Source organism: Rhodanobacter terrae (genome assembly GCF_042657005.1).
GTDB classification, from domain to species: domain Bacteria; phylum Pseudomonadota; class Gammaproteobacteria; order Xanthomonadales; family Rhodanobacteraceae; genus Rhodanobacter; species Rhodanobacter terrae.
Map to the genome: position 1 here is coordinate 111,674 of NZ_JBHSNG010000007.1, position 85,155 is coordinate 196,828.

At 64.5% G+C, this 85,155-nt stretch carries 77 protein-coding genes and 1 tRNA gene (1 of these 78 running past the window's edge); 51 read left to right on the forward strand and 27 right to left on the reverse strand.

Annotation, left to right across the window (positions count from 1 at the left end; all coding sequences use genetic code 11):
• The 36 genes from fabF to gyrA form a co-directional block, all read left to right on the forward strand.
• On the forward strand, nucleotides 1-228 hold the 3' portion of the coding sequence (fabF, locus tag ACFPPB_RS09070) for a beta-ketoacyl-ACP synthase II (protein ID WP_377326441.1). 1,011 nt of this gene lie to the left of the window's left edge; the window shows 228 of its 1,239 coding nt (coding positions 1,012-1,239); its start codon lies beyond the left edge, outside the window; it ends in the stop codon at nucleotides 226-228.
• Between the two features lie 2 nt (nucleotides 229-230).
• On the forward strand, nucleotides 231-1,577 hold the full coding sequence (locus tag ACFPPB_RS09075) for an aminodeoxychorismate synthase component I (RefSeq protein ID WP_377326442.1): 1,347 nt from the start codon (nucleotides 231-233) through the stop codon (nucleotides 1,575-1,577).
• On the forward strand, nucleotides 1,577-2,404 hold the full coding sequence (pabC, locus tag ACFPPB_RS09080) for an aminodeoxychorismate lyase (RefSeq protein ID WP_377326443.1): 828 nt from the start codon (nucleotides 1,577-1,579) through the stop codon (nucleotides 2,402-2,404). The genes ACFPPB_RS09075 and pabC overlap by 1 nt, the downstream gene beginning before the upstream one ends.
• Entirely contained in the window at nucleotides 2,401-3,435 is a 1,035-nt protein-coding gene (gene mltG, locus ACFPPB_RS09085) for an endolytic transglycosylase MltG (RefSeq protein ID WP_377326444.1), read from the forward strand. Before pabC ends, mltG begins: the two co-directional genes overlap by 4 nt.
• A complete protein-coding gene (gene tmk, locus ACFPPB_RS09090) occupies nucleotides 3,432-4,073 on the forward strand; it encodes a dTMP kinase (protein ID WP_377326445.1) in 642 nt (213 codons plus the stop codon). The genes mltG and tmk overlap by 4 nt, the downstream gene beginning before the upstream one ends.
• Nucleotides 4,070-5,005 (forward strand): DNA polymerase III subunit delta', encoded by a 936-nt coding sequence (holB, locus tag ACFPPB_RS09095; protein WP_377326446.1) that lies wholly within the window; start codon nucleotides 4,070-4,072, stop codon nucleotides 5,003-5,005. The genes tmk and holB overlap by 4 nt, the downstream gene beginning before the upstream one ends.
• Nucleotides 5,002-5,967: a PIG-L deacetylase family protein gene (locus ACFPPB_RS09100; protein ID WP_377326447.1), complete on the forward strand. Its 966-nt coding sequence runs from the start codon at nucleotides 5,002-5,004 to the stop codon at nucleotides 5,965-5,967. Before holB ends, ACFPPB_RS09100 begins: the two co-directional genes overlap by 4 nt.
• Nucleotides 5,968-6,185: 218 nt before the next feature.
• Nucleotides 6,186-9,065, forward strand: a complete 2,880-nt coding sequence (locus ACFPPB_RS09105; RefSeq protein WP_377326448.1) for a bifunctional diguanylate cyclase/phosphodiesterase — start codon at nucleotides 6,186-6,188, stop codon at nucleotides 9,063-9,065.
• Between the two features lie 121 nt (nucleotides 9,066-9,186).
• Complete coding sequence (locus ACFPPB_RS09110) at nucleotides 9,187-9,540, forward strand: PilZ domain-containing protein (protein WP_377326449.1); 354 nt, start codon at nucleotides 9,187-9,189, stop codon at nucleotides 9,538-9,540.
• Between the two features lie 251 nt (nucleotides 9,541-9,791).
• Nucleotides 9,792-10,148: an NADH-quinone oxidoreductase subunit A gene (locus tag ACFPPB_RS09115; RefSeq protein ID WP_377326450.1), complete on the forward strand. Its 357-nt coding sequence runs from the start codon at nucleotides 9,792-9,794 to the stop codon at nucleotides 10,146-10,148.
• A complete protein-coding gene (locus tag ACFPPB_RS09120) occupies nucleotides 10,139-10,696 on the forward strand; it encodes a NuoB/complex I 20 kDa subunit family protein (RefSeq protein WP_077555618.1) in 558 nt (185 codons plus the stop codon). The genes ACFPPB_RS09115 and ACFPPB_RS09120 overlap by 10 nt, the downstream gene beginning before the upstream one ends.
• 9 nt (nucleotides 10,697-10,705) lie before the next feature.
• Entirely contained in the window at nucleotides 10,706-11,434 is a 729-nt protein-coding gene (locus tag ACFPPB_RS09125; RefSeq protein ID WP_377326451.1) for an NADH-quinone oxidoreductase subunit C, read from the forward strand.
• A 2-nt stretch (nucleotides 11,435-11,436) separates the two neighbouring features.
• Entirely contained in the window at nucleotides 11,437-12,690 is a 1,254-nt protein-coding gene (locus ACFPPB_RS09130) for an NADH-quinone oxidoreductase subunit D (protein ID WP_377326452.1), read from the forward strand.
• Nucleotides 12,691-12,856: 166 nt separating this feature from the next.
• On the forward strand, nucleotides 12,857-13,384 hold the full coding sequence (gene nuoE, locus ACFPPB_RS09135; protein WP_377326453.1) for an NADH-quinone oxidoreductase subunit NuoE: 528 nt from the start codon (nucleotides 12,857-12,859) through the stop codon (nucleotides 13,382-13,384).
• A gap of 3 nt (nucleotides 13,385-13,387) precedes the next feature.
• Nucleotides 13,388-14,713: an NADH-quinone oxidoreductase subunit NuoF gene (gene nuoF, locus ACFPPB_RS09140; RefSeq protein ID WP_377326454.1), complete on the forward strand. Its 1,326-nt coding sequence runs from the start codon at nucleotides 13,388-13,390 to the stop codon at nucleotides 14,711-14,713.
• Nucleotides 14,710-17,049: an NADH-quinone oxidoreductase subunit NuoG gene (nuoG, locus tag ACFPPB_RS09145; RefSeq protein WP_377326455.1), complete on the forward strand. Its 2,340-nt coding sequence runs from the start codon at nucleotides 14,710-14,712 to the stop codon at nucleotides 17,047-17,049. Before nuoF ends, nuoG begins: the two co-directional genes overlap by 4 nt.
• 5 nt (nucleotides 17,050-17,054) lie before the next feature.
• On the forward strand, nucleotides 17,055-18,107 hold the full coding sequence (gene nuoH / locus ACFPPB_RS09150) for an NADH-quinone oxidoreductase subunit NuoH (RefSeq protein WP_377326456.1): 1,053 nt from the start codon (nucleotides 17,055-17,057) through the stop codon (nucleotides 18,105-18,107).
• 3 nt (nucleotides 18,108-18,110) lie between these two features.
• Nucleotides 18,111-18,602: an NADH-quinone oxidoreductase subunit NuoI gene (gene nuoI, locus ACFPPB_RS09155; protein ID WP_377326457.1), complete on the forward strand. Its 492-nt coding sequence runs from the start codon at nucleotides 18,111-18,113 to the stop codon at nucleotides 18,600-18,602.
• Between the two features lie 8 nt (nucleotides 18,603-18,610).
• On the forward strand, nucleotides 18,611-19,261 hold the full coding sequence (locus tag ACFPPB_RS09160; protein ID WP_377326458.1) for an NADH-quinone oxidoreductase subunit J: 651 nt from the start codon (nucleotides 18,611-18,613) through the stop codon (nucleotides 19,259-19,261).
• Nucleotides 19,258-19,563 carry an NADH-quinone oxidoreductase subunit NuoK gene (gene nuoK, locus ACFPPB_RS09165; protein ID WP_072760924.1) on the forward strand — a complete coding sequence of 102 codons (306 nt, stop codon included), beginning with the start codon at nucleotides 19,258-19,260 and terminating at the stop codon, nucleotides 19,561-19,563. Before ACFPPB_RS09160 ends, nuoK begins: the two co-directional genes overlap by 4 nt.
• Nucleotides 19,564-19,567: 4 nt before the next feature.
• Nucleotides 19,568-21,616 (forward strand): NADH-quinone oxidoreductase subunit L, encoded by a 2,049-nt coding sequence (nuoL, locus tag ACFPPB_RS09170; protein WP_377326459.1) that lies wholly within the window; start codon nucleotides 19,568-19,570, stop codon nucleotides 21,614-21,616.
• A gap of 15 nt (nucleotides 21,617-21,631) precedes the next feature.
• Nucleotides 21,632-23,140 carry an NADH-quinone oxidoreductase subunit M gene (locus ACFPPB_RS09175; RefSeq protein WP_377326460.1) on the forward strand — a complete coding sequence of 503 codons (1,509 nt, stop codon included), beginning with the start codon at nucleotides 21,632-21,634 and terminating at the stop codon, nucleotides 23,138-23,140.
• 12 nt (nucleotides 23,141-23,152) lie between these two features.
• Nucleotides 23,153-24,607, forward strand: coding sequence for an NADH-quinone oxidoreductase subunit NuoN (gene nuoN / locus ACFPPB_RS09180; protein WP_377326461.1), 1,455 nt, complete (start codon nucleotides 23,153-23,155; stop codon nucleotides 24,605-24,607).
• Nucleotides 24,608-24,719: 112 nt separating this feature from the next.
• Nucleotides 24,720-24,796: transfer RNA gene (locus tag ACFPPB_RS09185), tRNA-Met, on the forward strand.
• Between the two features lie 198 nt (nucleotides 24,797-24,994).
• Nucleotides 24,995-25,528: a ribosome maturation factor RimP gene (locus tag ACFPPB_RS09190; protein WP_377326462.1), complete on the forward strand. Its 534-nt coding sequence runs from the start codon at nucleotides 24,995-24,997 to the stop codon at nucleotides 25,526-25,528.
• Nucleotides 25,529-25,630: 102 nt separating this feature from the next.
• A complete protein-coding gene (gene nusA, locus ACFPPB_RS09195) occupies nucleotides 25,631-27,136 on the forward strand; it encodes a transcription termination factor NusA (RefSeq protein WP_072760934.1) in 1,506 nt (501 codons plus the stop codon).
• A 130-nt stretch (nucleotides 27,137-27,266) separates the two neighbouring features.
• A complete protein-coding gene (gene infB / locus ACFPPB_RS09200; protein WP_377326463.1) occupies nucleotides 27,267-30,107 on the forward strand; it encodes a translation initiation factor IF-2 in 2,841 nt (946 codons plus the stop codon).
• Nucleotides 30,108-30,303: 196 nt separating this feature from the next.
• On the forward strand, nucleotides 30,304-30,702 hold the full coding sequence (rbfA, locus tag ACFPPB_RS09205; protein ID WP_377326464.1) for a 30S ribosome-binding factor RbfA: 399 nt from the start codon (nucleotides 30,304-30,306) through the stop codon (nucleotides 30,700-30,702).
• A gap of 27 nt (nucleotides 30,703-30,729) precedes the next feature.
• Nucleotides 30,730-31,656: a tRNA pseudouridine(55) synthase TruB gene (gene truB / locus ACFPPB_RS09210; RefSeq protein ID WP_377326465.1), complete on the forward strand. Its 927-nt coding sequence runs from the start codon at nucleotides 30,730-30,732 to the stop codon at nucleotides 31,654-31,656.
• A gap of 166 nt (nucleotides 31,657-31,822) precedes the next feature.
• Nucleotides 31,823-32,092: a 30S ribosomal protein S15 gene (rpsO, locus tag ACFPPB_RS09215; RefSeq protein ID WP_007513234.1), complete on the forward strand. Its 270-nt coding sequence runs from the start codon at nucleotides 31,823-31,825 to the stop codon at nucleotides 32,090-32,092.
• A 25-nt stretch (nucleotides 32,093-32,117) separates the two neighbouring features.
• Nucleotides 32,118-34,232 carry a polyribonucleotide nucleotidyltransferase gene (gene pnp, locus ACFPPB_RS09220; RefSeq protein WP_377326466.1) on the forward strand — a complete coding sequence of 705 codons (2,115 nt, stop codon included), beginning with the start codon at nucleotides 32,118-32,120 and terminating at the stop codon, nucleotides 34,230-34,232.
• Between the two features lie 115 nt (nucleotides 34,233-34,347).
• On the forward strand, nucleotides 34,348-35,457 hold the full coding sequence (locus ACFPPB_RS09225; RefSeq protein ID WP_377326467.1) for a poly(R)-hydroxyalkanoic acid synthase subunit PhaE: 1,110 nt from the start codon (nucleotides 34,348-34,350) through the stop codon (nucleotides 35,455-35,457).
• Nucleotides 35,458-35,469: 12 nt separating this feature from the next.
• Complete coding sequence (locus ACFPPB_RS09230; protein WP_377326468.1) at nucleotides 35,470-36,537, forward strand: class III poly(R)-hydroxyalkanoic acid synthase subunit PhaC; 1,068 nt, start codon at nucleotides 35,470-35,472, stop codon at nucleotides 36,535-36,537.
• Between the two features lie 31 nt (nucleotides 36,538-36,568).
• Nucleotides 36,569-36,754, forward strand: a complete 186-nt coding sequence (locus ACFPPB_RS09235) for a PspC domain-containing protein (RefSeq protein ID WP_377326469.1) — start codon at nucleotides 36,569-36,571, stop codon at nucleotides 36,752-36,754.
• A 78-nt stretch (nucleotides 36,755-36,832) separates the two neighbouring features.
• Nucleotides 36,833-37,846, forward strand: a complete 1,014-nt coding sequence (mtnA, locus tag ACFPPB_RS09240; protein WP_377326470.1) for an S-methyl-5-thioribose-1-phosphate isomerase — start codon at nucleotides 36,833-36,835, stop codon at nucleotides 37,844-37,846.
• Nucleotides 37,847-38,156: 310 nt separating this feature from the next.
• Nucleotides 38,157-40,772: a DNA gyrase subunit A gene (gene gyrA / locus ACFPPB_RS09245; RefSeq protein WP_377326471.1), complete on the forward strand. Its 2,616-nt coding sequence runs from the start codon at nucleotides 38,157-38,159 to the stop codon at nucleotides 40,770-40,772.
• 157 nt (nucleotides 40,773-40,929) lie between these two features.
• Here gyrA and ACFPPB_RS09250 read toward each other — a convergent pair whose 3' ends face one another.
• Together ACFPPB_RS09250 and ACFPPB_RS09255 are read right to left on the reverse strand one after the other, a co-directional pair.
• Nucleotides 40,930-41,379 (reverse strand): hypothetical protein, encoded by a 450-nt coding sequence (locus ACFPPB_RS09250; protein ID WP_377326472.1) that lies wholly within the window; start codon nucleotides 41,377-41,379, stop codon nucleotides 40,930-40,932.
• Nucleotide 41,380: 1 nt separating this feature from the next.
• Entirely contained in the window at nucleotides 41,381-41,863 is a 483-nt protein-coding gene (locus ACFPPB_RS09255; RefSeq protein ID WP_377326473.1) for a peroxiredoxin, read from the reverse strand.
• 136 nt (nucleotides 41,864-41,999) lie between these two features.
• Here ACFPPB_RS09255 and ACFPPB_RS09260 point away from each other — a divergent pair, with 136 nt between their 5' ends.
• Nucleotides 42,000-42,452 (forward strand): Hsp20/alpha crystallin family protein, encoded by a 453-nt coding sequence (locus tag ACFPPB_RS09260; protein WP_377326474.1) that lies wholly within the window; start codon nucleotides 42,000-42,002, stop codon nucleotides 42,450-42,452.
• Between the two features lie 94 nt (nucleotides 42,453-42,546).
• A complete protein-coding gene (locus ACFPPB_RS09265) occupies nucleotides 42,547-43,446 on the forward strand; it encodes a DnaJ C-terminal domain-containing protein (protein ID WP_377326475.1) in 900 nt (299 codons plus the stop codon).
• A 76-nt stretch (nucleotides 43,447-43,522) separates the two neighbouring features.
• Here the strand turns inward: ACFPPB_RS09265 and ACFPPB_RS09270 are convergent, their stop codons facing one another.
• From ACFPPB_RS09270 to ACFPPB_RS09310, 9 genes are all read right to left on the reverse strand, one after another.
• On the reverse strand, nucleotides 43,523-43,888 hold the full coding sequence (locus tag ACFPPB_RS09270) for a response regulator (protein WP_072760959.1): 366 nt from the start codon (nucleotides 43,886-43,888) through the stop codon (nucleotides 43,523-43,525).
• A gap of 69 nt (nucleotides 43,889-43,957) precedes the next feature.
• Complete coding sequence (locus ACFPPB_RS09275) at nucleotides 43,958-44,956, reverse strand: YhdH/YhfP family quinone oxidoreductase (RefSeq protein ID WP_377326476.1); 999 nt, start codon at nucleotides 44,954-44,956, stop codon at nucleotides 43,958-43,960.
• A gap of 17 nt (nucleotides 44,957-44,973) precedes the next feature.
• Nucleotides 44,974-45,570, reverse strand: coding sequence for an LOG family protein (locus ACFPPB_RS09280; RefSeq protein ID WP_377326477.1), 597 nt, complete (start codon nucleotides 45,568-45,570; stop codon nucleotides 44,974-44,976).
• 230 nt (nucleotides 45,571-45,800) lie between these two features.
• The gene (lpdA, locus tag ACFPPB_RS09285; protein WP_377326478.1) at nucleotides 45,801-47,225 is read right to left on the reverse strand and encodes a dihydrolipoyl dehydrogenase; all 1,425 of its coding nucleotides are present in this window, start codon (nucleotides 47,223-47,225) and stop codon (nucleotides 45,801-45,803) included.
• A 141-nt stretch (nucleotides 47,226-47,366) separates the two neighbouring features.
• Nucleotides 47,367-48,581, reverse strand: a complete 1,215-nt coding sequence (odhB, locus tag ACFPPB_RS09290; RefSeq protein ID WP_377326479.1) for a 2-oxoglutarate dehydrogenase complex dihydrolipoyllysine-residue succinyltransferase — start codon at nucleotides 48,579-48,581, stop codon at nucleotides 47,367-47,369.
• A gap of 17 nt (nucleotides 48,582-48,598) precedes the next feature.
• Complete coding sequence (locus ACFPPB_RS09295; protein ID WP_377326480.1) at nucleotides 48,599-51,442, reverse strand: 2-oxoglutarate dehydrogenase E1 component; 2,844 nt, start codon at nucleotides 51,440-51,442, stop codon at nucleotides 48,599-48,601.
• A gap of 324 nt (nucleotides 51,443-51,766) precedes the next feature.
• Entirely contained in the window at nucleotides 51,767-52,717 is a 951-nt protein-coding gene (locus ACFPPB_RS09300; RefSeq protein WP_377326481.1) for a GNAT family N-acetyltransferase, read from the reverse strand.
• Nucleotides 52,714-53,907, reverse strand: coding sequence for a JmjC domain-containing protein (locus ACFPPB_RS09305; RefSeq protein ID WP_377326482.1), 1,194 nt, complete (start codon nucleotides 53,905-53,907; stop codon nucleotides 52,714-52,716). Before ACFPPB_RS09305 ends, ACFPPB_RS09300 begins: the two co-directional genes overlap by 4 nt.
• A 34-nt stretch (nucleotides 53,908-53,941) precedes the next feature.
• A complete protein-coding gene (locus tag ACFPPB_RS09310; RefSeq protein ID WP_377326483.1) occupies nucleotides 53,942-54,694 on the reverse strand; it encodes a sulfite exporter TauE/SafE family protein in 753 nt (250 codons plus the stop codon).
• Between the two features lie 164 nt (nucleotides 54,695-54,858).
• On the opposite strand from ACFPPB_RS09310, the gene ACFPPB_RS09315 reads away from it, so the two are divergent.
• The 4 genes from ACFPPB_RS09315 to ACFPPB_RS09330 all read left to right on the forward strand — a co-directional run bounded on the left by ACFPPB_RS09315 (nucleotide 54,859) and on the right by ACFPPB_RS09330 (nucleotide 60,948).
• Entirely contained in the window at nucleotides 54,859-56,664 is a 1,806-nt protein-coding gene (locus ACFPPB_RS09315; RefSeq protein ID WP_377326484.1) for an assimilatory sulfite reductase (NADPH) flavoprotein subunit, read from the forward strand.
• A 1-nt stretch (nucleotide 56,665) separates the two neighbouring features.
• On the forward strand, nucleotides 56,666-58,402 hold the full coding sequence (gene cysI / locus ACFPPB_RS09320) for an assimilatory sulfite reductase (NADPH) hemoprotein subunit (protein ID WP_377326485.1): 1,737 nt from the start codon (nucleotides 56,666-56,668) through the stop codon (nucleotides 58,400-58,402).
• The gene (locus ACFPPB_RS09325) at nucleotides 58,399-59,121 is read left to right on the forward strand and encodes a phosphoadenylyl-sulfate reductase (RefSeq protein WP_377326486.1); all 723 of its coding nucleotides are present in this window, start codon (nucleotides 58,399-58,401) and stop codon (nucleotides 59,119-59,121) included. Before cysI ends, ACFPPB_RS09325 begins: the two co-directional genes overlap by 4 nt.
• A gap of 69 nt (nucleotides 59,122-59,190) precedes the next feature.
• On the forward strand, nucleotides 59,191-60,948 hold the full coding sequence (locus tag ACFPPB_RS09330) for a bifunctional sulfate adenylyltransferase/adenylylsulfate kinase (RefSeq protein ID WP_377326487.1): 1,758 nt from the start codon (nucleotides 59,191-59,193) through the stop codon (nucleotides 60,946-60,948).
• A gap of 96 nt (nucleotides 60,949-61,044) precedes the next feature.
• Here ACFPPB_RS09330 and ACFPPB_RS09335 read toward each other — a convergent pair whose 3' ends face one another.
• Nucleotides 61,045-62,040 carry a LysR substrate-binding domain-containing protein gene (locus ACFPPB_RS09335; protein ID WP_377326488.1) on the reverse strand — a complete coding sequence of 332 codons (996 nt, stop codon included), beginning with the start codon at nucleotides 62,038-62,040 and terminating at the stop codon, nucleotides 61,045-61,047.
• 321 nt (nucleotides 62,041-62,361) lie between these two features.
• On the opposite strand from ACFPPB_RS09335, the gene cysG reads away from it, so the two are divergent.
• Both cysG and cysK read left to right on the forward strand, forming a co-directional pair.
• The gene (gene cysG / locus ACFPPB_RS09340; RefSeq protein ID WP_377326489.1) at nucleotides 62,362-63,831 is read left to right on the forward strand and encodes a siroheme synthase CysG; all 1,470 of its coding nucleotides are present in this window, start codon (nucleotides 62,362-62,364) and stop codon (nucleotides 63,829-63,831) included.
• Nucleotides 63,832-63,903: 72 nt separating this feature from the next.
• Complete coding sequence (cysK, locus tag ACFPPB_RS09345; RefSeq protein WP_377326490.1) at nucleotides 63,904-64,842, forward strand: cysteine synthase A; 939 nt, start codon at nucleotides 63,904-63,906, stop codon at nucleotides 64,840-64,842.
• Between the two features lie 46 nt (nucleotides 64,843-64,888).
• On the opposite strand, the gene ACFPPB_RS09350 is transcribed toward cysK, so the two are convergent.
• Nucleotides 64,889-65,281, reverse strand: coding sequence for a winged helix-turn-helix transcriptional regulator (locus tag ACFPPB_RS09350; RefSeq protein WP_377326491.1), 393 nt, complete (start codon nucleotides 65,279-65,281; stop codon nucleotides 64,889-64,891).
• 183 nt (nucleotides 65,282-65,464) lie between these two features.
• Here ACFPPB_RS09350 and gstA point away from each other — a divergent pair, with 183 nt between their 5' ends.
• On the forward strand, nucleotides 65,465-66,064 hold the full coding sequence (gene gstA, locus ACFPPB_RS09355) for a glutathione transferase GstA (RefSeq protein WP_377326492.1): 600 nt from the start codon (nucleotides 65,465-65,467) through the stop codon (nucleotides 66,062-66,064).
• A gap of 255 nt (nucleotides 66,065-66,319) precedes the next feature.
• On the opposite strand, the gene ACFPPB_RS09360 is transcribed toward gstA, so the two are convergent.
• Nucleotides 66,320-66,691 (reverse strand): hypothetical protein, encoded by a 372-nt coding sequence (locus ACFPPB_RS09360; protein WP_377326493.1) that lies wholly within the window; start codon nucleotides 66,689-66,691, stop codon nucleotides 66,320-66,322.
• A 147-nt stretch (nucleotides 66,692-66,838) separates the two neighbouring features.
• Nucleotides 66,839-68,206: an adenylosuccinate lyase gene (purB, locus tag ACFPPB_RS09365; RefSeq protein ID WP_377326494.1), complete on the reverse strand. Its 1,368-nt coding sequence runs from the start codon at nucleotides 68,204-68,206 to the stop codon at nucleotides 66,839-66,841.
• Nucleotides 68,207-68,454: 248 nt separating this feature from the next.
• On the opposite strand from purB, the gene ACFPPB_RS09370 reads away from it, so the two are divergent.
• Nucleotides 68,455-69,834: a class II fumarate hydratase gene (locus ACFPPB_RS09370; RefSeq protein ID WP_377326495.1), complete on the forward strand. Its 1,380-nt coding sequence runs from the start codon at nucleotides 68,455-68,457 to the stop codon at nucleotides 69,832-69,834.
• Nucleotides 69,835-69,959: 125 nt separating this feature from the next.
• Here the strand turns inward: ACFPPB_RS09370 and ACFPPB_RS09375 are convergent, their stop codons facing one another.
• The 6 genes from ACFPPB_RS09375 to ACFPPB_RS09400 form a co-directional block, all read right to left on the reverse strand.
• Nucleotides 69,960-70,667: a YggN family protein gene (locus ACFPPB_RS09375; RefSeq protein ID WP_377326496.1), complete on the reverse strand. Its 708-nt coding sequence runs from the start codon at nucleotides 70,665-70,667 to the stop codon at nucleotides 69,960-69,962.
• Nucleotides 70,668-70,700: 33 nt separating this feature from the next.
• On the reverse strand, nucleotides 70,701-71,660 hold the full coding sequence (locus ACFPPB_RS09380) for a hypothetical protein (protein ID WP_377326497.1): 960 nt from the start codon (nucleotides 71,658-71,660) through the stop codon (nucleotides 70,701-70,703).
• Nucleotides 71,657-72,514 (reverse strand): ABC transporter ATP-binding protein, encoded by an 858-nt coding sequence (locus ACFPPB_RS09385; protein WP_377326498.1) that lies wholly within the window; start codon nucleotides 72,512-72,514, stop codon nucleotides 71,657-71,659. The genes ACFPPB_RS09380 and ACFPPB_RS09385 overlap by 4 nt, the downstream gene beginning before the upstream one ends.
• Entirely contained in the window at nucleotides 72,511-72,900 is a 390-nt protein-coding gene (locus ACFPPB_RS09390; protein ID WP_377326499.1) for a GntR family transcriptional regulator, read from the reverse strand. Before ACFPPB_RS09390 ends, ACFPPB_RS09385 begins: the two co-directional genes overlap by 4 nt.
• Nucleotides 72,901-72,903: 3 nt before the next feature.
• Entirely contained in the window at nucleotides 72,904-73,248 is a 345-nt protein-coding gene (locus ACFPPB_RS09395) for a hypothetical protein (protein ID WP_377326500.1), read from the reverse strand.
• A gap of 320 nt (nucleotides 73,249-73,568) precedes the next feature.
• Nucleotides 73,569-74,153 (reverse strand): FMN-dependent NADH-azoreductase, encoded by a 585-nt coding sequence (locus tag ACFPPB_RS09400; RefSeq protein WP_377326501.1) that lies wholly within the window; start codon nucleotides 74,151-74,153, stop codon nucleotides 73,569-73,571.
• A 112-nt stretch (nucleotides 74,154-74,265) separates the two neighbouring features.
• Between ACFPPB_RS09400 and ACFPPB_RS09405 the strand changes: the two genes are divergently transcribed.
• From ACFPPB_RS09405 to ACFPPB_RS09415, 3 genes are all read left to right on the forward strand, one after another.
• On the forward strand, nucleotides 74,266-75,240 hold the full coding sequence (locus ACFPPB_RS09405) for a LysR substrate-binding domain-containing protein (RefSeq protein WP_377326502.1): 975 nt from the start codon (nucleotides 74,266-74,268) through the stop codon (nucleotides 75,238-75,240).
• Between the two features lie 90 nt (nucleotides 75,241-75,330).
• Nucleotides 75,331-76,473 (forward strand): pyridoxal phosphate-dependent aminotransferase, encoded by a 1,143-nt coding sequence (locus ACFPPB_RS09410; RefSeq protein WP_377326503.1) that lies wholly within the window; start codon nucleotides 75,331-75,333, stop codon nucleotides 76,471-76,473.
• 2 nt (nucleotides 76,474-76,475) lie between these two features.
• Entirely contained in the window at nucleotides 76,476-77,276 is an 801-nt protein-coding gene (locus ACFPPB_RS09415; protein WP_377326504.1) for an amidohydrolase, read from the forward strand.
• A gap of 120 nt (nucleotides 77,277-77,396) precedes the next feature.
• Here ACFPPB_RS09415 and arsC read toward each other — a convergent pair whose 3' ends face one another.
• From arsC to ACFPPB_RS09440, 5 genes are read right to left on the reverse strand one after another with little or no spacing between them, the layout of a single operon-like run.
• On the reverse strand, nucleotides 77,397-77,741 hold the full coding sequence (arsC, locus tag ACFPPB_RS09420; RefSeq protein WP_377326505.1) for an arsenate reductase (glutaredoxin): 345 nt from the start codon (nucleotides 77,739-77,741) through the stop codon (nucleotides 77,397-77,399).
• 31 nt (nucleotides 77,742-77,772) lie between these two features.
• A complete protein-coding gene (locus ACFPPB_RS09425) occupies nucleotides 77,773-79,356 on the reverse strand; it encodes a pseudouridine synthase (protein WP_377326506.1) in 1,584 nt (527 codons plus the stop codon).
• Complete coding sequence (gene scpB, locus ACFPPB_RS09430) at nucleotides 79,353-80,240, reverse strand: SMC-Scp complex subunit ScpB (protein WP_377326507.1); 888 nt, start codon at nucleotides 80,238-80,240, stop codon at nucleotides 79,353-79,355. Before scpB ends, ACFPPB_RS09425 begins: the two co-directional genes overlap by 4 nt.
• A gap of 50 nt (nucleotides 80,241-80,290) precedes the next feature.
• On the reverse strand, nucleotides 80,291-81,223 hold the full coding sequence (locus ACFPPB_RS09435) for a segregation and condensation protein A (RefSeq protein ID WP_377326508.1): 933 nt from the start codon (nucleotides 81,221-81,223) through the stop codon (nucleotides 80,291-80,293).
• Between the two features lie 23 nt (nucleotides 81,224-81,246).
• On the reverse strand, nucleotides 81,247-81,456 hold the full coding sequence (locus ACFPPB_RS09440; protein WP_377326509.1) for a hypothetical protein: 210 nt from the start codon (nucleotides 81,454-81,456) through the stop codon (nucleotides 81,247-81,249).
• Between the two features lie 766 nt (nucleotides 81,457-82,222).
• On the opposite strand from ACFPPB_RS09440, the gene ACFPPB_RS09445 reads away from it, so the two are divergent.
• Nucleotides 82,223-82,585 (forward strand): PilZ domain-containing protein, encoded by a 363-nt coding sequence (locus ACFPPB_RS09445; protein WP_377326516.1) that lies wholly within the window; start codon nucleotides 82,223-82,225, stop codon nucleotides 82,583-82,585.
• A 79-nt stretch (nucleotides 82,586-82,664) separates the two neighbouring features.
• On the opposite strand, the gene ACFPPB_RS09450 is transcribed toward ACFPPB_RS09445, so the two are convergent.
• Nucleotides 82,665-84,344, reverse strand: a complete 1,680-nt coding sequence (locus tag ACFPPB_RS09450) for an AMP-binding protein (RefSeq protein ID WP_377326510.1) — start codon at nucleotides 84,342-84,344, stop codon at nucleotides 82,665-82,667.
• A 144-nt stretch (nucleotides 84,345-84,488) separates the two neighbouring features.
• On the opposite strand from ACFPPB_RS09450, the gene ACFPPB_RS09455 reads away from it, so the two are divergent.
• Nucleotides 84,489-84,974, forward strand: coding sequence for a hypothetical protein (locus tag ACFPPB_RS09455; protein WP_377326511.1), 486 nt, complete (start codon nucleotides 84,489-84,491; stop codon nucleotides 84,972-84,974).
• Nucleotides 84,975-85,155 lie beyond the last annotated feature (181 nt).

Here is an 85,155-nt window from a genome sequence, read left to right on the forward strand (position 1 = left end):
ACCACCGGGCATCTGCTGGGTGCGGCCGGCGGCGTCGAAGCGATCTTCACCATCCTGGCGCTGCGCGATCAGGTGTTGCCGCCGACGATCAACCTGGACGAGCCAAGCGAAGGCTGCGACCTGGACTTCGTGCCGCATACCGCGCGCGAGGCGAAGCTCGACGTGGCGATCTCCAATTCGTTCGGCTTCGGCGGCACCAACGGCACGCTGGCATTCCGTCGCGCCTGAGCGTGGCCTGCCAGCGGCGCATTCTGGAGGGCCGGCGCGACTTGCTCGCGCCGGCCGCTTCATTTCCGGAGCGCTATCCGTGCCTGCTGGAAAGCGTGGTGCGCGGCACCGCGCAGTCGCGTTACGACATCCTGTTCGCGTTTCCCGGTGACCGGCTCGTGCTGCACGCGGACGGTCAGCTCCACGATGGTGCGGGCAACCCTCGCGCGGGACGTTTCCTCGATGCGCTGGACGCGGCCTGGCAAGCCGAACGATTGCAACCGGACGACGATGAACTGCCGTTTCATGGCGGCTGGGTGCTGCTGCTGGCGTACGAACTGGCCAGCGAGATCGAGCCGAAATTGAATCTGCGGACGCCTGCGGTATTGCCGGTGGCACTCGCCGTGCGCTGCCCGGCGGCGGTGATCGTCGACCACGCACGCGACTGCACGATCCTGATTGCCGAGGCGTGCCATGAGCACGTACTCGATGCGCTGGAGCGAGATCTTGCGGCAACTCCATCGATTCCATCGCTGGTTGCGCCGATAGCGTGGGAAGAGGATGCGCCGCCGCGTTTTCTGGACGGTGTGACGCGCATCCACGAACATCTGTACGCCGGCGACATTTTCCAGGTGAACCTGTCGCGCGCCTGGCGTGCGCGCTATGCGCAGCCACCCACGGCAGCCTCGCTGTATGCCGTATTGCGCCAGGCCAATCCGGCACCGTTTGCCGGCCTGCTGCAGCAGCCGGGATGGGCGGTGGTGAGTTCCTCCCCGGAGCGGCTGGTCGAAGTGCGTCGTGGCGTGGCGCAGACCCGGCCGATCGCCGGCACGCGGCCGCGGCTGCCCGGCGACGACGAAGTGGCGCGCATCCGCGAATTGAGCGCGCATCCGAAGGAGCGCGCCGAGCATGTGATGCTGATCGACCTGGAGCGCAACGATCTTGGCCGCGTCTGCGTGCCGGGCACGGTCGAGGTCGACGAGTTGATGGCAGTGGAAAGTTACGCCCACGTTCACCACATTGTCTCCAATGTACGTGGCCGTCTGCGTGCCGGAGTGACGCCCGGTGAGGTGATCGCCGCCACTTTTCCCGGCGGCACCATCACCGGGTGTCCCAAGGTGCGTTGCATGGAAATCATTGCCGCACTGGAAGATGCGCCGCGTGGCGCCTACACCGGCGCGCTGGGCTATCTCGATCGCAACGGTGACCTCGATTTGAACATCCTGATCCGCACCCTGACCCTGGCCGGCGACGAAGTCAGCCTGCGCGCAGGCGCCGGCATCGTTGCCGATTCGGTGGCAGCGAGTGAACTGGATGAAACCCGTGCCAAGGCCCGCGGCCTGCTGCGCGCGCTGGGAGTGCCGGACTGATGGCCATGCGCATGCTGATCGATGGCGCAGCCGCCGACCAGGTTCCCGCACTGGATCGCGGCCTGGCTTACGGCGACGGTTTGTTCGAGAGCATCCGGCTCGTCGGTGCCGTGGCGCCGTTGTGGTCGCGCCACATGCGGCGGCTGTCCGAAAGTTGCGAGCGCCTGCGCATACCGGTGCCCGATGCGGCGCAATTGTGGCGCGAGACCTTGGACGTCCCCCGCGGCATGCCGCACTCGGTGGTGCGCATCACCGTGACGCGGGGTGTCGGCGAGCGCGGCTACGCGTTGCCGGCGGCGCCGCGACCGATGCGCGTGATAGCCGCCTTCGCGCCACCGCAGGTCGCGGACTCTGCGTATGCGCAAGGCGTGCGCGTGCGTGTATGCGATATCCGCCTGGCGGAACAGCCGTTGCTGGCCGGGATGAAACACCTCAATCGACTGGAGCAGGTGCTGGCACGCGCCGAGTGGAGCGATCCGGCGATCGCCGAGGGCGTGCTGTGCGATAGTCATGGCCGGGTGATTTCGGCGACCATGGCCAACCTGTTTGCGGTCGTCGACGGTGTGCTGCTGACCCCGGCGCTGGATCGCTGCGGTGTGGCGGGGGTTGCTCGTGCCGAAGTGCTGGCGGCATGTCCGCAAACGCAGGTTGGTGAGCTGACGCTGGACGCCTTGTTGGGGGCCAGCGAGGTTTTTCTCAGTTCGAGCGTGCGCGGCATCGTGCCGGTACGTTCACTGGACAGGCAGGATTATGCGGTGGGCGAGATGACCCGCCAGCTGCAACAGCACTGGCGCGATCTTGGATTTTTGATGGAGCAGGGCGGATGAGTGACAAACCGATGCGTGGGCGCGTGCGGCCACGTGTGTTGCTGATCATGCTGCTGGTGCTGGCCGCTGCGCTGGTCTATGGCTGGAACGACTTCAACCGGTTCAGCAACGCGCCGCTGAACGTGACGGCACAGGGCGACAGCATCGACGTCGGTCGCGGCAGCAGCTTCAAGAGCATCGTCGGCGAACTGCGTCAGCGCAAGCTGAGCAGCGCCAACACCTGGTATTGGCGGCTGCTGGCCGAGCAGATGCGCGTGGCGGGCAAGCTGCATGCCGGCGAGTACGCTCTGAACGTCGGCATCACGCCGCGCCGGCTGCTCGCCAACATGGCAGCCGGCAAGGTGTTGCGGCGCAATTTCACCATCGTCGACGGCTGGACTTTTGCCGAGTTGCGCCAGGCGCTCGCCAATGCCGACAAGCTCCGTCACGACAGCGTCAACCTGGACGATGCCACGATCATGCAGAAGATCGGCGCCCCCGGCGAGGCACCCGAGGGACGCTTCCTGCCGGAGACCTACGCCTACGTGAAAGGCGACAGCGACTTGGACATTCTCAAGCGCGCACACGGCGCCATGGCAAAGACGCTGGATGCACTGTGGCCGGCGCGCGCCAAGGATCTGCCGCTGGCAACCCCGTACGATGCGCTGATCCTCGCGTCGATCGTGGAGAAGGAGACCGGCCGCCCCGATGAGCGCGCGCAGATCGCCGGCGTGTTCGTGCGACGCCTGCAGAATCACATGCTGCTGCAGACCGATCCCAGCGTGATCTACGGCATGGGCGCGAGCTACGCCGGCAATATCCACAAGAGCGACCTCACCACCGATACGCCTTACAACACCTACACCCGCCCTGGCCTGCCACCGACGCCGATTGCGCTGCCGGGCAAGCCGGCACTGCAGGCGGCGTTGCATCCGGCTGCCGGTGACGCGCTTTATTTTGTGGCCCGCGGCGATGGCGGTCATGTTTTTTCCAGCACGCTGGAGGAACACAATCGCAACGTCGACTGCTACCAGCGGAAGCATTGCCAATGAGTGTGGCGCGCGGAAAATTCATCAGCCTCGAAGGTGGCGAAGGTGCCGGCAAGAGCACCTTGCTGGCCGGCCTGCGCGCCTACATCGAACAGTGCGGCATCGCGCTGGTGCAGACGCGCGAACCCGGTGGCACCGCCGTAGGCGAAGCGGTGCGCGCGATCGTGCTCGATCCGGCCCAGCACGCACTGGCCGCCGAGACCGAGCTGCTGCTGATGTTTGCCTCGCGCGCGCAGCTCGTGCGCGAGCTGATCGAGCCGGCCCTGGGCGCCGGACAGTGGGTACTGTGCGACCGCTTCACCGATGCCAGCTACGCGTATCAAGGCGGCGGTCGCGGCCAGCCCGTCGGGCGCATTGCCGAGCTGGAGCGCTGGGCCTGTGCCGGCGTGAAGCCCGACCTGACCTTGCTGCTCGATCTGCCGGTGGCGACCGGACGTGCCCGCGCCGCCGGCCGCGGCGACGCCGACCGCATCGAAGTCGAGGCGGATGCTTTTTTCGAACGCGTGCGCATGAGCTATCGCGAACGGGCGACGGCCGAGCCGGACCGTTTCCGGGTGATCGACGCCAGTCAATCGGCCGCGGCGGTGCTGGAAGCGGCGATACGGACGCTGGCCGCACTGGTTGGAGATCCGCCTGCATGAACCTTTTGCCCTGGCACGCCGAACACTGGGCGCGGCTGCAGGCGCGCCGCCAGCGCGATGCGCTGCCGCACGCCTTGTTGCTGTGTGGTGCGGCAGGCCTGGGCAAGCGCGCGTTCGCCCAGCGTTTCGTGCAGGGCTTGCTGTGCTCGGAACCCGCCGACGGCGATCCGTGCGGCCGTTGCCGCAGTTGCCTGCTGGTTGCCGCCGGCACGCATCCGGACGTGATTTCGCTGAGCTTCGGCCTGCGCAAGGATGGCGTGCTGCGCAGCGAGATCGTGGTCGACCAGATCCGCGAGCTGTCGGCGCGGCTGGCCATGCGCAGCCAGTTCGGCGGCTGGCAGGTCGCCACCATCGACCCGGCCGATGCGATGAATCCGGCCGCCGCCAATGCCTTGCTGAAGACACTGGAAGAGCCTGCCGCGCAGACCATGCTGATCCTGCTGGGCGATGCGCCGTGGCGCCTGCCGCAGACCATCCGCAGCCGCTGCCAGCGGATCGAGTTTCACCTGCCGGCTGCCGCAGATGCCTTGGCCTGGCTGCAGGCCGATGGTGTGCGCGATGCGGCCACTGCGCTCGACGCTGCCGGCGGCAATCCCGGCCTGGCCCGCGCCTGGGCGCAGGAAGGCGCGCTCGACCGCCGGCTGGAAGTGCGCAAGGACCTGGCCGCACTCGCCGCGGGCCGTGGCCAGCCGCTGGACGTCGTCAAGCGCTGGCTGGACAGCGAGCCGGCGCAGCGGTTGTGGTTTGCCGCGCAGGCTGCCGCCGACGAGATCAAGGCGCGCTCGGCCGAGCGCAGCGGGCCGCTGGCCAGTGCGATGGACGTGGAGGCGCTGGGCCACTGGTACAGCGCGGTCAATCGCACCCGCGAGGGCTTGCGCGGTCCGTTGCGCGGCGACTTGTTGCTGCTGGAACTGCTGGCGCAGTGGCGTTGAACGAGTCCGTCGCGAATCCATCCCCGGCGGCTCCGGCGAACGGATTGCCGGCGTTTTCCGCGCAGACCCGCTTGCTGGTCGTGGCACCGCACCCGGACGACGAAACCATCGCCACCGGCCTGTTGATCCAGCAGGTGCTGGCGGCGGGCGGCGAGGTGCGCATCCTGCTGTTGACGGCGGGCGACAACAATCCATGGCCGCAGCGCTGGCTGGAGCGGCGTGTGTGGATCGGCGCCGCCGATCGGCGGCGCTGGGGACGGCACCGCCACTCGGAATTGCTGCAGGCCCTGCAGTGCCTCGGCGTGCCGACTTCGGCGCTGCAGACACTGGGCTGGCCGGATATGGGGGTCACGGACCTGCTGCTGCAGACGACAGCAACGGCGGTGTCGACCGTGGCTGCGGCAATCGACCAGTTTCGCCCTGGCCTGATCGCGCTGCCGGCGCTGGACGATCGCCATCCCGACCACGGCTCGGCGCACGTCCTGGTGCGGCTGGCCCTGGCCGGGCAGTCGCACCCGCCCCGGCTGTTGGCCTATCTGGTGCATGGTCACGCACAGGACGACGGTTTCATCGAAATCCACGGCTCGGCCGCGCAGGCCACGAACAAGCGCAAGGCACTGGCAGCACATCGCAGCCAGATGGCCTTGAGCAGCAGGCGCCTGCGCCGCCTGGCCACCATGCCGGAACGCTATCTCGACCTGTCGGCGCTGCCGGCGGCCTCTTCTTCGACGCTGCCATGGCAGCCCCAGAGGTGGTTATGTCGGTGGCTGCGGCTGAGCGTGGTCAGTACGGCCGGAGCGCAGAGCTGGTGCTGGCGAGAGGCTCCGCTGCAACGTGACGGTCAGGATACCCATCGGTTGACCGCTTTGCCTGCCGCGGCTGCCGCTCCGCGTTTCGCCAGGCTGGCGCTGGATTTGCCTTCGGTGTGGATATTCGACCACTGGGGCTGGTGCGCGCTCTGAACCGGGTTGCATCGTGGACGCCGGTCTTGCATAGCGCAATTGACAGGACTAGCTTCTGGCGCTGGGGGAAGTGGTGATGCGGGTGCAGCCAGCGGCTGCCGATGACGCTGATGCAGCCAGACGCTGCGCCGTCGCCGCGACATCATCGAAACCGGTTGTCGACCCAGCGGCGATGTCGAGGCAGGCCGCTGGCTACGTTTACCCGGCTGAGCAACTGAATGCACAATCCGGATCTGAATTCGTTAGATGCCCATCCAGCGCCGGAAACCGCGTCTAGCGAGCATTTCTACGCCGCGCTTTTCGACATCAGTCAGTTGCTGGTTCGCTCGCTCGACCCACCTGCGCTCTACCATGCCGTCATCGAGGTGCTCGAGCACCGGATCGGCGCGTTGTGGGTGATGGTAGGCGAGGTGGACCGCGGCAGCGGATGGTTCCGCCGCATCGCTCCTGCTCATATCGCGCCGGGTGTGGCGGATATCTACCCCGAGCACATGCCGTTTTCGGTCGCGCGACCGGCGTTCTGGCAAGGGATGCCGCAGCTGGAAAACGATATCCGCCATACGCCGGGTCTGGAGATGTTCCGTCCGGCCTACATACGGCATGGCATAGCTTCCGTCGTTGCCTTGCCGATCATGAAATTTGGCGAGGTATGCGCGGGGCTGGTGATACGGTCCTCGCATCCCGGCTACTTTTCGCCGCGCATGATCGAGCTGCTGCAGCAGGCCGCCGCCAGCATCGGGTTGGGGCTGGAGGTGCACGAGCAACGCAGCTTGCTGCTGCAATCGGTCCAGGAGGAGGCTTGCCAGCGACGCGCTTTACGTCTGCTCAGCGAGATGGTCAAGGTGGTGACGCACAGCCCGGACGAGCAGACATTGCTGACGGATGCCGGTCGGGTCATGAGGCGAACGGGCGGGTACCAGGCGGCACGGATCGCCTTGCTGGAGGGTGACGACAGACAGACGCTGCGCTTGCACGTCCAGGGCGGCGCGGCGGACGACTCCGGGCAGGAGGCCCTGCTCCACCTTGACGACGTCGCACATGCCGATGACGCCGCCGTCATCGCGACACTGACGGGTCGGCCGCAGTTGAGACATCCGCGGCCGTCGGCCCTGGCGGACTGGCCGTTTGCCGGCGATTCCCCGGGCCCGCGCGCGCTGCTGGCACTCCCGCTACTGATAGAGGGACTCGTTGCCGGTGTGTTCGTGATCGCTGCGGCCGAGGCCGATGCGTTTGTCCCGATCGAGGTGCAGATTTTTTCGGAAATGGCAGTCGAGCTGGGGCTGGGCATCCAGATGCAGCGTGCGCGTGCGGCACGCCTGGCCGCCGAGCAGGATCTGCGGTTCAACCTGCAGCATTTCCAGACGGTGCTGTCGAACCAGTACTCCGGCGTGCTGGTGATGTCCGAGGACAACCGCGTGAAGTTCGTCAATGAGGCGTTCTGCGAACTTTTCGGTTTGCCAGAGGCCCCTTCCGAGCTGGAGAACCTCTCGTCCGACACGATCTATGAGCGCTTGAAACCCACCCTCGAAGATCCCGATCGCGAGTGGCAGCGGGTCCAGGACATTCTGGCCAGGAACGAGCCGGTCAGGGGCGATGAGGTCGCCATCAAGGGCGGCCGTACTTTCCTGCGCGACTTCATTCCGATCACCATCGACGGCGTGCCGCGTGGGCGGCTGTGGCATCAGCGCGACGTCACCGAACAGAAGCTGCACGAGGTGAGGGTCGAGCAATTGGCCTTCTACGACGTCGTTACGGGTCTGCCGAATCGGCGCCTGCTGTTCGACCTGCTGGAACAGGCGCGGCTGCAAACCACCCGGCAGCATTCGCTGCTGGCTGTGGGCGTGCTGGATCTCGATCGCTTCAAGAGCGTCAATGACACGATCGGACACGGGGGCGGCGACCATGTGCTGACCGAAGCTTCGGCGCGAATCCTCGGCATGCTGCGCGAAGCCGACGTGCTGGCCCGTTTTGGCGGCGATGAATTTGCGCTGGTTATCCCGGGCCTCGACAGCCGCGAGCAGCTCGACGTCATCAGCCGCTGCATCCTGCAGGCCTTGCGGGCTCCGTTCAACCTGATGGGCGAACAACTGTATCTGTCGGCCAGCATCGGCTGGACCTTGTTTCCGCTCGACGCATCCGACGCCGAAGGCCTGGTTCGCCACGCCGACCTGGCGATGTATGCGGCAAAGGAAGAGGGCAAGGACCGGGGTTTGCTGTACCAGCCGGCGATGGAGCTGGAGCAGTTGCGGCTGCAGGCGATGCGCGAACGGATCGCCCAGGCGCTGCAACAGTCGCGTCTGCAACTGCTGTTCCAGCCGATCGTGTACATCGACGGTCTGCCTGGCCTGAACGGGGTCGCCGGCATGGAGGCGCTGCTGCGCCTGGATGACACCGGGCAGGAATTGATCGAACCCGGCAAGTTCATGCATGTGCTGGATGACCCGCAACTGGCCCGGCCGATCGGCCGCTATGTGCTGGACGAGGCATTGAAATGCTGCCAGTCCTGGATGCGGGCAGGTGTCTCGATCCCGGTTTCGATCAACATCAGCACGCGCCATCTGCTGCATCCGGCGTTCTTCACCGATATCGACGCCGTACTCGAGACCTACCCGGACGTGATGGATGTGGGTTTCGGCATCGAGGTGACCGAAACCGGCCCGTCGATGGATCATGCCCGCGCCAAGACCGTCATCGAGGAATGCCGCCGGCGCGGCATCCGCGTCGGCCTGGATGATTTCGGCACTGGCAGCGCCTCGCTGAGCCATATCCAGCAACTCGACATCGAACACATCAAGCTCGACCAGAGCTTCGTGCGCGACATCCTCAGCGACGAACGAAACATGGCGATTGCGGCAGGGGTCATCACCACCGCCCGCATGCTGGCCAAGACGGTGATCGCCGAAGGTGTCGAGACTGCGGAGCAGGGCGATCTGCTGGCTTCGCTGGGTTGCCATCAGTTGCAGGGTTTTTCCATTTCGCGGCCGATGCCGGCCGCGACCGTGCCGGAATGGGTTGCCTGCTGGGTACCTCCCGTGTCGTGGGGAAACCTGGTCAACGAGCGCCAGTCGCTGCTGGCCAGTCAGCCCTATGGCGGATGAAAATAGGGCCGCGACGCACAGATAAGAGATGTGGAATGTCGCGGCGGTGGTGCGCGTGCGGCGCAGCGTCTAAGATCGGTACCATCGATCGGGCGGCTAGCGCGTCCGGCAGGAGCTCAGCATGAAACCCATGGCTGCCCGTCAGGGCATCATTTCACTGAAAATCAAGGATGCGGCCTCGCTGTACAACGCGTACATGCCGTTCCTGAAGCACGGCGGGTTGTTTGCGGCGACGGCGCAGACGTATTCGCTCGGTGACGAAGTGGTGCTGCTGGTAACCCTGGCCGAGGAAACCGAGCGGCTGTCGGTGGTGGGCAAGGTGGTCTGGATCAGTCCGGTCGGTGCGCAGGGCAACCGCACGGCAGGCATCGGCGTCCACTTCAACGAATCAGGCGACGCCGAGGCCGCCCGCAGCCGGATCGAGAACATTCTCGCCGGCACGCTGACTTCCGAGCGGGCCACCCACACGATGTGAAATACATGGCGATAATTCGCACGCCATCGGCCGTCAAGGCTTGTTGTACACCTACGCACTGATACAATGGCGAGATTCGCGGGCTCGTTCCGCGGAACATCGGACGCCTGCGGTTTCGGTTTCAAACCTGCAGGCGTGGCTCAGCAGCTTCTGGCTGCGTCGGCCTGCCGAATCGAAGTCGCCGGACCGCGAGTTACCGGATTAGTCCCGCGGTCACTGATGCGCCACATGGCGCGGAGGTAAGTTGCATCGTGCTTGCCGAATACTGGCCCGTTCTGTTGTTCATCGGCGTTGCCACCGGTCTCGGCCTGGTGCTGCTGGCGGTCGGCCTGCTGGCCGGTCCGCGTCGTCCCGAGGCGGAAAAACTTGCGCCGTACGAGTGCGGCTTCGAGGCGTTTGAAGATGCCCGCATGCGCTTCGACGTGCGCTACTACCTGCTCGCCATCCTGTTCATCATCTTCGATCTGGAAATCGCCTTCCTGTTTCCTTGGGCGGTGGTGTTCCAGCAGATCGGCGTGACCGCGCTGATCGAGATGGCGCTGTTCCTGCTGCTGCTGATCGTCGGTTTCGCCTACGTGTGGAAGAAGGGAGCACTGGAATGGGAGTGATCTCCTCCATCGACAAGGTGATGCATAACCCGCAGCCGTTGAATCTTGTCGACGACATCCTGCGGCCGGCCGGCGACAACCCGGTGGTCCAGCGCGGCTTTGCCACTACCAGTGTCGACGCGCTGATGAACTGGGCGCGCACCGGCTCGATGTGGCCGATGACGTTTGGTCTGGCCTGTTGCGCGGTCGAGATGATGCATGCCGGCGCAGCGCGGCTGGATCTGGATCGCTACGGCGTGATCTTCCGCCCCAGTCCGCGCCAGTCCGACGTGATGATCGTGGCCGGCACCCTCGTCAACAAGATGGCCCCGGCGCTGCGCAAGGTCTATGACCAGATGCCCGAGCCGAAATGGGTGATCTCGATGGGCAGCTGCGCCAACGGCGGTGGTTATTACCATTATTCCTATTCGGTGGTGCGCGGTTGCGATCGCATCGTGCCGGTGGACATCTACGTGCCGGGTTGCCCGCCCACGGCCGAAGCGTTGATCCATGGCATCCTGCAATTGCAGAAGAAGATCCGCCGTACCAGCACCATCGCGCGTTCGTGAGGCCCTGATATGTCCGACACACCTGCGACCTCGCTGGCCGAACGTCTTGCTGCGCGATTCGGCGACACGTTGAGCATCAGCACGCAACGCAACGAAATCACCGCCGAACTGGCCGCTCCCGACCTGATCGCCGTGGCCACAGCACTGCGCGACGAGCCGGGTTTCCGTTTCAGCGAGCTGATCGACCTGTGCGGCGTCGACTACCTCGGCTATGGCCAGACCGAGTGGGATACGACCGACATCTCGTGGACCGGTTTCTCGCGCGGTGTGGAAGGCCAGGCGATGGGTCGCTTCGACTGGGCCGGGCGTCCGCGCGGCCACGACGAGCCGCGCCGCTTTGCCGCGGTGATCCATCTGCTGTCGATCGAACACAACCGCCGCCTGTGCCTGCGCGTGTTCTGCGCGGACGACAGCTTGCCGGTGGTGCCGTCGCTGACCCTGGTCTGGCCGGGCGTGAACTGGTTCGAGCGCGAGGCGTTCGACCTCTACGGGATCATCTTCGATGGCCATCCGGACCTGCGCCGCATCCTGACCGACTACGGTTTCGTCGGCCATCCGTTCCGCAAGGACTTCCCGCTGATCGGCAATGTCGAGGTGCGCTACGACCCCGAGCAGAAGCGGGTGATCTACGAACCGGTATCGATCGAGCCCCGCGTGCTGGTGCCGCGCACCATCCGCAACGACGCCGACCTGATGCAGGCCAAAGCCGAAGCCGCCGACCACTGGCGGGAGAATTGAGCATGCAGGAAATCCGCAACTACACGATGAACTTCGGCCCGCAGCATCCGGCCGCGCACGGCGTGTTGCGCCTGGTGATGGAGATGGACGGCGAGACCATCGTCCGCGCCGATCCGCACGTGGGCCTGCTGCACCGTGGCACCGAGAAGCTGGCCGAGTCCAAGCCGTTCAACCAGTCGATCGGTTACATGGATCGGCTCGACTACGTCTCGATGATGTGCAACGAGCACGCCTATGTGAAGGCGATCGAGAACCTGCTGGGGATCGAGGCGCCGGAACGCGCGCAATACATCCGCACCATGTTCGACGAGATCACCCGCATCCTGAATCATCTGATGTGGATCGGCTCGAACGGTCTCGATCTCGGCGCGATGGCGGTGTTCCTGTACGCGTTCCGCGAGCGTGAGGAACTGATGGACGTGTACGAGGCGGTGTCGGGGGCGCGCATGCACGCGACCTACTATCGTCCCGGCGGCGTCTACCGCGATCTGCCGGCGCAGATGTCGCAGTACCGCGAGTCGCCGTGGCATAAAGGCAAGGACCTCAAGCGCATCAACAGCTGGCGCGAAGGTTCGATGCTGGACTATCTCGAGGCGTTCACAGCCGACTTCCCGTCGAAGGTGGACGAGTACGAGGAGCTGCTCACCAGCAACCGCATCTGGAAACAGCGCACGGTCGGCATCGGCGTGATCAGCCCCGAGCTGGCCCAGCAGTGGGGCATGACCGGCGTGATGCTGCGTGGCTCGGGCGTCGAGTGGGATCTGCGCAAGAAGCAGCCGTACGCGAAGTACGCCGAGATGGATTTCGACATCCCGGTCGGCGTCGGCGGCGACTGCTACGACCGTTACCTGTGCCGCGTCGAAGAGATGCGCCAGTCGAACCGGATCATCCAGCAGTGCGTGAAGTGGCTGAAGGCGAATCCGGGCCCGGTGATGGTCGAGAATTTCAAGGTCGCACCACCGTCGCGGGTCGAGATGAAGGAGGACATGGAAGCCATGATCCATCACTTCAAGCTGTTCACCGAGGGCTACTGCGTGCCGGCCGGCGAGACCTACGCCGCGGTCGAGGCGCCGAAGGGCGAGTTCGGCTGCTATCTGGTTTCCGACGGCGCCAACAAGCCGTTCCGAGTGCATCTGCGCGCCCCGGGTTTTGCCCACCTGTCGTCCATGGACACCATCGTGCGCGGCCACATGCTTGCCGACGTGGTGGCCATGATCGGTACCTATGACCTCGTGTTCGGCGAAGTGGATCGATGAATACGGGAATCGGGAAGCGGAAAGCGGGAGTCGCAAAAGCCGGTGCTCCGGATATTTTGTCGTCGCTCGGGTGCGTTCCGTTTTCCGTGTCCAGAGTTTCCAAATCGTTCGGAAAGATCGCCTCCCGATTCCCCATTCCCGATTCCCCATTCCCGGGTCTATTGCCATGAAAGCCACCGGACATTTCGAGCAGGTCAGGAACGTCGACCCGCTCGCCGTACTCACCGACCATACCCGCCATCACATCGATGAGTGGGTCGCAAAGTTCCCGCCGGATCGCAAGCGCTCCGCGCTGATCCAGGCGCTGTTCGCTGCGCAGGAGCAGAACCGGGGCTTCCTCACCGACGAGCTGATCACCGCGGTCGCGAAGTACCTCGACCTGCCGCCGGTATGGGCGTACGAAGTTTCCAGCTTCTACTCGATGCTGGAGACCAAGCCGGTCGGCCGCAACAACGTGGCGATCTGTACCAACATCTCGTGCTGGCTCAATGGCGCGGAAGGCCTGGTGCATCATTGCGAGAAGAAGCTCGGCATCAAGACCGGTGAAAGCACGCCGGACGGCCGCGTGTATCTGAAGCAGGAAGAGGAATGCATCGCCGCTTGCGTATACGCGCCGGCGATGACGGTGAACGGGCATTACCACGAGCGTCTCACCCCCGAGAAGCTCGACGAAATTCTGGACGGGTTGGAATAAGCCATGGCAGTCGGACCCGCACCGCAGGAACACCAGGTGGTTTACACCACGCTGCATTTCGACACGCCGTGGTCGATGGACAGCTATGAGAAGGTCGATGGCTACAAGGCCTGGAAGAAGATCCTCGCCGAGAAGCCCGACCCGGCCGCATTGATCGAGGAAATCAAGAAGAGCAGCCTGCGCGGTCGTGGCGGCGCGGGCTTCCCGACCGGACTGAAGTGGTCGTTCATGCCGAAAGGCACGATGCAGAAGTACATCCTGTGCAACTCGGACGAATCCGAGCCGGGCACGGCGAAGGATCGCGACATCCTGCGCTACAACCCGCATGCGGTGATCGAGGGGCTGGCGATCGCGTGCTATTGCACCGGCTCCACAGTCGCCTACAACTATCTGCGTGGCGAATTCCACCACGAGCCGTTCGAGCACTTCGAGGCGGCGCTGAAAGAAGCCTATGCGGCCGGGTTGCTGGGCAAGAACATCCAGGGTACCGGGCTGGACGTGGAGATCCACACCGCGCTGGGCGCTGGCGCCTATATCTGCGGCGAAGAGACCGCGATGATGGAATCGCTGGAAGGCAAGAAAGGGATGCCGCGGTTCAAGCCGCCGTTTCCGGCGGGCTTCGGCCTGTATGGCAAGCCGACCACGATCAACAACACCGAAACCTATGCATCCGTGCCGGCGATCCTGCGCAACGGTGCGGACTGGTTCCTCAACCTCGGCAAACCGAACAACGGTGGCCCGAAGATCTTCTCGGTCTCCGGCCACGTCAACCATCCCGGCAACTTCGAGATTCGCCTTGGCACGCCGTTCAAGGACCTGCTGGCGATGGCTGGCGGCGTCCGCAATGGCCACAAGCTGAAAGCGGTGATTCCCGGCGGCTCATCGATGAAAGTGCTGCCGGCCGACGTCATGCTCGAAAGCACGATGGACTACGACTGCCTGCAGAAGGCCGGCTCGGGCCTGGGTTCCGGGGCGGTGGTCGTGATGGACGAGACCACCTGCATGGTCAAGGTCTGCCACCGCATCTCGCGCTTCTACAAGGCCGAGTCGTGCGGTCAGTGCACGCCGTGCCGCGAAGGCACCGGTTGGATGTATCGCGTGCTGACGCGCATCGTCGATGGGCAGGGCACGCAAGAAGACCTGCATCGCCTGAAGGCGATTGCCGGTCAGATCGAGGGCCATACCATTTGCGCATTCGGTGAGGCCGCCGCGTGGCCGGTACAGGGTTTCCTTGCCCGCTTCTGGCCGGAATTCGAATACTTTGTGGAACACGGCCGCTCGATGACCGAAGACCAATTTGCCAAGAGCACTCAGGAGGTCGTCGCATGAGTGCGCAGCCGACGACTCCCGCAAGCGACCTGGTCAACCTTGAGGTTGATGGCAAGCCGACGCAGATTCGCAAGGGCGCGATGATCATCGAGGCGGCCGACGCGATCGGCGTGGTGATTCCGCGCTTCTGCTACCACCGCAAGCTGCCGATCGCCGCCAACTGCCGGATGTGCATGGTCGAAGTGGAAATGGGCGGCCGCCCGGTGCCCAAGGGTCTGCCGGCATGCGCCACGCCGGTGACCGAAGGCATGAGGGTGCAGACGCACTCGAAGCTCGCGCTGCAGTATCAGCGCGACGTGATGGAATTCCTGCTGATCAACCATCCGCTGGATTGCCCGATTTGCGATCAGGGCGGCGAGTGCGAGCTCCAGGATTTGTCGCTAGGCTTCGGTCGCAGCGTATCGCGCTTCACCGAACGCAAGCGCGCCGTGGCCGACGAGAACATTGGTCCGCTCGTCGCCACCGAGATGACCCGCTGCATTCATTGCACCCGCTGCGTGCGTTTCACCAGCGAGATCGCCGGCTCGTATGAGCTTGGCGGCATGGGTCGCACCGAGGACCTGTTGATTGGTACCTATATTGGTAGAACGATCGAGACCGAGCTTTCCGGCAACATCATCGATGTCTGCCCGGTCGGCGCGCTCACCAACAAGCCGTTCCAGTTCCAGGCGCGCGCGTGGGAGCTGATCGCCAAGCCGTCGATCGGCTATCACGATGCGCTCGGCTCCAACCTGTGGCTGCATGCGCGCCGTGGCGAAGTGTTGCGCACGGTGCCGCGCGACAACGAAGCGATCAACGAATGCTGGCTGTCCGATCGTGATCGCTACAGCCATCAAGGCCTGTACGCGGCCGACCGCATCCATGCGCCGGAAGTGAAGCGCGACGGCCAATGGCAGGCGACGACCTGGGAAGATGCACTGCAGTTTGCCGGCGATGCGCTGAAGAAGGCGTCGGGCAGCGAGCTGGGCATCCTGGTGCATCCGGCCAGCTCGAACGAGGAGGGCGATCTGCTGATGCGCCTGGCTCGCGGTCTGGGCAGCGCGCATATCGATCATCGTCTGCGCCAGCTCGACTTTGCCGACGGCGCCGTGGCCGGCAGTTTCGCGTTGCCGGTTACCCAGGTAGCGCAGGTCAAGGCCGCGTTGCTGGTCGGCTCCGACCTGCGGCATGAGATTCCGTTGCTCAACCATCGCCTGCATCAGGCGGTGAAGACGGGCGCGAAGGTGTACACGGTCAATCCGGCCCGCTTCGATTTCAATTACAAGTTGGCGGGTGAATCGATCGTCGCGCCGCAGGCGCTGGTCGATGCGCTGCTGTCAGTGGCCAAGGCGGCGGTAAGCGCCGGGGCAAGTGCGCCGGCGACGCTGGCCGATGCGATCGATGCCGCCTCCAGCGATCAGGGCGACAGCGACGCGATCGCCGCCATGAAACATGCTGCATCGGAGCAGGGCAGTGCGGTGGTGATTCTCGGCGAAGCCGCGGTCACCCATCCGCAGGCCTCCTGGTTGCGTGCGCTGGCCCGTTTCATCGCAGACGCCACCGGCGCCGGTTACAACGAACTGCCGGTTGGCGCGAATGCCGTCGGTCTCGCCACACTCGGCGTGCTGCCGGGTAACGGCGGACTGGACGCGCAGGCGATGCTGGCGCAGCCGCGCAAGAGCTACGTGTTGTACGGCGTCGAGCCGCCGCACGATTTCGCCGATGGCGCTACAGCACTGAAGGCATTGCGCAGTGCGGAACAGGTGGTCGCGTTCAGCGCCTATGCCAGCGCCGCGTTGCGCGAGGTGGCCGATGTGATCCTGCCGATCGCGCTGCTGCCGGAGATCGACGCGACGCTGGTCAACGTCGATGGCCTGGCGCAGGGCGTCAGCGCCGGCGCCAAGGCGCCCGGCCAGGCCCGTCCCGGCTGGAAGGTATTGCGTGCGCTGGGTGGTGCGCTGCAGCTGGCCGGTTTCGAGTTCGACGACCTGGCCGGCCTGCGCGCCGGCATCGGCGAGCGTGCCGTGCCGTCGCATGACGGTTTGGCTGCGCGCGCGACAGGTGCCGGCCTGACCCGCCTCGCCACATGGCCGATCTATCGCGGCGACGCCGTACTGCGTCGCGCCACCGCGCTGAATGCGCATCCGCTCAATCGGGCTGCGGCGGTACGCCTGAACGCGGCGGAGGCACAACGACTCGGCCTGGCCGATGGTGCGCAGGTGCGTATCGGCGACGTGCTGCTGCCGCTACGGTTCGATGCGGCCGTGCCGGATGGCGCGGCGTGGATCGAGGCTGCCCAGGATCTCACCGCCACGCTGCCGCCGTATGGCGCGGCCATCACCTTGAGCAAGGCATAAGCATCATGGCTGATCAACTTATCAACCAGCTCTTGTGGCCGATCATCTACATCCTGTGCATCACGGTGCCGCTGATCATCGCCGTGGCGATGTTCGTGTACTGGGAGCGCAAGGTCATCGGCTGGATGCACGTGCGACTGGGGCCGAGCAAGATCGGTCCGTTCGGCCTGCTGCAGGCGTTCGCCGACGTGGTCAAGCTGCTGATCAAGGAAGTGATCCTGCCGACCAAGGCGAACCGTTTCCTGTATTTCATGGCGCCGTTGCTGGCGCTGATCCCGGCACTGGCGGCGTGGTCGGTGATTCCGTTCAGCAGCAAGATGGTGCTGTCGAATGCGAATGCGGGTGTGCTGTACCTGCTGGCGATGACCTCGCTGGGGGTGTACGGCATCATCCTCGCGGGCTGGGCATCCAACTCGCGCTATGCGCTGCTGGGCGCGATGCGCTCGGCCGCGCAGGTGATTTCGTATGAACTGGCGATGGGCCTGTGCCTGGTTTGCGTGCTGGTGCTGGCCGGCTCGTTGAATCTCACCGACATCGTCAACGCGCAGGCCGGTCACAAGGGCTTGTTCGACTGGTTCTGGTTGCCGCTGTTGCCGGTGTTCGTGATCTATTTCATCTCCGGCGTGGCCGAGACCAACCGCGCGCCGTTCGACGTGGCCGAGGGCGAATCGGAAATCGTCGCCGGTTTCCACGTGGAATATTCCGGCTCGGCGTTCGCGATCTTCTTCCTGGCCGAATACGCCAACATGATCCTGGTCAGCTTCCTGGCCTCGATCCTGTTCCTGGGGGGGTGGCTCAGCCCGTTGCAGGGCTGGATCCACGCCGATGCGCCAGGCTGGATCAACTGGATCTGGACCGGCGGTTTCATCTGGCTGTTCATCAAGGCATTCGTGATGAGTTTCCTGTTCCTGTGGTTCCGCGCCACTTTCCCGCGTTATCGCTACGACCAGATCATGCGGCTGGGCTGGAAGGTGCTCATACCGATCGCCATCGTCTGGGTGATGGTCGCCGGCTGCATGAAATTTTTCGGCTGGGTCAGCATCGGCGTAGGGGCATAACCCATGAAACGTATTACCGGTTATTTCAAGAGTCTGCTGCTGATCGAGCTGTTCCAGGGCATGGGGCTGACCATGGGCTACATGTTCAAGCCCAAGTACACCGTGCGCTACCCGATGGAACACATCCCAAAGTCGAACCGCTTCCGCGGTCTGCATGCGCTGCGTCGCTATGCGAACGGTGAAGAGCGCTGCATCGCCTGCAAGCTGTGCGAGGCGGTGTGTCCGGCGCTGGCGATCACGATCGATTCGGCGCCGCGTGCGAGCGACGGCCAGCGCCGCACCACGCGCTACGACATCGACCTGTTCAAGTGCATCTACTGCGGCTTCTGCGAGGAGAGCTGCCCGGTCGACTCGATCGTCGAGACCAGCATCCACGAATACCACTTCGAACATCGTGGCGAGAACGTGGTGACCAAGCAGCAGCTGCTCGCCATCGGCGATCGTTTCGAGCAGCAGATTGCCGCCGACCGTGCGCAAGACGCGGCGTACCGCTGAGGCCAACGATGAATCCCCAACTGTTCCAACTCATCTGCTTCTACGCCTTCGGCTTCGTCACCGTGGCTGCCGCGCTGTCGGTGATCACGCTGAAGAACACCGTGCATGCCGTGCTGGCGCTGGTGCTGACGTTCTTCAGTGCCGCCTGCCTGTGGATGCTCATCGAAGCCGAATTCCTGGCGCTGGCGCTGATCGTGGTCTACGTCGGCGCGGTGATGGTGCTGTTCCTGTTCGTGGTGATGATGCTCGACATCGACCAGGAGAAGTTGCGCGAGGGCTTCGTTAAATTCCTGCCGGTCGGCCTGATCGTGGCGGCCGCCATGCTGGCGGAGATGCTGGGCCTGATCGGCGTGCGCGCCATTCATGCGCAGGTCATGGGCGCCAATCCCGCCGCTGTCGCCGGCCTGTCCAATACGGCGTGGCTGGGGCAGGCGCTGTATACGAAGTACCTGCTGCCGTTCGAGATCGCCGCGTTGATCCTCACCGTGGGCGTGGTGGCCGCGGTGGCGCTGACCCTGCGTCACCGCGGCGACACGCGTTACGAGTCGGCCAGCCAGCAGGTCAAGGTCAACCCGCGTGACCGCGTCCGCCTCGTGAAGATGGCGGCCGAGCGTCCCGTCGACGAATCGCCGGCTCCGCCTCAGGAACCCAAATCATGATCACGCTCTCGCACTACATCGTGCTCGGCGCGGTGCTGTTCTGCATCGCCGTCGCCGGTCTGTTCATCAACCGCAAGAACGTGATCGTGCTGCTGATGTCGATCGAGCTGATGCTGCTCGCGGTGAACATGAACTTCGTGGCGTTCTCGCGCTTCCTCGGCGATGTGTCGGGGCAGGTGTTCGTGTTCTTCATCCTCACCGTGGCCGCGGCGGAAGCCGCCATCGGTCTGGCGATCCTGGTGCTGCTGTTCCGTAATCGCAGCACGATCAATATCGCCGACATCGACAGCATGAAGGGCTGATCACATGGGTCTTTCCACATCCATCCTGCTGACGATCGCACTGGCCCCGCTGGTTGGTTGCCTGCTGGCGGGTTTCCTCGGCAAGTTTCTCGGCCGCGCCGGCTCGCACAGCGTCACCATCCTCGGCGTGGCCGTGTCCTGCGCGCTGTCGTTCTACGTGCTGTACCAGCTCACCGTGGGCGGAGCCACCACTTACAACCAGAACATCTACACCTGGTTCCAGATCGGCCACTTCAACGCCAGCGTCGGCTTCCTGGTCGACCGGCTGACCGCGATGATGCTGGTGGTGGTGAGCTTCGTGTCGCTGCTGGTGCACATCTACACCATCGGCTACATGGCCGACGACGACGGCTACAAGCGCTTTTTCAGCTACATCTCGCTGTTCACCTTCTCGATGTTCATGCTGGTGATGAGCAACAACTTCATGCAGCTGTTCTTCGGCTGGGAAGCGGTGGGCCTGGTGTCGTACCTGCTGATCGGCTTCTGGTACAAGCGGCCGACAGCGATCTTCGCGAACCTGAAGGCGTTCATGGTCAACCGCGTGGGCGACTTCGGCTTCCTGCTCGGCATCGCGGCAGTGCTCTATTTCCTCGGCACGCTGGATTACGCCACCGCGTTCGGCACGGCGCCCTCGCTGATTGGCAGGACCCTGCAGATCACCGCGAACACGCAGTGGGATGCGGCCACGGTGATCTGCATCTGCCTGTTCATCGGCGCGATGGGCAAGTCGGCACAGGTGCCGCTGCATGTGTGGCTGCCCGACTCGATGGAAGGCCCGACGCCGATCTCGGCGCTGATCCATGCCGCAACGATGGTCACCGCCGGCATCTTCATGGTGGCGCGCATGTCGCCGCTGTTCGAGCTGTCGTCGACCGCGCTGAGCTTCGTGCTGGTGATCGGCGCGACCACCGCGCTGTTTACCGGTTTGATAGGCATAGTCCAGCACGACATCAAGCGCGTGATCGCGTATTCGACGCTGTCGCAACTCGGCTACATGACGGTGGCGCTCGGCGTGTCGATGTACTCGGGCGCGGTGTTCCACCTGATGACGCACGCGTTCTTCAAGGCGCTGCTGTTCCTGGGCGCCGGCTCGGTGATCATCGCGATGCATCACGAGCAGGACATGCGCTACATGGGTGGCCTGCGCAAGTACATGCCGATCACCTGGATCACCATGTGGATCGGCTCGCTGGCTCTGGTGGCGATACCGTTCACCTCGGGCTTCTATTCGAAGGACGCGATTATCGAGGCGGTCGGCGAGTCGCATCGCTGGGGTTCGCACTACGCCTATTTCTGCGTCATGGCCGGCGCATTCGTCACCGCGGTGTACACGTTCCGCCAGATGTACCTCACGTTCCACGGCAAGGAGCGCTTCACCGTGGTGGCCGATCACGGCCACGGCCATCATGTCGCGCATTTCGACGACCACGGCCATCACGAGCAGGGCATCATGCATGAGTTGCCGAAGGAATCGCCGTGGGTGGTGACGTTGCCGCTGGTGCTGCTGGCGATCCCGTCGCTGCTGGTCGGTTTCTTCACGGTCAAGCCGGTGCTGTTCGGCGGCTGGTTCGGCAGCGCGATCCACGTGGACGCGGCGAACGACGTGCTCGGCGAGCTGGGGCAGCATTTCCACGGCGCCGCGGCGATGGCGCTGGATGGCTTGTGGAGCCTGCCGTTCGGGCTGGTGGTGCTGGCCTTCCTCGTCACCAGCTACATCTACCTGTTCAATCCGGCGATGGCCGACAGGGTGAAGAACGCACTGAAGCCGCTTTACAGCGCGCTCTACCACAAGTACTGGGTCGATGCGGTCTATTACGTGGTGTTCGCCCGCGGCGGCGTCATGCTCGGCCGCCTGTTCTGGAAGGCGGGCGACACGGCGGTGATCGACGACACCATGGTCAACGGCTCGGTGAACCTGATTCATCGTATCGCCGCGACGATGCGCCGTTTGCAGTCGGGTTACCTCTATCACTACGCCTTCGCGATGATTCTCGGCCTGATCCTGCTGCTGGGCGGGTACTGGTTGACGAATTCCGGGCTGGCCGGGCAATAAGGGAAGCAAGCACACATGTTCAATCACTTGCTCAGCCTGCTGATCTGGCTCCCGGTCGCCGGCGCGATCCCGGTGCTGCTGGCCGGCTCCACACGACCCAATCTGGCGCGATGGCTGTCGCTGCTGGTGGCGGTGCTGACCTTCGCGGTCAGCCTGTTCCTGCTGCTGCAATACCACCCCGACGCGGGCGGCATGCAATTGACCGAAAGCTATCTGTGGATCGCCTCGTGGGGCGTCCATTACAGCCTGGCGGCCGACGGCATCTCGGTGGCTCTGATCCTGATGACCACCTTCGTCGGCATCCTGGTGATCGCCGGCGCGTGGGAAGTCATTCAGGACAAGCCGCACCAGTACATGGCCGCCATGCTGATGCTGGAAGGCCTGCTGATCGGCGTGTTCTGCGCCACCGATGCGCTGCTGTTCTACGCGCTGTTCGAGGCGATCCTGATTCCGATGTTCATCCTGATCGGTATCTGGGGTGGCCCGCGGCGGGTGTATGCGACGCTGAAGTTCTTCATCTACACGTTCTTCGGCTCGGTCTTCATGCTGATCGCGCTGCTGTACCTGTACCAGAAGGCGCACACGTTCGACATCGCCACGCTGGCCGCGCTGCCACTGACGATGAAGGAGCAGACCTGGATCTTCTTCGCGTTCCTGATCGCATTCGCGATCAAAGTGCCGATGGTACCGGTGCATACATGGTTGCCGGACGCCCACGTGGAGGCGCCGACCGGCGGCTCGGTGGTGCTGGCGGCGGTGATGCTGAAGGTCGGCACCTACGGAATGCTGCGCTTCATCCTGCCCATCGTGCCGGACGCGGGTGCGCATTTCGCCTGGCTGATCATCGTGCTGAGCCTGATCGCGATCGTCTACATCGGCTATGTCGCGCTGGTGCAGGAGGACATGAAGAAGCTGGTCGCGTATTCCTCTGTAGCTCACATGGGCTTCGTCACGCTGGGCATCTTCATCGCGTTCTTGCTGGTGCGCGGGCCGGGCAATGGCGACATGGCGCTGCTCGGCATGCAGGGAGCCATGGTGCAGATGATTTCGCACGGCTTCGTGTCCGGCGCGATGTTTACCTGCATCGGCGTGATGTACGACCGCATGCATACGCGCCAGATCAAGGATTACGGCGGCGTCATCAACGTGATGCCGTGGTTCGGCTTTTTCTACGTGCTGTTCGCGATGGCGAACTGCGGCCTGCCTGGCACCAGCGGCTTCGTCGGCGAGTTCATGGTGATCCTGGCCAGCTTTGCGGCGAATCCGTGGATCGCGCTGTTTGCCGCATTCACCCTGATCATCGGTGCGGCCTACACGCTGTGGCTGGTCAAGCGCGTGCTGTGGGGCGACATCACCAATCCGCACGTGGCCGAGATGAAGGAAATCAACGGCCGCGAGACATTCGTGCTGGTCTCCTTTGCCGCCGCGGTGTTGGCGCTTGGCATCTGGCCGCAGCCGCTGGTCCATCTGATGAACAGCTCGGTACTGCAGCTGGTGCAGCAGCTGGCCATCCACAAGATTTGATCGGGACCGAACATGCCAACTTTGAATGACATCCTGATCATGTTGCCGGAGTTCTATCTGGTGGCGGCGGCGTGCTTGCTGTTGCTGCTGGACGCCTTCATGAAACCCGAACAGCGCCCTGTGCTGCATTGGCTGTCGATCGCCGTGCTGCTGGTGGGGGTCTACCTGCTGATCATGGGGCAGGCGCCGCAGACGATGGCCGCGTTCGGCGGCATGTTCGTGCGCGACCAGGTATCGGAAATCCTCAAGGTCTTCGCCTTGCTCACCACGGTGCTGGTGATGATTTATGCGCGGCCATACCTGATCGACCGCAAGCTGCTGATCGGCGAGTTCTACACGCTGATGATCTTCGCCGTGATCGGCATCATGCTGCTGGTCTCGGCCGGCAACCTAGTCACCGTGTACCTTGGACTGGAACTGCTCTCGTTGTCGTCGTATGCCCTGGTGGCGCTGGATCGCGACGCGAAGTTGCCGTCCGAGGCGGCGATCAAGTACTTCGTTCTGGGCGCACTGGCCTCGGGCATGCTGCTGTACGGCATGTCGATGGTCTACGGTGCCTCCGGCATGGGCGGCACGCCGAGCCTGGCTCTGGAGCAGCTGCACAACGTGATGGCATACACCACCGCACCGAAGTTGCTGGTGTTCGGGCTGATCTTCATGATCGTCGGTATCGGCTTCAAACTCGGTGCCGCACCGTTCCACATGTGGATACCGGACGTGTATCAGGGCGCGCCGACGCCGGTCACCGCCTTCATTGCATCGGGCTCCAAGCTGGCCGCGTTCGGCATGGCTTACCGTCTGCTCGACGCCGGCATGGGCGACCTGTCGCAGCACTGGCAGCCGATGCTGGCCGTGCTGGCGGTGTTGTCGCTGGCGGTCGGCAACCTGGTTGCGATCGTGCAGACCAACCTCAAGCGCATGCTGGCGTACTCGACCATCTCGCATATGGGTTATCTGCTGCTGGGTCTCGCCGCAGCCGGACCGGAAGGCTATGCCGCCGCGATGTTCTACGCGATCTGCTACGCATTGATGGGCGTGGCCGCCTTCGGCGTGATGCTGGCGCTGAGCCGGGCCGGTTTCGAGTGTGAGGAAATCGCCGATCTGAAGGGGCTCAACCAGAAGTCGCCGTGGATGGCGTTCCTGATGTTGCTGGCGATGTTCTCGCTGGCCGGCGTGCCGCCGCTGTTCGGTTTCTGGGCCAAGGTGCTGGTGCTGGAGGCGGCGATTCACGCGAACATGCTGTGGCTGGCGATCGTCGGTATCGTGTTTGCCATCATCGGCCTGTACTACTATTTGTATGTGGTCAAGGTGATGTACTTCGACAAGCCGGCCGAAGGCAGCGTGTTGCGGGCGCAGCAGGACCGGCCGTTGCGTGTGGTGCTGTCGCTGAATGCGCTGTCGCTGCTGGCGCTGGGCTTGTACTGGGGTCCGCTGCTCGGGTGGTGCCGGCGCGCGTTCGGGCTTTGATGTTTGCATGCGGGCGATCGTCGTAATGTCGCCGCAGGGCAGTTTGATATCGGATGGTTGACGTTGAGGCTTGCAAGAAACCGGCCACCCCGCTAAACTCTTCGGACTCTGATGCGGGGTGGAGCAGTCTGGCAGCTCGTCGGGCTCATAACCCGAAGGTCGCAGGTTCGAATCCTGCCCCCGCTACCAGATCTTTCTTGGTGCAAGAAAGCCTCCTCGTGAGGCTTTTTTGTTGGGCGCTAGGATGCGTCGTGCCGAGCCGCCGCGAGTGGCGCCGGCAACGGAAGGAGCTGTAGGAGAGGGACATCGGCGAGATAAGGAAATGGGCCGTTGGAGCCCATTTTTTGTTTCTGCGGTTCTGAGAAAGCGATCCGGGAAGGCGAATCCATGGATATACAGGCACTGACGCAACGCTTCACCGAGGTATTGGCCGATCTGGGCCTGGAATGCCTTGGCGTGGAGTTCAACCCCTCGCAAGGGCAGAGTACCCTGCGTATTTATCTGGATCTGCTGGACAAGAGCGGACCCGACGGTGAACGCCGCGAGGTCGGCATCGAGGATTGCGAAACCGCCAGCCGCGAGTTGTCGGCGCTACTGGATGTCGAGGATCCCATCCCCGGCAATTACGTGCTGGAGGTTTCTTCGCCGGGCATCGATCGTCCGTTGTTCACCGCCGCACAGTTTGCGAAAGTCAGCGGGCAGGAGGTGAAGCTGCTGCTGAAGGTGCCGCTGGAAGGACGTCGTCGCCTGCGCGGCAAGCTGGTTTCGGTGGAAGGCGAACATATCGTGCTGGAAGGCGAAGGCAAGACATTCGAATTCGAGCATGCGCTGGTGGAAAGTGCGCGTGTGGTGCCGGATTGGGAGGCGCTGGGTTATGCGCCGCAGCCCAAGCGCGGCGGCAAGGCGGCTGGCAAGAAATAATCAATGCGGCCATCCATGGCCGCGTTCCAAGTTTTGTGTTCTGGAATGAACGTAACAATTTAACCATCGGTATCCGGACAGGATGCCTACGGAGTTGCTGCAATGAGCAAAGAACTTTTGCTGGTCGTCGATGCGGTCGCCAATGAAAAGGGCGTGCCGCTGGAAGTGATTTTCGAAGCGATGGAGGCCGCTCTGGCCTCAGCCGCCAAGAAGCGCTATCCGGACGAGGAGCCCGATATTCGCGTGTCGATCAATCAGAGCACCGGCGAGTACCAGACATTCCGGCGCTGGGAAGTCATTGCCGACGATGGCGAGATGGAATCGCCGTCCTACCAGCTGCGCCTGATGGATGCGCTGGACGAACGCGCCGACGCCAAGGTGGGCGAGTACATCGAGCAGCAGGTCGAGAATGCGGAATTCGGCCGCATCGCCGCGCAGGCCGCCAAGCAGGTGATCGTGCAGCGCGTACGCGAGGCAGAGCGCCAGCAGGTGGTGGATGCGTTCGCCGACCGCGTGGGCGAGCTGGTCACCGGTATCGTCAAGCGCGTCGAGCGCGGCAACATCTATCTTGACCTGGGCAGCAATGCCGAAGCGTTCATTCCGCGCGACAAGACGATTCCGCGCGAATCGGCCCGCGTCGGCGATCGCGTGCGCGGCTACCTGTACGAAGTGCGTTCGGAAGCTCGTGGTCCGCAGCTGTTCGTGTCGCGTGCAGCCCCGGAATTCATGATCGAACTGTTCAAGCTGGAAGTGCCGGAAGTCGGCCAGGGCCTGGTCGAGATCAAGGGTTGCGCACGCGATCCGGGCGATCGCGCCAAGATCGCCGTGCTGGCCCACGACAGCCGCACCGATCCGATCGGCGCCTGCATCGGCATGCGCGGTTCGCGCGTGCAGGCGGTCTCCAACGACCTCAACGGCGAACGCGTCGACATCATCCTGTGGCATGAGAACCAGGCGCAGTTCGTCATCAACGCGATGGCGCCGGCCGAAGTGCAGTCGATCATCATGGACGAGGAAAAACACTCGATGGACATCGCAGTGGCCGAGGACAAGCTGTCCCAGGCCATCGGTCGCGGCGGCCAGAATGTCCGTCTGGCCAGCAAGCTGACCGGCTGGCAGCTCAACGTGATGACCCAGGATCAGGTCACCGCCAAGAGCGAGTCCGAGCAGGAGGCCGCGCGCCAGCTGTTCATGGACAAGCTCGAAGTGGACCAGGAAATCGCCGTCATCCTCGTGCAGGAAGGCTTCTCCAGCGTCGAGGAAATCGCTTATGTGCCCAGCGCCGAGCTGCTGGCGGTGGAGGGCTTCGACGAGGACATTGTCGAGGAACTGCGCGCCCGCGCCCGCGATGCCCTGCTGACCGAGGCACTGGCGGTGGAAGAGGGCGTCGACGAACATCAGCCGTCCAGCGAACTGCTGGCGCTGGAGGGCATGGATGAAACGACGGCCTATGCACTGGCCGCTCGCGAAGTGAGCACGGTCGACGATCTGGCGGATCTGGCGGTGGATGACCTGATCGATATCGATGGCATGAACGAAGAACGCGCTGCAGCACTGATCATGGCGGCACGTGCGCCGATGATCGCGCGGCTGGAGAAAGGCGGCTAACCGCGGACGGCGGCACCCTGGACGGGTGTGCCGAGAAAGGCTTTGCGAAGCCTTTCACCAAGGATGGAGGTGGCGGCATGGATAATGTCGCACTGACGATAAGCGCGGGAACGGCGGAGCAAAGAACACGATGTCGGATGTCACGATCAAACAACTCGCCCAGGTGCTGGGCATGCCGGTCGACCGGTTGCTTACGCAACTGGGCGAGGCGGGCATGAAATTCTCCGATCAGGAGCAAGTCATCAGCAGCACCGAAAAGGTGAAGCTGCTGGGCTTCCTGCGCCGCACGCACGGCAAGACCGAAGCCGCCGCGGAGGTCGACGACAGCGCGCCGCGCCAGATCACCCTCAAGCGGCGCACGGTCGGCGAACTGAAAGTCGCCACGCCGGGCGGCCGCGGTGCCGCGGGTGCGGCCAAGACGGTCAACGTCGAGGTTCGTGCCAAGCGCACCTACGTCAAGCGCAGCGTGATTGCCGAAGAAGCAAGCGCCGAGCCCGAGCGTGAGGATGCCGTGCGCAAGCTGCAGGAATCGCAGCAGCAGCGCGAGCAGGAAGAACAGGATCGCCTCAGCGCCGAGCATCGCCGTCAGGAAGAAGCGCTGCAGCGCGCCCTTGACGAGCAGTCGCAGCAAACCGAAAAGGCGCAGCCCCCGGTTGAGGCCGCGCCCGAGCCGGCCGTGGTCGAGCATGTCGAGGTCGAGGCGGCGCCGGAAGCGGCAGCCGAGGCCTCTTCGCCGGATGCTGGCGAGGACGCTGCGGGGTCCGTCCAGCGCATGGACCAGCGCGATCTGGGCATGATCCTGCCGCGCATCCATGAGCCGCGCAAGCGCGAAAAACTGGTCAAGCCCGTGCCGCCACCGGCCCCGGCGCCCGCCGCCCCGGCGACACCGGCGGCTCGTGCAGCCGCGGCTGGCGCAGCGACCGCCCCGGCTGCCGCCGGCGATGCCGGCCGGAACAAGCCAAAGCATGCGCGCGAGCGCAATGACGGTGCGGGTAACGGTAATGGTGCGGCTGGCAAGGAAGGCCGCGAAGGCGCCGGCAAGCGTTTTGCGGGGGGGCAGATGCATCTGAGCGAGGCCGACCGGGCTCGCCGCTCCTCCTCCAGCAACAAGCGCGGCAAGCCCGGTCGCAGCAGCGGCCGCGAGATGCTGTCGCGCGGCAACAATCCGCCGAGCGGTCCGCATGGCTTCTCGCGCCCCACCGCACCGGTGGTGCGCGAGGTGGTAGTCGGCGAGACCAACGTCGTCGCCGAGCTGGCGCAGAAGATGGCGGTCAAGGGCTCCGAAGTGGTCAAGGCACTGTTCAAGATGGGCGTGATGGCGACCATCAACCAGACCGTCGATCACGATACCGCGGTACTGGTGGTCGAGGAACTCGGCCACACGCCGGTTGCCGACAACCAGAACAATGCCGAGGAGACGCTGGCGGCACATACCCAGAACGTCGAACTGGAAGGCGAGAAGATCACCCGCCCGCCGGTGGTGACGATCATGGGCCACGTCGATCACGGCAAGACCTCGCTGCTCGACTACATCCGCCGCACCAAGGTGGCTTCCGGCGAAGCCGGCGGCATCACCCAGCATATCGGCGCGTATCACGTGGAAACGTCCAAGGGCGTGATCACGTTCCTGGATACTCCCGGCCACGCCGCGTTCACCTCGATGCGTGCCCGTGGCGCGCAGTCGACCGACATCGTGATCCTGGTGGTGGCAGCCGACGACGGCGTGATGCCGCAGACCGTGGAAGCGGTGAAGCATGCGCGCGCCGCCAAGGTGCCGCTGATCGTCGCGGTCAACAAGATGGACAAGGACGGCGCCAACCCGGACAACGTCAAGCAGGGTCTGGTTCAGTACGAAGTGGTGCCGGAAGACTGGGGCGGCGACGTCCAGTTCATACCGGTGTCGGCCAAGACCGGCGCGGGCGTCGAGGATCTGCTCGATGCGATCTCGGTGCAGGCCGAAGTGATGGAGCTGAAGGCCGTGGCCGATGGCCGCGCCTCCGGCGTGGTGATCGAATCCAGCCTGGATCGCGGCCGTGGCCCGGTAGCGACGGTGCTGGTGCAGCAGGGCACGTTGCGCAAGGGCGATTTCATCGTCTGCGGCATCGAATACGGCCGCATGCGCGCGCTGATCGACGAAACCGGCAAGCAGGTTCTGGAAGCCGGTCCGTCGATTCCGGTGCAGGTGCTCGGGCTGTCCGGCGTGCCGGAAACCGGCGACGACTTCGTCTGCGTCGAGGACGAACGGCTGGCCCGCGAGGTTGCGCAGGAGCGGGAGCTCAAGCGCCGCGAGACGCGCATGGTCAGCAAGAGCAACCGGCTCGAGGACATCATCGCCAAGATGGGTCAGGGCGTGGAGCAGCAGACCCTCAACATCCTGGTCAAGGGCGACGTGCAGGGTTCGGTCGAGGCGCTGCGCGAATCGCTGACCCAGATCGGCAACGAGCGGGTCAGGGTCAACGTGGTCTCGTCCGGCGTCGGCGGCATCAACGAATCCGATGCCACCCTGGCGGCGGCTTCGAAGGCGCTGATCATCGGCTTCAACGTGCGCGCCGATGCGTCGGCCCGCAAGGTGATCGAGACCGCTGGTCTGGACGTGCGCTACTTCTCGATCATCTATGACGTGATCGACCAGGTGACCCAGGCGGCCACCGGCCTGCTCGGCATGGAAGTGCGCGAGGACATCATCGGCACGGCCGAGGTCCGCGACGTGTTCCGCAGCTCCAAGTTCGGCGCCGTGGCCGGTTGCATGGTTACCGAGGGTTCGGTCAAGCGGAACAAGCCGATCCGCGTGCTGCGCGACAACGTGGTGATCTTCGAAGGCGAGCTGGAATCGCTGCGTCGCTTCAAGGAGCTGGTCGACGAAGTGCGCAACGGCATGGAGTGCGGTATCGCGGTCAAGCAGTACAACGACGTGAAGCCGGGCGACCAGATCGAGTGCTTCGAACGCACAGAAGTGGCGCGCACGCTCTAAGGCAGAAATGAGTGGAGAGAAGTGAGAAATGAGTGTGGCGCGGTCGCCCTCTCTCGTCTCTTCTTCCTCTCCACTCATTACTCGCCTGCTCTCTCGCTCAAAAGCAGAAACGAGAATGCGGGAGTGAGGAATGAGTGTGGCGCGGCCGCTCTTTCTAGTTTCTCACTCCTCTCCACTTACTACTCAGGTTGTCCCCATGCCATCTCGTGATTTCAAACGTACCGACCGTATCGGTGCCGAGCTGCGCCGCGAGCTTGGCTTGCTGGTGCATGCGGCCGTGCGCGATCACGGGCTGCCGTCGGTCAGCGTGTCGGACGTGGAAATCACCCGTGATCTGGACTGGGCCACCGTATGGGTTACCGCCATGCTGCCCGAGCAGGGGCTGCCGGCGGTGAAGGCGCTCAACGCGATGGGCCACGAGATTCGCCATTCGCTGGCGCACAGCGGCATGCGCATGCGCCGGGTGCCGGAGCTGAAGTTCAAATATGACGACTCGGTCGACAAGGGCGAGCGTATCGAAACGCTGCTACGCCAACAGGCGCGCGATCTGGCGCCGCCCAAGGACGACAAATCAACCGGCGACAAGCCGGATTGAACCGGAACGTTGGGCGCAGCTGAACCGATGAATCGTCTGCCGCGTATCAAGCACCGTGATCTGCATGGCATCGTGCTGCTCGACAAACCGCTGGGCCTGAGTTCCAACCAGGCGCTGCAATCCGTGCGTCGACTGCTGCGCGCGGCCAAGGGCGGTCATACCGGTGCGCTCGATCCACTGGCCACCGGCTTGTTGCCATTGTGTTTCGGCGAAGCGACCAAGCTGGCCGGCAGTTTGCTCGGCGCGCGCAAGGCGTATGTGGCTGAATGCCGGCTCGGCATTACCACCGATACGGCCGATCGCGAAGGTGAGATCGTGCGGCAGCGTCCGCTGCGGCCAGTCGACGAAGCCACCATCGAGGCGGCGTTGGCCAAATTGCGCGGACACATCCTGCAGGTGCCGCCCATGTATTCAGCGCTGAAACAGGATGGCGAGAGGCTGTATGCCAAGGCGCGTCGAGGCGAGAGCGTCGAGGTGCCCCCGCGCGAGGTCGAGATCCACCGGCTGGAGCTGCTGGCCCGCACGGACGACACGCTGACCTTGCTGGTGGAATGCGGCTCGGGCACTTACGTGCGCTCGCTGGCGGTCGACCTGGGCGAGGATCTGGGCTGCGGCGCGCACCTGACCGCGCTGCACCGGCTGTGGGTGGAGCCGTTCCGCGAGCCGCGCATGGTGACGCTGGAGCAGTTGCAGCAGGCGGCGGAGCAGGGCGATGTAGCCTTGCTGGCGTGGTTGTTGCCGGTTTCGGCCGGACTGTCCGATCTGCCGGTGGTACAACTCGATGAGCTGCAAAGCATGGCGATTGCGCGCGGCCAGCAGATTGAGCTCCCGCAGGCCCCATCCACTGGCCGCTGCGCCGCCTTTGCCAAAGACGGTGCGCTACTGGCGCTGCTGGAACTGGACGACGGCGGCCGTGCGCGCATCCTGCGCGGCTTCAACCTGCCGCCGGGGTGAAGAAAATGTGCTCGATAACCGCTTCGCACTTGTTGTAACACCACTCCCATCAGTAGAATAGACAAGTTATTTCAACGCTTTCATTCATCTAGGCGAAGCTTGCGCTTGCGTCATCGCGATGATGCAAGCGCAAGCTTCGCATCGCCTTTCAAGGAAACGTATACCCATGTCTCTTACCGCAGAACAGACCGGCAAGATCATTGCTGATTTCGGCCGCGTGCCGAACGACACCGGATCGACCGAAGTCCAGGTGGCACTCCTGTCCGCCCGCATCGACCACCTCACCGGCCACTTCAAGGAACACAAGCAGGATCACCATTCCCGCCGTGGCCTGCTGAAGCTGGTCAACCAGCGCAAGCGCCTGCTCAGCTATCTGAAGGATCGCGATCTTGCGCGCTACCAGACCCTGATCGAACGCCTCGGCCTGCGCCGTTAATTCACCGGACGAGGAGTAGAACAAAGTGGCAAAAGTAACCAAGTCATTCCAGTACGGTAGTCACGAAGTCACGCTGGAGACGGGCGAAATTGCCCGCCAGGCGTCGGGCGCGGTCATGGCCAGCATGGGCGGCACGGTGGTGCTGGTCACCGCAGTGGCTGCGACCAAGCAGAAGGAGGGGCAGGATTTCTTCCCGCTCACCGTCGACTATGTCGAAAAGTTCTACTCCGCCGGCCGCATCCCGGGCGGCTTCTTCAAGCGCGAAGGCCGTCCGACCGAAAAGGAGACGCTGACCTCGCGTCTGATCGATCGTCCGGTGCGCCCGCTGTTCCCGGAAGACTTCAAGAACGAAGTGCAGGTCATCGCGCAGGTCGTCTCGCTCAACCCCGAGGTTGACGGCGACATCGTCGCGCTGCTCGGCGCGTCCGCTGCGCTGTCGCTGGCCGGTATCCCGTTCAAGGGTCCGATCGGCGCCGCCCGTGTCGGCTACGCCAACGGTCAGTACCTGCTGAACCCGACGGCTACCGAGCTGAAGACCTCGGCGCTGGACCTGGTCGTTGCCGGCACTGCCGGTGCGGTGCTGATGGTGGAATCCGAAGCCCAGTTGCTGTCCGAGGATGTGATGCTCGGCGCCGTGATGTTCGGTCATCAGCAGATGCAGACCGCGATCCGTGCGATCGCCGAGCTGGCCGCCGAAGCCGCCAAGCCGTCGTGGGACTGGCAGGCTCCGGCTCGCAACGAATCGCTGGTCGCCGCCATCAAGGGTGCGGTCGGCAGCAAGCTGGAAGAAGCGTTCCAGGTGCGCGACAAGCTGCAGCGCCGCGACGCAATTTCCGCGATCAAGGCCGACGTGGTGGCCGAGCTGAAGGCGCAGGCCGAGGCGAACGGCTGGGTTTCGGCTGAACTGGCCAAGGAATTCGGCGAGCTCGAATATCACACCATGCGCGACAGCGTGCTGAAGACCAAGGTGCGTATCGACGGGCGTCAGCTGGACGACGTGCGTGCGATCACCGCACGTGTCGGCGTACTGCCGCGCACCCACGGTTCGGCGCTGTTCACCCGCGGCGAGACGCAGGCACTGGTCGTAGTCACGCTGGGCACTACCCGTGACGCGCAGATCATCGATGCGCCGAGCGGTGAGTCGAAGGATCCGTTCCTGTTCCATTACAACTTCCCGCCGTTCTCGGTGGGCGAGGCCGGCCGCTTCGGTGCGCCGAAGCGCCGCGAAATCGGCCACGGCCGTCTCGCCAAGCGCGGCGTGCAGGCGGTCAAGCCCACGATCGAGGAATTCCCGTACGTGGTGCGCGTGGTCTCGGAAATCACCGAGTCCAACGGTTCCTCTTCGATGGCTTCGGTCTGCGGGTCCTCGCTGGCGATGATGGATGCCGGCGTGCCACTGAAGGCGCCGGTGGCCGGTATCGCGATGGGCCTGGTCAAGGAAGGCAGCGACTTTGTCGTGCTGTCCGACATCCTGGGCGACGAGGATCACCTGGGCGACATGGACTTCAAGGTGGCCGGCAGCGCCGATGGCATCTCCGCGCTGCAGATGGACATCAAGATCGACGGCATCACCGAAGAGATCATGAAGGTAGCGTTGGAGCAGGCCAAGCGCGGTCGCCTGCACATCCTCGGCGAAATGGCCAAGGCGCTCACCACGGCCCGCTCGGAAATGAGCGAATACGCCCCGCGCCTGATCACCATCAAGATCCACCCGGACAAGATCCGCGAAGTGATCGGCAAGGGTGGCGCGACCATCCGTTCGATCACCGAGGAGACCGGCACCACGATCGACATCAGCGACGACGGCACCATCATCGTCGGCTCGGTCAATCGCGAGGCGGGCGAAGCGGCCAGGAAGCGCATCGAACAGATCGTTTCCGACGTCGAGCCGGGCCGCATCTACGAGGGCAAGGTCGCCAAGCTGATGGACTTCGGTGCATTCGTCACGATCATGCCGGGCAAGGACGGTCTGGTGCACGTGTCGCAGATCTCCGACGAGCGTGTCGAGAAGGTTTCCGACAAGCTCAAGGAAGGCGACATCGTCAAGGTCAAGGTGCTCGAAGTCGACAAGCAAGGCCGCATCCGCCTGTCGATGAAGGCCGTGACGGAAGACGAGCGCGCCAGCGGCGCCAACGCCTGAGTCTCCAGCAACAAGTGATTCAAAGCGATCTCGCAAGGCCCGGCTCATGCCGGGCCTTGCGCGTTCCGGTGCCGATGATTTTGTGCAACACGTTTTTGCTAGGATGCTGGGAATCATGCATGAGGACGCACCGATGGCCGACCCGGCGAACGATTTCATCAGGGACTACCAGACCCTGGCGCAGCAGTCCTGGGACGCCTGGACGCGCCAGCTGCAACAGCAGCAACAGCCTCAGCCGGCGGTCAATCCGTTCTTCACGCCGCCGCCAGCGCCGGCGCCGGCTTCCGGTAACGACACGCTGGAGCGCACGCTGGCCGGCCTGAAAGGGTATTTCGACTGGATGCAGAGCGCCGCCGCCAGCGGTGCCGCAGCTCAGCCGGTCGACTGGCGCCAGCAGCTGCAGCAGCTGTTCGGCGGTGCCAGCCAGCCGTTCGCGCAGGCTTTCGGCGGTATCGACAGCGCCGGCGCGGAGGGTTTTTCCAGGCAGTGGCAGTCGTGGCTGCAGGCCGCGCGGCACAGTGGTTTTGGCGATCTGCCGGGTGCGCAGGGGCCGATCCCGGCATTCGGCTTGAACCGCGAACAGCAGATGCAGCAGCAGGCGATGAGCGCCGCGGTACTTGCCTCGATACAGGCGTCCGCGCGTTACCAGGCGCTGATTCAGCGCGCCAGTCAGCAGGGCATGCAGCGCTTGCAGGACAAGCTGGCCGAGCATGCCGAACCCGGCCGCCAGATCGATTCGCTGAAGGCGTTGTACGACTTGTGGGTGGATTCGGCCGAAGAGGCTTATGCCGAGGTTGCGCTGTCGGACGAGTTCCGCGAAGCCTATGCCGAGATGGTCAACACGCAGATGCGCGTGCGGCAAATGCAGCAGCAACAGACCGAGCAGATGTGCCAGCAGCTCGGAGTGCCGACACGTACCGAGGTGTCCAGTCTCGGCGAGCGGGTGCAGGCTCTGCGCCGCGAGTTTCGCGCCAGCCAGACGCCGGCGGACCACGCCGACGAGATCACGGTGCTGCGCCGCGAGCTGGCAGCGCTGAAACGCCAGCTCGCCGATGGTGCAACAGCAGCGCCCCCGGCGAAGAAGACCGCCGCCAGGCCGTCGACTCCGGCGGCGAAGAAGTCCGTTTCGAAGGCCTCCGCGAAGGCGGCGCGTACACCGGCGGCCAGCAAGGCCAAGCCCGGTACGGCATCCAAATTCCGCACCAGCCAGCGCAAGCGCAAGTAAGGAGAGGCCACCATGTACACGCCATTGCGCATCGACCCGACCAAGGCCCTGGGCGACATCGCCGCATTCCAGCGCAAGCTCGCCGCCGGCATGGGTCATCTGCGCGGCCTGCGCGAGCCCGAGTACGCGAACACGCCGCGCGAGCTGGTTTACAGCGAAGACAAGCTGAAGGTGTGGCACTTCACCGGCCACGGCAAGGCCACCTCGAAGACGCCGCTGCTGATCGTGTACGCGCTGGTCAACACGGTGTGGATGACCGACCTGCAGGCCGACCGCTCGATGGTGCGCAATCTGCTGGAGCAGGGTGAGGACGTCTACCTGATCGATTGGGGTTATCCCGACGCCGCCGATCGCTGGCTGACTCTGGACGATTACATCAACGGTTATCTGGATCGTTGCGTCGACGTGGTGCGCCGACGCCACGATCTCGATGCGATCAATCTGCTGGGCATCTGCCAGGGCGGCGCGTTCTCGCTGTGCTACACCGCGCTGCACCCGGACAAGGTGAAGAACCTGATCACCATGGTCACCCCGGTGGATTTCCATACGCCGGACAACATGCTGTCGCACTGGTGCCGCGGCATGGACGTGGATCTGTTCGTCGACACCATGGGCAATATCCCCGCCGGGCTGATGAACTACGTCTACCTCACGCTGAAGCCGGTGCGGCTGAATCAGCAGAAGTACATCGGCATGGTCGATATTCTCGACAATCCGAGCGAGCTGGAGAACTTCCTGCGCATGGAACGCTGGATCTTCGATTCGCCGGATCAGGCCGGCGAAACGTTCCGCCAGTTCATCAAGGATTTCTACCAGGGCAACAAGCTGGTCAAGGGCACGCTCGAGATCGGCGGCAAGCCGGTGGACCTTGGCATGGTGACGCAGCCGGTGCTGAATATCTTCGCCGAGCAGGATCATCTGGTGCCGCCGGATGCGTCACGTGCGCTGGGCAAGCATGTCGGCACCACCGACTACACCCAGCTGGCGTTCAAGGGTGGCCATATCGGCATCTACGTGTCCGGCCGCGCGCAACGCGAGGTGCCGCCGGCTATCCATCGATGGCTGAGTGCGCGAGACTGACGTTTTTCCCGCAGAGGCAGAGGTCGTCGATATGGAGAAGCGTCTATACCGCTCGCGCAATGACAGGAAATTCGCCGGTGTCTGCGGCGGGATTGCCGAATATTACGGCTGGGACCCGACCCTGGTGCGGGTTGCCTGGATCGTGCTGACCCTGCTGGGTGGATCGGGCATTCTCATCTACCTGATCCTGTGGCTGGTCATGCCCGAGTCGCCGTGAGCGCCTCATGATGGTTCCCACCCTGATCAGGTGACATCCAGCAAGTGATGTCCGTTCGACTGAGTAGCAAACAAGCCCATGAATGACGACCGTTACGACCGCATCCGTGCCGTGCAATGGCAGGGCGAACACCTGCGACTGCTTGATCAGCGCCTGCTGCCGGGCGAGGAACGCTGGATCGACTGTGCTGACGCCAGCCACATCACGCTGGCAATCAAGGATCTGGCCGTGCGCGGCGCACCGGCGATCGGCATTGCTGCCGCGTGGGGCGTGGCGCTGGCCGCGAAACAGGGCGAGCCACTCGACGAAGTGCTGGCCACATTGCGCGCTGCACGGCCTACCGCGGTCAATTTGATGTGGGCGCTGGACCGGATGAAAAAACGCATCGCAGCCGGCGCCGACGCCGATGCGCTGGTGCGTGAGGCGCAGGCGATCCAGGACGAGGATCTGGCCGCGAACCGCCATATGGGCGAGCTTGGTGCTTCGCTGATCGCTTCGGGCTCGGGTGTGTTGACCCACTGCAATACCGGTTCGCTGGCCACCGCCGGTTACGGTACGGCGCTGGGTGTAATCCGCGCCGGCGTGGCCGCGGGACGGATCGACCGGGTCTACGCCGGCGAAACGCGGCCATGGCAGCAAGGGGCGCGGCTGACCATGTGGGAGCTGGTGCGCGATGGCATTCCGGCGCAGCTGATCGCCGACTCCGCCGCCGCGCACCTGATGAAATCCGGTGCCGTGCAATGGGTGATCGTGGGGGCCGACCGGATCGCCGCGAACGGCGATACCGCGAACAAGATCGGTACCTATCAGTTGGCGATCGCCGCGAAATACCACGGCGTGAAATTCATGGTGGTGGCACCTTCGTCGACGGTGGACATGGCCACCGGTACCGGTGAGGAAATCGAGATCGAACTGCGCGATCCGGCCGAGCTGCTCGGCACGGCCGGGAAACGCACCGTGGTCGAGGGCGCGCAGGCGTGGAATCCGGTATTCGACGTCGCGCCAGCCGAACTGATCGATGCCATAGTGACCGAGCGCGGCGTGATCGAGCGGCCGAACAGCCTAGCGATGCAGGCGATGTTCGGGTGCTGAAGATGTCGCATCGAGCCCGATGACGGGGTCTGCGAACGGCCTCGCCTTCGCATTTTTCAGGCTTGCATCGGTGGCCGGTGCAAGCCGCCGCCACAGGTTCGACGATCGCCGCGCTGGTCAATTTTTCGACAGTCCGCGCAGTGCTTTTCAGGCGTCCCAAAACAACGTCGTAAACGATTGATTAATAACAAGTAAATCCTGTCGTTTTGATGACGTTCGTGCTACACTCCACAGGTTGATTTCGGGTCGCTTGCGCATGCGCTGGAGGCGCGGCGCCAGCGTCCTTTTTCGTTATCAAGGAAGCCGATTCATGGCAGAACTCGCCAAAGAAATCATTCGCGTCAACATCGAAGACGAGATGCGCCAGAGCTACCTCGACTACGCCATGAGCGTGATCGTGGGCCGCGCCCTCCCGGATGTCCGCGATGGCCTTAAACCGGTGCATCGTCGCGTGCTGTTTGCGATGAATGAACTGGGCAATGTCTGGAACAAACCGTACAAGAAGTCGGCCCGCGTGGTCGGTGACGTGATCGGTAAGTATCACCCGCATGGCGATCAGTCGGTATACGACGCGATCGTGCGCATGGCGCAGCCTTTTTCGCTGCGCTATCTGCTGGTCGATGGCCAGGGCAACTTCGGCTCGGTCGATGGCGACAACGCCGCCGCGATGCGTTACACCGAAGTGCGCATGTCGCGGCTCACGCACGAGCTGCTGGCCGACATCGACAAGGAAACCGTCGACTTCGGCCCGAACTACGACGAGAGCGAACACGAGCCTCTGGTATTGCCGGCACGCGTGCCGAACCTGCTGATCAACGGCTCGGCCGGCATCGCCGTCGGCATGGCCACCAACATTCCACCGCACAATCTCAATGAAGTGATCGCGGCGACGATGGCCTTGATCGACGATCCGTCGCTCGGCATCGACGATCTGATGCAGCACATCCCGGGACCGGATTTCCCGACGTACGGCATCATCAATGGATCGTCCGGCATCATCGAGGCATACCGCACCGGTCGCGGCCGTATCCTGGTCCGGGCAAGGGCAGAGATCGAGACCGAGGCGAACGGCCGCGAGACGATCATCGTCCACGAGCTGCCGTATCAGGTGAACAAGGCGCGGCTGATCGAGAAGATCGCCGAGCTGGTCAAGGAAAAGAAGCTCGAAGGCATCAGCGAGCTGCGCGACGAATCCGACAAGGACGGCATGCGCGTCGTCATCGAGATCCGCAAGGATGCGATGGGCGATGTGGTGCTGAACAACCTGTTCCAGCAGACCCAGCTCCAGGTGACGTTCGGCATCAACATGGTGGCGCTGCTCGATGGCCAACCGAAACTGCTGAACCTCAAGGACATCCTCGAAGCGTTCATCCGTCATCGTCGCGAAGTGGTCACGCGCCGCACGATCTTCGAACTGCGCAAGGCGCGCGCGCGCGCGCACATCCTCGAAGGCCTGACCGTCGCACTGGCCAACATCGACGAGATGATCGAGCTGATCAAGACCTCGTCGTCGCCGGCCGAAGCGCGCGAGCGCATCGTGGCCCGGCGCTGGGAAGCCGGCATGGTGCGCGCGCTGCTTTCGGCCACCGGCGCGCATGCGTCGCGCCCGGAAGAGATGGATCCGCGCGATGGCCTGAAGGAGGATGGCTACCAGTTGTCCGAGGCACAGGCGCTGGAGATCCTGGCGATGCGTCTGCACCGCCTGACCGGGCTGGAGCAGGAAAAACTTTCCGACGAATACAAGCAGATCCTGGAAACCATCCGCGGCCTGATCGAGATCCTGGAAAACCCCGAACGCCTGCTCGAGGTGATTCGTGGCGAACTGGAAGCGGTCAAGGCGGAATTCGGCGACGCCCGCCGCACCGAGATCCAGCATTCGCAGGAGGATCTCAACGTCCTCGACCTGATCGCACCGGAAGACGTGGTGGTTACGCTTTCGCACACCGGTTACATCAAGCGCCAGCCGGCCAGCACTTATCGCGCGCAGAAGCGTGGCGGCAAGGGCCGCTCGGCCTCGGCATTGAAGGACGAGGACGTCGTCGAGCAGCTGTGGGTGGTCAACACGCACGACACCTTGCTGACCTTCACCAGCACCGGCCGCGTGTACTGGCTCAAGGTCTATCAGATGCCGGAGGCGGGTCCGGGTGCGCGCGGCAAGCCGATCATCAACCTGCTGCCGCTTGGCGATGGCGAGAAGGTGCAGGCGGTGCTGCCGGTACGCGAGTACACCGATGACCGTTTCGTGTTCTTCGCGACGAGGCAGGGTACGGTGAAGAAAACCCCGCTTACGGAATTCGCGTTCCAGCTGCAGAAGGGCAAGCTCGCGATCAAGCTCAACGAGGGTGACGCGCTGGTCAATGTCGAGCTGACCGACGGCAACAGCGACGTGCTGCTGTTCGCCTCCAACGGCAAGGTGAATCGTTTCGACGAGAACACCGTACGCTCGATGGGCCGCACCGCCGCCGGTGTTCGCGGCATGCGGTTGGCCAAGGATGCACAGGTGGTCTCGCTGATCGTGGCGGCGGAAGGCGACATCCTCACCGCGACGGAACGCGGCTACGGCAAGCGCACCCAGCTGGTCGAGTTCACCAAGAAGGGCCGCGGCACCCAGGGCGTGATCGGCATCCAGTGCTCCGAACGCAATGGGGCACTGGTGGGCGCCGTGCAGGTCACCGAGGCGCACGAGCTGATGCTGATCTCCAACCAGGGCACGCTGGTGCGTACCCGCGTGGCGGAAGTCTCGCAGCTGGGCCGCAACACCCAGGGCGTCACCCTGATCCGCCTGCCGGCCGACGAAACGCTGGTCAGCGTGATGCGGCTGGATGCGGAAGAGGACAATGGCGAGGAAGGCGTGCATGTCGATGTTCCGGAGCCGGCCGATGGTGAAAGCCCCGACGCGATTGAGCCGACTACTACGGAAGAATGAGCCTGATGTTGGTTTGAACAAAAACCCCGGTATGCCGGGGTTTTTGTTGTTGGGACGTTGCATGCACCTTGTATCTGTACCGGATGCTTCAGATCTCGGCTGCGGAAATGATCAGGGCTACATACGGCAAGTGCATTCACAGCGAGGTAGCGTGGGGTCAGTCCACTGCGCCCTCTAGATAGCAGCCTTCATATGCGACTGGAGAGGGCACTATTCCGGTTGAATGAAAGAGGCCGTCCGAACCGAGTCGCACTTCGAGCGGGTAGGTGGCCTCATCGCTGCCATTGACTGCCATGTCCTTGATGCACAGGAGCTTGTTGTTGCCTCGATCATGGATGACGCGGACAGCAAAAAACCAGCTCCCCTCGTTTGCATATGCACCTACATCACCCTTGCTTCCAATCGGTTTGAAGTCGATAAAGCCGTAGTCCGTCGGAATATGCGCACCGGTCCGGGCACGGCTTTTCATTGAATTAGGGAAGGACAGCACGTCGAGATGGTGAACCACGTAGAGCGCTGCTTCAGTGGGTGCTGTCGCAGTGACAGTTGCCGCTGGCTCATGCTGGCCAGCGGCAAGGAGCAGGGCGAGCGCGAGCCAGGCTTGCATGTCAGTGCTCGATCGCCACCAGCATCGCTTCGGCAGTGGATACGCGCAGCTCCCCGGGTGCCTCCACCTGCAGCACGCGCACCACGCCGTCTTCCGCGTACAGCGCAAAGCGGCGGGTGCGCAGGCCCATGCCGAACGCGGTGCCGTCCAGTTCCAGTCCCAGCGCGCGGGTGAAGCTGGCGTTGCCGTCGGCCAGCAGCAACAGGCCCGGCGGCACGTTTTGCGCGGCGGCCCAGGCCTGCATCACATAGGCATCGTTGACGGACAGGCACATCACACCGATGCCGCGCGCCTGGAAGTCGGAGAAATGTTCGACGTAGCCGGGGAGATGCCGGTTCGAGCAGGTCGGCGTGAATGCGCCGGGCACGCCGAACAGCACCGCCTTGCGACCGGCAAACAGCGCGCCGGTCTGTGCGGGCTGGATGTCGCCGTCGATGATCTTGATGGAAATGTCGGGAAGGGTGTCGCCGGGCTGGAGGCTCATGCGGGACTCGTTTGCGGGAAAGGGGGCACGCCATGCTAAACCGTCCGCCGCGCCGCCGCCTTGAAACCATTTCGGCAGCACCTATTTTTCGCTGCAGCCGGCAATGGTGCCGCGAGATTATCGAGGAGGCAGTGACATGAATCCGAGTCGTCATTCCATCTGGGGCCATGATCTGGGGCCGTCCGAGGACTTCCGTCGGGCTCTGGGACGCTTTTTCAGCGCCGATGACAACGACCAGTCCACCGTGGAGACCAGTCAGTGGGCACCGCGGGTGGATATCCGGGAGGAAGCCAAGCGTTTCATGATTCTCGTCGATGTGCCGGGTGTGGATCCGGCGACGATCGAGGTGAGCATGGACAAGAGCATCCTCACCATCAAAGGTGAGCGCAAGGTCGACAGCGAGGAAAACGCGGGCAAGTTGACCCGGCAGGAACGCGTTTACGGGACCTTCCATCGTCGCTTCGCGTTGCCCGAGAGTGCCGATGCCGACGGCATCAGCGCGCACGGCAAGTACGGCGTGCTCGAGATCTCGATCCCGAAGAAGCCCGAGACAACCCCGCGGCGCATCACCATCGACACCGCCGGATAACTGCAGCGCTGTATCAAAGTCCCATCCGCCGTGGATAATGATTCACGGCGGATCGCGGCTTTGTGCTGTGCGATACCGGTGATCAGGAGCTTGCGTGGAATTCAAAGACTATTACGAGATCCTGGGTGTGAAGCCGGATGCCAGCGAAGCCGAGATCAAGGCGGCGTATCGCAAGCTGGCGCGCAAATACCACCCGGACAAGAACAAGGAAACCGGCGCCGAGGAGAAATTCAAGGCGGTCAACGAAGCCAACGAGGTGCTCAAGGACGCCGAGAAGCGGCGCTCCTACGACCAGCTGCGTGCCGGTGGCTACCGGCAGGGCGAGCAGTTCCGTCCACCGCCGGGCTGGCAGGGGCAGAGCCAGGGCTTTGGCGACGCTGGCGATGGCGACTTCAGCGATTTCTTCGAAAGCCTGTTCGGCCGCGGCGCGGCCGGCGGTCATCGTGGCCAGCCGCGGCCGCGGCGTGGCCAGGACGTGCAGGCGTCGGTGCGGATCGACCTGCAGACCGCGTTCGACGGCGGCCGCACGCGTCTGGCCATGCATGATCCGGCCGGTGGCGAGCGTGTGCTGGAAGTGAAGATTCCTGCCGGGATCCAGCCCGGACAGGTGATCCGTTTGTCCGGCCAGGGGCAGAGCGGCATGGCCGGCGGCCCGAATGGCGACCTGTTGCTGGAAGTAGGCATTCACGACGATGCGCGCTTCCGCCTGGACGGCCGCAACCTGGTGCATGTGCTGCCGATCACGCCGTGGGAAGCGGCACTGGGCGCCAGCGTACCGGTGCCGACCCTGGCCGGTACGGTCGACCTGCGCATACCGGCCGGTTCGCAGTCGGGGCGCAAGCTGCGCCTGAAAGGACGGGGCATGCCGGGTACGCATCCGGGCGACCAGCTGGTGGAACTGTCGATCCGCACGCCGGCGGCCGACAATGACGAGCAACGCGCGGCTTATGCGGCACTGCACGAGCATTTCAAGGACTACAACCCGCGCCGGTAATGGATGGAGCGGGATTCCAACGAAAAACGGCGCCTGTGGGCGCCGTTTTTCATGAACCGGATGAGTCGCCAGGCGATCAGTGCGGCAGAAACTCGTTCAGCGCCTTGATCAGTTCCTCTTCCTTGATCGGCTTGGTCACATAGGCCTTGGCGCCCTGGCGCATGCCCCAGACCTTGTCGGTTTCCTGATCCTTGGTGGTTACCAGGATGATCGGGATATGGGCGGTGTCGGCATTCTTGCTGATCGTGCGGGTGGCCTGGAAACCGTTGAGGTTGGGCATGACCACATCCATCAGGATCAGATCGGGCTTTTCCAGCTTGGCCACTTCGACGCCAGCGGCACCATCTTCTGCGGAAAGGGTCTCATGCCCGAGTTTTTCGACGATCCGCTTGATGCCCAGCAATTGTGACGGGGAGTCGTCGACGATCAGGATGCGTGCCATAAGGTGATAGTCCCCTTCGTGTTTCGTTGATTCTAAGCTGTGGTGATGGTACTTCCAAGCGCGGTTTCGTCAAACCGTGTTGTTGATACGCACGAGTGTGCGACCCGAAGAGTCACCCGTAAGCATACGCGTAAATATTCCAGGCAGTCCGTCCAGCTCGACTTCGCGCGTGGCGATGCGTTCGAGATGCCGCGGTTTCCAGTCGCTGGCCAGGTGCTGCCAGATGCTGTCGCGGATATCGCGGGCGGTGCCGGCTGAGGCGATGCCGAGCAAGCTGGTGCCGCGAATGATGAACGGCATCACTGTGCTGTCGAATGCTATTCCGCCGGCGTTGCCGCAGATCGCCACGTTGCCGTATGGGCTGATCAGCGGCAGCAGGCCGCTCAGCATGCTGCCGCCGACGTTGTCCAGCGCGCCGCCGAAGCGGGCGGAATCCATCGGCTTGCCGCTGAAGACAAGCTGATGGCGATCGATGCATGCGCTGGCGCCGAGACTGCGCAGCACGTCGAAATGATCCGCCTTGCCGCTGATCGCGTGCACTTCGTAGCCGGCACGGCTGAAGATGTCGATCGCCAGTTGGCCAACGCCGCCACTGGCGCCGGTCACTGCAATGGGACCGAGTGCCGGCACCTGCCGGTTGTCCTGCATGCGCAGCAGCGCCAGCGCGGCGGTGAAGCCGGCGGTGCCGAGAATCATGCTTTCGCGCAGACTGAGTCCCGCCGGCAGCGGGATCGTCCAGCGCGCGTCGAGGCGCACGTATTCGCCGTAGCCGCCATCGCGCGTTTCGGACAGGCCGCTGCCGGTGCACAGCACGGCGTCGCCCTCCTTGAACGCGGGATCGGTCGAGGCGATCACGTGGCCTGCCACGTCGATGCCGCCGTTGAGCGGATACGTGCGCAGGATCCGGCCTTTGCCGGTGCCGGCCAGGGCGTCCTTGTAGTTGACCGATGAATACGCCGTCTTGACCAGCACCTCGCCGGGCGACAGCGCATCGGCGCTCATGGCTTCGATGCCGGCGCGGTAGCCGGCTTCATCGCTGTGGATGCGGAAGGCGCGGAACAGAGTCATCTCGGATCTCCGGTTTTTCAGGCCTTGATGCTGGACGGGCCGATCACGCGGGATGCGTGGCCGCCGTCGTAGCTGGCCATCCAGTCGAACAGCGCATCCATCGAATCGCCGAACCAGACGCTGTCGCGCTGGCCGGGCCGCACGAAGCCTTCGCCCACCATGTGATCCATCATCGCGCGCAGGCCACCGTAATAGCCGCGTACATCGAGGAATGCGCACGGATAGCGGTGCAGGCCGAGTTGCGCCCAGGTCAGCATCTCGAACATCTCGTCCATCGTGCCGAAGCCGCCGGGCAGGGCGACGAACGCAACGGACAGTTCGTACATGCGCGTCTTGCGCTGGTGCATGGTGTCGACCACTTGCAGTTCGCTGAGGCCCGGGTGGGCTACTTCGAGATCCACCAGCTGGCGCGGAATCACGCCGACCACCTTGCCGCCGCCGGCCAGCACGGCATCGGCCACGGTGCCCATCAGGCCGACCTTGCCGCCGCCGTAGACCAGGGCGATGCCGCGCCTCGCCATCTCGGCGCCGAATGCGCGGGCTTGTTCGGTGTATTCGGGATGCTTGCCGGAGCTGGAGCCGCAATAAACGCATATGGCGGGGGGTTGGGGCATGGCATGACCTGAGTCGAAGAAACCGGGTAGGAGCCCGCTCGCGGGCGATGCTTTTTGCTCTGATGGTTGGGTAGGGAAATTCAAAGCAAAAGCATCGCCCGCACGCGGGCTCCTACAAACAAAAGCAACGGCCCGCCCATGTCGCCACGAGCGGGCCGTCGTTGCGCGGAGGCGCTGGATCCCGGATCGACGCCCATCCACGGGCGGTCCGGTATGAGCGCATCCAGCGCTCAGTTGCCCTTGTGGATCGCGCGCTTGTCGACGGCCAGCGCCGCTTCGTGCACGGCCTCGGACAGGGTCGGGTGCGCATGGACGATGCGCGCCAGATCTTCGGACGAGCCCTTGAACTCCATAGCGACGACGCATTCGGCGATCAGCTCGGAAACGCCCGGGCCCACCATGTGCACGCCGAGGATGCGATCGGTCTCGGCGTGGGCGATCATCTTGACTTGGCCGATGGCCTCGTTCATCGCGACAGCGCGGCCGATCGCGGCGAACGGGAAGCTGCCTACCTTGTACGGGATGCCGGCGTCCTTCAATTCCTTCTCGGTCTTGCCGGCCCAGGCGATTTCCGGTTCGGTGTAGATCACCCACGGAATCGTGTCGTAATTGACGTGGCCGGCCTTGCCCGCGATCCACTCGGCTACTGCCATACCTTCCTCGAAACCCTTGTGGGCGAGCATCGGGCCGCGCACCGCATCGCCGACGGCCCAGACACCGTCCACGCCGGTGTGGCAATGCTCGTCGACGATGATGCGGCCGCGTTCGTCCAGCTTCACGCCGGTGTCGTCGGCCAGCAGACCGTCGGTATAGGCACGGCGGCCCACGGCCACCAGCAGTTTGTCGACCACCAGCGTCTGCTCGCCGTCCTTGTCGGCATAGGTGAGATGGACTCCGTCCTTCTTCACCTCGGCCTTGCTGAGCTTGGCGCCGAGCTTGATCTCCAGGCCTTGTTTCTTGAATTCGCGCTGGGCGACCTTGGCGATGTCCGCGTCGGCGGTGCCGAGGAAATCGGGCAGCGCTTCGAGGATGGTCACCTGGGCGCCGAGCCGGTTCCAGACGCTGCCCAGTTCGAGGCCGATCACGCCAGCGCCGATCACGCCGAGGCGCTTGGGTACCGCGTTGATGTCCAGCGCGCCGGCGTTGTCGATGATGTTCTTGCCGTCGAACTTGGCGAACGGCAGCTCGATCGGCACCGAACCGGAAGCCAGGATCACGTTGGTGGCGGAAATGGTCTGCTTCTTTCCGTCGTTGCCGGTGATCTCGACCTCATTTCCCTTGAGCAGTCTGCCCTTGCCGAAGAAGCTGACGATCTTGTTGGCCTTGAACAGCTGGTCGACGCCACCGGTGAACTGCTTGACGATCTTGTCCTTGCGTCCGATGAAGGTCGCCATGTCGACCTTGGCGTTCTCCACGCTGATGCCGTGTGCCGGCAGATTGTGCGACAGGTTGTAGAACTGCTTGGACGAATCGAGCAGCGCCTTGGACGGGATGCAGCCCACGTTGAGACAGGTGCCGCCCAGCGCAGCCTTGCCGTCCTTGCCGACGAACGCGTCGACCACGGCACTCTTCAGTCCCAGCTGCGCGGCGCGAATGGCGGCGTGATAACCGGCCGGGCCGCCGCCGACGACGATGACATCGTATTTTTCGCTCATGGTTTTCTCTTTGGCTCTTTCCTTCTCCCGTCGGGAGAAGGTGGCGCGAAGCGCCGGATAAGGGTTCGGATGAGGTGAAGTGTTCGGTGCAACCGAACCCTCACCCCAACCCCTCTCCCGACGGGAGAGGGGCTCAAGGCGTTACAGGCCGAGCAACATGCGCTGCGGATTCTCCAGCTGGTTCTTGATGTCGACCAGGAACAGCACCGCGTCCTTGCCGTCGATGATGCGGTGATCATAGGACAGCGCGATGTACATCATCGGCGCGGCGATGATCTGGCCGTTATCGACGATCGCGCGTTCCTTGATCGTGTGCATGCCGAGGATCGCGCTCTGCGGCGGATTGACGATCGGGGTGGACAGCAACGATCCGAAGGTGCCGCCATTGGTGATGGTGAACGTGCCGCCTTGCAGGTCGTCCAGCGACAGCTTGTTGTCGCGTGCCTTTTTGGCGTAGTCGGCGATGCCTTTCTCGATGTCGGCGAAGCCCATGTCCTGCACATCGCGCAGCACGGGAGTGACCAGGCCCTTGTCGGTGGACACCGCGATCGAGATGTCCTGGTAGCCGTGATAGATCACGTCGTTGCCGTCGACCGACGCATTGACGAACGGATAGCGCTTCAGCGCTTCGGCGGCTGCCTTGACGAAGAAGCTCATGAAGCCGAGCTTGATGCCGTGTTCCTTCTGGAACGCCTCGCCCAGCGTCTTGCGCATCTTCGTGACTTCGCTCAGGTTCACTTCGTTGAACGAGGTGAGCATGGCGATGGAGTTCTTCGACTGCATCAGGCGTTCGGCGATGCGCAAGCGCATGCGCGTCATCGGCACGCGTTCTTCCGGACGCGAGCCCGGAGTCGGTTTCGCCGCCGGTGCGGGGGTTGCGGCCGGAGTCGGCGCGGCCGCGCCGCCCTTGCCGTAATTGACCAGGTCTTCCTTGGTCACGCGGCCATCGCGACCGGTGCCGGCGACCTTGGACGGGTCGATGTTTTCCTCGGTGGCCACGCGCAGGCCGGCCGGGGACAGGTCGTCGGCACCCTTGGCTGCCGTTTTCGGCGCGGCGGCTGGTGCAGCCGCGGCCGCCTTCGGGGTTTCCGCCGCCGGCGTGGGGGCGGCGGCAACAGCGCCTTCCTCGATGATGGCGATGATCTGCTGGCTGTTCACCGTGTCACCGACCTGGTGCTTGATTTCCTTCAGCACGCCATCGACCGGCGAGGGAACTTCCAGCACCACCTTGTCGGTTTCGAGATCGACCAGGTTCTCGTCGCGCTTGATCGCATCGCCCGCTTTCTTGTGCCAGCTGGCGATGGTGGCGTCGGAGACGGACTCGGGCAGAACGGGGACTTTGACTTCGATGGACATGAGGGATCCTTGGGCCTTTATTCTGCTGAATGGTCGGTGCCGACTGGCGCAACCAGCGCCTGCTCGACGAGTGCAGCCTGTTCGGCGATATGGGTGTTGAGATGGCCTGCGGCCGGTGCCGGCGAGCGTGCGCGGCCAGCGTAGGAGAGGCTGTGCTTGCTGCCGATGCAAGCCTGCAAGTGGTGGCGGATCTGGAACCAGGCACCCTGGTTCATCGGCTCTTCCTGGCACCAGATCACTTCCTTCGCGGAAGGATACTTGTCCAGTTCGGCGCTGACCTCGGTGCGCGGGAACGGATACAGCTGTTCGACGCGTACGATGGCCACGTCGTTCTGCCCACGCTTCTCGGCGTCCTCCAGCAAGTCGTAGTAGACCTTGCCCGAGCACAGCACGACGCGCTTGACCTTTTTCGCCGGCAGCTCGCGATGTTCGCCGATCACCAGCTGGAAACTGCCGTTGGCCAGCTCGTCCAGCGAGGACACCGCCAGCTTGTGGCGCAGCAGCGACTTTGGCGTCATCACGATCAGCGGCTTGCGCACCGGGCGCAGCATCTGCCGGCGAATCATGTGGAAATCCTGCGCCGGCGTGGTCGGCACGCAGACCTGCATGTTGTCGAAAGCGCACAGCTGCAGGAAGCGTTCGAGGCGCGCGGAGGAGTGCTCCGGGCCCTGGCCTTCGTAGCCGTGCGGCAACAGCAGCACCAGGCCGCACAGGCGGTTCCACTTCGCTTCGCCGGAGCTGATGAACTGGTCGATCACCACCTGGGCACCGTTCGCGAAATCGCCGAACTGCCCTTCCCAGATATTGAGCGTGTCCGGATCGGTGGTGGAGTGGCCGTATTCGAACGCCATCACCGCTTCTTCGCTGAGCAGCGAGTCGATCACTTCCACGTCGGCGCCGCCACGGACCGTGGCCAGCGGCATGTAGGTGTGGCCGTCCTTCTGGTCGTGCAGCACGGCATGGCGATGGAAGAACGTGCCGCGACCGGAATCCTGGCCGACCAGGCGCATGTCGTGGCCGGCATCGATCAAGGTGGCATAGGCGAGGTTCTCGGCGAAGCCCCAGTCCGCCGGGTGCTCGCCCGTCGCCATCTTGCGGCGGTCGTCGTAGATCTTCGCCACGCGCGCCTGCAGCGTGATGTCGGTGGGCAGGGTGAGGATCTTGCCGGAGAGCTCCTGCAGCTTCTGCTTGGGTACGCTGGTGTCGGTCGGCGTCGACAATTTGCCGCCGATGAACTTCGCCCAGTCCACATGGCCGTCGCGGACCGGCGAGTTGTCGAGCTCGGTCATCGGTGCGCCGGCTTCCAGCCGGTCGCGGTAGGCCTCGAACTGCTTCTGCGCGTCGCCCTCGGCCAGCACGCCTTCTTTCACCAGTTGCTGCTGGTACAGGTCGCGCGCGGTCGGCCGCTGGCGGATGACCTGGTACATCACCGGCTGGGTGGCGGCCGGCTCGTCGGCCTCGTTGTGGCCGTGGCGGCGGTAGCAGACCAGGTCGATCACCACGTCGCGGCGGAACTGCTTGCGGAAATCGTAGGCGAGGCGGGTCACCGCGATCACCGCTTCCGGGTCGTCGCCATTCACGTGCAGCACCGGCGCATTGACCATCTTGGCCAGGTCGGTGCAATACATGGTGGAGCGCGCATCCTGCGGATTGGAGGTGGTGAAGCCGACCTGGTTGTTGATCACGATGTGCAGGCTGCCGCCGATCTTGAAGCCGCGGGCCTGCGACATGTTCAGCAGTTCCATGTTCACGCCCTGGCCGGCGAACGCGGCGTCGCCATGGATCAGCACGGCCATCGACTGCGTGTGCAACGTGTCGCGGCGGCGGTTCTGGCGGGCGTGCACCGAGCCGGCCACCACCGGGTTGACGATCTCCAGGTGCGACGGGTTGAACGCCAATGCCACGTGCACGCCGCCCTTGGGCGTCTTGACGTCGGCGGAGAAGCCCATGTGGTACTTCACGTCACCCGAATGAGCCGGGTCGTCCGGATGCTCGAACTTGCCTTCGAACTCGTCGAACAAGGTCTTCGGCGGCTTGCCCAGGATGTTGACCAGCACGTTGAGGCGGCCGCGATGGGCCATGCCGATCACCAGCTCCTTGATGCCGTTGTCGCCGGCGGCGCGCACGACGTCGTCGATCATCGGGATCATGCTGTCGCCGCCTTCCAGCGAGAAGCGCTTCTGGCCGACGTACTTCGTGTGCAGATAGCGCTCGAGGCCTTCGGCCGCGGTGAGGCCATCCAGCACGCGTTGCTTGCCGGCCTTGTCCAGCGTGCTCTTGCCGGCAGCCCGCTCGAGCCGGCTGTAGATCCAGTTGCGCTGCTCGTGATTGCTGATGTGCATGAATTCCGTGCCGATCGTGCTGGCATAGGTCTTCTTCAGGCGGCTCAGAAAGTCGCGCAGTTTCAGGCGCTGGCCGCCGCCGGCGTAGTTGCCGCAGTCGAATTCGGTATCCAGGTCGGCGTCGGAGAGGCTGTGGAAGGCTAGGCCCAGATCCGGCGCCGGCATCTTCTCGGTGAGGCCGAGCGGATCAAGGTCGGCGGCGAGATGGCCGCGCGAGCGATAAGCGGTCAGCAGGCGGAGTACGCCGGCTTGCTTGCGCGCATGCTCGTCGCTGACCGGCGTGGCGGCGCCATTGCCCGCATGACGCTGCTTCTGCGCGGCCTCGATACGCGCGATGGCCGCGGTATGGGAGACGTCTCCCGACTCGCGGCCCTTGAAGGTTTCAAAATACTTGCTCCACTCGGCGGGTACCGACGAGGCGTCGGCCAGCCAGGCGTCATAAAGCGATTCCACGTAATCGGCGTTGCCGCCAGCGAGTTGGGAAGATTCGAAGAACTCGCGGATCAGGTTTGTACTCACGTCACCACCGGCAGGGAAGGGATGCTTGCAGCCATCCGTGTGACCTTGAAGTCGCGGTTTTCTGTCGGTATTCAAGCCCGACAGGCCCTTCAAGTGGATGACTGGGGAGAATCCGGACAATTATAACCTTTGCTTGCTTAGCCTTTGCTTGCTGCGACGCGGCAACCTGCAAAGCGTCGAAAACGGGCTGCCGGCATGGATTCGTGAGGATGGCCCGGCGATTTTTCGCCGCGGGCAGCGGTTTCACGTGATTGCCGAGACCGTTGGCGACCGGCAGCGGGAAAATCTGGGCCAGCGTGTGTTCAGCCGAATCCGACATGGCAGCTAGATACCCAGCGCCTGCAGAATGCTGGCGCGTTCGGCGCGCTCCCACACTTCATCGAAATGCTGCTGCAGCGGTGCCTGGTTCGCCCGATCGCGAAGGGCGGCGCGGCCTTGCGGGCGATCCGCCTCGGGCAGGAACAGGTAACCGCCGGCGTCGTTGAGCAGATAGGCCGAGACATAGGCCAGGTCGGCTTCCTCCAGCGGCGTGCGGATCTGGATCGCGCTGGACAGGCGCTGCGCCAGCGCGACCAGGCGATGGTCGTTGCGCAAGGCCGCCGCGGGGTCGTGCAGCAGGATGTGGATCTTCGCGCCGCGGCCGGAGATCGCGATGCGCCGCAACTCGGCCAGTTCTTCCGCGCCGGCGTAGCTGTCGTTGCCGAGCAGCGGCACGTAAATGGACAGCTGATGGCGCGTCTCGCCCAGCAGCTGCAGCCGCGCCGCGGCGGTTTCGCTGCGCGAGCCGGCGGGCAGCGCGCCGATGTCGCGCAGCAAGGGCTCTTCACCGGCGGCCTTGGTCAGGCTCAGGCGCATCGCCCGATGCACCAGCCCGGCATCCTCGAATTCCGCGCCATACGCGATGAAACCTTCGCGTTCGTAGAAGCCGATCGCGTCGACCTGGGCATCCAGCGCCACTTCAGGCCAGCCCTGCGCGCGGGCGTGTGCGATCAGTTCGTGCAGCAGTGCCAGGCCGACGCCCTGGCCGCGCCATTCCCGCAGCACCGCCATGCGGCCGATCTTGTGCGCCGGGGTGAGCCGGCCGCAGCCGATCGGCCGGCCGGCGTCGTCGCGCGCCAGTACGTGCCAGCAGTCGACATCGAGACCGTCCCGCTCGCGTTGCTCGGGCACGGCCTGCTCCTGGACGAACACGGTGCCACGCAGATCGAGCAGGGCTGCGCGCTGGTCTTCGCGTGACCAATCGGCAACTTCGAGGCGGAAGTGCTGCAGCTTCATCGGCGGCGGGATTTTCTCGGCAGGAGATGGCCATCATTGATCAGCGCCAGCAGCAGCGCACGTTCGGCGGCGGTCGGTTTGCCGCCGAGGCCGAGCACGCGCTGCCCGCAAAGCTGCTGCGCCAGTGCGGGTGTGGCCGGATAGGCCTGGCCGCTGGCATACAGCGTGCAGCCGGATTTGCCGCGGCTCCAGGCCAGCCGCGACCACGGATGGCGCAGCAGCTGCGTGCCGGCATCGAGTTGCCTGGCCAAAGCGGCATCGCTCAGCGGCTTTTCCAGTGGTGCCGGTACCTGGGCGTTGCGATAGCGGGTGATGAAGCAGCCGAACCAGTCGCGCAGCATGTCGTCGTTCAGCGCGGCGGCGAACGGCAGCGTGGTCTTCAGGCGATCGATCGCGGCGCGGTCGATCTCGCCGGCCGCCCTGGCCGGCTTCAGGTCGGGGTCGGTATAGCGAAGCTCTTCCGGCAGATGCTCGGCGATATGGTCGGCCAGGTCGCCGGTCAGCTCGGCCTGCGAGGGCGCGCGCATGCCGATCGAGAATGTCATGCACGGACCGCCGAAGGCGACGCCGTCGTGCGGCACGCCAGGCGGCAGGTACAGCATGTCGCCCGGTTCCAGCAGCCACTCGTGGGTCGGCTCGAACTGGGCGAGCTGCTTCAGTTCGACGTCGTGACGGAATTCCTTCGGTGCCATCAAGTCATCGCTGATCGCCCAGTGGCGCTGGCCCAGGCCTTGCAGCAGAAAGACGTCGTACTGGTCGACATGCGCGCCGACGCCGCCGCCCGGTTCGGCGTAGGAGACCATCACGTCATCGACGCGCCAGCTGGGCAGAAAGTCGAAGTGCTGCAGCAATGCGGCGACATCCGCGTCCCACTTGTCGACGTCCTGTACCAGCAAGGTCCAGTGGGTGCTGGGCGTTTTCGCGAAGTCCGCTTCGTTCAGCGGGCCGGAATTGACGTGCCAGCGGCCGCGTTTCTCGTCATGCACGATCAGACGGGCCAGGGCGCCTTCCTCGCAGGCCAGTCCCGCCAGGTCATCCGGCTGCAATGGCGGCTGGAAATCGGGGAAGGCGTGGCGGATCAGCAACGGCCGTTTCTGCCAGTAGTCGCGCAGGAACCGGGCGGGCGACATGCCCAGCGGTTGCTTCAACGAGCCGCTGACTTCGATCGGATAGGGGGTGGGTTGGGTCATCGGCGCATTGTAGCGGTCGCGGGCGGGCTCGATGTCAGTGCAGTACCTTCATGACATTGTTGAGCCCCAGCGCCAGCACGGCGGTGGCGGCCAGCAGCGTCGCTGCCCGGGCCGGCAGGTGCCGGGCAAACAACGCGCCCAGCGGAGCGGCGGCCACACCGCCGGCGATCAGGCCCAGTACCGCCGTGCCGTGGGTGGCGCCGACATGCAGCAGGAAGCTGACGCTGGCGGCGGCGCTGACCACGCATTTGGCCAGGTGCACCGTGCCGATCACGGTGCGTGGCGTGGCGCCGCGAGCCACCAGGGTGGTGACGGTCACGGCGCTCCAGCCGCCACCGGCCACCGCGTCGGCGAAGCCGGCGATCAATCCCAGTGGGTGGGTGGCGCGCGGAACGCTGTCGTCATGGCGGCTCTTGAGCCGGGTCCCGCGCAGCAGCAGGAACAGGCCCATGCCCAGCAGGTAGGGCGTCAGGGCCAGCCGCATCCACATGGCCGGGACATGGCTGACCACGTAGGCACCGATCACCGCACCGAGCACGCCCGGAAGAACGAGCGCCCAGAACAGCTGCCGGCGCACATTGCCGGCTGCCAGATGGCTGAGGCCGGAGGCGCCGCAGGTGAAGGTCTCGGCGTAGTGCACGCTGGCGCTGGCCACCGCCGGTGGCAGGCCCAGCCCCAGCAGCATCGCGGCGGAGACGACGCCGTAGGCCATGCCCAGCGCGCCGTCGACCAGCTGGGCGAGCGCGCCCACGGCGGCGAAAGTGAGGAATTCGGAGAGCGGCGGCATGGGGGCATCCGTGCGCGGTGCGGAATGGTGCCGAGTATCCGAAGCAAGCTGTCCCCACGGAAATAAGGCCTCGGCATAAGCACATGCCGACACATCCTTTCCCAAGGGCACGGTTAAAAAATAATTTGGACGTCGAGAAGTATAGACGTCCAAATGGAGCCATCGTGAATTCTGTCGTCGTGCCGAACCTTCCCGCAGTGAGCCTGGACGCGGAAAAACTCGCCCTGCTGACCCGGGGCGTGGAAGGGCTGACCACGGCGCAGCTGTACTGGGTCGCCGCGTGGGCCGCCGCTCAGGCGGCGCAGGCGCAACGCATTGGTCCAGCGGCCGTGGCCGTGGCGGGCAGAACGGCCGAGCGGCTGACCATCGTCTACGGAAGCCAGACCGGCAACGCGAAGCGCATCGCCGAGGAGCTGGTCAGGCGCAGCGAGGCTGCCGGCCTGCCGGTCCGGCTGCTGCGCGCCGACGCCTACCCGCAGCGCGAGCTGGCGCAGGAACGTCATCTGGTCTTGGTGATCAGCACCCAGGGCGACGGCGAGCCGCCGGACGATGCCCGCGGCCTGTTCGAGTTCATCACCGGCAAGCGTGCGCCGAAGCTGCCGGCGTTGCAGTTCGCCGTGCTGGGGCTGGGCGATTCGAGCTACCCGCAATTTTGCGTGATCGGCCGCCAGCTCGATGCCCGGCTGGCCGAGCTGGGCGGCACCCGTTTCGCCGCGCTGGGCGAGGCGGATGTGGAGATCGAGGCGGTGGCCGCGCCCTGGACGGAACAGACGCTGGAGCAGGCGCGCGAACTGCTGAAACAGGCCGGCGTGTCCGCCCGGGTCACTCCGCTGCATGCCGTGCCCAGCCGCAGCAGCCATTCGCGCGAGCAGCCGTTCGCCGCCACCGTGCTGGCCAATCAGCGCATCGTGGCGCGCGACAGCGAACGCGACGTGCGCCATATCGAGTTGTCGCTGGAAGGTTCCGGGCTGCGCTACGAGCCCGGCGACGCATTGGGCGTGTGGCCGCGCAATCCGCCGGCGCTGGTCGACCAATGGCTGGACGCGCTGCGGCTCGACGGCGCGCAGGAAGTCACGCACCAGGGCCGCACGCTGGCATTGCGGCGATGGCTGGAGCGCGAGCGCGAGATCACCCGGCTCAATCGACCCTTCGTGGCGGCACTGGCCGCCGCCAGCGGCGACGACGGGTTGACGCGCGTGCTGCAGAAGGAACATTCCGCGGAGTTCACGGCGCTGCTGGCGGCCGACCAGCCGATCGACCTGCTGCGCCGCCACCCGGCGACCTGGCCCGCAGAGGTGCTGGTGGCCGCGCTGCGGCCATTGGCGCCGCGGCTCTACTCGATCGCCTCCAGCCCCAAGGCCGTGGGCGAGGAAGTGCACCTCACGGTTGCGGTGGTCGAATACGAAACATATGGCAGCACCCATTGGGGTGCCGCCTCCGGCTTGCTCGCCGCGACCGACGAGGACGGCAAGCTGCCCATTTTCATCGAACCGAACGAGCGCTTCCGCCTGCCGGCCGATGGTGCGCGTGACATCGTCATGATCGGGCCGGGCACCGGCGTGGCGCCGTTCCGGGCATTCGTGCAGGAGCGCCGGGAGAGCGGCGCCACGGGCCGCAACTGGCTATTCTTCGGCAACCGCCACTTCGCCAGCGACTTCCTCTACCAGGTGGAGTGGCAGCAGGCGCTGAAGGACGGTTCGCTGCACCGGCTCGACCTGGCGTTCTCGCGCGACGCCGCCCATAAAACTTATGTCCAGCAGCGCCTGCGCGAGCGGGGTGCGGAACTGCATGCCTGGTTGAAAGGCGGTGCGCATATCTACGTCTGCGGCGATTCCACGCACATGGCCCGCGATGTCCACGCGGCGCTGATCGACGTGATCGCCACCCACGGCGACCAGTCGCCCGACGAGGCGAAGGCCTGGCTCGCCGAACTCCTGCAGCAGGGCCGCTACGCCCGCGACGTGTACTGACATGACTACGGAACTCTCGCATCTTGAACAGATCAAGGCCGCCAGCCGTTTCCTGCGTGGCGGCATCGTCGAAGGGCTGGCCGATACGGTCACCGGCGCGATCGCCGACGACGACACCAAGCTGCTGAAGTTCCACGGCAGCTACCAGCAGGACGACCGCGACCTGCGCGAGGAGCGCCGCCGGCAGAAACTCGAGCCAGCCTATGCCTTCATGCTGCGCGCGCGCCTGCCCAGCGGCGTGGTGACGCCGGCGCAATGGCTGGTGTTCGACCGCATCGCCCGCGACTACGCCAGCGGTTCGCTGCGCATCACCACGCGGCAGACGTTCCAGTGGCACGGCATCATCAAGCGCAAGCTCAAGCCGACCATCGCGGCGATCCACGATGCACTGGCGACCACCATCGCCTCCTGCGGCGACGTGGTGCGCAACGTGGTGAGTACGGCCAATCCGATCGAATCGTCCGCGCACGCCGAGGCCTACGCCTGGGCCACGCGGCTGTCCACCGAACTGGCGCCGAAGACGCGGGCGTACCACGAGATATGGCTGGACGGCGAACAGCTGGTTGGCGAGGAGGCTGCTGTCGAAGAGCCGGCTGTCGAAGAGCCGGCTGTCGGAGAGCGCGAGCCGCTGTACGGCGCCACCTACCTGCCGCGCAAGTTCAAGATCGGCTTGGCGATCCCTCCGCTCAACGACATCGATGTGTTCGCGCAGGACCTGGGCCTGATCGCCATCGTCGAGCACGGCGTGCTGCGGGGCTTCAATATCGCCATCGGCGGCGGCATGGGTGCCAGTCACGGCGACGCCACCACCTATCCGCGGCTGGCCAGCGTGATCGGCTTCGCCACGCCGGAGCAGCTGTTCGGCGTGGCCGAGGCGGTGATCGGCGTGCAGCGCGACTGGGGCGACCGTGTCGAGCGCAAGCATGCGCGATTGAAATACACGCTGGACCATCGCGGCCTGGACGCGTTCAAGGTGGAGCTGGAGTCGCGCCTGGGCTACGCGCTGGCGCCGGCGCGCGACTACCGCTTCGAACACAACGGCGATCGTTACGGCTGGGTCGAGGGCCACGACGGCCACTGGCATCTCACCTTGCATATCGAATCCGGCCGGCTGGCCGACGTGGGCGAGCGTCGCTGGCTCAGCGGCCTGCGCGAGCTTGCGCAAGTGCATGCCGGCGACTTCCGGTTGACCTGCAACCAGAACGTGATCGTGGCGAACGTCGCCGCTCATGAGCGCCCCCGCATCGACGCCATCGTCCGCGAATACGGTCTGGACGTTTATGCGAAGCAGAGCGGCATTCGTCGCCACGCGATCGCCTGCGTCGCGCTGCCTACCTGCGGCCTGGCCATGGCGGAGAGCGAGCGCTACCTGCCGGCGCTGCTGCCGAAACTGGAAGCGCTGCTGGCGCGCCACGGCCTCGCCGACGCGCCGATCCTGCTGCGCCTGTCCGGCTGCCCCAACGGCTGCTCGCGGCCTTACCTGGGCGAGATCGCTCTGGTCGGGCGCGGACCGGGGCGTTATGACCTGCGACTCGGCGCCGACTTCGTCGGCCAGCGGCTGAACCAGGTGCATCGCGAAAACGTGGACGAGGCGACGATCCTGGACACGCTGGCTCCGCTGTTCGCGCGCTACGCGGCCGAGCGTGGCGAGTGCGAAGGCTTCGGCGATTTTCTGGTGCGCGCCGGCATCCTCACGCCGGCGCCCTCGCGGCGTATTCCAGTCGAGGTGGTGGCATGAATGCCGTGCTGGTCGAGCAGGCGCCTCACGAACCGCAGGCCCTGGCCGAACTGAATGTCGCGCTGGCGCGCCTCACCGCCGAGCAGCGTGTGGCGTGGGCGCTGGAACACATCGGCGGCGATCACGTGCTGTCGTCCAGTTTCGGCGCGCAGGCGGCGGTGTCGCTGCACCTGGTCACGCGGCAGCAGCCGCGGATGCCGGTGGTGCTGATCGACACCGGCTACCTGTTCCCCGAAACCTACCAATTCGTCGACGAGCTGACCGAACGGCTGGCGCTGAACCTCAAGGTCTACCGCTCGCCGCTCAGCCGCGCCTGGATGGAGGCGCGGCATGGGCGGCTCTGGGAGCAGGGCGTGGCCGGCCTGGATCGCTACAACCAACTGCGCAAGGTCGAGCCGATGCAGCGCGCGCTGGCCGAGCTGCAAGCCGCCGGCTGGTTCGCCGGCTTGCGCCGAGGGCAGTCGCGCAGCCGTGCGACGATCGACTTTGCCGAGCATCGCAACGGTCGCTGGAAGTTCCACCCGCTGGCCGACTGGACCGATCGCGACGTCGGTCACTACCTCGCGCGCCATGGTTTGCCGTACCACCCGTTGTGGAGCCAGGGCTACGTATCGATCGGCGACGTCCATACCAGCCATCGCTGGGAGCCGGGCATGGACGCCGAGGACACCCGCTTTTTCGGACTCAAACGCGAGTGCGGACTGCACAGCATCGCGTAACTCGCCAGCCGTCGCCATCGCGATGGCGCGTTCAACTTCAATCAACCCGTACCGATCGGACCCGACACCATGAGTCACACCGCGCTTGCCACCAGCCCCGATATTGTTCTCGACGACGTGTTGGTCGCCCCGCACGGCGGTGTGCTGAAGGAGCTGTACCTGCCGCACGCCGAAGCGGAAGCACTGAAACAGCGCAGCGCGCAGTTGCCCGGCGTGGATCTGGACACGCGCCAGCTATGCGATCTGGAGCTGCTGCTGAGCGGCGCGTTCTCGCCGCTGGAAGGCTTCCTGGGACGCCGCGACTACGATCGCGTGGTGGAAGAGCTGCGCCTCGCCGACGGCACGCTGTGGCCGATCCCGATCACGCTGGACGTGAGCGAGGACTTCGCCGCCAAGCTGAGCAGCGGCAGCGAAGTGGCGCTGCGCGACAGCCAGGGCGTACCGCTGGCGGTGCTCGAAGTGCAGGACATCTACTGGCCCGATCGCCTGCATGAAGCGAAGCAGGTATTCGGCAGCACCGACCGCCTGCATCCGGGTGTGGCCGAGTTGCTCGATCGCACCAAGCCGGTGGCGTTGGGTGGCCGCGTGCGCGGTATCCAGCCTCCCGCGCACTACGACTTCGGCGAGCTGCGCGATACGCCGCGCAGCCTGCGCGAATGGTTTGCGGCGAACGGCTGGAGCCGCATCGTGGCGTTCCAGACGCGTAACCCGATGCACCGCGCGCACCGCGAGTTGACTCAGCGCGCGGCGCAGCAGGTCGGCGCGAAACTGCTGATACAGCCTTCGGTGGGCCGCACCAAGCCGGGCGACGTCGACCACTACACTCGCGTGCGCTGCATCCGTGCGCTGCTGCCGCACTATCCCGCCGACAGCGTGAAGCTGTCGCTGCTGCCGCTGGCGATGCGCATGGGCGGTCCGCGCGAGGCGTTGTGGCACGCGATCATCCGCAAGAACTACGGCGCGAGCCATTTCATCGTCGGGCGCGATCACGCCGGTCCCGGCAAGGATTCCAGCGGGCAGCCGTTCTACGGACCGTTCGACGCGCAGACGCTGCTGGAGCAGCATCAGGCCGAACTGGGCATCCGGATCGTGCCGTTCCCGGCGATGGTCTACGCGGCCAATCGGGACAGCTATCTGCCATCGACCGAGGTCACCGACGACGACGAAGTGCGCGATATCTCCGGCACGCAGTTGCGCAAGCACTTGCACGAGGGCAGCGAAATCCCGGCGTGGTTCAGTTTCCCCGACGTGGTGAAGATCCTGCGCGAGCGCCACCCGGTGCATGCGCCGCGCGGATTCGCACTGTTCTTCACCGGTCTGTCCGGCGCCGGCAAGTCGACCATCGCGCAGGCGGTGATCGCGCAGCTGCTGGAGCACACCAGCCGGTCGGTGACCGTGCTGGACGGCGACGAGGTACGCAAGCACCTGTCGCGCGGCCTGGGTTTCTCGCGTGAGGATCGCGCCGCCAACGTCACCCGCATCGGCTACGTCGCCAGCGAGATCGTGCGTCACGGCGGCATCGCGGTGTGCGCGCCGATCGCCCCGTATGCCGATGCCCGCGCGGAATCCCGCGCGCTGGTCGAGGCCCATGGCGACTTCGTCGAGATCCATGTCGCCACCACGCTGGAGATATGCGAAGCGCGCGACCGCAAGGGGCTCTACGCACAGGCGCGTGCCGGCAAGATCACCCAGTTCACCGGCATCAGCGATCCCTACGAAGCACCCGAACAGCCGGAGCTTCGCATCGACGGCAATGCCGCCGAGCCGGCCGCGCTGGCCCGCCAGGTGCTGGCGCTGTTGCGCAACAAGGGTTTGATCGAAGGCTGAGGTAGCGCGGTTTCATGTAGGAGCGCACCTTGTGCGCGATGCACTTCGTCACGCAGCGGAAGGCATTCGCGCACAAGGTGCGCTCCTACGCGAAACTCAGGCCGCGTCGGGCAGCGGAACGGTCGGCCGTTCGCGCCAGTGCGGCACTGCCGACCACTCGGGCGGTGCCGCATCGACGGCCATGGCGCGCACCACGTCGCGGCGGTCCAGATGCGGTGCGAACTGGGCGATGAACTCCAGCACGTATTCACGCAACACGCTTTCCCGGCGCAGCACGATCCAGGTCGTGCACTGGGGAAACAGATGGTCGGCCGGCAGCGTGTCCAGGTCGGTGTCGCTGTCGAGCATGGCCATTTCGGCCAGTACGCCGATGCCCAGGCCGGCACGCACATAGGTCTTGATCAGGTCGGCATCGCCGGCGGTCATCACGATATGCGGCTTCAGATCGGCGGCCTCGAACGCCCGGCGCAGCGAAGATTCGGCCTTCAGCGAGGATTCGTAGCTGACCAGCGGCAGCGCCGCCAGCTGATCGAGGGAAGGCGGCTGGCCGCTGCTCGTCAGCGGATGCCCTTGCGGTGCGACGATCACCCGGTGCCAGCGGTAGGCCGGCAGCGCGATGCCGGTACCTGGTGGCGCGCCGGCGGTGCTGATCACCGCGAGGTCGACCCGGCCGGCTTCCAGCTGGGCCAGCACTTCCGCGTCGCGGCTCGGCTGCAGGTGCACGCTGACCTGCGGATAGAGCACGCTCAATGCGCCAATGGCGGCGGGCAGGGCGAAACGGGCCTGCGTATGTGTGGTGGCGATGCGCAGTTCGCCGCGCGCATCGTTGCGCAGGTTGGCGGCGATCGAACGGATGTTGGCGGCCTCGGCGAGGATCGTGCGGGCGCGCTCCAGCACGTGCCGCCCGGCCTGGGTTACCGAGTCGAGACTCTTGCCCTTGCGCACGAACAGCTGGAAACCCAGCTCGTCCTCAAGTTGCCGAAGCTGCTTGCTGAGGCCGGGCTGGGTGGCGTGGACGCGTTCGGCGGCCAGCGTGATGTTGAGGCCGGAGTCGGCGATGGCAACGAGATAGCGTAACTGGATCAACGTCATGGCGATGGGCTCGTGAACGGTCGGAGTCGTTGGATTGAGGCGCGAGCGGAACACGGATACATCGCATGATACGAACCGGAATCATGCCTTGCGCATGCGTGTGGAGGGCCGAAAGGTGGCCATGCGGTCGTTCGTCGAGGTGGATATTGTCGATCATGATCAGACGTCTATACGTCCATTTGGTCATAAGGTCAAGGATTGTGTCGTTCCGGGCGGTTCATAACGCGATGGCATATGTATGGCGATGCAAATCATTTGCGTGGGTGGAGTGCGCTGCGTAGCGTGGCCTCATCCTCGTGCATGCGAAGCGGTTCCGTCCGAATGAAGCTCTATCCCTTGTTCGCCGATCTGTCCCGCCGCGCCGTGCTGGTCGTGGGCGGCGGGGCGGTGGCCGAACGCAAGATCGCCGCCTTGCTCGGCGCGCAGGCACAGGTGACCGTGAATGCGCCCACGCTCACGCCGCAGTTGCAGCGCTGGGTAGCGGCGGGACGCATCGCCCATCGCCGCGATGCGTTCCAGGAGAGCTGGCTGGACCGGGTCTGGCTGGTGGTGGCGGCAACCTCGGACGTCGAATTGAACCGGGTGATCGCCACCTTTGCCGGGCTGCGCCGGATCTTCGTCAATGTGGTCGACGATGCGGCCTTGTCGAGTTTCCATGTGCCGGCGGTGGTGGACCGGGCGCCGCTGACCATCGCGATATCGAGCGGCGGCGAAGCGCCGATGCTGGCGCGGTTGCTGCGCGAGCGGCTGGAGACGCTGCTCGATCATTCGCTGGGCGCGCTGGCCACGCTGGCGGCGCGCCTGCGCCGGCGCATTCGCCTGCGCCATCCCGACCTCGCCGCGCGCCGGCGTTTCTACGAAGGCCTGTTCGCCGGACCGGTGGCGACCCTGCTTCGTCAGGGTCGGCCGGAGCAGGCGCGGCAGGCGGCGGAACAGGCTCTGGCCGCCGCGCCGGCGGCATCGACAGGGTCGGTGGTGCTGGTGGGCGCAGGCCCCGGCGATCCCGGCCTGCTGACCTTGCGTGCGCTGCGCGCGTTGAACGAGGCCGACGTGATCCTGCATGACCGGCTGGTCAGCGCCGAGGTGCTCGATCTGGCACGCCGCGATGCCGAACGCATCGAGGTCGGCAAACAGGCCGGTCATCACCACACCACCCAGGACGGCATCCATGCCTTGCTGCTGCAGCATGCCCGAGCCGGGCGGCGGGTCGTGCGGCTGAAGGGCGGCGATCCGTTCGTGTTCGGCCGCGGCGGCGAAGAGCTCGAGTTCCTGCGCGATCACGGGATCCCGTACGAAGTGGTGCCGGGTATCACCGCTGCGGTGGCCTGCGCGGCCTATGCCGGGGTGCCGCTGACCCATCGCGACCATGCGCAGTCGGTGCGTTTTGTCACCGCGCACTGCCAGTCTTCCCGCGACACCCTGGACTGGGCTGCGCTGGCGCAGGAGCGGCAGACGCTGGCGGTGTACATGGGTGTGGCCGAGCTGGCCGAGCTGCGCGCGCGGCTGATCGAACACGGCCGTGCGCCGTCGACCCCGTTTGCGCTGATCGAGAACGGTTCGCGCCCGGAGCAGCGGGTGATCACCGGCACCCTGGCCAATCTGGCCGAGCGCGCGGCGCTCCACGCGGTGCGCTCGCCGGCCTTGCTGATCCTGGGCGAAGTGGCGGCGCTCGCTGTGTCGCTGGCCTGGTTCGGACAGCCGCCGCTGGGGGCCACGGTGCACGAGATCCCTGTCCCGAACGTGGCTAGGCCGATCCGCACCAATGCATTGGCGGCGGTTCACCGCGCCTGACGAAAATCTTCACCTGAGCCGTAGCATGATCGTGCGACGGTTTCTCTCTCAAGTTTCTGCCGGAGCGTTTCCATGATCTACGACAGCATCCTCGACACCATCGGCAACACGCCGATCGTCAAGCTCCATCGCCTCGCGCCGAAGCACGTCGAACTCTACGTGAAAGTGGAGGCATTCAATCCCGCCGGTTCGGTGAAGGATCGACTTGCCCTGGCGATCATCCTCGACGCCGAACAGCGCGGCACGCTGAAACCAGGGCAGACCGTGATCGAGGCCACCTCGGGCAACACCGGCGTGGCGTTGGCGGCGGTATGCGCGGCGCGCGGCTACCCGTTCGTGGCGGTGATGACCGAAACCTTCTCCATCGAGCGGCGCAAGCTGATCCGGGCCTACGGCGGCAAGGTGCTGCTGACGGCGGCGGCCGAGCGCGGCACCGGCATGGTGCGCAAGGCGGCGGAACTGGCGCGGCAGCATGGCTGGTTCCTCGCCAATCAATTCGAGAATCCAGCGAACCCGGCATACCACCGGCAGACCACCGCGCCGGAGATCCTGCGCGACTTCGCCGGCCGCCGGCTGGACTACTTCGTCACCGGATGGGGTACCGGCGGCACTCTGACCGGCGTGGGCGAGGTGCTGAAGGTGGCGCGTCCGGAAGTGCGGATCATCGCCAGCGAGCCGGCCGGTGCAGGCCTGTTGTCCGGCAAGGAATGGCAGCCGCACAAGATCCAGGGTTGGACGCCGGACTTCGTGCCGGGCGTGCTCAACCGCAAGGTGGCCGATCAGTTCGTGCTGATCGACGACGTGCTGGCCCGCGATACGTCGCGCCAGCTGGCGCAGCGGGAAGGCATCTTCACTGGCATCTCCTCCGGCGCCACCCTGGCCGCGGCACTGCAGGTGGCCGCCGATGCGCCGCAAGGCTCGGTGCTGCTGGCGATGCTGCCGGACACCGGCGAGCGTTATCTGTCGACGTTCCTGTTCGAAGGTGTCAACGAAGGGTCGGACGAAATCTGAGTCAGCTGCGAGGTGTCGGTCGCCGCGCTTCCGGCGACCGGCTCGCTCACTTCACCGCTGCACGCGCGGCTCGGATCGGCACGGCCGGGGTGCGCGTTTCCCATTCCGCGATCAACTTCTGGCCCACGTTGGTGATGGCCTGGATGGCGGGCAGCAGTTCGCGGCCGAGAAGGGTGAGGGCGTATTCGGCCGATGGCGGCGAGGTGTCCAGCACCCGCCGCGTCACCAGCCCGCGCGATTCCAGCTCGCGCAGCCGTGCGCTCAGCACGCGTGCGGAGATGCGCGGGATGTCGTGGCGCAATTCGCCGAAACGGCGTGGCTCGGCGCTCAGGTACCAGATGACGTTGGCCGCCCAGGCCCCGCGCAGCAGCGCAAGGCATTCGGTGAGCGGGCAGGCCGGCGGAGCGGCAACTTTGCTTTTGCGTACAGGCAAGCCCATCGACGTCCGTCCTTGCTGATTCCGGTAACCACCGAGATACCGCATTTTGCGCTAACTTGGAGTTACATGGTATCGATCAGTAACCATGTATGGCTAACATGCGCTCCTCACCGCGGGGGCATAGCCAGTCGTTGCCGCCAGCGCTGATGGTTCTTCCCGACATCCCTACTCACGGAGAAATGCATGAAGCTCTATTACTCCCCCGGCGCCTGCTCGCTCTCGCCGCACATCGTAGCGCTGGAAGCCGGCATCGACCTGCCGCTGGAAAAGGTCGACGGCAAGGCCAAGCGCACCGAGTCCGGCGCGGATTTCTGGCAGGTCAACCCGAAAGGCTATGTGCCGGCCCTGGTGCTTGACAACGGCGAGCTGCTGACCGAAGGCACGGCGATCGTGCAATACCTGGCCGACCTCAAGCCCGCGAGCGGCCTCGCGCCGGCCAACGGCACGCTGGCGCGCTACCGTCTGCAGGAGATGCTCGGCTACATCAACTCCGAACTTCACAAGACCTACAGCCCGCTGTTCAAGCCGGAAACGCCGGCGGAAGTCAGGCAGGAGCGCAAGGAATACCTGCGCAAACGCTACGCGTTGCTGGAAGGTGTTCTGGCAAAGCAGCCGTGGCTGCTGGGCGAACATTTCACCGTGGCCGATGCCTACCTGTTCACCGTGACCAACTGGGCGAAGCCCGTCGAGCTGGACCTGTCCGGCTTCCCGGCGTTGCTGGCTTTCCAGAAACGCGCGGCGGAGCGGCCGGCAGTGCGGGCGGCGCTGGAGGCCGAGGGTTGACCAAGAAAGCCGCGTAAAACGGAGCAACCCAGCAAACGGCCGGCCTCGCGAGATGTCGGCCGTTTGCGTATCGGAGACTTTCCTCCCTTGCGGCATCGAGGGCTCTGATGGTGTTGCGACATGATGTTTCCGGTGTACGAGACGGATGCGGCGGCCCGTGTGCCGGGCCGGCACGATCTGATCGCGAGGTGTTCGGGCTATGGCTGGCGCAGGCGCTGCCCGGCACGACGGGGGCGCCGTTGTCCGCCTGAATCGTTAGGGTTCACTTGGCAAGCGCACGTAGACCGATTCGATGCGATCCGACTCGTCATATAAGCGCAGCTTGCCATTTTTGAGGCCGAGAACCTTGAACCGGAATGGATCGAATTCTCCATGCTGCGGCGTAACGGTCAGCTGGCAGCTCTCGAGCTTCCAAGTGGCATTCGACAGCTCGGGGCTCTCGTGAAGCCAGGAATTGAATGTGCGCGAGTCGGCGACTTTCTCTAGCGAGAATTCCTGGAAGAATCCGGAGCCGCCGCTGCTACTCCACGCACCGATGAGATCTCGCTCCGTTACGGAGCAATTTTGAACCGACCGGGCGGAAGTCGACGCCAGCAGGAGGAGCAGGACTGCCGCGATTTGTTTCATGAGTCCCACGCGAGAGTGAATGAATCGCCCAGGTACGAGGCTTCCCCCGAGGTCGATGCCCGCAAGCCCGGGCAAGGAGTGAATCGTACGGTCGGCGAATACACGTTTCCTCGCTGCCGGGTCGGCTTGCTCCAGGCGGGCAACTGCTCAGATGTCCTTCGCCAGCGCCTCGGCCAGGCCGATGTAGCCGCCGGGTGTCAGGTCGAGCAGGCGCTGCTTCGCATCGGCCGGCAGGTCGAGGCCGCCGATGAATTCGCGCATCGAATCCCTGGTGATGCCGTGGCCACGGGTCAGCGCCTTCAGCTGTTCGTACGGCTCGGGCAGGCCGTAGCGGCGCATGACCGTCTGCACGGCTTCGGCCAGCACTTCCCAGCTGGCGTCTAGGTCGGCGGCGATGCGCTCGGCGTTGACGTTGAGTTTGCCCAGGCCTTTCTTCAGCGATTCCAGCGCTACCAGGCTGTGGCCGAACGCAGTGCCCAGCGCGCGCAGCACGGTGGAGTCGGTGAGGTCGCGCTGCCAGCGGCTGATCGGCAGCTTGTCGGCAAAGTGGCCGAGCAAGGCGTTGGCGAGGCCGAAGTTGCCTTCGGCATTTTCGAAGTCGATCGGATTGACCTTGTGCGGCATGGTCGATGAACCCACCTCGCCGGCCTTCAATGTCTGCTTGAAGTAGCCCAGCGAGATGTAGCCCCAGATGTCGCGGGCCAAATCGATCAGGATGATGTTGGCGCGGCGCACGGCGTCGCAGTATTCGGCGATGCCGTCGTGCGGCTCGATCTGGGTGGTATAGGCGTTGTAGCCGAGCCCGAGGCTTTCCACGAAGCGCTGCGAGAACGCGCGCCAGTCCACTTCCGGATAGGTGATGGCGTGGGCGTTGTAGTTGCCGACCGCGCCGTTGATCTTGCCGGAAATCTCCACCGCGGCGAGCTGCCTGCGCTGGCGCTGCAGGCGCGCCACCACGTTGGCGATTTCCTTGCCCAGGGTGCTGGGCGACGCGGTCTGGCCATGCGTGCGCGACAGCAGCGGCAGTGCGGCGTTGGCGTGTGCCAGCTCGCGCAGCTGAGCAATCACGGCGTCCAACTGCGGCAGCAGCACCTGTTCACGCGCATCGCGCAGCATCAGTGCGTAGGACAGATTGTTGATGTCCTCGCTGGTGCAGGCGAAGTGCACGAATTCCTTGGCCTGGGCCAGGCTGGCGTCGGCACCGATCTTTTCCTTGATGAAATACTCGACCGCCTTCACGTCGTGATTGGTGGTCGCCTCGATCGCCTTGATCCGTTCGCCATCGGCCACGCTGAAGTTCTCCGCTATGGCCTTCAGTATCTTGATCTGGCCCGTGCCGAAGGCGGGCAGCTCGGCGATCTTCGGATCGGCGGCCAGCGCCAGCAGCCATTCGATTTCCACCTGCACACGGCGATGCATCAGGCCGTACTCGCTGAAGATCGGGCGCAGCGCTTCGATCTTGCCGGCGTAGCGGCCGTCCAGTGGCGACAGGGCGATCAGGGCGTGGGAGGTCATCGGCGGGTCCGGCAGCGGGGAAAGCGGCATTTTACATGGCTTCGGCCCCGGTCCGGGTTCGAACCACGGCTGCCATTGGTTTTTGTAGGAGCCCGCTCGCGGGCGATACTTTTGTTTTGATGCTCGGAAGATTTAAAGCAGAAGCATCGCCCGCGAGCAGGCTCCTACAAGCGGCTGTTGCGGTGGGAGTTGTCGCGCCACTTGCAGGCGGCGCCTATAGTTAAGCTGTTTTCTCCGAGGATCTGATCATGAGTGGTTTTCGCACCGAGCACGACAGCATGGGTGAATTGCAGGTACCTGCGGACGCGTTGTATGGTGCGCAGACCCAGCGTGCGATCGACAATTTCCCGATCTCGGGCCTGCACCTGCCGCGTCAGTTCATCCGCGCGCTGGGGCTGATCAAGGCGGCCGCGGCCGAGGTCAACCTGGCGATGGGCCATCTGAAAAAAAACCAGGCTGCCGCGATCCGCAAGGCGGCGCTGGCGGTGGCGGACGGCCGGTACGACGCGCAGTTCCCGATCGACATCTTCCAGACCGGTTCGGGGACCAGCACGAACATGAATGCGAACGAGGTAATCGCGCATCTGGCGGTGAAGGGCGGCATCAAGGTGCACCCGAACGACCACGTCAATTACGGCCAGAGCTCGAACGACGTGATCCCCACCGCGATCCACGTCAGTGCCACGCTCACCACCAGCGAGCAGCTGTTGCCGGCGCTGAAGCATCTGAAGAAGACGATAGACAAGCGCACCCGCGAGCTGAGGAATACTCCCAAGACCGGCCGCACGCATCTGATGGATGCGATGCCGATCACTTTCGGGCAGGAGTTGTCCGGCTGGGCGGCACAGATCGCCTCGGCGATCGCACGCATCGAGGATGCGCTGAAGCGGATGCGCCGATTGCCGCAAGGCGGCACCGCCGTCGGCACCGGCATCAACGCCGATCCGAAATTCGGTCCGGCGGTGGCGCTGCAGTTGAAAAAGCTCACCGGTGTGAAGTTCGAGTCGGCGGAAAACTATTTCGAGGGGATGGCGTCGCAGGATGCGGCAGTGGAGCTGTCCGGCCAGCTGAAGACGCTGGCGGTGGCTCTGATGAAGATCGCCAACGATCTGCGCTGGATGAATTCCGGCCCACTGGCCGGCCTGGGCGAGATCGAGCTGCCGGCGCTGCAACCGGGTTCGTCGATCATGCCGGGCAAGGTCAACCCGGTGATTCCAGAGGCGACCGCCATGGTGGCCGCGCAGGTGATCGGCAACGACGCGTCGATCACCATCGCCGGCCAGTCCGGCAACTTCCAGCTCAACGTGATGCTGCCGCTGATCGCGCACAACCTGCTGCAGTCGATCGCCATCCTGGCCAACGTCAGCGCACTGCTGGCCGACAAGGCGATCGCCGGTTTCAAGGTCAACAAGGCAAGAGTCGATCAGGCGCTGGCGATGAACCCGATCCTGGTCACCGCGTTGAATCCGGTGATCGGTTACGAGAAGGGCGCGGCCACTGCCAAGCTGGCATACAAGCAGCACCGGCCGATCATGGAAGTGGCGCTGGAGACCACCGGACTTTCGAAGGATGAACTGAAGAAGCTGCTCGACCCGATGGCCCTGACCCGCGGCGGCATCCACGGCTGACCCCAAGGTTTGCTGTTGTAGGAGCCCGCTCGCGGGCGATGCTGTTGCTCTGATGGTTGGCTGGATGGGGTTGGATAGGGAGATCAAAGCAACAGCATCGCCCGCAAGCGGGCTCCTACAGGGAGTCAATCGGAGAACACGGCGAAGCCTTTCTTGCCGTCTTTGTCCTTCATGTCCTTGCCGCAATCATCGACGTCCTTTTGCTGCATGGTCGCGTACGGCCTGAACTCGGGCATCGCTGCGGCCAGTTTCTGCTGCGTGGAGAGCAGGTCGGGCAGTCGACGGCACAGCTGGGCGGCGGCGGCCTGGATCTTGTCGGTTTGCGGTTTGATGGCCGTTTCGATGGCCTTGTCGCTTTTGCCGGTGAGCGCGCCCCACAGCGCTTCCTTGGCCGCGTTGACGCCCAGGTCGGCGCCTTGTGCGCCGATGTCCATGCCGGCTTCGGCGATACCGACGACCTGTTCGCGATAGTCGAGCAGCAGTGCGTGTTGTGCCGGCGTGGCTGTCACCTTCTTGCCCTCGATCAGCAATTCGCCCTGCGGGGTGATCTGGGCCTTAGAACGCGAGTCCTTGTCCCTGGACCGGTTATCGCCGATATGGACGCTGTCCACGTCGATGTTCTTGCTGGCCAACTCCTGCTTAGCCTCCTGGATCGTTTGCCGGATTTCTCCGGAAATCATCGACGGAGAGGTTTTTTCGTTGGCGTCCTTCGTCGCCTGGGTCACGTTATCGGCGGCGACACCCGGCTGGGAGTCGGCCTGCCTGGACTGGCTGCAAGCGGCCAGCGGCAGCAGCAGGATCAACGCGAGTCCATTGAGAGTAACGGGCTTCATGAGTGTTCTCCTTATCTCGAATTCGACTGGAAATCAGCTGTCGTCGCGCCAGCGGCGGAACCAGATGGCACCGGCGAGCATGGCCGTTGCCGCTGCAATACCGATCCAGATGTTTGGTGTGGCGAGGACCGAGTAGGTATTGACCACGTTCAGCATGGACAGCATCTCCGCAGGGCCATTGCCGCCCAGATTCGGTACCTGGGAATACCAGCTGCCGGGAAACACGCTGAGCAGGATGCGCACCAGCACGTCGCGCCAGAACCAGCTCGTCGATATCTCCACCGTGCCAATCAGCTTGAACCAGCCAATCACGATGCCGGTTGCTATCGGCAGCGCCACCGCCCACAAGAACGGCTTGCTGCGGGCCCAGGCGGAGCACAGCATCAACCAACCTACGCTAGGCAGCGCCCACAACAGATACAGCGGAATCGAGCCGATCAGGTTGGCGATGACCTGCAGCGGATGCGCCAGGGTCAGCAGATGCCACACGCCCACACCATGGAGAGACAACGTGATGGCATACATCAGCAAGAGCACGATGCCGGTCAGGGTGCCGACGATCACGGCGATGAACGGAGCGACGATCGTCGCCGTCACCACCTTCGACAGCACGGTGGTGGTGTCCGAGATCGGCAGTGATTTCCAGAACAGCAGGCTGCGATCACGGCGATCGTCATACAGCGCGCCGAGACAGTAGAAGAACACTACGAAGCCCAGCACCATGCCGATGATCATGGTTGGCGAATACATCAACATGTCCAGGCCTGCGCCTACCTTGTCCATGGACTGCTGGTCCATTGCCTGATTAAGCAGGTGCATGTTGTTGCCGATGAAGTTCGTACGGCCATCGAAATGACCACCCATCACCTCGCCGGCAATGATGCCCATCAGGTTCAGCAGCAGGAACACGCCGCCGGTGATGATGGGCGCCCAGAAGAAGCCGCCTCGGTGTTCCCACATCTCGCGTTTAAGAAGCCAGTAGAAGGTTTTCATGCGTACGTCCCTTTCATGGTGGCGACGAACAGGTCACTGACGGAAGGCCGGCGGATCTCGCCCAAGGCCTCCAGCTTCGCGCGTTCGACGCCGTCGAACAGGAAGATGCTCTTGCCGAACACCTGCCGCTCATCGAGCGGCTTCAGCGCGCGGGCGGTGGCTGCGTTGTCGGCGTTGACCATCACCTCGATGAAACGCTCCCCGACCGCGTCCATGTCGGCATCCAGCACGATCTTGCCGTCGCGGATGAACATCAGGTCGGTGAGGATGTGCTCGACTTCCTCGACCTGGTGCGTCGTCACGATGATCGTCTTGTTCTCGTCGAAGTAGTCCTCCAGCAGGTTCTGGTAGAACTGCTTGCGGTACAGGATGTCCAGGCCCAGGGTGGGTTCGTCCAGGATCAGCAGCTTGGCGTCGATCGCCATCACCAGCGCCAGGTGCAGTTGCACGATCATGCCCTTGGACATCTGCCGCACGCGCTGGTTGGGCGTGAGCTTGGTGCGCGTCAGGAATGCCTCGCACTTGGCGCGATCGAAGCGCGGATGCACGTTGGCGACGAAATCGACCACTTCGTGCACGCGGATCCAGCGCGGCAGTACCGCCACATCGGCGATGAAGCACACGTCGCCCATCAGCTTGTCGCGCTGCTTGCGCGGGTCGAAACCCAGCACGTTGAGGTCGCCGGTGAAATTGGTGAGCCCCAGGATCGCCTTCAGCGCGGTGGTCTTGCCGGCGCCGTTGGGGCCGATCAGGCCGACGATGCGGCCGGGCGCGATCTGGAAGCTGACGTTGTCCAGCGCCAGCGCCGACTTGTATCGCTTGGTCAGGCCGCTGGCCGTGATCACCGCGCTCATGATTGCTCCTCCTTGTTGGTCGGATCCTTGTCGGCGTGGGCCTCGCGCAGCAGCGTCTTCAGGTCCAGCCCCAGCCGTTGAAGCCGTGCGAACAGCACGGGCCATTCTTCTCGCAGAAACCGCTCGCGTTCGGATTTCAGCAGCGCCTCACGAGCGCCTTCGATGACGAACATGCCCAGACCCCTCCTTTTTTCAACCAGTTGTTCGTCGACCAGTTCCTGGTACGCCTTCGATACCGTCAGCGGATTGATCTGATAATCCGCTGCCACCTGGCGTACCGACGGCAGCGGGTCGCCCTCATTCAAGGCGCCGTCCAGGATCATCGCCACCACGCGTTGCTGCAGCTGGCGATAGATCGGGACGCTGTCGTTCCAGGTAATGGTCATGTTTTATTCCTTGCTGATACGGCCGAACTTGCTGTTGCCGAACGAATAGTAGGGCATGGCCAAGGGCGACCCGAGCAGGCTGAGCGGCTCGGACGCGCCGGTTCCGTCGTTGTGGTTCATCGACGGGATCGTCGCGATGGCGCTGATGTCGACATCCGCCAGCAAGGCAGCGGCGCGCAATTCGGCGGCGCTGGGACGGACGTTGACCGGTGCCAGTTCGATGACTTTGGTCGCGCTGATCTTGCTGCCCATTTCTGGCTGAACGTCGACGTTGTAATTGACGACACTCAGGCTGGCGAAGGTGAAGAGGACGGCGGCGACGCTGGAGATCAGGTTGAGCGCTTTCATGACAGGCCTCCTTGGTGAACTCGTTAAGTGGTGTTGTAGTGAACTATAACACCGAGTTTTGATCCGTCAATAGGCGGCATGCGATTTCGCAACATGACTGATGGCCTATGGGGCGACCTACAGATCACGGTTTTTCGAGGTTCCCTCAGGCGAGCATCTGCGCCGTACGAGCTTGTGCCGGCGGTTTCGAGCAACCGCCGCCGCACTTACCAACGAAAAAGGCCAGCACCCTGGCTGGCCTTCGTCGTAGCTCGATTCCCGGTGATCAATCGCGGGTGCGCTCTTCCACGAATGAGGAAGGCGTTTGCGGGCGATTTGGATCAGGCGGCCTTGGCTATCAATGTATCGATGGTGCTGCGAGCCGATTTCAGCGCCTGTACCTTCTGCTCATCGCCGACTGCAATGCCTTCGGCCCGCACGAATTCCACGTTGCTGATGCCGATGAAAGCGAGTGCGGCGCGCAGGTAAGGTTCCTGGAAGTCCATCGCTGCAGCGGCCGTATCCTTGCCGTAGAAACCGCCGCGGCTGGAGGCGATGATCACTCGCTTGCCGCCGGCCAGCCCCTCGGGCCCGTTCGTCGTGTAGCGGAAAGTCTTGCCGGCGACCAGGATGCGATCGATCCATGCCTTGAGCTGGCTGGAGATGGCGAAGTTGTACATCGGCGCGCCAATCACCACCACGTCGGCGGCGAGGAATTCCTCCAGCATCTGGTTACCCAGTACAGCGGAGGGATCACCGGCATCGGTCGCCGGCGTCCAGTGTGGCAGCGGCTGGGCCGCCAGGTCGTGGTACTGGACGGTGGTGGCCGGTGTATTGCGCTGGAGCTCAGCTACGATGTCGGCGGTCAGCTGGCGCGAAACCGAGTAACCACCCAGCGCGCTGGAATCGATATGCAACAGTTTCATGATGAGGTTCCTGGTCGGGCCGGCGGACCGGCGATGCAAACAGGATATATTTGGAACAATGTGGCGATAAGTCTGGCATATTCGGACTTATCGTTCTTTATAGGAAACAATAATGACAGTATTGAGCGGAGCCTTGCAGGACCTCAATGACTTGTACTTCTTTGCCGCAGTGGTCGAGCACGGCGGGTTTTCCGCTGCGGGTCGAGCCCTGGGTGTGCCCAAATCGCGACTGAGCAAACGGGTGGCCCAGCTCGAGGAACGGCTGGGCGTGCGCCTGTTGCAGCGGACCACCCGGCGTTTCGTGGTGACCGAAGTCGGCGAACGTTTCTATGCGCATTGCCGTGCGGTGCTGGAAGAAGCGCAGGCGGCGCAGGATGCGGTGGACGAGTTGCGTGCCGAACCGCGCGGCATGGTGCGCCTCAGTTGTCCGGTGTCGCTGGCGCAGACGGTGCTGGCGTATTTGCTGCCGGATTTTATGGCGCTGTACCCGAAGATGCAGGTGCGGTTGCTGTCGGGCGATCGCCGGGTCGACGTGATCGGTGAGGGCTACGATCTGGCGATTCGCGTGCGCAACAAGCTGGACACCGACGCGAACCTGGTGGTCCGCACGTTCGGCCAGTCGCGTACCAAGCTGGTGGCCAGTCCGGCGTTGTTGAATACGCAGGGGCGGCCGACCCGGCCGGACGAACTGGCGAAGCTGCCGGCGCTGTCGATGCGCGAGCATGAGGGCGCGCAGGTGTGGGAGCTGATCGACGCTAGCGGTACGCAGGTCAACGTGGAGGTGCATGCGCGCCTGATCACTGGCGACTTTGCCGTGCTGCTGGAGTCGGCCCGTCGCGGCATGGGTGTGGCCCTGCTTCCGGAGTTCGTCTGCGCGCCGGCGATCACCCGCGGCGAACTCGAAGTGGTGCTGCCGGAATGGAGCGTGCCCGAGGGCACCATGCACTTCGTCTATCCCAGCCGGCGCGGCATGCTGCCAGGCGTGCGCGCGCTGGTCGATTTCCTGGCCGAGCGGTTGCCGGCCACCACGCTGCTGAAGCACGAGCAGTGCAAGCAGCGTCCGCTGAACGACCTGCCCAAGCCGTGATGCGCGATCGTGATGGACGGCCGTGATGCGCGCCGCATCGCCGATACGCTACGCTTGCGCCTTTATGGACATCCAAACGGCCGAATGACGATGATCGAAACCAAGCTGCCGAAAGTCGGTACCACCATCTTCAGCGTGATGAGCCAGCTGGCGCTGGAGCACAAGGCGGTCAACCTGGGGCAGGGCTTTCCCGATTTCGAACCGCCGCAAGGGCTGCGCGACGCGTTGAGCCGCGCCATGAACGAAGGCCGCAACCAGTACGCACCGATGCACGGCACGGCGGCCCTGCGCGAACAGATCGTGTTGAAAGTGGGGCAGCTGTACGGCCGCCAGCTCAACGTCGACACCGACATTACCGTCACGTCCGGCGCCACCGAAGCGATCTTCGCGGCGATTGCCGCGGTGGTGCGCGCGGGCGAGGAAGTGATCGTGTTCGATCCGGCCTACGACTGCTACGAGCCGGCGATCGAGCTGCAGGGCGCCCGCGCCGTGCATGTTCCGCTGACCGTGCCGGCGTTCGCGGTCGACTGGCAGCGCGTGCGCGGCGCGGTGACGCCGAAGACGCGGATGATCCTGATCAACAGCCCGCACAATCCGTCCGGCGCCGTGCTGTCCTCGGCCGACCTGGAGGAGCTGGCCGCGATCGTGCGCGACACCGGCATCGTGGTGCTGTCCGACGAGGTCTACGAACACATCGTGTACGACGGCGCGCAACACGAGAGCGTGTTGCGCCATCCGGAACTGGCCGAGCGCAGCATCGTGGTCTCCTCGTTCGGCAAGACCTATCACTGCACCGGCTGGAAGGTCGGCTACGCGGTGGCGCCGGCCGCGTTGTCGGCCGAGTTCCGCAAGGTGCATCAATACCTCACGTTCTGCACGTTCCATCCGGCGCAGGTGGCGTTCGGCGAATTCATGGCCAGCAACCCCGAGCACTGTCTGGACCTGCCGGCGTTCTACCAGGCCAAGCGCGATCGCTTCCGCCGCCTGCTGCAACCGTCGCGCTTCAAGCTGCTCGACGTGCCGGGCGGCTATTTCCAGCTGGTCGATTATTCGGCGATCCGTGACGAGGACGATCTCGCTTTCAGCAAGTGGCTGGTGCAGCACGGCGGCGTGGCGGCGATCCCGTTGACGCCGTTCTACGAGAACGCACCGGGTACACGCCTGCTGCGGCTGTGCTTCGCCAAGAGCGATGCCACGATGGATGCGGCAGCGGAGCGGCTATGCCGGCTCTGATCATGCATGCACTAAAGATTTCATTGGTGCAGGGCGCCACCCGCTGGCACGACGCGCCGGCCAACCGCGAGTACTACGGCGCCCTGGTGCGCCAGACAGCGGGCAGCGATCTGATCGTGCTGCCCGAAACCTTCCTGTCCGGTTTCAGCAACGACACCCACGCCAGCGCCGGAACGATGGACGGCGAAGGCGTGGCGTGGCTGCGCGCACTGGCGATCGAGATGCGCGCGGTAATCTGCGGCAGCCTGGCGATCCGCGAGAACGGCATCGTCTACAACCGTTTGCTGTGGGTGCAGCCGGACGGCGGCTTTGCCCAGTACGACAAACGTCACCTGTTCCGCATGGCCGGCGAACATACCCGTTACGGCGGCGGCAACGAGCGGCTGATCGTGGAGCTGAAGGGATGGCGGATCCTGCCGCAGGTCTGCTACGACCTGCGCTTTCCGGTGTGGCTGCGCAATCGCCGGCTCGCTTCCGCCAGCGGCGGCATGGATTACGACCTGGCCTTGTTCGTGGCGAACTGGCCGGCGCCGCGCCGGCAGCCGTGGCGCACGCTGCTGCGCGCCCGCGCGATCGAGAACCTCAGCTACGTGATCGGGGTGAACCGGGTCGGCGTGGACGGCAACGACATTCCCTATGCCGGCGACAGCGCGGTGATCGACCCGGTCGGCGAGCCACTGATCGAGCTTGGGGCACAGGAACAAGTGGTGACGCTCGCACTCGATCCCGCTCCGCTGCTGGCGCACCGCGAACGCTTCCCGGCATGGATGGATGCCGACGCGTTCTCGCTAGATCCAGGTTGACCCCAAACGACTGATATGTGTGTAGGAGCCCGCTGGCGGGCGATGCTTTTGTTTTGATTTTTCCTAATCCAACCATCAAAACAAAGGCATCGCCCGCCAGCGGGCTCCTACCAGGTGGGGTCAGAGTATCGCCAGCACCGCTTCAGGCGGCCGTCCCAGTGCAGCCTTGCCGTTGGCGACCACGATCGGCCGTTCGATCAGTTTCGGATGCGCCACCATCGCGGCTACCAGCGATGCATCGTCGAGCGCAGGATCATCCAGCCCCAGCGACTGATACTCCGCTTCGCCCGTGCGCAGCAACTGGCGGGCCGTCATGCCCAGCTGCTTCAGCAACACGCTCAGTTCGGCGGCGCTCGGCGGGTGGTCGAGATAGTCGATCACCTCGACCTCGCCGCCGCTCTGCTCCAGCAGCGCCAGCGTGGCGCGTGACTTGGAGCAGCGGTTGTTGTGGTAGATGCGCACCATCGGTCAGCGATCCGTCATGCCAAGCCGTGGCTCAGCGATTGCCCGAACGATTGCCGCCGCGACCCGGCGGACGTCCGCCCGCGGGGCCACCGTGACCTTGGGGACGTGCGCCGCTGTGCGAACGGTTGTCGCCCTGGCCCTGCGGCCGGCCCGCGCCTTGCGGCCGGTTGCCGCCCTGGCCTTGCGGACGTGCACCACCCATGCCTTGCGGCCGGGCGTTGCCGTGTGCGGGATTTCCTTGCGCACGATTGCCCTGGTTTTGACCCTGGCCTTGCGGACGACCGCCATGCGCAGGCCGCGCACCATGCGCACGGTTGCCCGTACCACCGGCAGCGCCGCGCGATTCGCCGCCGAAGCCGCTATACGGGCCGACGCCGGCAGTACGGCCTTCGCCACCCGTACGGGCGCCGAACGGCTTGTTGCCGGCCGGACGACGATTGCCTGCTGCACCGCCGCCGGCATTGCCGCGCGGTGCTCCAGGGCGACCGCCGCCATCACGGCTCTCACCGGCGAACCAGGTGCGCACCGACGGCAGCTCCTGGCCCGGCGCCACACGCCGGCCCCTGCTGCCGCCTGCATTGCGCTCGGGACGAGCGACGTTGCCGTTGACCTCCTTGCCATCGCGACGCGGCGGTTTGCGGCCGCGGGTCGGTTCCTCGCGGATGCGGTCATAGGCACGCAATTCGCGGGCCTCGTCCTGGCCGCCGGTCCACGCGCTGCTGCTGCCGCGTTCGGGGCGATATTCGGTGACGCCGCGGTTGGCGCGGCGCTGATGCAGCACCGGGCTCAGTGTCAGCACTGGCTGCGGCGCGCCGAGGCCGCTGGTCTGGCGCAGTTCCTTGACGCTCTCCGCGTCGAGCACTTCGCATTCGCCGCGGCGCAGGTTGCGCGGCAGCTCGATCTTGCCGTAGCGGATGCGCTTGAGGCGGCTGACCAGGAAGCCTTGCGAGTCCCACAGGCGGCGCACTTCGCGGTTGCGGCCTTCGCGGATGACCACGCGGAACCAGCTATGGCTGCCGCCGCGACTGATCACGGCGATCTCGTCGAAGCGCGCGGGGCCGTCTTCCAGTTCCACACCGGCCTTCAGCCGCTCGATGATCTCGTCCGGCACCTCGCCATGCACGCGGCACAGGTATTCGCGCTCGATGCCGCTCTTGGGATGCATCAGTCCATTGGCCAGTTCACCGTCGGTGGTGAGCAGCAGCAGACCGGTGGTGTTGATGTCGAGCCGGCCCACGGCGACCCAGCGCGCACCCTTCAGGCGCGGCAGCTGCTCGAACACGGTGGGGCGGCCTTCGGGGTCGTCGCGGGTGGTCAGCACGCCTTCGGGCTTGTGGTAGATCAGCACCTCGGTGTCGTCGCGGCTGTCGGTGGCGACGACGAATTGCTTGCCGTCGACCACCACCCGGTCGCCGGCGTGCACGCTCATGCCGATTTCGGCAGGGCTGCCATTCAGCTCGACTTCGCCGGACTGGATGCGCACTTCAAGCATGCGGCGCGAGCCGAGGCCGGCATTGGCCAGCACCTTGTGCAGGCGTTCTTCCAGCGCGGGTGCGTCGCTCTCGATGCGTGGTTCGCGTTTCAGGGATAAAACGGATTTCTGTGGCGCAGTCATGCGCGGTACTCCTCGGTATCTTGCTCGGCGGCGTCGGGTTCGACGTCCGCGGCGGGGTTCGCTGCCTCATCGGCAGTGGCAATCGGGTTATCGACGAGCGGGCTCGTGTCGGAGCCAGGCTCGTCGGACTCGTGGGAAGCGGCTGGCGCGTTGGCGTTGGCTGCGGTTTCGGTTTCGGTTTCGGTGTCTTCAGCATCGGCGGAGTCCGCGGATGCAGGGTGTCCGGTGTCGGGCTCGCTGTCGTCGTCGGCGGATTCCAGGATGGAATCGATCGGCCCCTCATCGTCCGGATCGATCGGCAGATCGCGCACGATGCGGGCGGGCAGGGGCTCGGGTTCGAAGCGCAGCTGCGGGTCTTCCATGTCGCGGATTTCCGACAATGGCGGCAGCTGGTCCAGCGATTTCAGGTTGAAGTAGTCGAGAAACGCACGGGTGGTGCCGAACAGTGCCGGCTTGCCGGGCACGTCGCGATAACCCACCACGCGTATCCACTCTCGCTCCTCCATCGTCTTGATGATGTTGGAAGACACCACCACGCCACGGATCTGTTCGATCTCGGGGCGGGTGATCGGCTGGCGGTAGGCGATCAGCGCCAGCGTTTCCAGCAACGCGCGCGAGTAGCGGCTGGGTTTTTCGGTCCACATCCGCGAGATCCACGGATGCACGTCCTGGCGCACCTGATAGCGGAAACCGGACGCCACTTCCTTCAGCTCGATGCCGCGGCCGGCGCAATCCTCGCCCAGCGCTTCCAGCGCCCTGGCGATCTGGCCGTGGTCGACGTCGTCGGCTTCGTTGAACAGGTCGCCCAGCTGATGGACGGCCATCGGCTGGGTGGAGGCCAGCAGGGCGGCCTCGATGATGGGTTTGAGTTGCTCGATCTGCATAACCTTGGGTTCGGATGCCGGGTTGATCGGTACCGCTCAGTGGGTGTCGTTCATTCGCCGGACGATTCGATCAGCGCCGATTCGCCTGCCTGTGCTTCGTCCGCCGGTAATTCGGCGGATTCTTCGGAGTGGCTCGCCTTCGCCTTCACGTATATCGGCGCCAGCGGCTCCTCCTGGACAATCTCGACCAGCATTTCCTTGGCCAGCTCCAGCATCGCCAGGAAGGTCACCACGATGCCGAGCCGGCCCTCGCTGATGTCGAACAGGCTCTCGAAGCGATGGAAACTGTCGTCGTCGAGCCGGCTCAGCAATTCGCCCATGCGCTGGCGCACGCTGAGCGCTTCGCGCTTGATCGCGTGGTGCCCGAACAGTTCGGCCCGGTGCATCACGTCCTTCAGCGCCAGCAGCAGCTCGGTCAGCTCCAGCGGAGGCGGCAACTTGATCAGGTTGCGCTCGCCCACCTCAGCATGCACCACCACGCTGTCGCGCTCCTGCCGTGGAAGGGCTTCGATGTCTTCCGCGGCACGCTTGAACCGCTCGTACTCCTGCAAGCGCCGCACCAGTTCGGCGCGGGGATCCTCTTCCAGCCCTTCCTCGGCCGGCGGCCGCGGCAGCAGCAGCCGCGACTTGATCTCGGCCAGGATCGCGGCCATCAGCAGGTATTCGGCGGCCAGTTCCAGCCGCATCACGTCGCGCATCAGCTCGATGTAGGTCATGTACTGCCGGGTGATCTCGGCGACCGGGATGTCCAGGATGTCCAGGTTTTGCCGGCGAATCAGGTACAGCAGCAAGTCCAACGGACCTTCGAATGCCTCCAGGATCACCTCGAGCGCATCCGGCGGTATGTACAGGTCCTGCGGCATCTGCAGCATCGGCTGACCGCGCACGATCGCCAATGGCATTTCCTGCTGTTGCGGTACCGACGCAAACGCATCCTGCGGTGCGGTGACCAGGCTCTGTGGCTCGACTGGCTCAGTGCTCATCAATGCATGTCATGGGGCCGCCTTCAGCGGCTGGCGGTGCGTTCAACACGATCGGAATCATTCACACATCGCAACCGGATATGGAATGTCCGCGCTCGGAACACGACGGTGAGGCAGTGTTCCCGGGTACTGCATTTCTTCACATCTTCAGCCGAGGTGCGGCGAGTGCCATCGTCACGGGCGAGATGAAGCCACGCGGTGGTGGTTCGATCAGGCAGGTCGCGTTCGGCCATCGCACGCCATCGCGGGTTGTCAGCCACAACAAGGGCGCAAGTCAAATGTGGCGAAGAGCAGCGCCACTGACTATTCACTGTTCGGTTCGAGAGCCATCGAATGGAAGCCATGGGCCGCCGAAAGTGCTCGGCAGACGCTGTTCATGCAGCCATGCGCGGATGAAGAGTAGCGGCTAGCGGCGGGCAAGTCCAGCAGGGACGCGCCGGGGATGGCTCGTGCGGGGGTCTCGTTTGGGAGATGCGGCGCGGTGCGGCGGCCGGTTTCAGACGGTATCCGCGGCAGGCACAATAGGCGGATCGTATCGGTCGACGCGAAAGCAGAACCGGGTCAGCCGAACGGGATGCGCGGAACTGCTGGGGCGGCATGTGACCTAATGTGACGATATGCGGCATGGCTGCGCGCGGAGAAGGCAGCGTAGCGGCCGTGGCAGCTCAGATACTTCTGTCAATCCGTGAGATATCTGGTTGATTAGGCTCGTTGGTCAGGCCTGTTACGGAAGGCCATGGCTTTCAGAAGCGAAAAACGCGCCCCAGGCTGGGCGGAATCTGCAGTGCCGCGCATGCACGGCGACCCGGGTGGCATGACGGTTGCTTAGGTATGGCTGACCATCGCAGCTAGCGAGTGCGCCAGCGGATTGCGCACACGGGCCATGCGCGGGGGATGTGCTGCAGTCGCTTGATGATGCGGCTGAAAGGTTTCAAGGTTGTTGCTGGACACCACATCGTTGCCAGCGGCAAATGTAAACGCAAACGGACGGTAGAACAGATGACGATCGGCAAAAATGGACAAGATGACGGCGCACCGGAACAGTTGCGTCCGGCGCGCATGCAGATCGAGACCACGGTGCTGATGAGCCGGCACGGCGAATCGCATCCGACCGAACTGGTCGATATATCGGCCACCGGTGCCATGTTGCGGCGTCCCCTCGGCTGGTCCGGCGAAACGGGTCAGAGCTGGGTGCTCGACATGATCTTCGGGCACGATCTGCACATACATCTGGAGGCCGTGGTCGCACGGATTTCCGATCATCACATCGGGTTTTCGTATAGCCGCATTCCCGAGGACAAACAGGTTCCGCTGTGGAATCTGCTGGGCGGTTACGCCGACATTCTCGAGTACTGGAAATAATCGCCAGGCGCTGGGCGCCTTGGCATGAAAACGCCCGCGTGCATGCGGGCGTTTTTGCTTTCGGGCGTCGGTCGGTATTTCAGGCGGAGACTTTTTTCTCGTCGCGCAGTTCGCGGCGGAGGATCTTGCCCACATTGCTCTTGGGCAGAGAATCGCGGAATTCGATGAACTTGGGCCGCTTGTAGCCGGTGAGATTCTCGCGGCAGAACTGCTTGAGCGCATCTTCCGTCAGAGTCGGGTCCTTGCGCACCACGAACAGCTTCACCACTTCGCCGGAATGCTCGTCCGGCACGCCGACCGCGGCGACCTCGAGGACGCCCGGGTGTGCCATCACCGCATCCTCGACCTCGTTCGGGTACACGTTGAAACCGGACACCAGGATCATGTCCTTCTTGCGGTCGACGATGTAGAAATAGCCGTTGGCATCCATCTTCGCGATGTCGCCGGTGTGCAGCCAGCCATCGTCGCCGAGCACCTTGACGGTTTCGTCCGGGCGCTGCCAGTAGCCCTTCATCACCTGCGGACCGCGCACCATCAGCTCGCCCACTTCGCCGGTCGGCAACGGTTGGCCTTCTTCCGACCAGATCGCCACGTCGGTGGACGGTACCGGCAGGCCGATCGAGGCGTTGTATTCCTTCAGGTCCAGCGGATTGATGCATACTGCCGGCGAGGTTTCGGTCAGCCCGTACGCCTCGGCCAGGGTGCAGCCCGTAGTCTTTTTCCAGCGTTCGGCGACGGCGCGCTGCACCGCCATGCCGCCGCCCAGGGTCAGATGCAGCTTCGAGAAATCCAGCTCGGCGAAACCCGGTGTATTGAGCAGGCCGTTGAACAGCGTGTTGACGCCGGTCAGTGCGGTGAAGCCGGACTGTTTCAGCTCCTTGACGAAGCCTGGCATGTCGCGCGGATTGGTGACCAGCCAGTTGAGGCCGCCCAGGCGGGTGAACACCAGTCCGTTAGCGCACAGCGAAAAGATGTGATACAGCGGCAGCGCGGTGATGATGACTTCTTCACCGGGCTTGGCATTTGTGCCGACCCAGGCACCGGCCTGCAGCATGTTCGCGATCATGTTGCCGTGGGTCAGCATCGCGCCCTTGGCGATGCCGGTGGTGCCGCCGGTGTACTGCAGGAAGGCGATGTCGTCGTGGCCCAGCGTTACCGGTTGCAGCGGATGCGGCGCGCCGCGCTTCAACGCATCGCGGAAACGCACGGCCTGCGGCAGGTCAAATGCCGGCACCATCTTCTTGACGTGTCTGAGCACGAGATTGATCAGCACGCCCTTCGGACCCAGCAGGTCGCCGATGCCGGTGGTGATGATGTGCTGCACATGGGTTTCCGCGACGACCTGCTGAAGCGTCGCGGCGAAGTTGTCCAGCACAACGATGGCCTTGGCGCCGGCGTCCTCCAGCTGATGCTTGAGTTCGCGCGCGGTATACATCGGGTTCGTATTGACCACGACCAGGCCGGCGCGCAACGCCCCGAACAAGGCGATCGGGTACTGCAGCACGTTCGGCATCATGATCGCGATGCGATCACCCTTGCCAAGCTTGAGTTCGCCGGTGAGATAGCCGGCGAACTGCCGGCTCATCTCGTCGATCTGGCCGTAGGTGAGCCGATGGCCAAAATTCGCGAAGGCGGGCCGCTCGCGAAAATGCTTGAACGCTTCCTCGAGCACGGCCGGTACCGAGGCATAGGTATTGACGTCGATCTGGCTGGGCACGCCTGTTGGATAGTGATCCAGCCACGGACGTTCAATGCTCATGCTTGGGTTCCCTGTGTCGATGATCGCTGATCGAGGATGGATGGACTTTGTACGGCGACGGCGTCCATCATGAATCAGCTATGTGGTTCATTTGAGCATACGCCCGCGTACAGCGGCAAGCCGCATTTGCAGCGAGTTCCGGCCATGATCCGATCGACAAAAAGCACCTGCCTGCTGACCGCTTTCACACTGCTGGCGCTGGTCTTGTCGGGCTGCTGGCACACGCCGGGCGAACAGCAGGTGCGCGAGTCGATCGCCGCGGTCGCGCAGGCCGCCGAAGCCGGTGCGGCAGGCGACGTGAGCGCGCCGCTCAGCGACGACTTCGACGGGAATGCCGGTGAGCTGGACCGGCGGGGGTTGACGAACATGGTCAGGCTCCTCGCGCTGCGCGGCGAGCACATCGGCGTGACGATGGGGCCGGTATCGATCGAACATCGCGGCGAGCGGATGGTGGCCACATTTACCGTCACGCTGACCAGCGGCGGCAAGCTGCTGCCTGACCAGCTGGGCCTCTACGAAGTCGAATCGGCGTGGCGCAAGGAAGACGGCAAGTGGCTCTGCTACACGGCGAGCTGGAAGCACGCGATGTACATGGTAGGAGCCCGCTGGCGGGCGATGCTTTTGTTTTGATTTTTCCTATCCGATCATCAAAACAAAAGCATCGCCCGCCAGCGGGCTCCTACCATTCCGTAAGAGACTTCCCGTCAATACCGCCCGCTTGATGCTCTTGCCTTGAGCTTTCAGGCTTTCGCTGGCCATCATGTTGTCCTCTGTGTTGCGTCGTGCATGTCAGTGCGTGCGGCGTTGAACG

Excerpts from the sequence above, each read along its gene's own strand:
- pabC (WP_377326443.1), top strand. The coding sequence starts at position 1,577 with ATGGCCATGCGCATGCTGATCGATGGCGCAGCCGCCGACCAGGTTCCC.
- mltG (WP_377326444.1), top strand. The coding sequence starts at position 2,401 with ATGAGTGACAAACCGATGCGTGGGCGCGTGCGGCCACGTGTGTTGCTG.
- tmk (WP_377326445.1), top strand. The coding sequence starts at position 3,432 with ATGAGTGTGGCGCGCGGAAAATTCATCAGCCTCGAAGGTGGCGAAGGT.
- holB (WP_377326446.1), top strand. The coding sequence starts at position 4,070 with ATGAACCTTTTGCCCTGGCACGCCGAACACTGGGCGCGGCTGCAGGCG.
- ACFPPB_RS09105 (WP_377326448.1), top strand. The coding sequence starts at position 6,186 with ATGCACAATCCGGATCTGAATTCGTTAGATGCCCATCCAGCGCCGGAA.
- ACFPPB_RS09110 (WP_377326449.1), top strand. The coding sequence starts at position 9,187 with ATGAAACCCATGGCTGCCCGTCAGGGCATCATTTCACTGAAAATCAAG.
- ACFPPB_RS09120 (WP_077555618.1), top strand. The coding sequence starts at position 10,139 with ATGGGAGTGATCTCCTCCATCGACAAGGTGATGCATAACCCGCAGCCG.
- ACFPPB_RS09125 (WP_377326451.1), top strand. The coding sequence starts at position 10,706 with ATGTCCGACACACCTGCGACCTCGCTGGCCGAACGTCTTGCTGCGCGA.
- ACFPPB_RS09130 (WP_377326452.1), top strand. The coding sequence starts at position 11,437 with ATGCAGGAAATCCGCAACTACACGATGAACTTCGGCCCGCAGCATCCG.
- nuoE (WP_377326453.1), top strand. The coding sequence starts at position 12,857 with ATGAAAGCCACCGGACATTTCGAGCAGGTCAGGAACGTCGACCCGCTC.
- nuoF (WP_377326454.1), top strand. The coding sequence starts at position 13,388 with ATGGCAGTCGGACCCGCACCGCAGGAACACCAGGTGGTTTACACCACG.
- nuoG (WP_377326455.1), top strand. The coding sequence starts at position 14,710 with ATGAGTGCGCAGCCGACGACTCCCGCAAGCGACCTGGTCAACCTTGAG.
- nuoH (WP_377326456.1), top strand. The coding sequence starts at position 17,055 with ATGGCTGATCAACTTATCAACCAGCTCTTGTGGCCGATCATCTACATC.
- nuoI (WP_377326457.1), top strand. The coding sequence starts at position 18,111 with ATGAAACGTATTACCGGTTATTTCAAGAGTCTGCTGCTGATCGAGCTG.
- ACFPPB_RS09160 (WP_377326458.1), top strand. The coding sequence starts at position 18,611 with ATGAATCCCCAACTGTTCCAACTCATCTGCTTCTACGCCTTCGGCTTC.
- nuoK (WP_072760924.1), top strand. The coding sequence starts at position 19,258 with ATGATCACGCTCTCGCACTACATCGTGCTCGGCGCGGTGCTGTTCTGC.
- nuoL (WP_377326459.1), top strand. The coding sequence starts at position 19,568 with ATGGGTCTTTCCACATCCATCCTGCTGACGATCGCACTGGCCCCGCTG.
- ACFPPB_RS09175 (WP_377326460.1), top strand. The coding sequence starts at position 21,632 with ATGTTCAATCACTTGCTCAGCCTGCTGATCTGGCTCCCGGTCGCCGGC.
- nuoN (WP_377326461.1), top strand. The coding sequence starts at position 23,153 with ATGCCAACTTTGAATGACATCCTGATCATGTTGCCGGAGTTCTATCTG.
- ACFPPB_RS09190 (WP_377326462.1), top strand. The coding sequence starts at position 24,995 with ATGGATATACAGGCACTGACGCAACGCTTCACCGAGGTATTGGCCGAT.
- nusA (WP_072760934.1), top strand. The coding sequence starts at position 25,631 with ATGAGCAAAGAACTTTTGCTGGTCGTCGATGCGGTCGCCAATGAAAAG.
- infB (WP_377326463.1), top strand. The coding sequence starts at position 27,267 with ATGTCGGATGTCACGATCAAACAACTCGCCCAGGTGCTGGGCATGCCG.
- rbfA (WP_377326464.1), top strand. The coding sequence starts at position 30,304 with ATGCCATCTCGTGATTTCAAACGTACCGACCGTATCGGTGCCGAGCTG.
- truB (WP_377326465.1), top strand. The coding sequence starts at position 30,730 with ATGAATCGTCTGCCGCGTATCAAGCACCGTGATCTGCATGGCATCGTG.
- rpsO (WP_007513234.1), top strand. The coding sequence starts at position 31,823 with ATGTCTCTTACCGCAGAACAGACCGGCAAGATCATTGCTGATTTCGGC.
- ACFPPB_RS09225 (WP_377326467.1), top strand. The coding sequence starts at position 34,348 with ATGCATGAGGACGCACCGATGGCCGACCCGGCGAACGATTTCATCAGG.
- ACFPPB_RS09230 (WP_377326468.1), top strand. The coding sequence starts at position 35,470 with ATGTACACGCCATTGCGCATCGACCCGACCAAGGCCCTGGGCGACATC.
- ACFPPB_RS09235 (WP_377326469.1), top strand. The coding sequence starts at position 36,569 with ATGGAGAAGCGTCTATACCGCTCGCGCAATGACAGGAAATTCGCCGGT.
- mtnA (WP_377326470.1), top strand. The coding sequence starts at position 36,833 with ATGAATGACGACCGTTACGACCGCATCCGTGCCGTGCAATGGCAGGGC.
- gyrA (WP_377326471.1), top strand. The coding sequence starts at position 38,157 with ATGGCAGAACTCGCCAAAGAAATCATTCGCGTCAACATCGAAGACGAG.
- ACFPPB_RS09250 (WP_377326472.1), bottom strand. The coding sequence starts at position 41,379 with ATGCAAGCCTGGCTCGCGCTCGCCCTGCTCCTTGCCGCTGGCCAGCAT.
- ACFPPB_RS09255 (WP_377326473.1), bottom strand. The coding sequence starts at position 41,863 with ATGAGCCTCCAGCCCGGCGACACCCTTCCCGACATTTCCATCAAGATC.
- ACFPPB_RS09260 (WP_377326474.1), top strand. The coding sequence starts at position 42,000 with ATGAATCCGAGTCGTCATTCCATCTGGGGCCATGATCTGGGGCCGTCC.
- ACFPPB_RS09270 (WP_072760959.1), bottom strand. The coding sequence starts at position 43,888 with ATGGCACGCATCCTGATCGTCGACGACTCCCCGTCACAATTGCTGGGC.
- ACFPPB_RS09275 (WP_377326476.1), bottom strand. The coding sequence starts at position 44,956 with ATGACTCTGTTCCGCGCCTTCCGCATCCACAGCGATGAAGCCGGCTAC.
- ACFPPB_RS09280 (WP_377326477.1), bottom strand. The coding sequence starts at position 45,570 with ATGCCCCAACCCCCCGCCATATGCGTTTATTGCGGCTCCAGCTCCGGC.
- lpdA (WP_377326478.1), bottom strand. The coding sequence starts at position 47,225 with ATGAGCGAAAAATACGATGTCATCGTCGTCGGCGGCGGCCCGGCCGGT.
- odhB (WP_377326479.1), bottom strand. The coding sequence starts at position 48,581 with ATGTCCATCGAAGTCAAAGTCCCCGTTCTGCCCGAGTCCGTCTCCGAC.
- ACFPPB_RS09300 (WP_377326481.1), bottom strand. The coding sequence starts at position 52,717 with ATGAAGCTGCAGCACTTCCGCCTCGAAGTTGCCGATTGGTCACGCGAA.
- ACFPPB_RS09305 (WP_377326482.1), bottom strand. The coding sequence starts at position 53,907 with ATGACCCAACCCACCCCCTATCCGATCGAAGTCAGCGGCTCGTTGAAG.
- ACFPPB_RS09310 (WP_377326483.1), bottom strand. The coding sequence starts at position 54,694 with ATGCCGCCGCTCTCCGAATTCCTCACTTTCGCCGCCGTGGGCGCGCTC.
- cysI (WP_377326485.1), top strand. The coding sequence starts at position 56,666 with ATGACTACGGAACTCTCGCATCTTGAACAGATCAAGGCCGCCAGCCGT.
- ACFPPB_RS09325 (WP_377326486.1), top strand. The coding sequence starts at position 58,399 with ATGAATGCCGTGCTGGTCGAGCAGGCGCCTCACGAACCGCAGGCCCTG.
- ACFPPB_RS09330 (WP_377326487.1), top strand. The coding sequence starts at position 59,191 with ATGAGTCACACCGCGCTTGCCACCAGCCCCGATATTGTTCTCGACGAC.
- ACFPPB_RS09335 (WP_377326488.1), bottom strand. The coding sequence starts at position 62,040 with ATGACGTTGATCCAGTTACGCTATCTCGTTGCCATCGCCGACTCCGGC.
- cysG (WP_377326489.1), top strand. The coding sequence starts at position 62,362 with ATGAAGCTCTATCCCTTGTTCGCCGATCTGTCCCGCCGCGCCGTGCTG.
- cysK (WP_377326490.1), top strand. The coding sequence starts at position 63,904 with ATGATCTACGACAGCATCCTCGACACCATCGGCAACACGCCGATCGTC.
- ACFPPB_RS09350 (WP_377326491.1), bottom strand. The coding sequence starts at position 65,281 with ATGGGCTTGCCTGTACGCAAAAGCAAAGTTGCCGCTCCGCCGGCCTGC.
- gstA (WP_377326492.1), top strand. The coding sequence starts at position 65,465 with ATGAAGCTCTATTACTCCCCCGGCGCCTGCTCGCTCTCGCCGCACATC.
- ACFPPB_RS09360 (WP_377326493.1), bottom strand. The coding sequence starts at position 66,691 with ATGAAACAAATCGCGGCAGTCCTGCTCCTCCTGCTGGCGTCGACTTCC.
- purB (WP_377326494.1), bottom strand. The coding sequence starts at position 68,206 with ATGACCTCCCACGCCCTGATCGCCCTGTCGCCACTGGACGGCCGCTAC.
- ACFPPB_RS09370 (WP_377326495.1), top strand. The coding sequence starts at position 68,455 with ATGAGTGGTTTTCGCACCGAGCACGACAGCATGGGTGAATTGCAGGTA.
- ACFPPB_RS09375 (WP_377326496.1), bottom strand. The coding sequence starts at position 70,667 with ATGAAGCCCGTTACTCTCAATGGACTCGCGTTGATCCTGCTGCTGCCG.
- ACFPPB_RS09380 (WP_377326497.1), bottom strand. The coding sequence starts at position 71,660 with ATGAAAACCTTCTACTGGCTTCTTAAACGCGAGATGTGGGAACACCGA.
- ACFPPB_RS09385 (WP_377326498.1), bottom strand. The coding sequence starts at position 72,514 with ATGAGCGCGGTGATCACGGCCAGCGGCCTGACCAAGCGATACAAGTCG.
- ACFPPB_RS09390 (WP_377326499.1), bottom strand. The coding sequence starts at position 72,900 with ATGACCATTACCTGGAACGACAGCGTCCCGATCTATCGCCAGCTGCAG.
- ACFPPB_RS09395 (WP_377326500.1), bottom strand. The coding sequence starts at position 73,248 with ATGAAAGCGCTCAACCTGATCTCCAGCGTCGCCGCCGTCCTCTTCACC.
- ACFPPB_RS09400 (WP_377326501.1), bottom strand. The coding sequence starts at position 74,153 with ATGAAACTGTTGCATATCGATTCCAGCGCGCTGGGTGGTTACTCGGTT.
- ACFPPB_RS09405 (WP_377326502.1), top strand. The coding sequence starts at position 74,266 with ATGACAGTATTGAGCGGAGCCTTGCAGGACCTCAATGACTTGTACTTC.
- ACFPPB_RS09410 (WP_377326503.1), top strand. The coding sequence starts at position 75,331 with ATGATCGAAACCAAGCTGCCGAAAGTCGGTACCACCATCTTCAGCGTG.
- ACFPPB_RS09415 (WP_377326504.1), top strand. The coding sequence starts at position 76,476 with ATGCATGCACTAAAGATTTCATTGGTGCAGGGCGCCACCCGCTGGCAC.
- arsC (WP_377326505.1), bottom strand. The coding sequence starts at position 77,741 with ATGGTGCGCATCTACCACAACAACCGCTGCTCCAAGTCACGCGCCACG.
- ACFPPB_RS09425 (WP_377326506.1), bottom strand. The coding sequence starts at position 79,356 with ATGACTGCGCCACAGAAATCCGTTTTATCCCTGAAACGCGAACCACGC.
- scpB (WP_377326507.1), bottom strand. The coding sequence starts at position 80,240 with ATGCAGATCGAGCAACTCAAACCCATCATCGAGGCCGCCCTGCTGGCC.
- ACFPPB_RS09435 (WP_377326508.1), bottom strand. The coding sequence starts at position 81,223 with ATGAGCACTGAGCCAGTCGAGCCACAGAGCCTGGTCACCGCACCGCAG.
- ACFPPB_RS09440 (WP_377326509.1), bottom strand. The coding sequence starts at position 81,456 with ATGGCCGAACGCGACCTGCCTGATCGAACCACCACCGCGTGGCTTCAT.
- ACFPPB_RS09445 (WP_377326516.1), top strand. The coding sequence starts at position 82,223 with ATGACGATCGGCAAAAATGGACAAGATGACGGCGCACCGGAACAGTTG.
- ACFPPB_RS09450 (WP_377326510.1), bottom strand. The coding sequence starts at position 84,344 with ATGAGCATTGAACGTCCGTGGCTGGATCACTATCCAACAGGCGTGCCC.
- ACFPPB_RS09455 (WP_377326511.1), top strand. The coding sequence starts at position 84,489 with ATGATCCGATCGACAAAAAGCACCTGCCTGCTGACCGCTTTCACACTG.